A 114,520-nucleotide genomic window follows, 5' to 3' on the forward strand; every position below is an offset into this window, starting at 1 on the left:
GATGACGGTGTTCGAGCCGAGCACCGCTTCGCGGCAGATGTGCGCCCCTTCGACCACGATCGAGCGCGAGCCGATGAAGCAGTTGTCCTCGACGATCACGGGAGCGGCCTGCACCGGTTCGAGCACGCCGCCGATGCCCGCGCCGCCCGAGAGATGGACGTGGCGTCCGATCTGGGCGCACGATCCCACGGTGGCCCACGTATCGACCATCGTGCCCGTATCGACGTAGGCGCCGATATTGACATAGGAAGGCATGAGGATCGCTCCCGGGGCGATGTAGGCTCCGTAGCGCGCCACGGCATGCGGCACGGCGCGCACGCCCAGCTCCTCGTAGCCGTGCTTGAGTTCCATCTTGTCGTACCACTCCAGCTCCCCGGCCTCCATGCGGCGCATGGGCTGCATCGGGAAGTAGAGGATCACGGCCTTCTTGACCCATTCGTTCACCCGCCATTCGCTCTTCTCGGGATCGACCGGCTCGGCCGTCCGCAGGAGGCCCTTGTCCACGAGCCCGATCACGTCGCGCACGGCCTGCTGCGTCGCTGCGTCGCGGAGCAGTTCGCGCTCCTCCCACGCCTTCTCTACGGTTGTTCTGAGTTCTTCGTACATGGTTTTCCGTTTTCTTGCGGTTCCGGCGGCCGGAACGGTCGGGCCTTCCCGGGGCCGGAGGATTGCGGAACCGGGCATCCGTGCGGCGTCTCCGCGCGGTGTGCCGGTTCCCGGACAAAGGTACGAATAACTTTCGGATCGGCCGCACGGACCGGGAAAATAAATGCCCCCCCCCTCCCGGAGCGCCTGCGGCGGGACTACTTTTTCTTCTTCCCGGACTGCAAGTCGGGAAGGCGGACGGCGATGATGCCCAGCAGGGGCAGCAGGGAGCTGATCCGGAAGACGAACCCGATGCTCGTCCGGTCGGCCAGCCAGCCGAAGAAGGCCGAGCCGATGCCGCCCAGCCCGAACATCAGTCCGAAAAAGACGCCCGAGATCATTCCGACCTTGTCCGGCTTGAGCTCGGTGGCATAGACCAGGATGGCGGAGAAGGCCGAGGCGATGATCAGGCCGCTGGCCACGGCCGTCGCCACGGTCCAGCCCAGACCGAGGTAGGGGAGCGCGAGGGTGAAGGGCGCCGCGCCGAGGATGGAGAAGAGGATGACGTACTTCCGTCCGTAGCGGTCGCCGAGGAATCCGCCGAGCAGCGTCCCCGTGGCGAAAGCCGCGAGGAAGGCGAAGAGGCAGAACTGCGACTGCCGGACGGAGATGCCGAACTTTTCGATCAGGAAGAAGGTGAAGTAGCTGGTCATGCACGCCGTGAAGAAGTACTTCGAGAAGAGCATCGTCACGAGGATCGCCAGCGCCCGGCGTGTCTGCCGGGCGGAGAGTCCGCAGCCCGTTTTCCGCAGGGTTTGCCGGAGATGCCGCGTGCGGTCGAGCATCAGGCTGTACCAGGCGCCCACGCGGACCAGGATGAGCGAGGCGGCGAGGGCCGCCGCCGCGAACCATCCCACCGCGTGCTGTCCGTAGGGGAGGATGACCAGCGCCGCCAGCAGCGGTCCGACGGCGCTTCCGCCGTTGCCTCCCACCTGGAAGATGGACTGCGCCAGGCTCTTCCGCCCGCCCGAGGCCATCTGCGCCACGCGCGAGGCTTCGGGATGGAAGACCGACGAGCCGCCGCCGATCAGGGCCACCGTCAGCAGGATCGCCGCGTATCGCGTGGAGAAGGCCAGACCCAGCAGTCCGGCCAGCGAGAGACACATGCCCATCGAGAGCGAATAGGGCTGCGGGTGGCGGTCGGCGTACGCCCCCACGAAGGGCTGGAAGATCGAGGAGGTGAGCTGGAACACCAGCGTGATGAGCCCTATCTGGGCGAAGGTGAATCCGTAGCTCTCCTTGAGAACCGGGTACATGGCCGGAATGACCGACTGGATCATGTCGTTGAGCAGGTGGCAGAAGCCGATCGTGAACAGAATCGGGTAGGCCGTCGCCTCCCCGATGCGGGGATGTCCCTGGAGCCTTCGCAGAATGCCTTTCATCGGAGTCGTTCGCTTGTCTGTCGTTTGGCCGCCGCGCGTCCGGCGGTCGTCCCGCCGGGGCCGGCGCCCGCCCCGCGGTGCGGATCCGGGAGTGCAAAAATACCGTTTTTCCGGACAACGGGCAAACCGGATCCGGAAATTTCCGGGTGCGGAACGAGCCGTTGCGGTTCCGAATCTCCGGATTTTTTCTAACTTTGTCGCAGACATCATTCAAAACTCCGATTTATGAAGCGCGTATCGAGCGGAACCGTCGCGCTGCTGGGTGCGGCGGCGCTATTTGCAAGTTGTGACAATATGAAGCGGATCAAACTCCTGCCCTATCCCGAGACCGAGCGCGGCGGGGTCGTGGACGACTACTTCGGCACGAAGGTCGCCGATCCCTACCGCTGGCTCGAGGACGACCTCTCGGAGGCCACGGCCGCCTGGGTCGAGGCCGAAAACGCCGTGACGGACGACTACCTGTCGCAGATTCCCTTCCGCGACGCCATCCGTGAGCGGCTCACCGAGTTGTGGAACTACCCCAGGGAGGGGGCGCCGTCGAAGCACGGCGACTGGTGGTACTACTATTATAACGACGGGTTGCAGAACCAGTCGGTGCTCTACCGCACGCGGGAGCTGGGCGGGGCGGGCGAGGTGTTCCTCGATCCCAACCGCCTGTCGGAGGACGGCACGGTGGCCGTGGCCGCCGCCTCGTTCTCGAAGGACGGCCGCTATTTCGCCTATGCCGCCGCCGCGTCGGGATCGGACTGGGTGGAGATCCGCGTGATGGACACCGCCGACGGGACGCTCACGGAGGACCGGATCGAGTGGGTGAAGAACTCGGGGGCGCAGTGGTCGCCCGACTCGGAGGGATTCTATTACAGCGCCTACGACGCACCGGAGAAGGGCGTCTATTCGTCGCAGAACCAGTACCAGAAGATCTATTACCACCGCATCGGCACGCCGCAGTCGGCCGACCGGCTCATCTACGAGGACCGCGAGCATCCGCTGCGGTACTTCGGGGCCTGGCCTTCGGAGGACGGCGAATGGCTGTTCATCTACGCGTCGGACGGCACGTCGGGCTCGGAAATCCTCTACCGGAAGACTTCGGAGACGAAGTTCCGGACGCTGCTGCCGGGCTTCGACGCCGACTACGGGCCGGTGACCGTCGAGGACGGCTGGCTCTACTACACGACCAACCGCGACGCCTCGAACTACGCGCTGCGGCGCATCGACCTGAACGATCCGTCGAAGACGCAGACCGTGATTCCCGAAAGCCCGGAACACCTGCTCGAGGGCGTGGGCACGGCCGGCGGCTACCTCTTCGCGCAGTATCTGGAGGATGCGCAGAGCAAGGTGGCGCAGTATGACCTCGACGGGAAGAAGGTGCGCGACGTTGAACTGCCCGCCATCGGCACGGTCGGCGGATTCGGCGGCGAGAAGGAGGACACGGAGCTGTACTACGTGCTGACGAACTACACGTCGCCCGCCACGATCTACCGGTACGACCTCGCGACGGGCGAATCGACGCTCTACAAGGCCCCGGAGGTGCGTTTCGATCCCTCGCTCTTCGTCACCGAGCAGATCTTCTACACCTCGAAGGACGGCACGCGGGTCCCGATGTTCGTCACGCGCCGCAAGGACATGAAGCTCGACGGCGAGAACCCCTGCCTGCTCTACGGCTACGGCGGGTTCCAGATCAACATGACGCCCGGCTTCAACCCCTCGGCGCTGATGTTCGTCGAGCAGGGCGGCATCTACTGCGTGGCCAACCTGCGCGGCGGCTCGGAGTACGGCGAGGCCTGGCACAAGGCGGGGATGCTCGCCGACAAGCAGAACGTCTTCGACGATTTCATCGCGGCGGCCGAATACCTCATCGCCCGGAAGTACACCTCGAAGGAGCGGCTGGCGATCAACGGCGGTTCGAACGGCGGCCTGCTCGTGGGAGCCTGCGAGGTGCAGCGTCCGGACCTGTTCGCCGTCTGCCTGCCGCAGGTGGGCGTGATGGACATGCTGCGCTACCACAAGTTCACGATCGGCTGGGGCTGGGCCGTGGAGTACGGCACGTCGGAGGACGAGGAGCAGTTCGGCTATATCTACCGCTACTCGCCGCTGCACAACATCCGCGAGGGGGTCGAGTATCCTGCGACGCTCGTGATGACGGCCGACCACGACGACCGCGTCGTGCCGGCGCATTCGTTCAAGTTCGCCGCCACGATGCAGCACTGCCAGGCGGGCGACAAACCCGTGCTCATCCGCATCGAGTCGAAGGCGGGGCACGGAGCCGGGAAACCCACCTCGAAACGGATCGACGAGGCGACGGACATGTACGCTTTCCTGTTCCAGAATATTGGCGTCCCGTACAGGCCCGTGGCGGAGCGGAAGTAAGCGGCAGAAACGCGGTCCGGGCGAATAATCCGGACAAACAGGGAAAATGCGGCCTCCGGACTGTCGGAGAAGCCGCATTTTTTCTATCTTTGCCCCCGAATTTCCCCACGTAAAACCCTAACCGACCGATATCCGCATGTCCCGTATCTCCGCCGCCGCGTTCTCCGACACGAAACCCCACTACGATCTGCTCGACGGATTGCGCGGGGTCGCGGCCCTCACGGTGGTCTGTTTCCACCTGTTCGAAGCCTATGCCACGAGCCACCTGGACCAGCGCATCAACCACGGCTACCTGGCCGTCGATTTCTTCTTCATCCTCTCGGGCTTCGTCGTGGGGTACGCCTACGACGACCGCTGGACGAAGATGACCGTCAGGGAGTTCCTCACGAGGCGGCTCGTCCGCCTGCAACCGATGGTCGTCATCGGGGCGCTGATCGGCGCCGTCATGTTCTACACGCAGGGCTGTCCGGTCTGGGACGTTTCGGCGGTCCCGGTGGCGATGCTGCTCGTGGCGACGCTGATGAACGCCTTCATGATCCCTGCGACGCCCGGTGCGGAGATCCGCGGCGTGGGCGAGATGTATCCGCTCAACGGCCCCGCGTGGTCGCTCTTCTTCGAATATATAGGCAATGTGCTCTACGCGCTGTTCATCCGCCGGCTGTCCACCCGCGCGCTTGCCGTGCTGGTCGCCGCGGCGGGTTGCGGGCTTGCCGCCTTCTCCGTCTGGGGGCCGCTGGGGGACATCTGCGTCGGGTTCTCGCTGACCGGGGAGAACATCGTCGGCGGTTCGCTGCGGCTGCTGTTCGCCTTTCCGGCGGGCCTGCTGCTCTCCCGCGTGTTCCGTCCGGTCCGGGTCCGCGGGGCGTTCTGGATCGGCACGCTGGCCGTCGTCGCCCTCGCGTCCGTGCCGCGGATCGGAGGAAGCGAACACCTGTGGATGAACGGCGTGTACGACGCTTTGTGCGCCGTCGTCCTCTTCCCGCTGATCGTCTGGATCGGGGCTTCGGGAAAGACCACGGACCGCGTGACTTCGCGCATCTGCAAATTCCTGGGGGACATTTCCTATCCGCTCTACATGGTGCACTATCCCTTCATCTACCTCTACTACGCCTGGGTCAAGAACGAGAACCTGACCTTCGGACAATCGCTGCCCGGGGCCGCGGCGCTCGTCGCGGGTTCCGTCGCGCTGGCCTGGCTCTGCCTGAGGTTTTACGACGAACCCGTGCGGCGCTTCCTCTCGAAGCGGCTGCTGCGGCAATGACGGCCGGAGCGGTCACCTCCGTCCCGTGTACTCCATGGCATAGAGGTCGAATCCTTCGGCCCAGTAGTCCCTGCGCACCTCCCGCAGGACGAACCCCCGTTTTTCGTAGAACCGGTGGGCCTGTCGCGACGTCCGGACGGTGATGCGGCGTATGCCGCCGAGGGATTCGAGCTTTTCGATCCGGTATTCGAGCAGCCGGGTCCCCAGCGACCGGCCCTGCCAGGCGGGATGGACGATGTCCCAGCTGATCTTTGCGGTGGTTCCGCCGTCGGCGAAGTTGATTCCGCCGCACCCTGCGATCGTGCCGTTTGCGAGCAGGACGTAGTAGAGCTCCCTCCGGTGTTCAAGGTATTCGTCCAGATCGGCCTCTTCGGCCGGGGCGAAACTGGCGGGGGTGTTGAGCCGGATGAGGCGCAGTACGTCCGCTTTGTCTGCGGGCGTGTATTCCCGGATGACGACCGGGTCGGGCCGTCCGGCGGCGTGCGGATGATTCGGGGTTCGGGTGTCCATACGGCAAAGATACGGATAATCGGGGACGATCCGCCGTCGCGGGACGGATTTCCTGCGGAGAGGACCTTCCGGCCGCGTACCCGCCGCATGCCGCGCTCCGTCCGTCGGTTCCCGGGGCGGATTTCCGGACGGAACGTTCGGCGGGGCCGGTTCCGGGAGCAGACCCGGGCCGCCGCGGCGGCAAAAGGGGCCGCGGGGCGAAAAAATGCGGCGGCATGCTCCCGGTCCGCATTATTTTTCGTATTTTTGCACCGATTCGGGATGCCCGCCGGACCGTGTGCGGCGGAGCCGTGTGCCGGGCGTTTTGCCTTCCGTGCGCGGCCGGGCGTTCCGGACACCGGATTTTCGAACGACAAAGCCCTTTTACAGATCATGAAAGTATATAAATTCGGCGGCGCTTCGGTCCGCAATGCCGACGGCGTGCGGAACCTGCGCAAGATCATCGACGACGAACAGAACCTCTTCATCATCGTTTCGGCGATGGGAAAGACGACCAATGCGCTGGAACGCGTGTTCGGTGCCGTGCAGCGGCACGATCCGCAGGCGGCCGGGGACGAGATCGCCTCGCTGCGCGAGTACCATGCCGCGATCATCGACGAATTGTGGCACGGTCCCAAACGGCTGGAGGCGGTCGAGCGGCTCTTCGGCGAGCTGGAGCGCGTGGCGGCCGGCGAGGGCTACGATCCCCGCGATGCGGAGTTGTGGTACGATACGATCGTGGCCTTCGGCGAGCTGGTCTCGACGACGATCATCTCCGAATACCTCAATTACGCCGGGGTGGCGAACCGCTGGATCGACATGCGCCGCTGCCTGCGCACCGAGCAGCGGCACAAGGACGCCGGCGTCGATCTGGCGGCGTCCGAAGCGTTGCTGAAAGGGGCGCTGGAGGGGTGTGCGGAGCGGATTTTCGTCGGGCAGGGCTTCATCGGCGGCGCGCCCGACGGTACGACGACGACGCTCGGCCGCGAAGGCTCGGACTACTCGGCCGCCGTGGTGGCCAATCTGCTCGACGCCGAGTCGATGTCGGTGTGGAAGGATGTGGACGGCGTGCTGAACGCCGACCCGAAGATCTTCCCCGACGCCGTGCAGATCGCCGAACTGAACTACCTCGATACGATCGAACTGGCTTACAGCGGCGCGCAGATCATACACCCGAAGACGATCAAGCCGCTGCAAAACAAGAACATTCCGCTCTATGTGCGGCCTTTCGGCGACAAGCGCAAGCCGGGTACGGTCATCCGCGGCATGTCGGCGCCGGTGGACGTGCCGATCCTGATTCTCAAGAAAGACCAGGTGCTGCTGACGATCCGTTCGCGCGACTTCTCGTTCGTGCTCGAGGAGAAGTTCGCCACGATCTTCTCGCTGCTCGAGCGTTTTCGCGTGAAGACCAATCTGATCCACAATTCGGCGGTCAATCTGAGCCTCTGCGTCGATAATTCGTGGCATATCGACGAGGCGGTCGGGGCGCTGCGCGAGGCGGGTTTCGACGTGATGAAGGCCGAGCGGATGGAGTTGCTGACCGTGCGCGGCTACACTCCCGAATTGTGGCGGCGTTACGCCGTCGGGCCGCAGGTTTTCGTCCGGCAGGCTACGCAGGCCACGGTGCGCATCGTGCGGAAACGCGAATAGGCGGATTATGAAACGCGGGACGTTGCGCGGTCTGTTGCTTGCTTCGCTGATCCGGGCCTTTTCCCTTGCCGGCTGTTCGGACGGCGGTCGGACAGACGACGGGCGGACGGTGTACGCCTTTGCCGAGCGGGACACGATCGCCCTTTCCGAGCTTTTCGGGACGCGCGGGGTGCGGCGCGTGCGGCTGCACGCGCCGGACAACGTGCCGGCTGCCGCGGAGGGGTCGATCCTGCGCCTGGCCGGCGGCCGTCCGGTCGTGTGCGAACCGTTCGGAGCGGGACAGGGCGTCTGGCTCTTCGGCGAAGACGGCCGCTACATCGGCCCCGTGGGACGGGTCGGGCGCGGTCCGGGAGAGTATGTCGTTCCGATGAATGCGCTCGTAAGTCCCGGAGCGGATACCTTGTATGTCCTCGACGGTGCCACGCGCCGGATACTGACCTATTCGCTTCCCGAACGGACTTTCTGCGGAGACAGACCCTGGCCGTTCGACGCGCTGTTCACCCATATCGACCGTGCCGGAAACTTCGTGTGGTACGTCTCCGCGGCGGGCCGGAATGCGGAGCGGTTCGAAACGCTCGTTGTGACGCGTCCCGACGGGACGCTGCTCGGGCAGGCGACGCCCGTGGAGCAACTGGACCGTTACAGCGGGGCGTGGCAGGTGCTGACCCTTTTCCATGATGCGCCCGGCGGGGTGATGGCCCACCACCAGTTCCAGCCCGAATTTTTCTCCGCTCCCGGAGGCGAACCCCGGATCGGCGAGCTGCGGTTCGAGAACCACGCCTTCGCTCCCGCCTCCTATGCGTGGGACCGGGCGGATTTCCGGGAGGCGTGGCGGAAATCCCCCTTCGTGCAGTATTACGACCTGCTCGAGACCGCCGACCGGATGTACGTGCGCTTCGGTGCCGGAGAGAAACGCTATTTCGGCGTTTACGACAAGTCGCGGGGCAGGGGCGTTTACTGCGAGGCGTCGCGCATCGGCGACGATCTGGGACTGGGCGGCGTTCCGTGGATGAGCGGCGTGGACGGCGACCGTTTCTTCGGCCGGGCGACCGATCCCGAAACGATGGCCTCGGAGGTGGTCTGGCTGTAAGCGGCGGTCTGCAACGACGTTGCCGCACGGGCGCTCTTCCTCAGGGAGGAGCGCCCGCCTCATTCCGGGAGAAGGAGACGATGCCGGCGATCCCGGCGTGTCCGGGTCCGGCGGGGCGTCACTGCCCCTGCCGCAGGTTGTGGAGAATGGCGACGACCGACTGGTCGCGGATTTCGCCCCGGCGGCGCATTTCGAAGATCGTGCGGACGATATAGCGTTCGATGTCGCGCTGGAGGCGGCGGTAGAGCGGGCATTTGGTGTAGTTCTCGTTGTCGAGCAGCACGTCGCGGATCGACCGCAGCGAGTTGGTGTAGTTCGCCATTTCGTTCTTGAGCGCCACGCCCCGTTTCTCGGAGGCGGTGATGCGGGCGATGGACATCTGCCGCAGTTTTTCGCACACGGTGTTCAGCAACACGAGCACCACGTTGTCCATGAGCGTGTGCCCGTGCATGAAAAGGTAGGTGTTCTCGGGCTTCAGCCCGCGGCTGCGGAGCTGCTCCTCGAACTCCCGCATCGGTTCGATCATCCGCGCGTTGCGCTGTTGCAGCAGGCGTTCGCGCTTCTCGACGTTGCGGCGGAGCCAGGCGAGCGTCCGTGCGCCGTTCTCCTCGAGGTCGAGGTAGCCTATGCGCACCGACTGCTTGAAATCCACGAGCGGGAAGACGTTTTCCGAGGCCAGCTGCGCCGAGAAGGCGTACCAGAGGAACAGCGGGTAGATCGTGCACGAGTACTCGTGCATGAAGCGCACGAAGTCGAAGATGTGCGTGTCGTTCTTGGTGGCCTTCACGCAGACGTTGTGCAGCGACGGGGCGTAGCAGAGGTAGTTCTCGGTGGCATAGGCGTAGGTGTGGAACATGTAGCGGGCGCCGTTCACCTCCTTCGACTGGTCGGTGCGTCCGGCGAAGAGGTAGTCGAAGTCCGAATCGACGCACAGCAGCAGCTCCTCCGACGAACGGGGAACCATCCCCAGCAGCACCTTCTTGCCTTTCGGCAGGTCGCCGCGGTCGGGGACCGAGATTTCGAAACGCAGGTAGGGATTCTGGAAATGGTCGAAGATGCCGCGCCAGAAAGCCACGTCCTCGTAGCCTTCGACGTACACCCGCACGAGCCGCTGGTCGGGGTCGGCCGGGAGCGGCTGCGGCAGGTCGCCGGCCGTCCCGCGTCGCCGGGCGAAGGGGTTGAGCGTGCGGAGTTTTTCTCGAATCTTGCCAGCCATACGTCCCAAAGATAAATATTTTCGTATTTTTGCGCAAAATAACGGCGCCGATTCGGCGTTTTATTCCTACTTTTCGAACAACGGATATGGCGGACAACGATTGGAAATCGCGGCTCGGGATGGTCTATTCGACCGATCCCGATTTCGAATACAGGACCGACGAGCGGCCCGAGACCGAGACGCTCCCTCCGGCGCGGCAGCAGTTGCGCGTGTGGCTCGACCGCAGGCAGCGGGCGGGCAAGGTCGTGACGCTCGTGCGGGGCTTCGTGGGCCGCGGGGCCGATCTGGCCGACCTGGCGCGCCTGCTCAAGACCCGCTGCGGCGTGGGCGGCGCGGCCAAGGAGGGCGAGATCGTCATTCAGGGCGACCACCGCGACCGCGTCGTGGAGATACTCACCAAAGCCGGCTACGGCTGTAAAAAAGCGGGGTCGTAGGTGAAACGGGGGTGGCTTCTCGCGCTGGCGGCGGCGTGCGTCCTGGGCGGCGTGCGGCGTGCGGCGGCGCAATATTACACGTGGGGTGCGGACGCTCCGATGAAATGGTCCGCGATCCGCACGCCGGACGTGCGGATGATCTATCCCGACACGGCGTCGGGGCTGGCCGCGCGCACGCTCCACTACATCCGCTCCGTGCAGCCCTCGATCGGCTACGGATTCCGCCACGGTCCGATGCGGATTCCCTTCGTGATGCATCCCGAGAATTTCCAGTCGAACGGACTGGTCATGTACCTTCCCAAGCGCGTGGAGTTCCTCTCTTCGCCGGCCATCGACTCCTATTCGATGCCGTGGTACAAGCAGCTCGTGGCCCACGAGTACCGCCACGCCGTGCAGTACAACAACCTCGACCGGGGGCTGATCCGCGTGCTGAGCCGCCTGCTGGGACAGCAGGGTTCGACCGTGGGGCTGCTTTTCATGCCCCTCTGGGCGCTGGAGGGCGATGCGGTGATGTCCGAAACGATGATGTCCTCCTACGGCCGTGGCCTGCAGCCGTCGTTCACGATGGCCTACCGGGCGATGGGCCGCGTGGGACGCAACCGGCGGGACACGCGCGACCGCCGCAATACGGACAAGTGGTTCTGCGGTTCCTACCGCGACTACATTCCCGACCACTACGAGCTGGGCTACCAGCTCTGCTCCTATGCCTACGACCGCTACGGGGAGAATGTCTGGGACAAGGTGGCGTGGTACGGTTCGCGCAATCCCTACGTGATTCTGACGACGCACGCCGCGCTGCGGAAATATTATCGCACGAGCGTCGGCGAGCTGTTCCGCGAGACGTTCGACGATCTGGAGCGGTTCTGGGATTCGCTCCCGGAGAGCGGGGACAGCGCCTCGACGCTCACGCCGCTTCCCGAGGGCAACCATACGACCTACCAGTGGCCGCTGCCGCTGGGCGATACGGCGGTGCTGGCGTTGAAGACCGATTTCGACCGCTCGACGCGCTTCGTGCGGATCGACCGCCGCACGGGCCGGGAGCGGACCGTCTGCCGCACGGGGATGGTCTCGACGCGGCCGACGATGGCCGGCGGCCGCGTGTGGTGGACCGAATACCGCCGTTCGCTGCTCTTCGAACAGCGGGTCAATTCGCAGCTCTGTTACATGGACATCGCCGACGGGCGTCCCCGCACGGCCGTGGGATACCGCAGGGCGCTCTATCCCACGGCGGCGGACGGGGCGCTGGGGTGGATCGAGTACGCCCCCGACGGCCGTTACACGGTCGTCGTCGAACGGGACGGCGCGCCGGAGGAGCGCTTCGAAGCGCCCGAAGGGAAGGAGCTGCACGGGCTGGCGTGGGACGACCGCACGGTGGCGTGGTACGTGCTGGTGACCGACGACGAGGGCATGTGGCTCGGGCGGATCGACGCCGAGGGGCTGCATCCCGTGACGCGGGGCGCCCGGATCACGCTGTCGGACCTGCGGGCCGGTGGCGGGAAGCTCTATTTCGGGTCGATCGCCTCGGGCAAGGACGAGGCGCACTGCTACGACCTCGTCGCCCGCCGCGAGTACCGTCTCACCGCCTCCGAATACGGCTCGTTCGACCCCGCGCCGGCGGGCGGACGGCTGCTCGTGACGACCTACGACAGGCTGGGCTACCGCGTGGCGGAGCAGGCGGCCGATTCGCTGCTCGTGCCCGTTGCGCCGTCGGCGCTTCCGGTCGATCTGGTCAATCCGCCGCGCAGGCGCTGGGCGGTGGTGAATCTCGACACGGTGCGCTTCACGCCGGCCGATTCGGTGCGGCAAGGGGAGCGGTTCCGCGCGAAGCGTTACAGGAAGGGACCGAACCTGGTGAACGTACACAGTTGGATGCCGCTGGCATTCAATCCGTTCGCGGCCGTGGACGAGCACGTGATCGACCTCAATCTGGGCTTTACGCTCATGTCGCAGAACCTGCTGTCGAGCGCCGAAGCCTACGCCTCCTACGGCTGGAACCGCAGCGAAGGGTCGCTCGTCAAGCTCGGCGTGCGCTATTTCGGGTTGGGACTCCGCTTCGACCTGGACGTGTCGTACGGAGGCAACCAGCTCTTCTATTCGCTCGCCTCGTACGACCCGGTGACCGGGAATCCGGTCTATCAGTCGCAGCCCGCGCCCGACCGGTACTATTCGGTGGGGCTTTCGGCCACGCTGCCGCTCTATTTCCAGCGCGGCTACCATACGCGGCAGCTCTCGCTCTCGGCCGGGTGGAACTATTCGAACGGCATGGTGGCCGACCTGAACAAGATCGAGTGGGAGAACGGCAGCATCCATAACATCCAGCGCATCGGCTTCAACGAGGGGCTGCACAAACTTTCGTTCGGGGCCGGATTCTCGGACCAGGTGCGCCTTGCGCACCGCGACTTCGCGCCCCGCTGGGGATATGCGCTCAACGCCTCCTACACGTTCGATCCGGCCAATGCCGACTTCAGCAACCTCGTCTCGTTCTACGGACAGAGCTACCTGCCGGGTTTCGCGCCGCACCATTCGGTGCTGCTGGCGGCGACGTACCAGACTTCGGTGGGCGGTTACAAGTTCCCGGCGGGGTATGCGCCGCTCAGCTACAAGTCCACGCGGCTCATTCCGCACGGCTTCACCTCGTCGGAGATCGTTTCGAACGACTATACGGCTCTTTCGCTCGATTACCAGTTGCCGGTGTGGTATCCCGAGGGCGGCATCGGTTCGGTGCTCTACTTCAAGCGCATCCGCCTGAACGCGGGGGGCGACTACGCGCAGTTCCGCCGCCCGGCGGGCAGCGGAATGGAGTGGCGGCGCATCTGGTCCGTGGGTGGCGATCTGATCTTCGACTTCAATGCGTTCCGGCAGCCCGCTTCGGCTACCTCGACCTTCAAACTCTCCTGTTACCGGCCCTCGACCGGCGGCGTGTGGATTGCCGGTTCGCTGGGACTTCCGTTCTGATTTTTTTCGTACCTTTGCCCAAAATTCCGTCCTATGTCACAACCGAAGAAGCGGGGCGTCAGCCCGAAGACGATAAAATGGATCTGGTGCGCGGCCTTCGCGCCCTTCGCGCTGGTGGCCGTGATGCTGCTGCTCACGGCGCTGGGAACTTTCGGCCGCATTCCGTCGTTCGAGGAGCTGGAGAACCCGCGCAGCAACCTCGCCACGGAGGTCTATTCGGAGGACGGCAAGGTGATCGGCACGTTCTTCGTGCAGAACCGCTCCTATGTGCAGTATGCCGACCTGTTCCCCTCCGATTCGACGCTCCGTATCCGGCTCGACGGACGGGAGGTGCCGCCCATCGTCGCGGCGCTGATCTCCACGGAGGACGTGCGCTTCCGCAACCATTCGGGCATCGACATCCCCTCGCTGGCGCGCGTGGCGGTGAAGACCCTGCTGTTGCAGAACACCTCGCAGGGCGGCGGTTCGACGATCACGCAGCAGTTGGCCAAGAACCTCTTCCCGCGCGACACGGCCCGCAACCGGGGCCGCATCGCACGCACGGCGAAACTCGTGACGTCGAAATTCAAGGAGTGGATCACGGCGCTCAAGCTCGAATACAACTACACGAAGGAGGAGATCGCCGCCATGTACCTCAATACGGTGGAGTACGGTTCGAACGCCTACGGCATCAAGTCGGCGGCGCACACCTTCTTCAACAAGGAGCCCGACGAGCTGAACGTGCAGGAGGCCGCCGTGCTGGTGGGCGTGGTGAACGCCCCGACGCGCTACTCCCCCCTGCGCAACTACGACAACGCCGTGGCGCGCCGCAACCTGGTGCTCTCGCGCATGGCGAAGGCCGGGGCGCTCACGCGCAAACAGTGCGATTCGATTTCGGCGCTGCCGATCGTGCTCAACTTCAACCCCGTGTCGCACAATGCCGGCACGGCGACCTATTTCCGCGAGATGCTGCGGCTGGTGATGAACGCCGAGCGGCCGCGCCGCAACCAGTTCTACACCGAGTGGGACTACGACGAGGCGGTCCGGGAGTACGAGAACAACCCGATCTACGGCTGGTGTCACAAGAACCGCAAGGCCGACGGCAAACCCTACGACATCTACCGCGACGGACTGAAGATCTACACCACGATCGACTCCCGGATGCAGGCCTACGCCGAGCAGGCCGTGCAGCGGCAGCTCGAGAAGGTGATCCAGCCCGGCATGGACCGGCAGTACCGCCAGACGCGGAGCATCTTCGTGGATGCCACGCGCGAGGAGCGCGAGCGGATCATGCGGCAGGCCGTCCGCTATTCGGACCGTTACCGCGAAATGAAGAGCGCGGGCTTCAGCGCGAAGGAGATCGAAGCGTCGTTCGACAAGCCGTGCCGGATGAAGATCTTCACCTACGGGGGCGACCGCGATACGCTGATGACCCCGCGCGACTCGATCCTGCACCACAAGGGGATCATGCGTGCCGCGATGGTGTCGGTGGACCCCCGCACAGGGCATGTGAAGGCGTACGTGGGCGGTCCGAATTTCCGCTATTTCAAGTACGACATGGCCAAGCAGGGCAAGCGGCAGATCGGCTCGGCGATCAAACCCTTCGTCTATACCTTCGCCATCGACCACCTCGGGCTGACGCCCTGCACGATGGTCCCGAACCTGCCCGTCACGATCGAGACGGCCAACGGAACGGCCTGGTCGCCGAAAGAGGCCGGGAAGGTCGTTTACGACGGTGTGCCCCATCCGCTCAAATGGGGCCTCGCGCGCAGCCGCAACAACTACTCGGCGTGGATCATGAAGCAGGCCAAGCAGCCGGCCGCCGTGGCCGACTTCATCCACAACATGGGCATCCGCAGTTTCATCGACCCCGTGCCGGCGCTGTGCCTCGGCTCGTCGGAGTCGAACGTCTTCGAGCTGGCGAGCGCCTTCTCGACCTTCGCCAACGAGGGCGTGCACACCGACCCGATCTTCGTGACGCGCATCGAGGACAGGCAGGGCAACCTCATCGCCAGCTTCATTCCCCAGTCGCAGGACGCCGTGAGCGAACGCACGGCCTACACGATGCTCACCATGCTGCAAGGCGTGGTCAATTCCGGAACGGCGGGCCGCCTGAAGTGGCAGTTCGGCTTCGAGGACATGGAGATCGGCGGCAAGACCGGTACGTCGAACAAGAACCGCGACGCGTGGTTCGTCTGCGTGGCGCCGAAGCTCGTGACGAGTGCGTGGGTCGGCGGCGAGGACCAGTCGGTGCACCGCATTTCGGGCGGCGAGGGCAGCGTGATGGCGCTGCCGATCGTCGGGGAGTTCATGAAGTCGGTTTACGGCGACGGCCGTCTGGGCATCAGCCGCGAGGACAAGTTCGCACGGCCGACGCTGATGCCGCGCTACGACTGCGACGAGCAGCCGGAAGGCGCGGACGAGCGCGCTTCGGAGACGGGGATCGCCGAGGACGACGCCTTCTTCGATTGATGCGTCCCGGCCGCTTTCGGGAAATCGCACGGCCGGAACACCCCTTCCTCGGGGGAAGGGGCGGCCCGGACTGCGGCGGAGAGGTCCGGTTCCGGGCGGATGACGGATATTGTTGTACCATGTAAAGTAAATACGCAAGACTATGAAAATCGCAATCGTGGGCGCCAGCGGCGCCGTGGGCCAGGAGTTCCTGAAGATTCTCGGGGAGCGGCCGCTGCCGATCGACGAGTTGCTGCTGTTCGGATCGCAGCGCAGCGCGGGACGCACCTACCGGTTCCGGGGACGGGACCTGACGGTGAGGTTGTTGCAGCACAACGACGATTTCCGCGGCGTGGATTTCGCCCTCACGTCGGCCGGGGCCGGCACGTCGCGCGAGTTCGCCGCGACGATCACGAAGCACGGCGCCGTGATGATCGACAATTCGAGCGCGTTCCGCATGGACGCCGACGTGCCGCTGGTCGTACCGGAGGTCAATCCCGGGGATGCGAAGAACGCCCCGCGGCGGATCATCGCCAACCCCAACTGCACGACGATCCAGATGGTCGTGGCGCTGAACGCCATCGAGCGCCTTTCGCACATTACGCGCGTGCATGTCTCCACCTACCAGTCGGCCAGCGGCGCCGGGGCGGCGGCCATGGACGAGCTGGTGCGGCAGTACGCCGAGCTGGGGGCCGGCAGGGAGGCGACGGTGGAGAAGTTCGCCTTCCAGCTCGCCTACAACGTCATTCCGCATATCGACGTCTTCACGGAGAACGACTATACGAAGGAGGAGATGAAGATGTTCCACGAGACGCGCAAGATCATGCACTCGGACATTCGCGTGTCGGCCACGTGCGTGCGCGTTCCGGTGATGCGGGCGCACTCGGAGAGCGTCTGGCTCGAGACCGAGCGTCCCGTTTCGGTGGAGGAGGCCCGCGAGGCTTTCGCGGCGGCTCCGGGTGTGGTGCTGATGGACGACCCGGCGCGGAAAAGCTATCCCATGCCGCTGTTCGCCGCCGGCAAGGATCCCGTCTATGTGGGACGTATCCGGCGGGACCTGACAGCGGACAACGGCCTTGCGTTCTGGTGCGTGAGCGACCAGATCAAGAAAGGCGCGGCGCTCAACGCCGTGCAGATTCTCGAGACGCTGCTCTGACGCCTTGCGGCGGCTGACGGTCCGGTCCGGGACGCCTGCGGGTGTTCCGGACCGATTTTTTCGGGGGGGGGGTAGATCCGGAAAATTTTTCGTATATTGGCTTCCGGACAAATGATTTGCAGGATGAACGAGGTATGGTTACGGCGGCTGCGGCGGCTCGAGGAGCTGCCCGGACCGGTTTGGGTGTTCGGAGCCTATGTGGTGGCGCGTGCCGCCCGGTGGGCGTTCGAGCGGAGCGTGATGCTTGTCAAGGGCAGTCTGGACTGGCAGACGCTCTGGGTCGAGGGACTGGTGCTGCTGGGGGTCCTTCTTCCCGTCGCGGTCTTGTGGCTGCTCGTGTCAGGCTCTTCCCGGGCGCTGTCGCTGGCCCGGTGGTACGCCGGATTGCGGGCCGTGTTGCACTTCGTTTCGTTGTTGTACCCGTTGGTCGTCGGCTACGGTCCCGAAACGGTAAGCGAGGTGGGGCACGAATTCCTGGCGCGGGGACTCGTCTCGGTTGCCGTGGGCTGCGGCCTTTGGTTCGTCTTTCTGCTCTATCTGGAACGGTCGTCGCGGCTGCGGGCCGTGCTGCCTGCCGGGCAGCGTCCGGCGCCGTGGTGGGCGGTCGCGGTGCTGCTCTGCGTGCTGCCTTTCGCGGGCTGATACCGTATCCGGAGCGTCCCCGGCATGAAACGACCGGGGCGGAACGCAGCCGCGTTTCCGCCCCGGTGCTTCTTTCGGGAGTGCCTTTAGATCTTCTCCAGCTCCACGGTGAAGTGGCGCAGGATGGGCGCTTCGAAGGAGATACGGTAGCCGGTCGTGATCGTGTGGCGCCGCTCGTAGATGTTGCGGCAGGCGGCGGCGATCACGCGGATGTGGTTGTCGGTGTATACGCGGCGCGGAATGGCCAGACGCAGCAGTTCGAGCGCGGGGTAACGGTTCTCGTGCGTCTCGGGGTCGCGGTCGGCGAGGATCGAGCCGATCTCCACGCCGCGGATGCCTGCTTCGAGGTAGAGCTCTACGGCCAGCGTCTGGGCGATGAACTGCTCCTTCGGCAGGTTGGGCAGCACCCGTTTCGCATCGACGAAGATGGCGTGGCCGCCGGCCGGCCGCTGGTACGGCACGCCGTACTCGTCGAGCAGGTCGCCCAGCAGCTTCACCTGCCGGATGCGGGCGTCGAGCTGTCCGAACTCCGTGTTTTCGTCCAGTCCCACGGCCAGCGCGTCCATGTCGCGGCCCGACATGCCGCCGTAGGTGACATAGCCTTCGAACATGATGCAGAAGGACATGGCCTTGCGGAACAGCTCTTCGGAACGCATCGCCACGAAGCCTCCCATGTTCACCACGCCGTCCTTCTTGGCCGAAATGGTCATGATGTCGGCGTACTGGTAGATTTCGCGCACGATCTCCTTGATCGACTTGTCGGCGTAGCCCTCCTCGCGGGTCTTGATGAAGTAGGCGTTCTCGGCGAAGCGGGCCGAGTCGATGAGCAGGGGCACGCCGTAACGGCGGCACACCTCGGCCGTCTCGCGGATGTTGCGCATCGACACGGGCTGTCCTCCGGCCGTGTTGTTGGTGATCGTCAGCACGACGCACGGAACCTTCTCGCGGGGATTCTCGCGCAGCACCTTTTCGAGCTTGGCGGTGTCCATCTCGCCCTTGAAGGGGATTTCGAGCTGCGTGTCGGCCGCGGCGTCGATGGTGCAGTCCACGGCGTGACAGCGGCGGTATTCGATATGTCCCTTCGTGGTGTCGAAATGGGAGTTGCCCGGCACGATGTCGCCCTCGCGGAGCAGCGCCGAGAAGATGACGTTCTCCGCCGCGCGGCCCTGATGCGTGGGCAGGAAGTGGGGCATGCCGAACAGCCGTTCGATCGTCTCCCGGAGCCGGAAGTAGGAGGAGGCTCCGGCGTAGCTCTCGTCGCCGGTCATCAAGGCGGCCCACTGGCGGTCCGACATCGAGCCGGTTCCCGAATCGGTCAGCAGGTCGATCGTCACCTGGTCCGAACGCAGCTTGAAGAGGTTGTAGTGCGCCTGGCGAATCCACGTCTCGCGCTCGGCGCGGGTCGAGGTCCGGATCGCCTCGGTCATCTTGATCCTGTAAGGTTCGCAATAGGGTAGTTCCATATCGGAAAGTTTTTTAGGTTATGGATTTGTGGTTTTACCCTCAAAAATACGAAAAATTTTCGAAAAAACGCCTGTCGCGGCTTTTAATTCGTTGTCGTCCCGCGGTTCCGCTTCGGATCGCCGGGCATCCCCGGTTTCGCCCCTGCGCCGGGTCGCCGTCCCGTTCTGCCGTGTCGCCCCGCCGCGCCGGTCCTCCGCGCTGCCGGGCCGAACGCGTTCCGGGACGCTCCGGAAACGGCCCGGCGATCGTTCGGTATGGGCGGGGTGGGCGATCCGGGGGCGGAACGTCCGTTTCCCGCGGTTTTGTCGGGTTTTCGGCGGATCGCGGCGGCGTCCGGAATCCTCCGGAGAATCTATTTTTTGGCCCCGTGTTGTTTTTTTTCGCCGAAAAACCGTATCTTCGCGGCGCGGAATCGTCATTCGCAGGATGTTGCTCAGAATTCAATATGCGCTGTTCGTGCTGCTCTTCGTGCTGTTGAGCGCCGTCGTGCCCGCCTCCGATGGGATGCGGGTGCGGGACGAGGCATGCGCCACGCTGTGCGAACAGCACGTGGTTCCCGTTCCGGCGCCCACCCGCTTCTGCTTCGCCACGGTCTGCTCCCTTCCGGACATGGCCGGGCTGCCCGATGCGGCCGGCGGATCGAAGTCTCCTGTGCGGATTCCCGCCGACGTCCGTCCGTCGGCCTGTGTGGCCGCCGCTTTCGGAACCCCGGTCGCCCTGCACGGCCCGGAGGTCCGTTTCCGCACGGTGGATTACTACGTCTTCTCGCTGGGGCATATTCTGATATAGCCCCGCCGACTGCGGCCCGTCCGGCGGGCCTGCCGGCTCCCGCGCACGGGAGCACCGCGGACCTCTTCCGGGGTCCGTCCGTACTACGGATAATTCTGTAAATTGGATTCGATATGTACTTCACGTTGTTGGTGGTCGTCATTCTTACGGCCATAGCGTTGGTGGCGGTGGCGCTGGGTATCGCCCGCGGCATCTCCCCCCGCTCGTACAACTCGCAGAAGGGCGAGGCGTACGAATGCGGCATCCCCACGCGCGGAAAGTCGTGGATGCAGTTCAAGGTGGGCTACTACCTGTTCGCCATCCTGTTCCTGATGTTCGACGTCGAGACGGTGTTCCTCTTCTCGTGGGCCGTGGTCGTGCAGGAGCTGGGCATGTACGGACTGGTGAGCATCCTCTTCTTCCTGTTGATACTGGTTTTGGGCCTGGCGTACGCCTGGCGGAAAGGAGCGTTGGAATGGAAATAAAGATGCCGGAAATCAAGTCGATGAAATACGAGGATTTCAACGACAACGAATACCTCGAGAAGATGGCGCGCGAGCTGCGTGAGAACGGCACGAACGTCGTCGTGGGGTGTCTGGACAACCTGATCGAGTGGGGGCGGAGCAACAGCCTCTGGCCGCTGACGTTCGCCACGAGCTGCTGCGGCATCGAGTTCATGGCCGTGGGCGCCGCGCGCTACGATTTCGCCCGGTTCGGGTTCGAAGTGGCCCGCGCCTCCCCGCGTCAGGCCGACTTCATCATGGTCGCCGGGACGATCACCCACAAGATGGCCCCGGTGCTCCGGCGGCTCTACGACCAGATGGCCGACCCGAAGTACGTGATCGCCGTGGGCGGCTGCGCCATCAGCGGCGGGCCGTTCAAGAAGTCGTATCACGTGGTGCAGGGCGTCGGCGAGATACTGCCCGTGGACGTCTATATTCCGGGTTGTCCGCCGCGTCCCGAGGCGATGCTCTACGGATTGATGCAGCTCCAGCGCAAGGTGCGCCTGCAACGCTTCTTCGGCGGCGTGAACCGCCAGATCAGCGAGAAGGAGTACGAGGAGCTGCTCCGGCGCGACCTCACGGCCGAAAAGAACGAGTTGAACGTGGAAGAAGGAGGAAAACGATGAATACGACCCTGAAAGAGAAGATTACGGCCTGGGAGCCCGCGGCCGTATGGAGCGAGGCGGGCGACGGCCTGTTCACCGTCCCGGCGGATCGGCTGCACGCCCTCGCGGCCCGGCTGAAGGAGGAGGGGTTCGACTTCCTGCGCAGCCTGACGGGCATGGACTGGGGCGAGGAGGGCCTCGGGACGGTTTACCACCTCGAAGCCACGCGCACGGGCGCGAACGTCGTGCTGCGGACGCTGACGGCGGACAGGGAGAACCCCGCGCTGCCGACGGTCTGCGATCTGTGGAAGGCCGCGGAGTTCAACGAGCGCGAGGCGTTCGACTACTTCGGCATCCGTTTCGTGAATCACCCCGACATGCGCCGTCTCTACCTGCGCGACGACTGGGTGGGCCACCCGCTGCGCAAGGACTACGACCCGGCGCTCAACCCGCTGCGGATGAGTAACGAGGTGGCCGAGGATACGGCCGAAAGTTTCGAGCTGACGCACGACGGAAGTTTCATCCGCCACCGCAAGCCGATTTTCGAGGAGGACGAGTACGTGATAAATATCGGTCCCCAGCACCCGGCGACGCACGGCGTGCTGCGTTTCCGCGTCGCGCTCGAAGGCGAGATCATCCGCAAGCTCGACGTGCACTGCGGCTACATCCACCGCGGTATCGAGAAGATGTGCGAGAGCCTGACCTATCCCCAGACGCTCGCCCTCACGGACCGGCTCGACTACCTCGGGGCCTCGCAGAACCGCCATGCGCTCTGCATGTGCATCGAGCGGGCGATGGGCGTCGAGGTGCCGGAGCGCGTGCAGTATATCCGGACGATCATGGACGAGTTGCAGCGCATCGACTCGCACCTGCTCTTCTTCTCGTGCCTCTGCATGGACATGGGCGCCCTGACGGCCTTTTTCTACGGATTCCGCGACCGCGAGAAGGTGCTCGACATCCTGGAGCAGACCACGGGCGGCCGCCTGATTCAGACCTACAACACCATCGGCGGCGTGCAGGCCGACATCCATCCCGACTTCGTGCGCAAGGTCAAGGAGCTGATCGCCTACCTGCGGCCCACGCTGCGCGAGTACCACGAGGTCTTCACGGGCAACGTCATCGCCCGGCAGCGGCTGGAGGGTACGGGCGTGCTCTCGCGCGAGGACGCCGTGTCGTTCGGCGCGACGGGCGGCACGGGCCGCGCCTCGGGCTGGGCCTGCGACGTGCGCAAGCGCCATCCCTATGCCATGTACGGCAAGGTGGACTTCGAGGAGGTGCTCTTCACGGAGGGCGACTGCTTCGCCCGCTACATGGTCCGCATGCGGGAGATCGAGCAGAGCATGCGCATCATCGAGCAGCTCATCGACAACATTCCCCAGGGGGAGTTCCGGCTGAAGATGAAGCCCGTGATCCGCATTCCCGAGGGCAGCTACTACACGGCCGTCGAGGGGAGCCGCGGCGAATTCGGCGTCTTCATCGAGAGCCGCGGCGACAAGTCTCCCTACCGCATGAAGTTCCGTTCGACGGGGCTGCCGCTCGTGTCGTGCATGGAGACCGTCGCGCGGGGAGCGAAGATCGCCGACCTGATCGCCATAGGCGGTACGGTCGATTACGTCGTTCCGGACATTGACCGTTAAACGCAAAAATCCGAAAGTATGTTTGATTTCAGCGTAATAACAAGTTGGATCCACGGGCTGCTGACCTCGTTCCTGCCCCTCGGGGTGGCGACGTTCGTCGAGTGCGTGGCCATCGGCGGGTGCCTGCTGCTGATGTACACCGTGATCGCCATTCTGATGATCTTCATGGAACGCAAGGTCTGCGCGGCGTTCCAGTGCCGGCTGGGCCCCGTGCGCGTCGGCCCGTGGGGCACGTTGCAGGTGATCGGCGACGTCTTCAAGATGCTCACCAAGGAGATCATCACCATCCGCCATGCGGACCGGTTCCTCTACAACCTCGCGCCCTATATCGTCATCCTGGCTTCGCTGCTGGCCTTCGCCTGCCTGCCGGTGAACAGGGGGCTGGAGGTGCTCGACTTCAACGTGGGCGTCTTCTTCATGATGGCCGCCTCGTCGATCGGCGTGGTGGGCATCCTGCTGGCCGGATGGAGTTCGAACAACAAGTATTCGCTCATCGGCGCCATGCGGAGCGGCGCGCAGATGATCTCCTACGAGCTGTCGATCAGTCTCTCGATCCTCACGATCGTGGTGCTGACCGACACGATGCAGTTCTCGGAGATCGTCGAGCGGCAGGCCGACGGCTGGTTCCTGTTCAAGGGCCACCTTCCGGCCTTCGTGGCCTTCGTGATCTACCTGATCGCCGGCAACGCCGAGGTGAACCGCGGTCCGTTCGACCTCCCGGAGGCCGAGTCGGAGCTCACGGCGGGTTACCATACCGAATATTCGGGCATGCACTTCGGTCTGTTCTACGTGGCCGAGTTCGTCAATCTGTTCATCATCTCGGGCGTGGCGGCGACGATCTTCCTCGGCGGCTGGATGCCGCTGCACATTCCGGGCTGGGAGGGCTTCAACGCCGTGATGGACTGCATTCCGGGATTCCTCTGGTTCTTCGGCAAGGCCTTCTTCGTGGTCTGGCTGCTCATGTGGATCAAGTGGACCTTCCCGCGCCTGCGGATCGACCAGATCCTGACGCTCGAGTGGAAATACCTCGTGCCGATCGGTCTGGTGAACCTGCTGCTCATGGTCGTAGTCGTCGTATTCAAACTGCATTTCTAACTATGTCGAATTATATCAAAGGACTTTTTCACGGGCTGGGGACGCTGCTCACGGGCATGAAGGTGACCGGGCGGGAGTTCTTCACGCCCAAGGTGACGGAACAGTACCCCGAGAACCGGGCGACGCTGAAGATGTACGACCGCTTCTGCGGCGAACTCTCGATGCCGCACGACGCCGAGGGGAAGAACCGCTGCATCGCCTGCGGGCTCTGCCAGACGGCATGCCCCAACGGCACGATCCGCCTGACGACCGAAAACGTCGTAGATTCCGAGACGGGGCGTCCGAAGCGGCGGCTGGTGCGTTACGAGTACGACCTGGGGTCGTGCATGTTCTGCCATCTGTGCGTGAACGCCTGCCCGCACGACGCCATCCGCTTCTCGACCGGATTCGAACACGCGGTCTATACGCGCGAAAAGCTGGTCAAGGTCCTCAATAAACAGTAAGTCATGGAGATAACACTCGAAACGATCGTCTTCGCCGCGCTGGCGCTCTTTACGACGGTGAGCGCCGTGCTGGCCGTCACGACGCGGCGTATCCTGCGTGCGGCGACCTACCTGCTGTTCGTGCTCTTCGGCACGGCGGGCATCTATTTCCAGCTCAACTACTCGTTCCTCGGAGCCGTGCAGTTGCTCATCTACGCGGGCGGCATCACGGTGCTCTACGTCTTCTCGATCCTGCTCACGTCGAGCGAGGGCGACAAGGCCGAACGCCTGAAGGGCTACAAGCTCTTCGCCGGACTGGCGGCGACGCTGGCCGGGCTGGGCGTCTGCCTCTATGTCACGCTCCGGCACGACTTCCCGCCGTCGCACTTCGAACACGGCGAGCTGGCCGTGCGGACGATCGGCCACGCGCTGATGGGCGGCGAAAAGTACGGCTACGTCCTGCCGTTCGAGGTGATCAGCATCCTGCTGCTGGCCTGCATCGTCGGCGGCATCCTGATCGCGCGCAAACGTTAAAAAACAGAGAGCCTTATGATACACATGGAGTACTACCTCGTCGTTTCCACGATCATGATGTTCGTGGGAATCTACGGCTTCGTCACGCGCCGCAACCTGCTGGCGATGCTCATATCGGTCGAGCTGATTCTCAACTCGGTGGATATAAACTTCGTCGTCTTCAACCGCTTCCTCTTTCCCGGCCAGCTCGAGGGCTTCTTCTTCGCGCTGTTCGCCATCGGGGTCAGCGCGGCCGAGACGGCCGTGGCCATCGCCATCATCATCAACATCTACCGCAATATCCGCAACATTCAGGTCCGGAACCTGCGCGAGATGAAGTGGTAACGTAAAACAGACGCTTTTATGGAATATACGATTCTCCTGCTCGTCCTGCCGTTCGTGAGCTTCCTCGTGCTGGGCATCGCCGGCATGAAGCTCCGTCCCGCGGTGGCGGGAGCCGTCGGTACGGCCGTCCTGGCCGTCGTGACGGCGGTGAGCTACTTCGCGGCCTGGGAATACTTCTTCGGCATCGGCCGCGACGCTGCGGGGCTCTATCCGACCCTCGTGCCGTGGAATACGGTCTGGCTGCCGATTTCCGATGCGCTGCATATCGACCTGGGCATTCTGCTCGACCCGATTTCGGTGATGATGCTCGTCGTCATCTCGACCGTCTCGCTCATGGTCCACATCTACTCGCTGGGCTACATGAAGGGCGAACGGGGCTTCCAGCGCTACTACGCCTTCCTGTCGCTCTTCACGATGAGCATGACGGGACTGGTCGTGGCGACCAACATTTTCCAGATGTACCTCTTCTGGGAGCTGGTGGGTGTCAGCTCCTACCTGCTCATCGGCTTCTATTACACGAAGCGGGAGGCGGTGGCCGCCTCGAAGAAGGCCTTCATCGTCACGCGCTTCGCCGATCTGGGCTTCCTCATCGGCATCCTCTTCTACGGCTACTACGCCGGGACGTTCTCCTTCACGCCCGATGCGAAGCTGCTCGCCGCCGCCGGAGGGATGATCCCGCTGGCGCTGGGACTGATGTTCGTCGGCGGCGCGGGCAAGAGCGCCATGTTCCCGCTGCATATCTGGCTGCCCGACGCGATGGAGGGTCCCACGCCCGTGTCGGCGCTGATCCACGCCGCGACGATGGTCGTGGCGGGCGTCTATCTCGTGGCGCGCATGTTCCCGCTCTTCGTCGGCTATGCGCCCGAGGTGCTGCACTGGACGGCCTACGTCGGGGCCTTCACGGCGCTTTACGCCGCCGCGGTGGCCTGCGTGCAGAGCGATATCAAGCGTGTGCTGGCGTTCAGCACCATTTCGCAGATCGGCTTCATGATCGTCTCGCTCGGGGTTTCGACCTCGGCCGATCCCCATGCGGGAGGGTTGGGCTACATGGCCTCGATGTTCCACCTCTTCACGCACGCCATGTTCAAGGCGCTGCTCTTCCTCGGGGCGGGCTGCATCATCCACGCCGTGCACTCGAACGAGATGTCGGCCATGGGCGGACTGCGGCGCCACATGCCCGTGACCCACGCGACGTTCCTCGTGGCCTGTCTGGCCATCGCGGGCATCTGGCCGCTGAGCGGCTTCTTCTCCAAGGACGAGATCCTCTCGGCCGCCTTCGCCTTCAGCCCCGTGATGGGATGGACGATGACCTTCATCGCGGGCCTCACGGCGTTCTACATGTTCCGGCTCTACTACAATATCTTCTGGGGCCGCGAAAACCGCACGACGCACGACGGACATGCGCCGCACGAGGCGCCCGCGACGATGACCCTGCCGCTGGTGTTCCTCGCGCTGGTGACCCTGGGGGCGGGATGGATTCCCTTCGGGGAGTTCGTTTCGAGCGACGGGGCGGCCTACGCGATCCGTCTCGACTGGTCGGTGGCCGGCGTGAGCCTCTGCGTCGCCGCGGCGGGCATCGCGCTCGCCACGTGGATGTACGCCCGTCCCGCGCAGCCCGTGGCCGACCGGCTGGCCGCGCGTTTCGGCGCCCTGCACCGTGCGGCCTACCATAGGTTCTATATCGACGAGGTGTACCAGTTCGTCACGCACCGCGTGATCTTCGCCTGCATTTCGACGCCGATCGCCTGGTTCGACCGTCATGTCGTGGACGGCTTCATGAACCTGCTGGCCACGGCCACGAACGGTGCGGCCCGTGCCGTCCGCGAGATGCAGAGCGGCAGCGTGCAGCGCTACTGCATCTGGATGCTGGGCGGTGCGCTGGGGCTCGTGATCCTTGTTTTCATCATCTGTTAATCCGACGCTGTTATGAATATGTTATCCCTGTTCCCCCTCATCCCGCTTCTGATGATGCTGGGGCTTTGGATTTCGAAATCGACGCGGCAGATCCGCGCCGTGATGGTCGCGGGATCGTCGCTGCTGCTGGTGCTGGCCGTCGTGCTGGTCTTCCGCTTCCTGGGACTGCGCGAGGCGGGCGAGACGGCGGCGATGCTCCTGACGGACAGCCACGTGTGGTATGCGCCGCTGAACATTCACTACGCCGTGGGCGTGGACGGCATTTCGGTGGCGATGCTGCTCCTGTCGGCCGTCATCGTCTTCACCGGGACGTTCGCCTCGTGGCGGATGGACCGCGACGTCAAGGAGTATTTCCTGTGGTTCTGCCTGCTGAGCGTCGGCGTCTTCGGGTTCTTCGTCTCGGTGGACCTCTTCACGATGTTCCTCTTCTACGAGGTGGCGCTCATCCCGATGTACCTGCTGATCGGTGTCTGGGGCAGCGGCCGCAAGGAGTATTCGGCCATGAAGCTGACGCTGATGCTCATGGGCGGCTCGGCCTTCCTGCTGATCGGCATACTGGGCATCTATTTCGGTTCGGGCGCCCAGACGATGAACGTCGTGGAGATCGCCCGGCTGCACAACATACCCCTCTCCGAACAGCTCGTCTGGTTTCCGCTCGTCTTCGTGGGCTTCGGCGTGCTGGGGGCCCTGTTCCCCTTCCACACCTGGAGCCCCGACGGCCACGCCTCGGCCCCGACGGCCGTGTCGATGCTCCACGCCGGGGTGCTGATGAAGCTCGGCGGATACGGCTGTTTCCGCGTGGCGATGTACCTGTTGCCCGAGGCGGCGCACGAGCTGAGCTGGATATTCATCGTCCTGACGACGATTTCGGTGGTTTACGGCGCCCTTTCGGCCTGCGTGCAGACCGACCTCAAGTATATCAACGCCTACTCTTCGGTGTCGCACTGCGGACTGGTGCTCTTCGCCATCCTGATGATGAACGAGACGGCCGCCACGGGGGCCGTGCTACAGATGCTGAGCCACGGTCTGATGACGGCGCTTTTCTTCGCGCTGATCGGCATGATCTACGGAAGGACGCATACGCGCGACATCCGCCAGTTGGGCGGTCTGATGAAGATCATGCCCTTTCTGGCGGTGGGCTATGTGATCGCCGGCCTGGCGAACCTCGGCCTTCCGGGGCTGAGCGGCTTCGTGGCCGAGATGACGATCTTCAACGGCGCGTTCATGCATGCCGATACGTTCCACCGCGTGGCGACGATCGTCGCCTGCACGTCGATCGTCATCACGGCGGTTTACATCCTGCGCGTGGTGGGCAGGATCCTCTACGGGACGTGCGACAATCCCGAACACCTCGCGCTGACCGACGCCACGTGGGACGAGCGCTTCGCGGTCGTCTGCCTCATCGTGGCCGTGGCCGGCATGGGACTGGCTCCGCTCTGGGTGAGCGATCTGGTCCGGGGCGGCGTCGGGACGGTTATCACTCACCTAATGAATTGAGCGAAGTATGAATTACACGAATCTGTTTTCCTGCATGCAGGCCGAAGTGACGCTCGTGGGGGTGATCGTCCTGCTCTTTCTGTTCGACCTGTTCGCCGGGGAGCGGGCGCGCCGCCGCTTTTCGGCCGTGGCCTGCGGCCTGCTGCTCGTGCAGTTGCTGGTCAATATCCTGCCGCACGGTGAGGGCGAGCTGTTCGGCGGCATGTTCCGTTACGAGCCGATGCACGGCATCGTCAAGAGCATCCTTACGGTCGGCACGCTGCTGGTCTGCCTCCAGGCGGACCGCTGGCTGCGGCGCGACGATACGCGCCACAAGCAGGGGGAGTTCTACCTGCTGACGCTTTCGACGCTGCTCGGCATGTTCTTCATGATCGGCGCGGGCAATTTCCTGATGTTCTTCCTCGGGCTGGAACTGGCGTCGGTCCCGACGGCCTGTCTGGTGGCGTTCGACAAGTACCGCGGCCATTCGGCCGAGGCCGGAGCCAAATACATCCTCTGTGCGCTGTTCGCCAGCGGATTGATGCTCTACGGCATCTCGCTCCTGTACGGCGCCGTCGGCACGCTCTATTTCGACGACGTGGCGCAGCGGCTCTCCGGTTCGCCGCTCGAGGTCATGGCGCTGGTCTTCTTCTTCGCGGGGCTGGCCTTCAAGATTTCGCTCGTGCCCTTCCATCTCTGGACGGCCGACACTTACGAGGGCGCTCCGACGGCCGTGACGGCCTACCTCTCGGTCATTTCGAAAGGTGCGGCGGCGTTCGTGCTGCTGACCGTGCTGGTGAAGGTTTTCGCCCCGATGACCGCCGTGTGGCAGACGATGCTCTACGTCGTGACGGTGCTGAGCATCACGGTGGCGAACCTTTTCGCCATCCGGCAGAGGAACCTCAAGCGGTTCCTGGCCTTCTCGTCGATCTCGCAGGCCGGATACATCATGCTCTCCGTGATCGGGGGCAGCGCCTTCGGCATGACCTCGCTCGTGTTCTACGTGCTGGTCTATCTGGCGGCGAACCTCACGGCGTTCGGCGTCATCGCCTCCGTCGAGCAGCATAGCGGCCGCGTGGGGCTGGAGGATTACAACGGGTTCTACCGGACCAATCCCCGCCTGACGCTGGCGATGACGCTGGCGCTTTTCTCGCTGGCGGGCATTCCCCCGTTCGCGGGCTTCTTCTCGAAGTTCTTCGTCTTCGCGGCGGCCTTCCGGGGCGGTTTTCATCTGCTGGTGTTCATCGCTTTGGTCAATACGGTCGTTTCGCTTTACTACTACCTGCTGGTGGTCAAGGCGATGTATATTACGCCTTCCGATGCGCCGATCGCGGCCTTCCGCAGCGACCGCGGCACGCGGATCAGTCTCGTGTGCTGTCTGGCCGGCGTGTTGCTGCTGGGCGTGGTGAGCGCGGTCTATGACGGCATCAATCTCTACGCCTACGGGCTTTGACCTGCGGGCGGATTTCGCGGCGGCGCGGATCGACTCCGCGCCGCCGTCGTTTTCCGGAGGGCGGCGGATCCGGACGGACGCGCCGCCGCAAATTTCGGCCTGCCGTTCGTAATTCCGGCGAATTGCCTTATCTTTGCACCCGCAATGACGAAATCACGATTTACGGGGCGCATGGACCCCTCCCCGATTAACTCCGCCGAGCGGAGGCGCACCGGCCGGATCATGTTGGCCGGGGTGCTTTTCACGCTGCTGTTCGCCCTGCTCAGCCGGGGCTTCTACCATCCCGACGAACATTTCCAGATTCTCGAGTACGCCCGCCTGAAGCTTTTCGGCGCGGAGACGACGGATTACATGCCGTGGGAGTATCACGCCATGATGCGGCCGGGCATACAACCCTTCATCGCCTGGGCGCTGGGACGCCTGCTGCTCGCCGCGGGACTATATACGCCTTTCGCGCTGGTGGCGCTGTTGCAGTTGCTGAGCGCGGCCCTCTCGTCGGCCGTGCTGATCGTCCTGTTCCGCACGGTGCACGGAGAGCTGGGCACGGAGTGCCGCCGGAGGTGGTTCCTGTTTACGGGTTTCTTCCTCTGGTGCATGGCCTACCTGCACGTGCATTTCACGGCGGAGCTGTTCGCGGGCAACCTGCTCGTCCTGCTCGCGGCGCTCACGCTGCGTAGCCGGCAGGCGGCCCGGGAGCGCGAGTTCCGGTGGGGGGCGGCGCTGGGTCTGGTCGCGGGGTTGACGTTCGCGGTGCGTTATCAGGCGGGCTTCGCACTGGCCGGGTACGGGATCTGGCTGCTGATCTACGACCGCCGTCGGAGGCTCTTCGCCGGAATGGTTCCGGGCGTCTGTCTCGCGCTGGCCGCGGGACTCTGCGCCGATTACTGGCTCTACGGCGAGTGGACGCTCGTGCCGCTCAACTACCTGCGCGAGAATATCCTGAACTCCCACATGGACGAATTCGGCGTGTCGCCGTGGTGGTACTACTTCACGGAGGCGTTCTCCGAAGGCGGTTACATCACGGGGGCTGTGCTGCTCGCGGCGACGGTGTGGTTCTTCGTCCGGCGGCCGCGGCACGTCGTGACGTGGATGCTGCTGCCGTTCCTGTTCGTGCATTTCCTGCTGGGACACAAAGAACTGCGCTTCTTTTTCCCGGCGCTCTTCTTCGCGCCTTATTTCCTCGTGCTCTTCGCCGGGGCGTTCCCGCAGCGGATTTTCGCCGGGCGGGCCTGGCGCTGGACGGTGGGTGCGGCCGCTGCGGCGAATCTCTGCGCCTGCGTCTATGCCGTCGCCACGGGACGCGAAGATATGGCCTTCCACCGCATGATGAGAGACTATTGCCGCGGCGGGTCCGCGGTCGTGGCGCTGGACGTGACCGGCGACTGGAACCTCTATTCCTACCTGCAACTGGTCAAGAAACGCTGCATGGTGGATGCCCGGTTCTACATGCCGCAGAATCTCACCCTGCGGCACACTAATTCGCCGGAGCAGCTCGAACGGACGGCACGCGAGCTGGCGGCGGCCGGCGAACGGGTCGTCGTGCTTTCGGGGGATCCGGCGCTGGCGGAGAAGTCGGCGTTGCCGCTTCGGAAACTTTGGTGGAACCCTTATCCCGGCTGGATACGCCGCTGGTTCAACTTCAACGACTGGACCCGGTTCCCGGTGCAGAACAAGAACGTCTATGAGGTGCGCCTGCCTGCCGCGGAGCGGCCGGACGGGACGGTCCGCTCCGCTCCGGAGGGTTCCGGTGCGGCCGGATAGTCCGGAAACGGTCCGGACCGAAACGGATTCACCCCTGCTGCGAACCGGATCGCGGCAGGGGTGAAGCGTTTTTTACGGAGACGGAACGAGCGACGCACCGGAAGGTTACAGGTGCTCCAGCGTGTAGTCGATCATCTTCTGCCGGACGTTCCGCGTGTCGTCGGGCATCATCGAGTGGTTCTGGTCCGGATAGACCATCATGTCGTACTGCTTGCCGGCACGGTTGAGTGCGCGGGCCATCTCGACGGTGTTCTGGAAATGCACGTTGTCGTCGGCCGTGCCGTGGATGAGCAGCAGGCGGGTCTTCGTGTCGTCGAGCATCCGGGCGAAGTTGATCGGCGAGTTGTCGTCGTAGCCTGCGGCGTTGTACTGCGGCAGGTTGTTGTAGATTTCGGTGTAGATCGTGTCGTAGTAGCGCCACGAGGTGACGGGGGCCACGGCGATGGCCATCCTGAACAGCCCGTGCCCTTTCAGGGCGCAGCTCGCGGCCATGAATCCGCCGTAGGACCATCCGTAGATGCCGATGCGTGCGGGGTCCACCCACGGCTGCGAAGCCATGTAGCGGGCCGTCGAGAGCTGGTCCTCGACCTCCAGCGCCCCGAGGCGTCCGTAAGTCTGCTTCTTGAACCGCTCGCCCCGGAAACCCGTGCCGCGGCCGTCGGCGCATACCACGATGTAGCCCTTGTCGGCGAGCGCGTCCTCCCAGTCGAGCGACCAGCGGTCGGCGACCTGCTGCGACCCGGGGCCCGAATACTGCGTCAGCAGCACGGGGTAGCGTTTCGAGGGGTCGAAGCCGCGCGGTTTGACGATGTAGGCGTTGAGCGTGTCGCCGCGTTCGGTCGTGAAGGTGAAGAACTCCTTCACGGGACGTCCCGAGGCGGCCAGCTCCTCGCGCAGCCTGCGGCTGTCGCAGAGCGTGCGGACCGTATTGCCCTCGGCGTCGCACACCTCCACGCGGTTGGGCGTCGAGGCGTTCGAGAAGGTCGAGATGCAGTATTTCATACCCCGGCTCGGTGCGATCGAGTAGTAGCCTTCGCCCTGCGTGAGGCGGCGCTTGTCCTTGCCGTCGAGCCGCACGCTGTAGAGGTTGCGGCGCAGGGGCGAGGTCTCGGTGGAGAGATACCACACCCGTTTGCCGTCCGTGCCGACCACGGCGGTCACCTCCCACGCCCCTTTGGTCACCTGCGCGAGGAAACCCCGGCGGATGCTGTAAAGGTAGAGGTGCATGTAGCCCGTGTGGCTCTCCTGCCGCACGAGAAAGCGGTCCTTGTCCACGAAGGTCACCGTGCCGTCGTCCACGCGCTCGACATACTGCTGCGCGCGCTCCTCGTAGATGACGCGCTGGCCGCCGTGAGGCTCGCACAGCACCATTTCGAAGGTGTTCTGGCGGCGGTTGAGGCGGTAGAACCACAGCCGTCCGTCGGGCGTGTAGCCGATGCGGGGAATGTATTGGTCGGTCTCTCCGCCCGTGTCGATGCGGTGTTTCCTGCCCGTCGCGAGGTCGGCGACCCAGAGCTGGACGGCGGAGTTCTTCTCCCCGGCCTTGGGGTATTTGAACGAGTAGGCCTCGTTGTAGAGCTTGCCGTCGAAGCGCATCATCTCCATCAGCGGCACTTCCGATTCGTCGAAGCGCAGGAAGGCCAGCTGCCCTCCGTCGGGCGAGAAGGCGTAGGCGCGCGTCGTGCCGAACTCCTCCTCGTAGACCCAGTCCGTCGTGCCGTTGATGACTGCGTTCCACGCCCCGTCGTCGGTGATGCGTCGCGTTTTGCCCGTAGCGATGTCCCAGACGTAGAGGTCGTTGCGGTCGGAGTAGGCGATCTTCCGCCCGTCGGGCGAAAAGGAGGCGTCGCGCGGCGCTTCGGCCTCCTGAAGAACCGGCCGTATGCGGCCGTCGGCGAGCAGGTGGTACTGCGTCGTGTAGGAGTGGCGGTAGATCGGCGTGCGGCCCGAGGCGATCAGGATCATCCGCTCGTCGGGCGAGAAGGCGTAGTCGGAAATCGCGAGGTTCGGCGCGGGCGAGGGGAGCAGCGATACGCCTTCGGAGGCCGTGGCGTAGGCATAGCGCCGGATGTCGTTGTTCTCGAGCGTGGTGTAGTGTTCGCCGTCGGCCATCGAGCGGATGCCCTGCACGCGCTCGTTCATCGCCTGAAGACGTGCGATTTCGTCGTATTCGCCCCGGGCGGAGAGCGAGCCGGCGCTGAGGGCCGCGAGGGCCAGAAGGGTGAGAGTCTTGTTGTTCAAAGCGGATGAAAGATAAGGTTGTGTCAAATGTCCTCGACGTCGAAATCGTAGCCGAGGCGTTTGCCCGTCACGAATTTCGAGTTGTCCATCTTGGTGTTGAACTGGTCCACCGTGACGCGCTTGTTACCCTCGTAGGGGGGCATCAGCAGGTCGAATTCGAGCGAGAAGGCGATGGCCGATTCGAGTACCGGGATCAGCGCTTCGCGGTCGATCTCGTCGCGTCCGAAATCCATGGCTCGCAGCGAGGTCTGCCGTTTGCCCTCGACGAAGTAGCGGCGCTCGCGGTTGATGAAGATGCGCCCGATGAGGTAGCCTTCGTCGGCGTTGCGGTTGAACTTGAACGAGTCGGAGAGGAAGTTGTAGATGTTGATGACGCCGCAGTAGGAATTTTCGCGGTCGGCCTGCACGTAGGGCGTCTGCCAGACGAGGTGGTTGGCGTCGAACTCGAAGACGTCGGTGTGCATCTGGAAGATCAGCAGGTCGTTGGCCACCTGCAACTGGGCCTCGAACTTGCCGCGGTCGCGGTATTCGATCCGCACGCGGCGGTCGAGTTTGCCGTCCAATTCGTCGTCCATCTCCGAGGCCATTTCCAGCAGGGTGTCCTTCAGCAGGTTGAATGCCCAGAAGGTGTTGTCGAAGACCTTTTGCTTGAGGGTCGATTTGCGGACGATCGTATCGAGGATCCGTCGCCGCAGGGGGATTGTTTCCATTTTTCGGTTAGAACGTATGTGTGTTTACTTGATGCGTATCTGCCGGTTTTTTTCGAGCTTCTCGCCCCGCTTGAGGCGGTTGAGCTTCTCGACCGAACGCGTGCGGATGCCGTAGGACTGTCCTATGGAGTAGGCCGTCTCGCCGTCGCGGCAGATGTGGTGCTGGGCGTTGCCCTCCCAGCGCTTCTTCTTGCGCTCGATGTAAACCGTCTCGCCCGGCAGGGGCTGCGCCTTCTTGTCCTTCAGGTCGTTGAAGCGGCGCAGGTTGCGCGGCGAGATGCGGAACTTGCGGCCGATGTTCTCGAACGTGTCGTCCGCCTTGGCCAGCACGTAGTGCACGCCGTTGGTCGCATAGACGTTGTAGCCCTCGTGGGCGTTGATCGTCACGCGGTAGTTGTCCGGATCCACGGCCGACGTTTCGGCGGGACGCTCCAGGCTGCTCTGCGACGAGAACCACTCCTCGGGGTCGCGCGAAAGTCCGTACCGCTGGGCGTAGAGCCTCTCGCCGTCGGGCCGGTCGAGCAGGTAGAGCTGGCTCTCCTCGATGATCCGCACGAGCCGCTGCGCGTAGTCGGGGGCCGTGGCGTACCCCGCGGCCTTCAGTCCGCGCGCCCAACTGCGGTAATCGTCCGAGGCGTAGGCGAAGAGCGAGTCGTAGCGGGGCTGCGAGTCGAGAAATTCGGCGTGGTCGAAGTAGGAGGCTTCGACCGAAGGGTAGGCGCGGAAGCACTCCCCTTTGGCGTCGTCGTCGTGATAGACCTTTCCGCCCCGCCAGTTGCTCTTGCACTTGATGCCGAAGTGGTTGTTCGAGCGGAGCGACAGCAGGCTGTTGCCGCAGTCCGATTCGAGAATGCCCTGGGCCATGGTGATGCTCGCCGGGATGCCGTAGCGTTCCATCTGCTCCACGGCGATATGTTTGTAGCGGTCGATGTACTCTTCGCGCGTCTGGCGCACCTGCGCCCGCAGCAGACCGGGCAGGCAGAAGAGCAGGATTCCCGCGAGGAATATTGCTTTTCTGGAAATATTCATTAACTTTGTTTAATCTTTTCGGACAAAGATAGGATTTTCCGCTGAAAATAGCAACATAAAATAAAGACTGCGAACCATGTTTACCGAAAACGCCAACCGGATTTTCGACCGGGCCATCGGGGAGTACCACCGCTGGGACGACGTGGACCGTCCGATCGAGAATCCCTTCGAGCAGGGTACGATCGACCGTCTGCTTTACCACAAGAACTGGATAGACACGGTGCAGTGGCATCTCGAGGACATCATCCGCGACCCGCAGATCGACCCTGCGACGGCGCTCGGGATCAAGCGCCGCATCGACCGCTCGAATCAGGAGCGGACGGATATGGTCGAGTATATCGACTCCTACCTGATGGACAAATACCGGGACGTCCGTCCCGCGGCCGATGCGCGGCTCAACACCGAGACGCCCGCCTGGGCCATCGACCGGCTGTCGATCCTGGCGCTGAAGATCTACCACATGGAGCGCGAGACGGAGCGCGGGGACGACGCCCACCGCGACGCCTGCCGCCGGAAGCTGGCCGTGCTGCTCGAACAGCGGGCGGACCTGTCGCGGGCCATCGAGGAGCTGATCGAGGACATCGAGGCGGGCCGCAAGTACATGAAGACCTACAAACAGATGAAAATGTATAACGACCCGGCATTGAATCCAGTGCTCTATGCCCGGAAAAAATAGACAAACGCCGCCCCGTCACCTGCTGGTGTTCCGAACTTCGGCGATGGGCGACGTGGCGATGCTGGCGCATGCCGTCCGGGCGCTGAAGTCGGCTTATCCCGCGTTGCGGGTCACGGTGGCCACGCAGGCGATCTTCCGTCCCTTTTTCGCCGGACTGGAGGTCGGATTCCTGACCGTGGCCGTCAAGGGGCCCCACCACTCCCTCTACGGCATGTGGCGGCTGGCCGCCGCGGCCAAGCGGCTGGGGGTGGACGCCGTGGCCGACGTGCACGGCACGCTGCGGTCGAAGACCTTCGGGCTGGCGATGCGGCTGCGGGGCGTCCGCGTGGCGGACATCCGGAAGGGCCGCGACGAGAAACGCGAGTTCATCCGCTGCGGAGGCCGCGGCGCCGAACCCGTGCGTCACACCGTACTGCGCTATTGCGACGTCTTCCGGCAGCTCGGATTCGAATTCGCCGATCCCGGGCCGGCGGCGCCCGCCGTGCGGCCCAATCCGTTCGGTCCCAAACAGGGCGTCTGGGTCGGATTCGCCCCCTTCTCGGCCCAGCAGGGCAAGACCTATCCCGAAGCTCCTGCGCGCGAGGTCGTGCGGCTGCTGGCCGGACGCTACGACCGGGTTTTCGTACATGGCGGCGGGGGCGTCGAGGCGGGATTCGCCCAGGAGATGGAACGCATGTATCCCAATGTGACGGCCGTGTACGGCAAGGTGCGTCTGGCGGGGGAGATGGACCTCATTTCGCATCTGGACTGCGTGGTGTCGATGGATTCGCTGGTCATGCACCTCGCCTCGCTCGTGGCCACGCCCGTGGTTTCGGTGTGGGGGGCCACCCATCCCGGGCTGGGATTCCTGGGCTACGGCTGCTCCGCGGAGCACGCCGTGCAGGCCGACATGGCATGCCGCCCCTGTTCGGTCTTCGGCAACCGTCCGTGCCGGTACGGCGATTTCAGGTGTATCGCCTCGGTGGCGCCCGAACGGATCGTGGACGAGGTCGCACGGCTGCTCGGCCGGTAAAGGAACGAATGCCATGCGGGTCCGGATCGAAGAGAGTTGGCGGCGGCGTTTGCAGCCGGAGTTCGACAAACCCTATTTTGCCCGTCTGGCTGAGTTCGTGCGGGAGGAGTACCGCACGCAGCGGGTCTGTCCCGTGAACCGGGACCTGTTCCGTGTCTTCGACCTCTGCCCGTTCGACCGCGTGCGGGTGGTGATTCTCGGGCAGGACCCCTATCCCGATCCCCGCTTTTATTACGGCATCTGTTTCTCCGTGCCCGACGGCCTGCCCGTTCCGGGCTCGTTGCAGAACATCTTCCGGGAGATTCACGACGACACGGGGCGGCCCGTCCCTGCGTCGGGACGCCTCGAGCGGTGGGTCGTTCAGGGCGTGCTGCCGATGAACTCGATCCTGACCGTGCGTGCCTTCCGGAGCGGTTCGCACCGCGACCGCGGCTGGGAGACGTTCACCGATGCGGTGATCCGACGCCTGAACGACGAGCGCGAACACCTGGTCTTCATGCTTTGGGGATCGTACGCCCAGCGGAAGGGGGCGATCATCGACCCCTCGCGTCATCTGGTGCTCTCGGCCGCGCACCCTTCGCCGCGTTCGGCCGACCGGGGATTCTTCGGATGCCGTCATTTCAGCCGGGCGAACGACTATCTGCGACAACACGGAATCCCCGAAATCGAATGGTGATTCCGGGGATCATTCCTTTTCTTCCGTTTCTTTCGGTGCAGACCTTTTTCCTCGGCGTCCCGGGGGCCCGTGACGTCTCGGGGCTTTCGTGGCGTTTTCGGGTTTCCGCGGCGTTCCGGGCAATGCCCGGTTACCGTCTCGCCGGGCTGTCCCGGGCGACGGTTACCGGCGGAATACGACGATTCCGTTCGGTACGGCGCGCTCGCCTTCGTGATCGAAGCGTTTGTTGTCGGTGGGGTGGTTCAGCACGCCCAGCCGCCGGGTCCAGAGCGACGAGGAGCCGCCGCCGTCGAGGTTCAGCGCTTCGGTGAGCCCCAGTTGCCGTGCGATGTAGGCCGTCTCGGCGATGGTCGCGCCCGCGGCCCGGCCGGGAAACCGTCCGTCGATGACGAGCAGCACCACGCTGCCGTCGGGACGGGTTCCGATGACCGATCGGGGGTGGCGGCCCGTGTAGAACGTGTCGTCGGTGTCGTAGATGAGGATTTCGCCTTCGTGCACCAGCATCGGTCCGGCTGCGAGCGCCGAGCGGTAACGGCGGGCGATGCGGGGGTAGTCGGCCGAGTCGCAGGGGAGGATTTCGACCCGGCGTCCCTTACGTCCCCGGACGGCGGCGACGCCGTTGGTGAGCGGCGAGGGTTTCATCGTCCCGCGGTTTCGGATCTCACCGTCCGAAAGGACGAAGGTGATCGGTTCGGCGCTTTTCATGTGGAAGTAGCTGCCGTTGATGGCGATGTCGGCCCCGGCCTCCTCGCCCAGCCGGCTCGTGGCCCGGGCCGCGCCTTCGGGTTGTACGACGAGCGTGGAGAATCCCCGCCGGGGGTAGATTGCCACGGAGAGGGTCTGCTGCGTGCCGAAGAGCTCCGTCTGCGTCCGGCGGGCGACGGCGCCGCCGCCCAGGTCGGTGGTCTGCCATTCGGCCTGCGCCAGGGCGGCCGAGTCGCGGGGCGTCTGGGCCGCCGCAGGCAGGGAGGCGAGGAGCAGCAGGGCTCCCGTCAGTTTTCTCAGAAGATTCGTCATGGCGTGTTTTCGTTCGGGTTCCGCGAATTTACGCAATTTAATCCGTTCGCCCAAGCTCCGGCCCGTGAAAAAGGCCGCCCTTCGGAAAGGACGGCCCTGGAGGACGGCGTGCGGGTCACTGCGCTTTGGTATAGACCGTGCCGGTTCCTTCGATCGAGAGGGTGTAACGGCCTGCGGCGTCCTTCGAGATGACGCCCGTTTCGGTGAACCCGATCGTCTGGCCGTTGCCGATGCTCTGTCCCTTGAGCAGGATCTTGCCGGCCTCGCCCTGCAACTCCCAGCCGGTGTAGATCAGCGTGGCCATGTTGATCGACTGTGCGCGGCCTTCGGTCTGCAACTCGACGCCCATGACCTTCGCAGGGGCGATCGGGTCCGGCACGGTCCAGCGGCCGACGGCTTCGGCATAGGTCCGGTCGGCCGAGATCTTGACGGCCTCGGGGTTTTTCTTCAAGTCGCCCGTGTACTCCACGATGGCCGGCGAACCGACGAGCAGCCCGTAGGCCTCGCTCTTGTCCGCTTCGGCGGTGGCGAAGGTGTAGGTCTGCTCCGAGGTGAGCGCCCGGAGGGTGACGGTGTTCATCGTCGCATCGGCGATGAAGCCCGCTACGCTTTCGGGCGCAGGGGCGGTGCAGGCGGCCAGACCGCAGAGGGCCAGTGCCGCGAAGGCGGTTTTGAGTGTTTTCATAATCGGATTAAATGGATTTTCCGGGACAAAGGTAGGAAATCGGTCGGGAATCCGCTTCTCCCGTTGTGTCAGTTTGTATGTGTCCGGGGTTTTCGGACGCTCCGGGACGTCAATCGAATCGGTTGTAGAGCACGACGGGGCGTTCGCGGCGCACGCTCATCGAGGGGAACCACATGTCGTCGGCCGTGAGCCCGCACCGTTCGACGGCTTCGAGGCAGTACTCCAGCCGGCCGAAGTCGGCATCGACGTTATTGGTCCCGAACGTGAAGCGGATACCCCGTTCCCTGGCCCGGCGGATGATGTCGAAGCTCGGAATCCGGTAGCGTGCGTTGATCTCCAGCGCGATGTCGTACCGTTGCAGGACGTCCAGGACGCGGTCCACCCGTTCGTCGGTCCAGTACCGGTCGTAGTCGGGCTGCATGTCTTCGGGCAGGTACGTGGGATTGGCGTAGATGTCGGCCGGTTCGTTGGTGAGGATCAGTTCGGTCTGTGAGACCAGGCGATCCATGTACTGCTCGCGCGTCACGCCGTCGTAGTGCACCTCTTCGGGGCGGTAGATGCGTGCGTTGCGTCCCTTGTGGTCGATGATGGTCATGGCGTCGGTGAACAGGTAGTCGAATACGCCGAGAGCCTCCTGCGAGAAGGTCGCCGTCCACCTGCGTCCCTCGCCCTGCACGCCGCGCAGGAAGGGCATCGCCCGCACTTCGTCGAAGTAGGCGTACACCTCCCCGTCGTCGGCCAGCATCCGCCCGACGCCGCCCTCCCCGGCGTTGGGGGCCACGCCGTAGTTGATGCCGTAGTTCATCGACTTGGCGTGCGCCTGCTCCTTCGTCAGTCCGCCCTTCAGGTGCACGTGGTAGTCGATGACGGGGAAATCGCGTTGCTGGAGGCGGATCACGCCGTCCGTGAGCTCGTCCGCGGGCGGCAGCGTGTCGGCCTCGTTGCGGGCTCCGTCGCCGAGGCGCTCGACCTCGAGGCCGCGGAACGCGACCTCGCCCTGCAGGCCGCGCAGCGCGAAGGCGCCGTGGCCGAGCCGTTGGCGGGCGTGGGCTTCGGTGCGGTAGGGCTGTCCGGGCTCGGTGTAGCAGACGACTTCGGTGCTGTCGATGCGGACGACGATGTTGTTTCCGCGCACGGCGATCTCGAACCGGAACCACTCCCCGTCTTCGGCCAGCGAGCGGTAGAGGTTGCGGACCGAGGCGAGCGACCCGCTCTTGCGCGTGCCGTCGATGGCGCCGTTGCGGAAGAGCACGTCGTAGCCCGACTCGCCGTCGGTGTGGAAACGCAGCGCCGCTTCGGCGCCGGGCTGCGTGAGGGCCTCGCCCGTGAGGCGGAAGTTGTGGTAGTCGCCCTCCGAGAGGAGCGTTTCGCCCGCACGGACGGCGGGGGACGACGTGCGGAGCGTGCGCTCCCCGTCGTGCCACCTGTCGAGCGGCGCGGGGGAGTGGGCCGTGCAGCAGGCCGTGAAGAGGCCGAAGCCGCAGAGGGCGGCGGCGAGCCGGAGGAGGATGCGTTGTCCGGGGATCGGACGGGCGGATGGATTCATCTTGAAAACGGATTGCGGGTTTGTCATTCGGTCCGGGCGGTCTCTTTGCCGCGCAGGTATTCGTCGATGGCGCGGGCGGCGGCGCGTCCGGCCCCCATGGCCAGAATCACCGTGGCGGCGCCCGTCACGGCGTCGCCTCCGGCGAAGACGCCCGGGCGCGAGGTGGCGCCCTGCGCGTCGGCCTCGATACAGCCCCGGCGGTCGGTGCGCAGCCCTTCGGTGGTGGAGGCGATCAGCGGGTTGGGCGACGTGCCGAGCGCCATCACGACCACGTCGCACGGGAGGTCGAACTCCGAGCCGGGTTTCGCCACGGGCGACCGGCGGCCGCTCTCGTCCGGCTCGCCCAGCTCCATTTCCACGCAGCGCAGGCCGCGGACCCAGCCCCGTTCGTCGGCGAGCACCTCCACGGGATTGGTGAGCATCCGGAAGCGGATGCCCTCCTCGCGGGCGTGGTGCACCTCCTCGGCGCGGGCCGGAAGCTCCTTCTCCGAACGGCGGTAAACGATCGTGGCCTCGGCTCCGAGCCGCCGGGCCGTGCGCACGGCGTCCATCGCCACGTTGCCGCCGCCCACGACCGCCACGCGGCGGCCGACATGGATCGGCGTGTCGTACCGTGCGTCGTAGGCGTGCATCAGGTTGGCGCGCGTCAGGAACTCGTTGGCCGAGACCACGCCGTTGAGGTTCTCGCCCGGGATGCCCATGAACCGGGGCAGTCCGGCGCCCGAGCCGATGAAGACCGCCTCGTAGCCCTCCTCGTCGAGCAGCGAATCGACGGTCACCGTGCGGCCCACCACGACGTCGGTCTCGATCTCCACGCCCAGCCGTTTCACCGCCTCGATCTCGCGCGCCACGATCCGCTCCTTCGGAAGGCGGAATTCGGGGATGCCATAGACGAGAACCCCGCCGACCTTGTGCAGGGCCTCGAAAATCTTCACTTCGTAGCCTGTCTTCGCCAGATCGCTCGCGCAGGCCAGCCCTGCGGGACCGCTGCCGATGACGGCGACCTTGTGCCCGTTGCGGGGAACGGCCGCTGCGGCGGCTCCGGAGGCGTTCTCCAGTTGCCAGTCGCCCACGAACCGTTCGAGCTTGCCGATCGCCACCGGTTCGCCTTTGACGCCGAGGACGCACGCCCCTTCGCACTGGGTCTCCTGCGGGCAGACGCGGCCGCAGACCGAAGGCAGCGAGCTGTCGCGGGCGATGATGCCGGCCGCCTCGGCGATACGCCCTTCGTGCAGCGCGGCGATGAAGTCGGGAATCGCGATCCCCACCGGACAGGCCTCGACGCAGCGGGGCTTGCGGCAGCGGAGGCAGCGCGACGCCTCGAGCAGCGCCTCCTGCCGGTCGTAGCCGTGGCAGACCTCTTCGAAATTCGCGGCCCGCACCTGCGGGTCCTGTTCGCGCACGGGTACGCGCGGTATTCTGTTCGCCATAGTCTCTTATTTGTCCAAACCGATTTTACATTGGTGTCCCGCCTCGCGTTCGGCCTCGATCGCCGCGGCGCGCTGCTCCTCGTTCCGGTACATGCCCTGACGGCGCATGGCCTCGTCGAAATCCACCTCGTGTCCGTCGAACTCCGGGCCTTCGACGCACGTGAAGCGCGTCCGTCCGCCCACCGTCACGCGGCAGGCGCCGCACATGCCCGTGCCGTCCACCATGAGGGTGTTGAGCGACACGGTGGTTTTCAGTCCGTATTTCTTCGTGGCCAGGGCGACGAACTTCATCATCGCCATCGGTCCGATGGCGATGCACTCGTCGTAGCGGCGGCCCTGTTCGCCGACGAGGCGTTCGAGGACCTGCGTGACCAGCCCCTTGTCGCCCTCCGAGCCGTCGTCGGTGGCGATATGGAGCTGCCCGGCCACGGCGCGCATGGGTTCCGTGTAGATGAGCATGCCGCGCGTCTTGGCGCCCACGATGACGTCGGCCGCGACGCCGCGTTCGTGCAGCCACTTCACCTGCGGATAGACCGGGGCTGCGCCGACGCCGCCGGCCACGAAGAGGAAGCGCTTGCGCCGCAGCTCCTCGGGAGGCGTCGAGACGAACTCCGAGGGGCGGCCCAGCGGTCCGGCGAAGTCGGCGAGCGCGTCGCCTTCGCCGAGGGCGCAGATTTTGCGCGTCGAGGCGCCGATGGCCTGGATGACCAGCGTGACGCTTCCCTCCGCCGCGTCGTAGTCCGAGATGGTGAGCGGGATGCGTTCGCCGCGTTCGTCCGCGCGGACGATGACGAACTGTCCGGGACGGGCCGAACGCGCGACGCGCGGCGCGAGAATTTTCATCAGCCAGATCTGTTCGGCCAAAGCGCGTTTTTCGAGAATGGGGTACATCGTTATCGTGTCGTTTCCGTTTGTGTGTCGTTTCTGCGGGGGCGGGGTGTCACTCTTCGATGACGGCCGTGGCCCGGATGCGCCGCATCGGCCGCAGGGGGTCGTTGGTCACCAGCAGCAGGAAGGAGCTTCTGGCGCCGTAGCCGTCCGCGGAGGGATCGAGACGCACCTCGATGCGGGCCGAACCGCCGGGCGGGACCGCAAGACCCGGTTCGAGCGGGGTGGAAAGCCCTTCGCCGCACTCCACGGCCCGGACGATCAGGTCGCCGCGGCCCGTGTTCGAGAGCGTCAGCGACTGCGAAGGGCGGGGACCGCCGTGTTTCACGGGGCCGAACTTCACCACGTTGGTCGATACCTCGCTCCGGGGTGCCTTCTCCTCGGGTATGTCGGAGGGGTTGTCCGCTCCGATGCCGTGCACCACGATCGTCGTGCCGCGGCTGCGGCCGTCCACGAAAAGCTCCAGCGCGTCGCGCAGCGTGCCGTAACGGGGGGTGTCGGCCGGGACGAGGTAGGAGATGTTGATCGCGCCGCGTGCACCCGGGGCGATCCGTTCGGGCGCGTCGATACGCAGCAGGCCGCTGCGTATCGCGGGATCGGGACGGAGCTCGAGACTTACCGTGCGGTCCGACGTGTTTACATAGCCCACGGACGACTGCATCCGGACGCCGGGATATATGTAAGTGAAGGCGCAGAGCGTCGTGTTCAGGCGCAGTCCGCCGCCGGCATCGACCGGATAAAGCTCTTCGACGCTCTTCGCCCGCGGGACGACTTCGCCGCGGATCGTGAGCGTGGCGATGCGTTTGCGGTCGGAGGAGTAGATCCACAACTCCTTGTCGAAGGCTCCGGGGCGGTTCGTCGGATCGTAGCTCACGGTGATCTCCGTCCTGTCGCCGGGCAGGACCGGCCGCTTCGAGAAGCGGGGAACCGTGCAGCCGCACGTGGTCGTCACATCGAGAATCACCAGCGGCCGGTCGCCCCTGTTTACTCCCGTGAAGGTGTGCCGCACCGGCCCGTCGGCCTCGCGGACGGAGCCGAAGTCCCAGACGGCCGGTTCGAAGACCAGCTCCGGCCGTTCCTCCTGCGCTGCGACGCCCGTGGCGGCCAATGCGCAGACAATGAGCGTTATGATCGTTTTTTTGTTCATGTTTCTACGTTCGGTGTCCTTGCAAAGGTACATTTTTTGCGAAAAAAAAGAGCAATAATTTTGCGGGATTGAAAATTTGCCCTATATTTGCACTCCGAAAACGATAGACAACGTTCTTCGAAAAGCCTGAATAGCTCAGTTGGTTAGAGCACATGACTGTTAATCATGGGGTCCTAGGTTCAAGTCCTTGTTCAGGCGCAGATGCGCGAGGGTTGCGTAAGGTTCTTTCAAAAGCGCCTGCAAGCGGGTGATCGGAAAACGAAAAATTTCCGCCGGAAATTTGGAGTTTGAAAAAATTGAATTACCTTTGCAGTCCCAAGCCATTTTTAACGGGAGCTTAGCTCAGCTGGTTCAGAGCGTCTGCCTTACAAGCAGAGGGTCGGGGGTTCGAATCCCTCAGCTCCCACAACATCGAAACCATCCCCGAATAGGATGGTTTTTTCATGTGACGACGAAGGGAGCATAGCTCAGTTGGTTTAGAGCGCCTGCTCGACAAGCAGGAGGTCAGCGGTTCAAATCCGCTTGTTCCCACAAATCCCGCATGCGGTCGGAAAGGTGCGCATAGCCCATTTCCGGCCGTTTTTCGTTTTATCCTCCCTCGCTTCCGCATTCGGGAATACGCCGGAATGTATGTCCGTGCGGCCGGGGTCGTTCCCATCCCCGCCGGAATTTCTGGATTCCGGGGCTTCGTCGGGCGTTTCCGGTCCCTCGGACGCTGCGGGCGGATATAAAGAAGACAGCCCGGCTTCACGCCGGGCTGTCTCGCGTTCTGCCGCTTCGGCGGCGGGATTACCACATCACGCTGATCCTGTAACTTTCGATACCGTTGGCGATCGTCTCGGTTTCGACCTTGTTGAAACCCCAGAAGCGCTCTTCGGTGAGCAGGAAGATCGTGTACTGCGATCCTTTGCTGACTTCGAAGACGTTGAATCCGTAACTCGTGCCGGCGGACTGCCCTGCCGCCTGCAGCGATTCGAAGAGGTCGTTCTTGACCGTTCCGATCATCAGCAGCGGCATGTTCGTGTCGTAGAACGAGCGCAGCACGCCGTCGCCGCCGCCGAAGGCCGAGATCTGGTCGGCCGTTTCGAACCGAGCCGTCAGCACGTTCACGTCGAACGACACTTCGGTCGTGCCCGTGACTTCGCCCAGGTCGTTCTTGTCGGTGCGCACGCCCTTCATGCCCGTCGTCAGTCCGGTGACGTAGCAACCCGCGCCGCAGGCTTCGCCCCTCGACTCCGTGAGGCACCGGTTCACGAAGAGCATGCTCCCCTGGTAGGCGGTTTTGGACTGAATCCGGTTGAATGCGAAGGTCGTCCAGCGGTAGGAGTCGAACGCGGTGCCCATAAGCGACCGGAGATCGCCGTTGTCCGCACGGTCGAGGACCGTCAGCCACGAGCCGTTCCTGCCGTCGAGCGTCGTGACGATATAGTCGTGCACGGCTTCGTAATCGGACGCTCCGGAGCAGAGTGCGGCATCGTCCAGCCGCGAGACGAACTGTATTTCGGTGGTGAATTTGTCCGACGGAGCGGGAATCTGGGCGTCCGAGGGGTACTCGTCCAGCCCGTTGTCGCACCCCGTGAACGTCGGTGCTGCCACTGCGAGGGCCAGCAAAGCCGAAAGGTATTTCTTTGCGTTTTTCATCGTTTCTGGTTGTTTCCGTTGTTCTAATTGTTCAGTACGGCCGTGCCGATGATGGCGTAGTGGTCGGAAAGCTCGTAATATTCTTGGGAGTCGAGCACCCGGAAATCCGAACAGCTCCACTCGTTCTGCGGGAAGCCGATGAAATAGTCGAGTTTGCTGCCGCCGAACGTGCCGTCGTTGTTGCACAACTTCGTGCCGTAGGCCTGGTACTCCTTGATCGCATCTGTTCCCGGGCCGCAGTTCATGTCGCCCATCAGCAGCGAGGGGATGCCCGCTTCGGTGGCCGGGGCGACCGCGTAGGCGATCACCTCCTTGGCCTGTTCGTAGCAGGTTTCGTCACCGCCGAAGGCGTCGAGGTGGGTGCAGACGATGCGTACCTTCACGCCGTCGGGAGCGGCGTCGGTCGGTACGAGGATGTCGGCCCAGCCTACCGAACGCTGGTCGGCTCCCGTGAACATGCCGAGTAGTTCGGATTTCGAATTGACGATCGGGTATTTCGACAGAATGCCGTTTCCGTAGTAGCCGTTGTCCTTGTCGTAGGACCAGATGAAGAAGGGGAACATGCCGAGGGCTTCGGCGAACTCGGTCAGTTTCTCCTTCGAGCCCATCGTGCCGCTCGCGGTTTCGAACTCGTTGAAGCAAACGATGTCGGGATCCTCTTCCCGGATCGCCTCGGCGAACCGGGTGATGTCGCGTGTCACGTTGGTATTGGCCCGCAGCTCCAGCGCCTTGACGTTCCACGACATGCACTTGAGTTTCACGTCCTGGGCCTGTGCGCCGGCCAGCGGCAGGAGCGTGCCCAGCAGCATGGCCGCTCCCAGTATCTTATTTTCGATTTTCATAATCCGTGCGAATTTTCTCGGTTAATAACCTTTGTTCTGCGTGAGGTTCACCGTGCCGTTGAAAGCCGTTTGGGGAATCGGGAACACCTTGTTGTAGGTCGGATTGAACGTGCGGCCGGGGTACACCTCCACCTCCTCGGTTTCGATCCTGCCATCGACCATCTTCGAAACGACGCTGTGCAGCGGTTTGGAGTAGTACTCTTCGGCCAGCCCCCAGCGTACCACGTCGATATGGCGGCTGGGCTGGAATTCGAAGGCCAGTTCGCAGCGGCGTTCGTTCTGCAACTGTGCCTTCGTGGCCCGGCTGTCGCGCGGCAGGCCGGCGCGCTCGCGGATGTCGTCGAGCAGATTCTTGGCCTCGGCGTCGCCTTCGCCTTTGGTCCAGATCAGGGCCTCGGCCTTCATCAGCATGACGTCGGCATAGCGCATCAGACAGCAGTTGAGCGTGTTCCAGAGTTTGTCGCGCTGGTTCGAAACCTCCGAATAGCTGCCCGTCTCCCACGGCGAGATGAACTTCTGGTTGATCAGGCCCGCCGAGACGTGGCTGGTCGTGTACGAGGTGATCGAGCCGTCGGTGCAGTAGCCGCCGAAAGTGATGTCGCGGCCCATGAACCGTACGTGGTTGCCGGGGTAGAGAATCGTGGCTTCGCGGCGCTGGTCGCCCTCCTCGAAAGCGTCCCAGAGCTCCTTGCTCGGCGTGTAGTATCCCCACGTGTTGTAGAGGCCCCAGCCGGCATTGACGAACGTCACGCCGTGGTAGCGCGCGCCGTTCGTGACGTCGCCTTCCAGCGAGAAGATGTATTCCGAGCTGTGGTTCTGCTCCTTGCGCCAGAGGTTGGCGAAAGACTTGGACTTGTCACTCGGGTCGATGTAGAGCGAACGCTTGTCGGCTCCGGTCAGGGACATTACCTTGTCGCACATTTCGATCACGATGTCGTAGTACGACTGGTCGTATTGCGCGGCATAGAGCGCGGCGCGGGCGGCGAAAGCCCATGCGGCGGCTTTGTGCGGCAGGCCGTACTGGTCGGCGGAGAGCTCCGAGAAGTAGGGCAGCTCCTCGGCCGCGTCGCGGAAGTCCTGGATGATCTGGTCGTAGTTCTTCAGCACGTGGTCCGGACGCGGCGAGTCCATGGCGTCCATGGGCGTCGTGTCGAGGATGATGGGAATGCCGCCGTTCGTATCGTCGCCGTAGTAGGGAACCATCCAGAGCATCGAGAAGCCGCGGAAGAAATAGGCGGATCCGAGGGCCAGCTTCTTCACCGACGGGGTGATGCCCAGGTCGGGAACCAGCTTGATGATGTTGTTGGCCTTGGCCACGTTCTGGTACATGACGCCCCAGACCTCCTGCACGTCCTGGTCGTTGGAGGGGGACATGCGGAATTCGCGGATTTCGTCCACTGCCGGACGGTCGCGGCCGATGAGGATGTTGTCGCTGGCGCATTCGAACCACATGTGTCCGCGGCCGCAGATCTGCTCGCTCCAGTTGGGCGATACGAAGTAGTAGAGTGCATATACGGCCTTCATGACGTCTTCGTCCGTTTTCCACGACGTGTCGCGGCCGTAGGATTCCCGGTCGAGGAAATCGGAACAGCCCGAGAACGATAATACGCTGACGGCCAGACAAATATTCATTAATATCTTTTTCATGGTCGGTTGAGGTTTAGAAATTGACGTTCACACCAAAGTTGAAGAAACGCGACACGGGATACACGCCGGAGTCGATGCCGTAGTTGCCCACTTCGGGGTCGATGCCCGAATAGCCGGTGATCGTGGCCACGTTGTCGATGCTCATGTAAACACGCAGCGAGCCCTTTTCGAGACCGATGTGGCGGGTGACGTGTTTGGGCAGCGTATAGCCCAGCGTGATGTTTTTCAGACGCAGGTAGTCGCCCTTCTCGAGGAAAACGTCGGAGAACTTCACGTAGTTGCCGTTGTTGTCGTCCACCAGACCCAGCCGCGGATATTTGCTGCCGGAGGGGTTGAAGTCCCACGTGTCATAGACGTCGGAGATGAGGTTGCCCATGTCCGCACGGCCGTTCATGGCCATTTGCTTCGTGCCGTTGTAGATGTAGTTGCCTGCGACGCCCTGGAACATGAAGCTGAAGTCGAATCCCTTCCAGTCGAACGAGCCGCCGAACGAGTAGGTCTGTTTCGGGGTGTAGCAGCCCGTCAGCACGCGGTCGTCGTCCGTGATTACGCCGTCGCCGTTCGTATCGACGAACTTCAGGTCGCCCACCTTGGCGTCGGGCTGCACCTGCGTCACTTCGCCGGTCTCGGCGTTCTTGCTGACGTAGCGGTCGATCTCCTCCTGCGAGCGGAAGATGCCGTCCGTGCGGTAGAGGTAGTAGGAGTACCACGGATACCCGGCCGCCGAGTAGAGGATCGGCGTGCTGTTGATATTCGGGTTCTCATGCTGCACGAGTTCCTGGGCGCCGTAGTCGTCCACCCAGCCCTTGTTGGTCGAGAACGTTCCCCATACGCTGTAGTTGAACTTGCCGTCGGCCGCGCTGTTGCGGTAGGAGGCCGAGAACTCCCAGCCGCGGTTGATTACTTTGCCCATGTTGCCCAGCGGCGGGTTCTCCACGCCGATTTGCGGGGGAGTGGGTATGTAGTCGATCAGGTCGCGCGTCTCCTTGTAATAATAGTCGGCGCTGATTTCGAGTTTGTTCTCGAACATCTGCAGGTCGAGACCGGCGCTGGTCTGCACGGTGGTCTCCCACGTGGCGTCGGTGTTGGCGATCGTCTCCAGGTAGGTTCCATAGACGGTGTTGCCGCCGATGAGCGAGCCGTTCGGGTAGGTGAGCAGCGGGATTTCGGTGGGGTTGGGCAGCGAGTAGAGCGTCACGTTGCCGACCTTGCCCCAGCCCGCACGCAGTTTGACCAGATCGAACACCTTCGCGAGCGGGGAGTTACGGAAGAACTTCTCCGAGGAAATCTTCCACGATCCCGACACCGAGGGGAACCAGTCGTAGTTCTTCGCCGAAGGGAGTTTCGACGAGGCGTCGCGGCGGATGCTGCCGACGAGGAAGTAGCGGTCGTCGAACGAATAGCCGATACGTCCCAGCACGGAGACCATGGCGTAGTCGCGCAGCTTCTCCGTCGGGTTGCTGGCCCATTCGTCGGCCGAGTCCCAGACCATGTTGTGGTCTGTGGCGTCGATGTAGCCCTTCGTGCGGAACTCCCGGTAATGGTTCTTCTGGTAGTCGGTCGTGAAACCGGCCATGGCGCTGATGTGGTGCTTGCCGAAGACCTGCGCGTAGGTGGCCGTGGTCTCCCAGAGCGTGTGGAAGTTATTGAAGTAGTACTGGTCGCGTGTTCCGGTCGTCGAGCCTCCCGGCACGTCGATTGCGGGCGAGAATTCGTCCTCCTCGCGCGTGTCGAGGTCGGCGGTGAATTCGGACTTGATCGTCAGCTCGGTGATCGGCTTGATCTCCAGCGAGGTGGTCGAGAAGACCTTCGTCCGCGGGTAGCGGCGGCGCATCGTTTCGAGCTGTGCGACCGGATTGACGATGTTCGGGCCCGTCACGCCGGCCTCCATGTCGGCCGACGAGGCGATGCCTCCGTATTTGGGCTTTCCGTTGTCGCCGTAAACGAGGTTCCCTTCGGCGTCGCGGTCGTACACCGATGCCGATGCGGGGAACCACATGGCGCCCAGGATGGGACCCGTGTGCGAGGTGCTGACGTTGCCCTGTCCGTTCGAATACTCGAACGAAACGCGTTCGGAGAGTTTCAGCCACTTGACGGGTTTGAACGTCGTGTGGAGCTTGGCGCCGAGCGACTGGCTCCATGTGTTGAGCAGCGTGCCCTCCTTGTCGTCGTAGGTTACCGAGAGGATCGACTGGAGTTTTTCGGTTCCGCCGCTCACCGACACGCCGTAGTGCTGCGTGAATCCGGTCTGGAAAATCTCGTCGAGCCAGTCCGTGCGCGTGACGTTGGCGCCGGCGTAAACCTCCGGATTGGCGAGGTTGGGCAGCGAGCCGTTGTCCGAATTGGCGACCGCCTTGGCCCATACGTCGCAGAACTGCTGTGCGTTGAGCATCGTCGGCAGATTCATCGTCCGTTCGAATCCGAGCGATACGTTCACATTGACGCGCGTCTTGCCGGCTTCGGCCTGGCGGGTGGTGATCAGCACGACGCCGCTCGATCCCACCGAAGCGCCGTAGATGGCGGCCGAGGCGGCGTCTTTCAGGACCGTGATGGTCTCGATGTCCTCGACCATGTAGGGAGCATTGGGTACGCCGTCCACCACGACCAGCACGCCGTCGCCCGACGAAGGTCCGTCGTTTCCGCGGTCGGTTCCCTGATCGTTGCCCTTCGATCCGCGGCCGCGGATCGAGAACGAGGCCTTCTGCATCGGGTCGCCCGACTGCATCACGGTCACGCCCGGCATGCGGCCCTGCAACAGCGTTCCCAGGTCCGAGGCGCGGCTGCGTGCGGCATCGTCCACCTTGACCGTCGTCACGGCCATCGAGAGGTCCTCCTTGCGCTGCGAGCCGTAGCCGATCGCCACGACCTCGCCGATCATCGTCGTCTCCTCTTCGAGAGTCACGTTGATCTCCGTGCGATTCATCACCTCGATCCGCTGCGGCTTGTAACCGATATACGAGAATTCGAGGGTGGCGTCCCTGCCGACGGAAATCCGATACGATCCGTCGGCGGCGGTCGTCACGCCGTTGGTCGTTCCCGCCTCGATCACCGAGGCGCCGATCAGCGGATTCTGGCCCGTGTCGGTCAGACGCCCCGAAACCGTGACGCGTTCCTGCGCCCTGACAGGAAGCATGAGTAAGCCGAACAGCAAACTCATCAGAAGCCGGCGGGCGAAATCCCGTCTCTTCCCTGAGAAAGTCAAATTCATTTTCATAGGTTTGAGGTTAATAATTAAATGTTAAAAGGTCTGCGGTTTGGAGAATTATTATTAAAATATTTTATAATTATTCGGGCTTCGTAACTTCTTTGAAATATTTCGGCATTCCGATATTCAAAGTTACTCCCTCCGTTTTCTCCGGCGGGTGCTTTTTGCGTACTATATTCCTCGGATTCCGCAGAATTGATTCCGGGGCAGACCGTGCGGGGCGTATCGGTATCCGCAGGCGTCGTAGAGGTCCGTCAGGCGCCGCAGACGACGCAGGAAGTCGTCGTAATCCTTCTCCTGCGGATTCCAGCCTGCCTCGGCGAGCGCGCTCAGCCGGGGCAGCAGCATGTATTGCGCCTGACCGAAGTCGGGGATGTATTCGGTCCAGAGATTGGCCTGCACGCCAAGCACGAAACGCGCCTCGTCGGAGGTCAGCCCCTCCAGCGGATCGAAGGAGTAAACCTTTTCGAGCGGCAGGAATCCGCCCCAGGCGAGCGGTTCGGCGGCCGTGTCGGCCGACTGGTAATAGTCCAGATAACAGTGCGTCGTCGGCGCCATGATGACCCGGTTGCCCTGTTTCGCGGCCCGGATGCCGCCTTCGGTTCCGCGCCACGACATGACGACGGCCGTGGGCGATACGCCGCCTTCGAGCAGCTCGTCCCAGCCGATGAGCCGGCGGCCGTGGCGTTGCAGAAACCGCTCCACGCGCGCCGTGGCATAGCCCTGCAACTGCCGGGGCGAGTCGAGTCCTTCGGCGCGCATCCGCGCCCGGCAGCGGGGGCAGCGTTCCCACAGGGTCGTCGGGCACTCGTCGCCGCCGATGTGGACGTATTCCGAGGGGAAGAGGCCGATTACCTCTTCGAGAACGTGTTCGATGAATTCGAAGGTCGTTTCGCGGCCCGGGCAGAACACCCGGTCGTCGATGTCCCACGTCTGGCGCACTTCGTACCGTTCGCCCGTGCAGCTCAGCCACGGATAGGAGGCCAGCGCCGCGACGGCGTGCCCGGGGAATTCGATTTCGGGAATGACGGTGATGAACCTCCGGGCGGCGTAATCGACCACCTCGCGGATCTCCTCCTGCGTGTAATAGCCGCCGTAGGGCGTTTCGTCGTAGCGGCATGTCGCATCGTACTCGCCGCCGGGGTCCCTGCCGATGAGTGTCCTCCGGCGGACGGCCCCCGTGCGTGTCAGTTCCGGGTATCGTTCGATCTCGATGCGCCATCCCTGGTCGTCCGTCAGGTGCCAGTGGAAGACGTTCATCTTGTGCAGCGCCAGCAGGTCGAGCGTGCGCTTCACCTCTTCGACCGTGAAGAAATGGCGCGCCACGTCGAGCATCAGTCCCCGGTAGGCCAGGGCGGGGCGGTCGTCGATCGTCGCGGCGGGCAGTTCCACGGCACGGATCTTCGCCGTGCCCGCCGCCTTCTGCGGCAGGAGCTGCCGCAGCGTCTGCACCGCATAGAAGGCTCCCTGCGGTCCGCCGGACACGATGTCGATCCGTTCCGGAGCGATCGTCAGCCGGTATGCGTCGTGCGGGAGAGTGTCCGCCCGGAGGAAGTTCACCGCTCCGGCCGCGGCCTCCGCCGCTTCGGAGGGTGTCGGCGCCGTGCCGAAGAACGGCAGCATCGCTTCGCCGAGCGCATCCGTCGCCCGGCTCCACGCCTTCAGTTCGTCCGGCGTAGCGTCGGCGGGGACGACGTATCGGACGGGCGTTCCCGCCGAGAGACGGAACGTGCCGTCGCCGCGTTCCGCTGCCGCGGGGCGCGGCACTACGGCGATTTCCGGATCGGCGTACAGCGTCCGGTCGCACGCTCCGGTGAGGAGCAGGCAGCCGATTCCGGCGAGCAGGCGGTTGTACGGGCGGTTCGTTCTCATCGTCGTCCGGTCATTCGCAGGCCGAAGCGCCCAGCAGTCCGACGTGTTCGATCTCCGAACGGTAGATGCGCAGCCGTTCGACGGTCCGGGCGTAGGGGAACTCCCGGAGGCTTTCGAGCATCGCGGCCCGAAAGAAGCCGAAGGCATGCGAAATGCTGCCTCCGAAGACGATCGCCTCGGGATCGTAGGCGTAGAGCGTCAGCATGACCAGCCGTCCGACGTGGCCTCCGAACTCGTTCCACAGCGCCAGCGCTTCGGGATCGCCCGCCGCCGCCCGTTCGCAGGCCTCCTTGCCCGACGTGCCCCGGCCGACGAAGAAACGGCTGCTGCAATAGTATTCGTAGTCGCGGTCCAGATAGGGAATGCAGCCGATCTCGCCCGCTCCGGTGTTGGCGCCCGAGTAGAGTTTGCCGTCGATCACGATGCCGGCCCCCACGCCCGTTCCGAGCGCGATGCACGCCACGTTGCGGCAGTCGTGGGCCTCGCCGAAGCGGCAGACGCCCAGCGCGAAGCAGTTGCAGTCGTTGTTCACGTGCACCGGCAGGCCGAACCGCTTTTCGAACCGCTCCTTGAGATGCACTTCGCGCCACGAGGGGATGCCCGCCACGTTATATACGATGCCCCGCACGGCATCCACCACCGACGGCACGCCGATGCCGATGCACGTCACGCCGGGCGTTACCAGCGCTCCGACGAGCGAGGCGATGTGTTCCAGCACCTCCTCCTCCGGACGGTCGGCCCGGCAGGGCTCCGAAAGCAGACGCACGATGCGTCCGCGGTCCACCAGGCCGGCACGTACGTTCGTGCCGCCCAAATCCACGCCTATTCTCATCGCTTCGCAGGGATTTCCGTGATTCGGCCGTCGGCGAAACGGGCGTGATCGACCTTGCGGCCGTCGTCTTCGCGGATCCATGTCTCGAATCCCCGTTCGCCTTCGGTGAGTACGAGCAGCCGCACGCCGGGCCGCAGGTTGTTGTATGTGGTGTCGTCGCCCGAGAAGCGGCCGTAGCCGAGACAGATTCCCCGGTCGGCCGCCAGATAGTCGATGTCGTGGTCGTGTCCCGCGAAGGTGGCCATGACGCTGCCCGTTTCGACGAGCGCGGCGAACATGCCCGGATTGAGCGCCCCGGGGCATTCGTCCTCGGCGGCGCGGCCGATCCGGCTGTTGTCGGGGTTCCGCCATGCCGCGGCGTATTCGGGCAGTGCGATATGGAAGAAGGCCAGCGCGGGCATCGGACGGCCGCCGTTGGCCGCCGTGCGGGCTTCGCAGCGCGTCCGCAGCCAGGCGATCTGCTCCTGCCGGAACCAGTCGTAGCCTTCGATGCCCGCCGTCTGCGATTCGGCGTGCGAATCGAGGCAGTAGAGCAGCAGGGCGGGCGCTCCGGAGTCGCGGCCCAGCACCTCCAGTTCGAGGTCGGACAGTTCGCCGGAGACGCCGGTCGTGTTGAGCGAATGCGGGCCGGACGCGGCGAGACGTCCGATCTCGGCGCGCGTGAGGTCCTGCTCGGCGTCGTGGTTGCCCAGCACCGTGCAATAGGGAATCCCGCGGCGTTCCATCGTGTCGAACAGGCGGCGCCACATCGTTTCGGCGGGGGCGCCCGTCACCACGTCGCCCGTGAAGACGACCAGATCGGGGCGTTCCCCGGCCAGAATACGGTCCAGCCGTGCGAAGGTCTTCCCGGCCTGCACGAGTCTGCGGGGCGTGGAGGGATCGAGGTGCATGTCGGTAAACTGCGCGATTTTGAACGTCCGGTTTTCGCCGAAACGCAGTGTCGCGGGCTGTGCCTGCGCGGAGACGACGCTCCAGACGGCAGCGCAGGCCAAAACGATCGGTCGTTTCATGTTCGGGGAATGATTCGGGTTAATCGAGTTTCACTTCGCCGCTCTTTTCGACGTGCACGGTGCGGCTCTGTCCGTCGCCCCACAACACCGTGAGGTCGAAAGGCACGTCGGTCGATACGGTCACGGCGGGAACTTCCGAAGACGAGCCGCGGCGGCGGACCTTCAGGTCCACGACGCCGTTCGGACCGAACGGATACCGTTCGATACCGTGCGCCTCGGTGCGGGTGACGTCCCATTCGATCCGCCGTTCCGAGTAGTCGGACTTGATGCCCAGCACGTACTCGATGAAGACGGCGATGGGCGGCAGGCCGGTCCAGCCCACGAAGTCTTTCCGGGCCATGAATCCCGGTTCGGGCCGCTCCGGGGCGTAGTACTCCCAGAACGTTCCCGTCTTTTTCCATACCTCGAAGACCGAAGCGTAGTGATTCGCGGCGATTTCACGCGCCTGTGCGCGATAGCCCTTGCGCCAGAGGCCGTCGATGACCATGTAGTTCGTGCCGGGCCATACGCCGCCCTGCCAGTAGCGTCCGACGGGGTTGTACTTGGCGTGGTCGGCCGAGAGCGAGGGCACGCGGTGCGGGCGGGCGAACTCCGTGGTGTCGGAAAGGTGGGCCACCAGCCGGTCGAGGCGCTCCTTGTCCAGCGCATCGGTTTGCAGGGCCCAGTAGGCTCCGATGCCCTTCGTCGGGCAGAGCGATCCGTCGCCGTAGCGGTCGTGCAGGAATCCGTCCCGTTCGTCCCAGAGGTGTTCGTTGATGTAGCGTTTGAGCATCTTCATCTCCTCTTCCATCCATTCGATCTCCTGCCACCGTTCGATGTGGAATCCGATCTGGAGCAGCGACTCGTCCACGAGCATCTGTTGCAGGTTGGTGTCGAGCCATACCATGTGGCCGTGCGAAAAGATCGGGTTGTATTCGGGTTTCACGCGCGGCATGTTGTCCATGCCCGTGCCCCAGCCGCTCGACCAGTAGGTCCCGTCGGGCCACGTGCGGTTGAGCTTCCACCACTTCGCATAGCCGCACAGCGCGGGGAAGATGCGGTGCAGACGGTCGATGTCGCCGAACTGCCGGAAATAGGTCAGCTCGATCCACGGCAGCAGGTCGGGGCCCGTCGAGGTGGGGTCGTAGCGTTCGAAACAGTCGGAGCCGTCGGCGCGGATTTCGCGGCAGATGAAGCCGTCGGGGTGCTGTTTGGCGTAGAAGTTGTCCATCGACCGCTGGAAGGGGAAATAGCGGTATCCGTAGCGGGCGTAGAGCATCATGAAGGACATGTCCCACATGAAGATGTTGCCGTTGTAGGCCATGTCGAGGTAGGGAGAGACGAATCCCGATCCCTCCTGCGGCTGGCGGATGTTGCCCACGGCGATCCGCCAGGCGTGCCAGTACATTTCGATCTCCTTGTCGTGCCCTTCCCAATACGGGGCGGGCAGGATCCTGCGCGCCTCGTCGAACGGCCGGGGTTCGATGCGTTCGGGCGCGGCCGTGCGGTATTCGTTCTCGGCCACGAAGACCTCCTTTACGTAGGTGTTCTTGTAGGGCAGTTCGTAACGGCCCGACTTCAGCCCCTGGGCGGCGGTCTGGGCGGCGATGCAGAGCGACAGCAGCGTCGCTGCGACGGTTCGTTTCATGGCGTTGTCTGTTTATTCGGTCAGGGAACGGATGCGGCGGGCGATTTCCGTGTTGAGGTAGGTTCCGCAGAAACGGTCGGCGCCGGGGCCGTAGGCGAATACGGGCAGCATGACCGGCGTGTGGTCGTCGCTGACGTAGATGCCCGTGATGCGGCCGGTCTGCTCGTCACCGTCGAGGAGCGTCAGTCCGCCCGTCTCGTGGTCGGCCGTCACGACGACGAGCGTCTCGCCGTTCGAGTCGGCGAATTTCAGCGCCTCGGCCACGGCCATGTCGAAGCTCAGCATCTCGATCACCGAGCCGGGCAGGCAGCGCGAGTGGCCGGCGTAGTCGATCTTCGCCCCTTCGACCATCAGGAAGAAGCCTCCGTCGCCCCGCTCCTGCAGTTTGTCGATCGCGGCGCGCGTGGCTTCGGCCAGCAGCGGGAGGTTGGCCTCCTCGGCCGCGGCCTCCATCCGTTCGTCGATGCAGACGACCTTGCCCTTCGCGTCGTTGATCCGGTCGATCGAACGGACGAAGCGGTAGTTCTTCGCAAGTTCCTTTTCCATGTCCAGGCCGTCGCCGCGTTCGGTGAACTGGCGGATGCCGCTGCCGCAGAGCAGATCGACCGGTGCGTCGAGCAGGCAGCGGGTCAGCTCGTCGGCGTTGTCGCGTTCGACCGAGTGGCCGTAGAAGGCTGCGGGCGTGGCGTCCGCGACGTTGCCGAGCGTCACGACGCCCACCGGAAGCCCCTTCTCCCGGAAATGGTCGCTCAGCGACGGATAGGGTTGGCCCTCCTCGCTCGTCGAGATGTGGCGGTTGGCATGCCGCTCGCCCGTGGCCAGGGCGCTGCCGCCGGCCGCCGAGTCGGTCGTGAAATATCCCTTCGCGTTGTTGCGCTGAAGACCGATGTGGTTGAAGTTCATCAGCGTGAGACCCTTGTTGGCATAGGCCGCGGCCACGATCTGCGACAGGCCCATGCCGTCGCCGATCAGGAAGATCACGTTCCTGATGCGGCCCTCGCCGCCGTCGTTGAGGTACGTGGGGCGGTAGATGTCGATTCCCTTCGAGAGCCGGAGCTTGTCGTTCTGGAACCCGCGGAAGTCGTGCGTCGTCTTGTCCAGCCGTTCGGTCCCTGTCACGCCGGCGGCGGCCGTGCGGCGGTCGCCGATACGGAAGTTCTTGTTGCCGAAGTCGGCGAAGAAGGCGGCGCAGGCCTCCGGGTTGTCCGTGTTGATGTAGTCGATCCCCATGTCGTAGAAGGTGTAGTAAACCGTGACGCCTTCGGGCGCGTTCCAGAAACGGACGGGTTTGCCCATTGTGTGCGCCCGGTCGATCGCCTCTTGCAGCCGGGCCTTCTCCTCCGGGATGATCGACCCTTTGCCGTTCCATTGCGAGAAAGCCCGGAAATCTGCGCTCACGAGGGCGACGCGGGCCGCCTGCGCAGGCGTGTAGTCGGCGTCCCATGCGCCGTCGAAGCGGATGTATTCGGGATATTCGCCGAACTCCTCGGGGGCGGGTATTCGTCCCGTGGCGACGATCCTTACGGCTTCGGGGTTCGTCGCCGGATCGAACACCTCGGGGTGACGGCCGAGCAGGTCGGCGACGGCGCGCAGCGTCGGCCCGGTCTCCGACTTGAGCTCGATCATCAGTTGCAGATGCCGGTCGGAGTCGGCGAAGGCACGACCGCCGTTGCGGGCGAACAGCGTGGCGATCGGTTCGACGTAGAGCGCTTCGAAGGTCAGCGCCGGATTCGGCTCTTCGGGGTCGTGACCCACGAGGAGCTGCCCGTCGTGCAGGAAGACGTCGGCTTCGATCGACGAAACCTGTTGGGCATAGGCCTGATAGAACGGTACGCGGCGGGCGTAGTCGTTGTGCGAATGGATCAGCACGGGAGGCTGCGCGGCGGCGACCGTGCAGAACGGCAGCGCGGCGAGCAGCAGAACAAGGCAGAGATTCGGTTTCATTGCAGGTTGTTTTTAACGGTTGAATTCGAGTGTCGCGGCGACGGGCGCGTGGTCGGAGAGATACCCGCCGCCGAGCGTGTCGGGCAGCACCTCGCAGCGCACGGCCCGGATGCTGCCGCCGATGAAGATGTAGTCCAGCAGCGGCCTTTCGGCTTCGGGAATCCGCCCGAAATCGGAGAAACTCCACGCCGGACCCGACCGCTCCGCGGCGGTGAGGCGTGCGTCGCGCAGGAATCCGTCTTCGCCGACATGCGCGATCACGGGCGAATCCGGCTCGGCGTTGAAGTCTCCCGTGAGGATCACCGGGCGGTCGCCGCGCAGCGAGTCGATGCGCTGCCGGAGCAGTGCGACGCCTTCGCGGCGGGCCGTTTCGCCTTCGTGGTCGAGGTGCGTGTTGATGAAGAGGAATTCCCGGCCGTCGCTGCCGCGCCGCAGCACGACCCACGTGGCCAGCCGTTCGCAGGCGCCGTCCCATCCCTTCGACCCGGCGCGTCCGGGTTCCTCGCTCAGCCAGAACGTGCCCGAGTCGAGCAGGTCGAACGTCCCGTCGCGGAAGAACACCGCGTTGAACTCGCCCGCGCGGACGCCGTCTTCGCGGCCCACGCCGACGGCTCGGTAGTCGGGCAGCGCCGCGCGGAGGTCGTCGAACTGGTTGGCCAGCAGCTCCTGTGTTCCGAGCAGGTCGGGTTTCCGGGTACGGATCAGTCCGGCGATGCGTTCGCGGCGGAAGCGCCAGTTGTCCGGACCGTCTTCGGGGTTGTCGTAACGCATGTTGAGCGTCATGACGCCGAGCGGCCGCGGTTCGGAGTCGCCGCAGGCGGTCGCGGCGCCGAGGGCCAGCAGCAGGAGAAGTCGTTTCATGGCAGGCTGTTTTTCATTCGACGTAAAGATTTCCGGCGGGAATCGGGGTGAACTCCTTTTCACCGGGCGCTTTCCAGCTCCACGAGAGTTCCTGTCCCTCGTAGTCCTCGAAATAACGCAGCTCGAAGGCGTGCAGTCCCGCTTCGAGCGCCACGCGGCCGGTCGCCGTGACCGAGGCGTGCGAGCCGTCGTTGTCCACGACCTTGCGGCCGTCGATCAGCAGCACGCTGCCGTCGTCGCTCTTGGTGGCGAACTCCCAGATTCCGCGTCGCGGAATCCGGATCAGCCCTTCGAACAGATAGGCGAAATGGTCTTCCTGCGGGGCGCCGGCGATCGAAGGTTCGGGCATGACGCCGGTAGCGGTCCGACGGCCTCCGGGAATGTCGGCCGTGCGGGCGAACCGCCCTTCGTAATATGTGTACCGCACGCCCTGTGTCGCGGCCTCGGTGGCTGCGGGCGGCAGGAAACGGGCCTTTTCGGCGCGGAGCGTCAGCGTGTGGCTGGGTGCTGCTCCCGCTTTGAAGCCTTTGGCGCGGAGCGTCAGCGAACGGTCCACGCGCACCGGTTCGGTGTAGCGGGGCGACTGCGGTCCGGGCTCCGAGCCGTCGAGCGTGTAGCGGATTTCGGCCCCGGGGGTGGTCGTCGCCAGTGTGATCTCGACCGGCTCGGTGAACAGGTGCGCGGATTGTGTCGTGTAGGGGATCGAAACGACCTCGCCCCGGGTCAGCGAATAGGGGCGGGCGTCGGGGGACGTGCCCCGGTCGAAGTCCGGTTCGGGACGGAGCGCGAAGTGCAGCTCGCCGCCCCGCATGAGCTGTTCGTAGGTGAGGACGTTCGTCTCCACGGGTTCGCCGTCGAGCGTCACGGAGCCGATGTAGCGGTTCCGCTGCGGATCGTCGGCCGTGACGGTCAGCGTCCGTCCGCCGGAGAGCCGCACCACGGCGCGCTCGAACAACGGTGCGGTGAGCGCGAACTCGTTCGACCCGGGGCAGACGGGGTAGAATCCCAGCGAGGAGAAGATATACCAGGCCGACATTTGGCCGCAGTCCTCGTTGCCGACGATGCCCTCGGGCGTCGGGGCATACATTTCGTCGAGCAGGCGCCGCGTCAGCTCCTGCGTCCGCCACGGCATTCCGACATAGTTGTAGAGGTAGGCCATGTGGTGACTCGGTTCGTTGCCGTGGGCATACTGGCCCATGAGTCCCGTGACGTCGGCCACGTCGAGCCGCATTTCGTCCGAGGTGAGCGTAAAGAGCCGGTCGAGCTCGCGTACGAACGCTTCGCGCCCGCCGAACAGTTGTTCGAGGCCGTTCACGTCGTGCGGTGCGAAGAAGCGGTAGTGCCACGGCGTGGCTTCGGTGTAGTCGCGTCCCGTGGCGAACTCCTCGAAAGGCGTCGTCCAGCCGCCGTCGGACCGCCGTCCTCGGAAGAAGCGTGTCGAACCGTCGAACACGTTCACGTAGTTGAGCGCCCGGCGGTAGTACGCTTCGGCCGTTTCGTCGCGGCCCAGCGATTCGGCCATGCGGGCGATCGTCCAGTCGTCGTAGGCGTATTCGAGGGTGCAGGAGACCGATTCGCGCCTGATGTTCGAGGGGATGAATCCCGTGGCCACGTAGTAGTCGGAACCCTTCTTGTTGCGGTTCGACGAGCGGATCATGGCCTCGAGCGCATGCTCGGCGTCGAAGCCGCGGATGCCCTTCAGGTAGGCGTCGGCGATGACCGACACGGCGTGATAGCCGATCATCGTGCCCGTTTCGCCCGAGGCGAGAGGCCAAATGGGCAGTTCTCCCGTGGCGTCGTACATGTCGAGCATACTGAAGATCATGTCGTTTACGAGCGTGGTGTCGATGAGCGTCTGCAACGGATGCCATGCGCGGAAGGTGTCCCACAGCGAGAAGGTGGAGTAGTAGGCGCGCCCTTCGGGGACCCGGGCGATCGTTCCGTCGTGCCGGCGGTATTGCCCGTTGGCATCGCTCATCAGGTTGGGCGTCAGGCAGGCGTGGTATTGCGCCGTGCGGAACACGGTGCGTTCGTCGCGCGTGCCGCCTTCGACGGAGATGCGTCCCAGGGCTTCCCGCCACGACGCTTCAGCGCGGGTGCGCACGGCGTCGAAGTCGAGCTCGGGAACCTCCGCGAGGCTGTTTTCGCGGGCGTTCTCCGCGCTGACCGACGAAAGGCCGACGGCTGCCGTGAGGTGCTCCGTGCCGGGGGCGAACGTCAGCACCGCCTGCCTGCCGCCGAGCAGCTCGACGTCGGTGAACGGCTCGGAGAACCGGGCCCAGAAATAGACGTACCGGTCGGCGACCCATCCTTGCGAGCGGCGCATTCCGGAGAGTTCGGCGGGACCCGTCCGGCGCAGTTCGCTCCGGTCTATCCGCGCTTCGGCGATCGTGTGCGTCAGGTCCACGATGACGCGCCGCGGCCCGTCGCCGCGGAACGTATATCGGTGTACGCCCGTGCGGGGCGAGGCCGTCAGTTCGACCGTCAGCCGTTCGTCGGGCAGCTCGACGCGGTAGTAGCCGCACGAAGCCCGTTCGCCGTCGTGCGAGAAACGGTAGGGCTGCGGCCGGTACAGGCTGTCGCGCGCCACCTCCGCGCGGAGGGTGGGGTGGAAGAGGATGTCGGCCAGATCGGCGCATCCCGTGCCGCTGAGGTGGGTGTGCGAGAAGCCGTCGATCGTCGTGTCGTCGTAGTGGTAGCCCGCGCAGGCGTCCCAGTCGCCCGCCCGCGTGTCGGGACTGAGCTGCACCATGCCGAAAGGCGTGGCGGCGCCGGGATAGGTGTGGCCGTGGAAACCCGTGCCGATGAACGGATCGACGTATCCGATCGGGTCGGAGGGCTGCGTGCAGGCGGTGCCGGCGCAGGCCAGCAGCATGCAGGTGAGGTTTCGTATCATGGTCGTCAAGGTCGGTTTCGTTTCGGTTTTCACAAAAGTAGCGCGCCTTCCGGAGTCGGATGGCGGCGATTTGCGTATTTGATTCCTCGCATCGCGCAAAAGCGGTTTCCGGCGTGCAGCCGGGAATTCGGATGACAAAAAACGACCGTGCCGCGGAAAAATTTCCGGAAAAAGAGTATCTTTATCCCGGAAAAATATTCCGGAATGGCACGTATCCTCTTTCTGACCGACTTCTCGGAAGCCTACGCGCGCAATCTGCTGCTCGGGATCGCCCGTTATGCCCGCAATGCCGGGCAGGCGTGGAGCCTCTGCCGGCTGCCGCTGTCGATCCGCGACAAGTTCGGCATCGGCGCCGTGCTCGAGCTGGCCGGCAGGATGCGCGCCGACGCCGTGATCGGACAGTTTTACAATACGGACAATGTGGAGCTGTTCGCGCAGAGGGGCATCATCACCGTCGCGCAGGATTTCGAGGCGCGCTTCCCGAACATACCCAACATTACCGGACCGCATTTCCTGGCCGGAAAGATGGGGGCGGAGTATTTCCTCAAGAAGGGATTCCGGCACTTCGCGTTCTACGGTATGCGCGACGTCGTGTGGTCCGACGAGCGGTTGCAGGGGTTCCGCGAGACGGTGCGTGCGGCGAACCCCGGATTCAGTTTTTCTGCCCTGGACAAAAGCTCCCGGAACGAGTTGTGGAACTACGATCCCGTGCAGTTGGTGGCCTGGCTGCGTGCGTTGCCGAAACCGGTCGCTGTCATGGCCTGCGACGACAACCACGCCTATCATATCACCGAAGCCTGCCAGCAGCGCGAGGGGGGGGGGAAATTGCGCATTCCGGACGATATCGCGGTGCTCGGCGTGGACAACGACGAGACGATCTGCCGCCTGTCGGAGCCGAATCTCTCGTCGCTGAACCAGAATATCGAGCAGGGCGGCTACGACGTCGCGCAGTTGATCGACCGGATCATCCGCGACCCGGCGACGCCGCGCGAGGATGTGATGGTCATGCCGACGCACATCGTGACGCGCCAGTCCACGGACATTTACGCCAACGGCGACCAGCATATTGCCGAAGTGCTGAAATACATTCACGAAAATATCCGGGAGAAGATTTCGGTCGATGAGCTGGTGGCGCTGGTTCCGCTCTCGCGCCGCCTGCTGGAGACGCGTTTCAAGAAGAGCATGGGGACTTCGATCTACGACTACATCATCCAGACCCGCATCGAGAAGGTCGCCCAGTTCCTGTGCGAGGGAATGAGCGTGTCGGAGGCCGCCCTCGAACTGGGCTTCTCCGACATCAAGAACCTTTCGCGCATGTTCCGCCAGTTGCGCGGCATGACTCCTTCGGAATACCGCAGGCACGTGCTTCATCCCGAACGCTGATTCCGCCCTCCGGTGCGGCGGTGGTTCGCGGAACCGTGCGGCATGCGGATCGTCCGGCGCCGGACGTGCGGTGCTTCCGTGTCGTCGGCAGCGGGGACGCACCGGTCCGTGCACCGCCTTTCGGAGAAGGCGGTGCGATCTTTTCGCCCGTTTTGTTCGAATGTCGTTCGTTTTTTGTACCTTTACCCCCGCTTCGCCGCGGTGTCCGTCCGTGGAAAGGCCCGGAAAACGGCCTCCCGGAGGAGACTCGGGCGGCGAAGCCGATTTTTTTGAACTAAACGAAAATTACGATGGCTTACAACTTACTGAAAGGAAAGAAAGGATTGATTTTCGGCGCGCTCAACGAGCAGTCGATCGCCTGGAAGGTGGCGGAACGCGCCGTGGAGGAGGGTGCCGAGATCGTCCTCACGAATACCGCCGTGTCGATCCGCATGGGAACGATCGGCCGGCTGGCCGAGAAGTGCCGTACGATCGTCGTGCCGGCCGACGCCACGAGCGTGGCGGATCTGGAGAACCTGATGGACAGGACGATGGAGCATTTCGGCGGCAAGTTCGACTTCATGCTCCACTCGATCGGCATGTCGCCCAACGTCCGCAAGGGCCGCACCTACGACGATCTGGATTACGACTACCTCTCCAAGACGCTCGACATTTCGGCCATCTCGTTCCACAAGGCCATCCAGGTGGCCCGCAAGAAGGACGCCATCAACGACTGGGGTTCGATCGTGGCGCTCTCGTATATCGCCGCGCAGCGCACGCTCTACGGCTACAACGACATGGCCGACGCCAAGGCCCTGCTGGAGTCGATCGCCCGCAGCTTCGGCTATATCTACGGCCGGGAGAAGCACGTGCGCATCAACACCGTCTCGCAGTCGCCGACGCAGACCACGGCCGGCAGCGGCGTGCTGGGGCTGGGCGACCTGATGTCGTTCGCCGAGAACATGTCGCCGCTGGGCAACGCCTCGGCCGAGGATTGCGCCGACTACGTGCTGACGCTCTTCTCGGACCTCACGCGCAAGGTGACGATGCAGAACCTCTACCACGACGGAGGATTCTCGTCGATGGGCATGTCGCGCCGCGCGATGAAGACCTACGAGAAGGGCATGCGGTTCGACGACGTGCACCAGAACCAATACCCCTTCGGAAAGGAGGAGACGAAATAGTTTCCGGAGCGGGAAGACGTTCCGGGGAAGTCGCTTTCCCGGAAGACAGGATGAAAAACGGAGGCCCAAGCCTCCGTTTTTTCATGTCATGGCCGCTTCATGTCGGGGCGGATGTGCCGGCATGCGCGGACGGGCGGGGGATGCCGCCGTGCGGCAGGGGCTTCTGCCGGGGGCATTCCGCCCGGTCTGGGTTCAGTACTGGTGTCCGTCGCCGCGGATTTCGTCGCGGGTGATCGGACGGCGGTTCAGCGCGCGCCAGGCGTACCAGATATAGGCCGCCACGAAGGGCACGAAGAGCGACACCCAGGCCATCGTCCGGAGCGTGAAGAGGCTCGACGAGGAGTTGCGGATCGTCAGCGACGACTGCATGTCCGCCAGCGAAGGGTAGTAGGCCGTATCGTTCCAGCCGGCGGCGAGCAGCAGGGCCAGCACCGCGAGGATCGTCCCCGAACCGCCGAACCAGACGGCCCGCCGGTTGCCCCGCCAGCCTGTGTAGATACTCCAGAGCACGAGCAGGACACCGGCGAGCAGCGCGGCGGCGACATAGGGCATTGCGGTGAGGTTGTGCAGGTATTTGTACTCCTCGACCCGGATTGCGCCCGTCGCGGGGTCCGCCGTCAGACCGTCGGCGACGAGCAGCGCCGCGAGCCATCCGACGAAGCATCCGACGAAGCCCGGGGTCATGACGGCGATCCGGCGGCGGCAGCGCGCGGCGATCGTCTCGTCGTCGATGCTGTTCATCAGGTACTGGCAGGCGAGCATCTGCGCGAGCAGCGTCACGGCCAGGCCCAGCAGCCAGTTGCGGATGTCGGCGACGGCCTCCAGGCCGTGCCACGGGGTAGTCCATTGCGAGATGACCGCCTCGCCGCCCGTTCCGGCCAGGTTGAGCCGGTCCACGGTGAAGTTCGCTCCCGTGAAGAGCGTCGAGACGGCCATGCCCAGCAGCAGCGGGCCGAGCAGGCCGTTGATGAGCAGGAAGGCGTTGTAGGTCCTCTCGCCGAAGACGTTCGCGGGTTTGCGTCGGTATTCGTAGGCCACGGCCTGGATGACGAAGCAGAGCAGAATGGCCGTCCAGACGTAGGCCGCGCCGCCGAACGACGTGGAGTAGAAGAGCGGGAACGAGGCGAAGAAGGCGCCGCCGAAGGTGACGAGCGTCGTGAAGGTGAACTCCCATTTGCGTCCCAGCGCATTGACGATCATGTTGCGCTCCTCGTCCGTGCGCCCGAGGTCGTAGAGCATGGCCTGTCCGCCCTGTACGAAGAGCAGGAAGACCAGAAGGGCGCCCAGCAGCGAGATGATGAGCCACCAATAGTGTTGCAGCAGAGTCAGCGTGTCCATGGCTTATTCGTTTTTGGGTCCGATTTTGATTTGGCGGAACATGATGCTCAGTTCGGCGACGAGCAGTGCCGTGAAGAGCGCCAGGAAGAGGAAGAAGGTCGTGGCGACCGAGCCGCTCGGAATCTTCGAGGCGGCGACACCCACGGGCATCAGGTCCTGAATGGCCCAGGGCTGGCGTCCGGCTTCGGCGACGATCCACCCCGTCTGCGAGGCCAGGTAGGCCAGCGGCACGCACCACACGGCCGTGTGCAGCAGCCAGCGCTTCGCGGCCAGGCGGTCGCGGCGGTTGTACCACCAGACGAGGCCCAGAACGAGTATGAAGAGACACCCCGCGCCGACCATCACGCGGAACGAGTAGAAGAGCAGCGGCACGTTCGGGACGAGCTGCTGCGGGCTTTCCAGATAGCCGTAGCCGAAGTAGGCGAAGTACTCGCGCAGGAAGTGTCCGCCCTGCGGCGTCGAGCGGTCGAACAGCGCCTCGATCTGCCGCATCGTCCCCTCGTCGCCCTCGTCGCGCGCCCGGCGGTAGCGGTCGAGCGTGGCGATGACGGCGTGCCCGCGGGCGATCTTCTCCTCGGCCGAGAGAATGCCCCGCTCGGGGTTGCCCTCCACCAGGTCGTTGATGCCCGGCACGAAGGCGTCGGCGTCGCGGAAGCTCATGATCGAGAGCAGCTTCGGAATGTCGATCTTGAAATAGAAGGCTTCGTCGCCCGACGCGTGCCCGGCCTGGGGGCGCAGCAGTCCGACGGCCGTGAGCGGCGCTCCCTCCCGTCCGTCGTAGAGCGCCTCCATGGCGGCCAGCTTCATCGGCTGCGTGCGGGCCGCGATGGCGCCCGAGCGGTCGCCGGTCCAGGCCGTGGCCAGGGCCGATACGAGCCCGAAGAGCGAGGCGATGGCGATGCTTTTGGAAGCCATGCGCTTTTCGCGGCCCCGGAGCAGGTACCATGCCGAAACGCCCACGACGAAGAGCGCCGCGAGGGTGAACGACGAAGTGACCGTGTGCAGGAACTTATTGACCGCCACGGGCGAGAGGGCCACGGCCGAGAACGAACTCATCTCGTTGCGGACCGTTTCGAGGTTGAAGTCGCAGCCCACGGGGTGCTGCATCCAGGCGTTGGCCACCAGAATCCACCAGGCCGAGAGGTTGGCGCCGATGGCCGTGAGCCACGTGGCGGCGAGGTGGAAGCGTTTGGAGACCTTGTCCCAGCCGAAGAACATGACGGCGATGAAGGTGCTCTCCATGAAGAAGGCCAGAATGCCCTCGATGGCCAGCGGTGCGCCGAAGATGTCGCCCACGAAGTGCGAATAGTTCGACCAGTTGGTGCCGAACTCGAATTCGAGGATGATGCCCGTGGCTACGCCGATGGCGAAATTGATGCCGAACAGGCGCATCCAGAATCGGGTCGTGCGGCGCCAGAACGCGTCGCCCGTGCGGACGTAGAGGGTCTCCATGACGGCGATGAGGAATCCCAGTCCGAGCGTCAGCGGCACGAAGAGCCAGTGGTAGATGGCCGTCAGAGCGAATTGCGCCCGCGACCAATCGACGGTCGATAGGTAGTCGGTAATCATAGCGTTATTTTTCGGGAATCAGATTTTCCAGCACATGATCGGCGCGTTCGCGGGAGTCCATCCCGGCGAGCAGGTCGGGAAAGAAGAAGAGGCGCAGCACGGCGAAGAGGATGAAGAGCTTCACGAGGATAATGGCCCAGAGCGTGCGCCCCAGGGTCATCGAGCGGAACCCGTCGATATAGAATCGGGCTATTTTGCGGAGCGTCTGCATCGTTTCCGGTCGTTTCGTCTCCAAAGATAGTGTTTTTTTCGTACTTTTGCACCTCCGGAGCGAAATCCGGCTGTTATTGAATCGGAAAATCCAATGAATGCGAAACGAACGGAAGAACGGCTGCCTTCGCCGTGGGTGTCGGCCGTCCCGCTGGCAGTGCTCACGGTGCTGCTGTACGTCGTGATCCGCTGCTTCGGCGGCGACGCCATCAACGGCGGCAGCCAGATCGCGCTGCTCTCGGCCGCATCGGTCTGCGTGATGCTCTCCATCGGAATCTACCGCTGCCGGTGGGCCGTTTTGGAGGAGGCCATCATCGACAACATCCGCGCCTCGGCCTCGGCCATCCTCATCCTGCTGCTCATCGGCGCCATCGCCGGGTCGTGGATGGTCAGCGGCGTCGTGCCGACGCTCATCTGCTACGGCCTGCACATCCTTCATCCTTCGTTCTTTCTGGTGGCCTCGTGCCTCATCTGCGCCGGCGTGTCGCTGATGACCGGCAGCTCGTGGACCACGATCGCCACCATCGGCGTGGCGCTCATGGGCATCGGGCAGGCGATGGGCTTTCCCGAGGGATGGGTCGCCGGAGCGATCATCTCGGGGGCCTATTTCGGCGACAAGATCTCGCTGCTCTCCGATACGACGGTGCTGGCCTCCTCGACGGTCGGCGTTCCGGTCTTCACGCACATCCGCTACATGCTCTACACCACCGTGCCGTCGATGCTCGTGGCGCTCGCGGTCTTCGCCGTGGCGGGACTGTGGCTCGACCACGGCACGGCGGAACAGACGGGGCTCTATGCCGATGCGCTCCGTGCGACGTTCCGCATCTCGCCGTGGCTGCTTCTCGTGCCGCTGGCCACGGGGCTGCTCATCGCGCGCAAGCTCCCGGCGATCGTGACGCTCTTCGCCGCGGCGGTCTTCGCCTGCGTAGCGATGCTCGCGGCGCAGCCGGGGCTGGTGGCGCAGGTGGCGGGCGTCGCGGAGACCGACTTCCTCTCCGGATTCAAGGGGGTGCTGATGACCCTCTTCGGCCCGACGTCGCTCGCTACGGGCTCGCCCGTGCTGGACGAGCTGGTTGCGACGCGCGGCATGGCCGGAATGCTCAACACCGTGTGGCTCATCATCTGCGCCATGTGCTTCGGCGGCGTGATGACCGGCAGCGGCATGCTGCGCTCGCTCACGGCGATCTTCCTGCGGTTCGTGCGCCGCACCTTCCCGGCCGTGGCCTCGACCGTCGGCGCGGGCATCTTCTTCAACCTCTGCACGGCCGACCAGTACATCTCGATCATCCTCTCGGGGCGTCTCTTCCGCGAACTCTACGCACGGCGCGGGCTGGAGGAACGGCTGCTGAGCCGTTCGGTGGAGGATTCGGCCACGGTGTGCTCGGTGCTCGTCCCGTGGAACTCGTGCGGCATGACGCAGGCGACGGTGCTCGGCGTCTCGACCTTCGTCTATATGCCCTACTGCGTCTTCAACCTCGTCAGCCCGCTCATGTCGCTGATAGTGGCCGCCGCAGGGTGGAAAATCCGGAAAAACAACAATCCCGTGCGATGAATACGAAACTGGTTATCTTCGATCTCGACGGCACGCTGCTCGATACGATCGGCGACCTGGCCGTCGCCTGCAACGCCGTGCTGGCCCTTCGCGGGCTGCCGCAGCACTCCTACGGGGAGTACTGCCGTTTCGTGGGAAACGGCATCATGCGGCTCGTCGAGCGGGCCCTGCCCGAAGAGCTGCGCACCCCCGAAAACGTGGCGCTCGTGCGGGCCGACTTCGTGCGTTACTATACGGAGCATATCGACCGCCATACGAAACCCTATGCCGGCATTCCGGAGCTCGTGGAGGAGCTTCGGCGGCGCGGGGTGCGGCTGGCCGTGGCCTCGAACAAATTCCAGGCCGGGACCGAAAAGCTCGTCGGGCTGTTCTTTCCTTCGGTGCCGTTCGCCGCGGTCCTCGGACAGCGCGCGGGAGTGCCGCTCAAGCCCTCGCCGGCGGTGGTGGAGGAGATTCTCGCCCGCACCGGTACGCCGCGCGGGGAGGTGCTCTACGTAGGCGATTCGGGCGTGGACATGGAGACCGCGGCGGCGGCCGGCGTGCGTTCGGTTGGCGTGACGTGGGGATTCCGGGCCCGGCAGGAACTCGTGGAGGCCGGGGCGCAGCATCTCGTGGACCGTCCGGAGGAGATTCTCGCGCTGTTGTAGCGGGGCGGTTCCGGCGGCGGATTTCCGGCGGCTTGCGGCGGTTTCCGGACGGATTATGCCTGTCCGGGAAAAATACCCCCGATCGTGTTCCCTATTGGCTGCATCGCGCGGCATGAAAGGGTGCGGACGGGATCGGGAGGCGACGGAACGGCGGCTGTTGGAGCGGTCGGGGAGCCGGTGCGCGAGGCGGGCCTCGAGCAGGCCGGAGTGAATGCCGTCGCGGCGCGGGCGCGGCTCCGGTCCGTCAGTTGCAGTAGGCCTTCACGTCGGCGGCGGTGATGCGCCCGTCGGAGAGGATGAGCAGCCGCTCGACGACGTTGCGAAGTTCGCGGACGTTGCCGCTCCACGGCATCGCCTGCAGGGCGGCGACCGCCTCGGGGTCGATGGGTTTGGGCGCCAGTCCGTATTCGGCCGATATGAGGCGGATGAAGTGGTCCGTGAGCAGCGGAATGTCCGCGGCGTGTTCGCGCAGCGCGGGGACCCGTACGACGATGACGCCGATGCGGTGGTAGAGGTCCTCGCGGAAGTTGCCCCGGCGGATCTCCTCGCGGAGGTCCTTGTTCGTCGCGGCCACCACGCGCACGTCCACCTCGATGTCCTTGTCGCTGCCCACGCGGCTGATGCGCCGCTCCTGCAGGGCGCGCAGCACCTTGGCCTGCGCCGCAGGCGACATGTCGCCGATTTCGTCCATGAAGAGCGTGCCGCCGTCGGCCTGTTCGAATTTGCCCTTACGCTGTTTGATGGCCGATGTGAAGGCGCCGCGCTCGTGACCGAACAGCTCGCTTTCGATCAGTTCCGAAGGGATGGCCGCGCAGTTCACCTCGACGAACGGTCCCGCGGCGCGGGCGCTTCCGGCGTGGAGGCGGCGCGCCACCAGCTCCTTGCCCGTGCCGTTTTCGCCCGTGATCAGTACGCGCGCCTCCGACGGGGCGACGCGGTCGATCAGCCGGCGGACGCGGTCGATCTCGGGCGAGTCGCCGATGATCGGCTCGGCCTGCGCGGGACGTGCGCGGCGGCTGCGGCGCACGCCCGGCGCTGCCGTCGGGGCGGCGGGCGCCGCGACAGCGGGCGGGTTCTCGATCGTCCGCTGAATGGATTGCAGCAGGTGGTTCATGTCGATGGGCTTGGTGAGGAAATCCTGCGCTCCGTTGCGGACGGCCCGCACGGCCGAGTCGATCGACGTCTCGGTCGAAAGGGCGATGAAGGGTATGCCGGCATCCGGAACTTTGCATGCCGTGTCGGAGAGGATCACGTCGAAGGGGATCTTCGCGCACATGTCCGACGCCTCCTTTTCGTTTTCGGTGGCCTCGGTCGAGAAACCTTCGTATTCGAGCCGCTCGCGCAGAATGTTTCGCACGCTTTTTGATTGGTCCAGAATTAAAACTTTTGCCATAGCTTATATTTGAAAAAAATTATCTACTTTTGTCCCAAAGTTAAGGTTTTCCGCGCCGTTGGACGAATCCGGCAGGACCGGACGGCGCGGGCGGAAAACAGCTCGAAACGTCTTGATAAGGTCTATCGCGAAGGCCCGGCCGGAGGCTCCGGCGGACCGAACGGGACAGTGTGCGGGACCGAAACAGCAATATGAAGAAGAATTACAATTACACGCGACGCAAGTTGTACCTGCCCGAATACGGGCGCCATATCCAGGAGATGATCGACTCGCTGCTGGAGATAGAGGACCGGCGCGAACGCAACCGTCAGGCGCGGGCCGTCATCGCCGTCATGGGCAACCTGAACCCGTTGCTGCGCGACACGGCGGACTTCACCCACAAACTCTGGGACCATCTGTTCATCATGTCTGATTTCCAGTTGGATGTGGACAGTCCCTACCCGCGTCCCTCGCGGCAGGAACTGACCGTTTCGCCCCGTCCGATGGCCTATACGCAGGGGCGGATCGCCTACAAGCATTACGGCAAATACGTCGAGCGGATGATCCGGTCGCTGGCCGGGTGTCCCGACGGGCGGGCCGTGGCCGGAGCGGTGGACAATCTGGCCCGCTACATGCGTGCCAAGAGCTACGAATACAATCAGGAGCATCCCAACAACGAAGTGATCGTAAAGGACATCAAGCACATGTCCGGGGGAACCATCGAAATCGACGAAGCGGCCATAAACAACCTCCGAAGCGACTATAAACAGCACTTTTCGGCGCGTCCCCAGAAGGGCGCGCAGCAGGGCCGGCAGCCTTACCAGCAGCGGCGGCAGCAGCAGAACCGCCAGCAGCAGCACGGACGCAGTTTCCCCAAGAACGGCTCCGCGCACCGCAGTCCGTCGAAATGATCCGCCGCTCCCGCCGGGATGCGGGGAGGCGGAGCGGAGTTGCCGTCCGGGGCGCGATGCCCCGGGGCGGAACGGAGTTTGCGTCCGGCGTGAGCGGATCATTTGGTCCCTTTTGCGGGCGCGAATAAATTTTTGGCACTTCCCGCGCTTTGTATTATCTTTGTGTTCGTCAAATGCGAAAACGACCATTCATGAGCAGAGAAACGTTTGTCGTCCTGTGCGCTGCGGCTGCCGCCATGTGCGGTTGCCAGTCTTCGAAAGTGAAAATTTCGGGCCGCATCGTCGGCACGGAGCCCCGCAATATCTATCTGGAGGAGGTCACGCCGCTCCGGCAGACGATCGTCGATTCGACGGTGCTCGCCGCCGACGGCAGCTACCTGTTCCGGCTCCGCGACATCGCCGCATCGCCCTCCCTCTACAATGTGGTGTACGACAACGAGCGGATTCCGCTGCTCGTGGAGGGCGGCGACCGTGTGACGGTGAACTCCGCGGGAAGCGTCGTGCGCAACTATACGGTCGAGGGGTCGGCCGAGTCGGAGCTGCTGCGCGAGTTCTACCAGGCCTTCGTCGTCGGCGCGCAGCATCTGGACGAAATCGCCTCTCGCTTCGCCGAGCCGAACCTTTCGGAAGAACGGCACCGGGAGTTGATGAAGGAGTACACGAACGAGTATTTCCGTATCCGCCGCGAGCAGTTGCGCTTCATCGTCGAGAACAAGTCTTCGCTGGCGGCGGTCTATGCGCTCTATCAGCGTCTGCCGGGCGACAGCTACCTGTTCAACGGCGACGGGGACGTGGTTTACTACCGTACGGTGGCCGAAGCCGTGGCCGAACGCTATCCCGGCTCGCCCTACGTCGGGGCGTTGCAGGCCGAGGTGGCGCGTATGGACGCGCAGGCCGGGCTGGCCTCGAAGGTGAGCGAGCTGAACTACCCCGATCTGGAACTGACCGACATGTACGGAGAGAAGGTCCGCCTCTCGAAGGTGGCCGAGGGAAAGGTCGTGCTGCTGGACTTCTGGTCGGCCGAGCTGGGCACGAGCAATGCGCTCAACGCCGACCTGAAGGAGCTGTACGCGAAATACGCCGGCCGCGGGTTCGAGGTCTATCAGGTGGGTATCGACACGTCGAAACCGCTGTGGATCACGGCTGTTCAGGAACAACAACTGCCGTGGAAGTCGGTCACCGACCTGCGCGGGCGCGCCTCGTCGGCCCTGGTGGTCTATAACGTGCAGCGCATTCCGGCCAATTTCCTCATCGACCGCGAGGGAACGATCGTCGGAAAGAACCTCTACGGCCGGAGCCTCGAGGAGAAACTCGAACAGTTGCTTCCGTAGCCGAATGTACTACTTCGCCTCGGACATACACCTCGGCGCCGGCGATCCGGAGACGGCGCGGCGCACGGAACGGCGTTTCGTCGCATGGCTCGACGCCGCGGGGCGCGATGCGGAGGCGATCTTTCTTCTGGGCGACATCTTCGACTTCTGGTTCGAATACCGCCGCGTGGTTCCCAAAGGCTTCGTGCGGACGCTCGGCAAGCTGGCCGAACTCACAGACCGGGGCGTGCGCGTGGTCTTCTTCACGGGCAACCACGATATGTGGGTGGGCGACTACCTCGCGCGTGAATGCGGCGTGGAAATCCACACCGCGCCGCAGGAGGTGACGCTCGCCGGACAGCGGCTCTTCCTGGCCCACGGCGACAACATGCGCATCGAGGGGCAGCCGGCGCTGCGCCTGCTCAACACGGTGTTCCGGTCGCGGACGCTGCGGCGGCTCTTCGCCTGGGGCGTGCATCCCGATCTGGCGATGAAGTTCGGCCGCTGGTGGAGCGGCAAGTCGCGCAAGCGGCACAACGACGCCGACCGCCGGGCCGCCGAGACGGGTTGCGGAGGCGGTTTCGACGCCTCGCTCACCGAACCGCTCATCGACTATGCCCGCGACTATGCCCGCACGCACGCCGTGGATCATTTCCTCTTCGGACACATGCACTTCGCCCGCGATTACCGCGAGGGGGCGCTGCACACGGTGCATCTGGGCTGCTGGGAGAAGAACCCCTCCTACGCCGTGCTGGACGACGGAGGACGTCTGACGCTCAAAACGCTCGAATCATGAAACAATACCTCGACCTGCTGCGCCGCATCCGGACGGAGGGCGTCGTGCGCGGCGACCGCACGGGAACCGGCACGATGGGGGTCTTCGGACACCAGATGCGCTTCGATCTGGAGGAGGGCTTTCCGCTGCTGACCACCAAGCGGGTCTTCCTCAAGGGGGTGATCCACGAGTTGCTGTGGTTCCTCGCCGGAGACACCAATATAAAATACCTCGTCGAAAACGGCGTCCACATCTGGGACAACGACGCCTACCGCTACTATAACGAACTTTGCGCCCGTTGCGGCGTGCGCCCCGTGCCGCGCGAGGAGTTCCTCGCCTCGGCGGGCGGCCCGTCGCCGATCGAAGGCTATCGTTACGGCGATCTGAACCATGTCTATGGCTACCAGTGGCGGTCGTGGCCCCGGCCCGGCGGGGGCGCGGTGGACCAGATCGAGCAGGTGGTGGAGACGATCCGCCGCAACCCCGAGTCGCGGCGGCTGCTGGTCTCGGCGTGGAACGTCGCGGAGATCGGCGAGATGGCCCTGCCGCCGTGCCACGTGCTGTTCCAGTTCTATGTGGCCGGGGGGCGGCTGTCGTGCCAGTTGTACCAGCGCAGCGCCGACACGTTTCTCGGAGTGCCTTTCAATATCGCCTCCTATGCCCTGCTGACGATGATGACGGCGCAGGTCTGCGGCCTCCGGCCCGGAGAGTTCGTCCATACGCTCGGCGACGCGCACCTCTACCTGAACCATCTGGAGCAGGCCGACGAGCAGCTCGCGCGCACGCCGCGCCCGCTGCCCGCGATGCGGCTCAACCCCGCGGTGCGCTCCCTCGGGGCGTTCCGTTACGGAGATTTCACGCTCGAAGGCTACGATCCCTGGCCGGCGATCAAGGCCCCCATGTCGTTCTGACCAAAAAAACGATTCCCATGCTTTCCCTTATCGCTGCCGTCGCCGAGAACGGTGTGATCGGCGACAAAAACGCCCTGCTGTGGCATATTTCCGAGGACCTGAAACATTTCAGGGCCGTGACGACGGGCCATCCCGTCGTGATGGGCCGCAAGACCTTCCTTTCGCTCGGGCGTCCGCTGCCCGGGCGCACGAACGTCGTCCTCACGCGGCAGGCGCTCGACATTCCGGGCTGTACGGTGGTCCACTCGCTGGAGGAGGCCGTCGCGCTCTTTCCGAACGACGAGGAGGTGTTCGTCATCGGCGGGGCGCAGGTCTATGCCGAGGCGCTGCCGCTGGCCGGCCGCTTCTATCTCACGCGCGTGCGGCATCCCTACGAGGGCGACACGCGCTTCCCGGCATGGGACGAGAGCGAATGGCGCCTCGCGGCCTCGGAGGCGTTCCCGTGCGGAGCGTCCTATCCCTGGCCCTTTGTCTTCGAAACCTGGGAGCGGCGCTGAATTTACGCATTTATACCACCCCGCGACCCGGCGGGATTCCCTACCTTTGCGCTTGCAAAGGTTTTTTTGCGTCTATGGGAAAGTATTTCGATCTGTTGATGGAGGACGTGCGGATGCGCGAGGGGCTGCATTCGTGCATGAACTGCGGCGTCTGCACGGGCGTCTGCCCCGCGGCGGAGTTCTACAACTACGACCCGCGGCAGATCGTCAATATCGTGCAGACACGCGACGACGAAGCCATCGAGGAGCTGCTTCGCAGCGACACGATCTGGTATTGCGGCGAGTGCATGTCGTGCCGTCCGCGCTGCCCGCGGGGCAATACGCCGGGGTATGTGATCCAGGCACTCCGGCGGCTGTCGCAGAAGCTCGGCCTGTTCGTCGAGAGCGAGAAGGGCCGCCAGCAGCTGGCCCTCAAGCGCATCATCGGCGACAACATCCTGCGCACGGGCTATTGCCTCGTGCCGCGGCTCGTGAAGCCCGAGCTGCATCCCGAGCAGGGGACCGTCTGGCAGTGGATCTACGACAACGACAAGGAGGTTTACGGCCGTTTCACGCCCGTTTACATGAAACAGGGGGCCGGGGCGCTGCGGCGCATCGACGACGAGTCGCTCGACGAGATCCGCCGCATTTTCGACGTGAGCGGCGGACGCGAGATGTTCGACGACATCGAGCGCCACTCGGACCGCAAGGCCCGCGAGATGGGTTACTCCGAGGGGGCCGGCGAACGCTACCTCATGGACGTTTTCACGACAAACAGCAACGAACACGATTAGCCATGATGAAACGGGCAAGCTGGACGGATTACCAGAAACAGATCGCCGACGACCGCTACTACTACGGCCGCAGTTGCATCCGGCAGAATTTTTTCCCGGGCAGCGAAAAGGCGTTCATCGACATACTGCGGCACGACCTGGGGCGCGACCTGCTGGACGACCCCAGGCACTCCTCGTGCACGGGCATCGGCTACCATTCGGACATCGTGCCGCTGGAGACGATCATGACGGTCGTGGCGCGGCAGTTCTCGCTGATGAACGAGGCGGGGTACGAGAATTTCGTCACCTCGTGCATCACCTCCTTCGGCGTCTATACCGAGGTGCTGGCCACCTGGGCCGAGTTCCCCGAGACGGAGGAGCGCACGCGCGAGAACCTGCTGAAGGCCACCGGACGCGAATTCCGCAAGCCGGCCAGCCTGGCCCACACGTCGGACGTCATGTTCCATTTCCGCGACCGGATCGCCGCACAGGCCCGGCGGCGGCTGGTGAACGTGGCGACGGGCGAACCGCTGCGCGTGGTCGAGCACATCGGCTGCCACTACGCCAAGATCTTCCCGAAGTCCGGGATCGGCGGTTCGGAGTTCCCCTACGTGCTGGCCGGCATGGTCGAGGCGTGGGGCGGCGAGTGCGTCGATTACCCCGAACGGCGGCACTGCTGCGGATTCGGGTTCCGCAACTACCTCGTGCAGGCCAACCGCGGCTATTCGATCGCCAACTCGCACAAGAAGCTGGAGAGCATGGCCCCCTACAAGCCCGACTTCATCGTGGCCAACTGTCCGGGTTGCGCCATGTTCCTCGACAAGTGGCAGTACGCCATCGCCGAGATGGAGGGCACGACCTACGGGGAGAACGGCCACGGCATCCCGGTCCTCACCTACGAGGAGATGGCCGGGTTGGTGCTGGGCTACGACCCCTGGGCGCTGGGAATGCAGATGCACCAGGTCGATGTCGAGCCGCTGCTCGACAAGATGGGGGTCGAATACGATCCCGCGGCCAAATACCTTGGCCGCAACGGGAAATATATCGGCAAGCCCGCCTCGGCGGTGGTGAACTGCGGCACGACCGACACGGTGTACGACATAAGGGAGTAGATGCCGCGTCCGGCCGCGGTCCCGAAGACTGCGGGAAAGTCCCCTCCGGGAGTGCGGGGCGACGTTGAATGGTAGCAAAAATTCGGATATGAAAAAACGGATCATCGTCATAGGCGGCGGCGCGGCGGGTATGCAGACCGCGCTGCGGCTCGCCGAACAGGGCGCCGAGGCGGTCCTCCTGGAGAAGGAGGCCGAGCTGGGCGGCAAGCTCCGGGGCTGGCATGTGCTCTTCCCGTCGTTCACTCCGGCCGGGGAGGTGCTCTCCGAGTTGCGGCGGCGGGTGGCGGCGAGCGGCGTGCGGGTGGAGACGGGCGCCGAAGTGGTGGGCCTTTCGCCCCGGGAGGTGCGGCTGGCCGACGGACGGACCCTTGCGTGCGACGCGGCGGTTCTCTGCACGGGTTTTACGCTCTTCGACGCCTCGGTCAAGGAGGAGTACGGCTACGGCATCTACGACAACGTGCTGACGTCGGTCGATGTCGAACGGATGCTCCGCGAGGGGCGTGTGGCCAAGGCCGACGGCTCGCAGCCGCGGCGGATCGCCTTCCTCCACTGCGTCGGATCGCGCGACGAGAAGGTGTGCCAGCAGCACTGTTCGAAGGTGTGCTGCATCACGGGTGTCAAGCAGGCGATGGAGATGAAGCGGCTCTTTCCCGACGCCGACGTTTTCAATTTCTACATGGACATACGCATGTTCGGTCCGGGATACGAGGAGATGTACCGCGAGGCGCAGCAGCGCTATAACATCCATTTCGTCCGCGGCCGCATCTCGGAGGCCGGGCCCACGCTCGACGGACGGGTGCAGATCAAGGCCGAGGATACGCTGACGGGCCGTCCGCTGCGCATGAGCGTCGATCTGCTGGTGCTGCTGGTGGGCATGCGCGCCAACGACGACAACGCCGCGCTGGCCGCCGAGGCCGGGCTGCGGCTCGCTCCGAGCGGGTTCCTGCAGCCGCGCGACCTGTTCCTGGACAACGTCCGCAGTTCGGCGGACGGGATCTTCTGCGCCGGGGCGGTCTCCGCGCCCAAAAGCCTCGGCGAGACGTTGAACGAAGGGACCGCTGCGGCCGACGCCGCGGTCCGCTACGCGGGGGTGTAGGCCATGGCGATCCGTTTCGGCTATACCATTTCGAAACCCCGGGCGATCGACCTCGACCGCAACAACCTGCGCAAGAGCGACGAAATCCTGCGCGAGATGCCCGAGTTGCAGACCTGCATCGGCTGCGGGGGCTGCACGGCGGTCTGCACGGCCGGAAATCTCACGGAGTTCAACTTCCGGCGGGTCCACACGCTCGTCCGCCGCGGTGAGTATCAGGGAGCCTACGAGGAGATGAACAAGTGCATGCTGTGCGGCAAGTGCCGGCTGGTGTGCCCGCGCGGCATCAATACGCGGGGCGTGGTGCTGTTGATAAAACGTAAACTGGGGGACTTCTGACGATGACCTTTTTCGCGCCTTTCTGCATTCCGTTCATGGTCGGTGCGGCCGTGATGTTCCTTACCCTCGCGTGGAAGTGGGGCGTGTGGCTCTGGCGTCTGCCCCGGGCAGACAAGATGCGCATCGTGCGCGGCCTGCCCACGCGCCGCACGGCGGAGGCCGTGTGGGAGGTGGTGAGCGAGTCGCTGCTGCACCGCCGGATCTTCCGCGTCAATCCGTTGCTGGGCTACATGCACATGTCGCTGGCCTTCGGGTGGTTCCTGCTGATCGCCGTGGGGTGGATCGAGACGGTCGCCTACCTCGGCTTCCGCTACGTGCCGTTGCAGGGGCATGTCTTTTTCAAATACTTCGCCACGGGACTGGAGCACAAGCCGGTATTCGACTTTGCGATGGACCTGCTGTTGCTGTTCGTCCTCTCGGGCGTGGCGCTGGCATGGGCCAAACGCTTCCGTTCGCGGGCGATGGGCCTGCGCCGCACGACGAAACACGTGCCGGGCGACCGTGTGGCGCTGTCGGCTCTCTGGTTCGTCTTCCCGGCCCGTCTGGCGGCCGAAAGCGCGACCTGCGCCCTTTACGGCGGCGGGGGATTCCTCACCGGATCGCTCGGCGCCTGGCTGGCCGGTCATGTCGGGGTGCTGCCGCTCATGAACTTCGAGTCGGCGGCATGGTGGTTCTATTCGTCGTGCCTCGGAGTTTTCTTCGTGGCGCTGCCCTTTTCGCGCTACATGCACATTTTCACCGAGATTCCGCTCATCTTCCTGCGCCGCTACGGCCTGCGGTCGGGCGAGAAGGAGACCTCCTACGACCGCTTCCAGACCGATGCCTGCTCGCGTTGCGGCATCTGCATCGACCCCTGCCAGTTGCAGAGCGTGCTGGGAAAGGATACGGTGCAGTCGGTCTATTTCCTGCGCGACCGCCGCTACGGCATGCTGCGGCGCGAGACGGCCGACGACTGCCTGATGTGCGGCCGCTGCGCCGTGAAGTGTCCCGTGGGCATCGACCTCAATACGCTGCGGCTCAATTCGCGCGATACGATGCGCAACGTGCCCGACGAACGGCGTTACGGCTATTTCGCCGGGCTGGACCGCTCCTCCGGGACGGGCAAGGTGGGTTATTTCGCCGGGTGCATGACCCTGCTGACGCCCCGCACCCTGTCGGCGATGGAGCGCGTGTTCGGCGCCGCCGGCGAGGAGGTGTGGTGGGCCGACCGCGAAGGGGGCGTCTGCTGCGGGCGGCCGCTCAAACTGGCGGGCGAGACCGATTCGGCCCGCCGGATGATGCGCTACAATACGGAGCTGTTCCGCAAACACGGCATCACGACGCTGGTGACCTCCTGTCCGATCTGTCTCAAGGTCTTCCGCGAGGATTACGACCTGCCGGGGATCGAGGTGCTGCACCATTCGGAATATATCCATCGGCTGCTCCGCACGGGGCGGCTGGCGGTGGCGCACGGCGCGACGCGCTTCACATACCACGATCCCTGCGAACTGGGCCGCGGCAGCGGCATCTACGACGAGCCGCGTGCGGTGATCGGTGCGGTCGGGGAGCTGCTCGAACCCGCCTCGACGCGGGAGAACGCCCTCTGCTGCGGGTCGTCGGTGGCCAACACGGCGATTTCCGACGAGGGGCAGCTCCGCATCGCCCGCGCGGTGGGCGCCGAACTCGAGGCGACGGGCGCCGAGGTCGTAGTCACGGCCTGCCCGCTCTGCAAGAAAGCGCTCGGACGCGGCGTGAAAGCTCCGGTGCGCGATCTGGCGGAGGTGGTGGCGGACAGTCTGGTACATAATTAAACGAAGAAAACGAAATGGATGTGAAGCAGAATATTCTGGGAGCGATCGGGCGGACGCCGATGGTGCGGATCAATTCGCTTTGGTCGAGTCCCTGCGTGAATATCTTCGCCAAGCTCGAAGGGTTCAATCCCACGGGCAGCATCAAGGACCGGATCGCCGTCAAGATGATCGAGGCGGCCGAACGCGAGGGACGGCTCATGCCCGGGAAGACGATCATCGAACCGACGTCGGGCAATACCGGGATCGGGCTGGCGATCGTGGGCATCGTCAAGGGCTATCCCGTGGAGATCGTGATGAGCGAAGCGGTGTCGGTCGAACGGCGCAAGATCATCCGCGCCTACGGCGGCAAGGTCCGTCTGACGCCCGCGGCGGAGGGGACCGACGGGGCGATCCGGCTGGCCCGCAGACTGGTGGCCGAGAACCCCGACAAGTATTTCATGCCCGATCAGTTCGCCAATGCCTGCAACTACCTGGCGCACTACGAGAATACGGCGCTGGAAATCTGGCAGCAGACCGGCGGCGAGATCGACTACCTGGTCTGTGCGCTCGGGACCTCCGGGACGCTGATGGGCCTGTCGCGGTTCCTGAAGACGATGAAGCCGTCGATCCGGGTCGTCTGCGCGCAGCCTACGCAGGGGCACTACATCCAGGGGTTGAAGAACATGGAGGAGGCGATCGTGCCGGCGATCTACGATGCTTCGAAAATCGACGTGCAGGAGCTCGTCGAGAGCGAGGAGGCGATCGAGATGGCCCGGCAGATCATCGCCCGCGAAGGGATCTTCGCCGGGATGAGCAGCGGTGCGGCGATGCTCGCGGCCCTGCGCACGGCCGAGCGGATCGAACGGGGAAATATCGTCGTCGTATTCCCCGACCGGGCCGAGAAGTACCTTTCGACGCAGATGTTCGCCCGCTTCGACGACTGACGCGCTGCGGCTGCGGGACGCCCTGTCCGGGATCTTTCGCCGGAAGCCTCTGCGGTCCCGGGACCGTTATCCGGCCGGTCCGGTTGCCGGGCGGCGGATCGGAGGCGGCTGCCCGTTGCGAATGAAAAAATATTTTCGGATTAAACGATTAACAGTCAGTCGGTTTTCGGCGGACGGGCTGCGTGGGGCGAAATTTTATTTGCCGAAACCGGATTTTTGTATTATCTTTGCACATGCAAAAGCGATAGATCGCACAAGCTAACGATATATCGCGGGATGGAGCAGTTGGCAGCTCGTCGGGCTCATAACCCGAAGGTCGGAGGTTCGAGTCCTCCTCCCGCTACCAAGGCGGACAATTCGGCGGAATTGTCCGTTTTTTTGTGCAAAGAAAGAACGGGAGGGGCGTGCCGTGCGGTTTTCGGAGGAGGTTCGTGCGGTTCGATGCCTGCTTTTGCGGGTTCGGCGTGCATTTTGCAGCGACAGGGATGTAACCATAAATTCGGAAGCCATGAAAGAAAAAGAGAACACGACCTGCGATCCCTGCGAGCGGAATTTCGAACGCAATATCGACCGGATGGTGAAGGCGGGCGAAGCCCCCGCGGAGAAGACACGCCGGGAGAAGGAGGCCGAGGTGAAATCGGCCTTCGCCGAAGAACATCCGGCCGCGAAGTGATTCGGGGCGTATGAAAGGCCGAGGGGCGGAACGCATTGCGTTCCGCCCCTCGGCATGCCGGCAGACCGGAAGCGGCGACGGGGAAAAATCCCGCCGTTTCGGCCGGAGCGGCGGTTCCCGCGTTTCGCAACGGAGCCGCTCCTCCTCTCCGGCCCGCGCTACCGTTCCGCCCGGTATGCTTCGAGTCCGCTTCGGAGGAATGCGACGAATCCGGGTACGCTGAGGTCGTATCCGCGGGGCGGTACGAGCATCTTGCCGCCTCGTCCCTGCAGGACGTAGTAGGGCTGTGCGTTCACGCCGTATGTCGTGAGCGCGTAGCGGGAGTTGATCTTGCCGAGGCTTTTCAGCACTTTTCCCGACTCGGTCGTGACCCATTCGTTCTCGGGGAGCACTTTCTTGTCGTCGGAGTAGAGCGCGACGATCACGTAGTCGTTGCGTAGCATGGCGAGCACCTCGGGATCGGACCATACGCGGGCCTCCATTTCGCGGCAATTGACGCAACCGTGTCCCGTGAAGTCGATGAAGAGCGGCTTTCCGACCTTTTCGGCATAGGCTTCGGCCTCCCGGAGATCGAAGAACCCTTCGAGCCCGTGCGGCAGGTGGAGGAAGTCGCTGTATTTGGGTTTGAGCCCTTCGACGGTCCGCAGCCCCTCTCCGGAGGCCGTACTTCCCGCGGCCGCGCCGCCCTGTCCTGCGACGAAGTCCTGTGTCGCAAGGGGCGGAAGATAACCCGAAAGTCCTTTGAGCGGGGCGCCCCACATGCCGGGAAGGAGGTAGATGACGAACGAGAAGGTGACGATGGCCAGTGCGAGGCGTCCCACACCCAGGTAGGGCATGTCGCTGTCGTGGGCGAATTTGATTTTCCCCAGCAGGTAGAATCCCAGCAGGGAGAAGGTGACGATCCACACGGCGAGGTAAATCTCGCGGTCGAGCAGTCCCCAGTGGTAGGTCTGGTCGGCCACGGAGAGGAATTTCAGACCCAGCGCGACTTCGATGAATCCCAGTACGACCTTCACCGAATTGAGCCATCCGCCGCTTTTGGGCAGCTTCTTGAGCATCGCGGGAAAGAATGCGAAGAGGGTGAAGGGCAGGGCGAAGGCCACGGAGAATGCGAGCATGGTGACGATCGGACTCCAGAACTCGCCTGCGGTGGACTTGATGAGCACCGATCCGACGATGGGACCCGTGCAGGAGAACGACACCAGCACGAGCGTCAGGGCCATGAAGAAGATGCCGGCCAGCCCCTTCGAATCGGCCTTCGCATCGGTCTTATTGACCATCCACGAGGGCATGGTGATCTCGAACGCACCGAAGAACGAGGCGGCGAAGACCATGAATACGAGGAAGAAGAGGATGTTCGGCAGCCAGTGCGTGGCCAGCCAGTTGAATATGTCGGCCGTCACGGCGTCGCCGCCGAGGATGCGCGTGACGAGAATGATCGCCGCGATGGGGAGCGTGTAGAGGGCCACGATGAAGAAACCGTACATGGCGGCGCGGAAACGGCCCAGCGCCGGGCTTCCGGAACCTTTCATGAAGAACGAGACGGTCATCGGGACCATCGGGAAGACGCAGGGGGTCAGCAGCGCGGCGAATCCCCAGAGGATCGCCTCGATGATGAGCGACCAGAGCGTACCTCCGCCCGCGGCATCGGGCGCCGTTGCCGGAGTCGTCGCGGCGAGCGCGGCGGAGGGACCGTTCCCCGTCGCGCCGGCCTCCGTGTCCGACGGCCGCGACGCGGGAACCGCGCCTTCTCCGTTCGCCGAACCCTCTGGAACCGCGATCGTCAGTTCCGTATCGTCGGGCGGCATGCAGCTCGTATCGTCGCAGATCATCCATTCGATCTGCGCCTTGAGCGCGGCCTGCGGAGCCGCGAGTTTCACCCGCTGGGCGAAACGGGCCTTTCCGGAGAAAGTTCCGATCTCCATGCCGAACAGTTCGTCGAAATAGCGGTGCGGCGTGTCGAGCTGTTCGACGCCGCCTTCGAGCGTGACGTCCTCGTTCGGCGTGAAGGTGATCGTCGTGGCGTTGGGACCTCCGTCGTAGGGGCCCATGTCGTACATGTGGTAGCCTGCGGGAATCGCGGCTTCGAGCACGATGCGGTAGGCGTTGTCGTCGAGACGTTCCGCCGTGCCCGTCCACGTGACGTTTTGGCCCGCGGCCGATGCGGCGGCGAACAGTGCCGCGAAGAGCGGCAAAAGTATGCGCATTGGTCTCTGCATGGTCGTATTCGTTTTATAATCCGGACAAATATAGCGGTTTTTTGCGGATTAATCGCTACATTCGCGGGATGATTCGTCTGTCGCTCGTAATCCCTACCTACAACCGTGCCGCGCCGCTGCTGGCGGCGCTCGAATCCGTCGTGCGGCAGGATCTCCCGCCGCAGGAATGGGAATGCGTCGTGGTGAACAACAATTCGCCGGACGATACCGAGGCGCGTTTCGGGGCTTTCGCCGCGGCGCATCCCGGAGTGACGCTCCGCATGGTCCGCGAGGAGAGTCCGGGGGTGTCGTACGCCCGCAACCGGGGGCTTGCGGAGGCGCGCGGGGGGATCGTGGTCTTCATCGATGACGACGAGCGGGTGAACGAAGGCTTCCTGAGGGCCTATGCCGACTTTTTCGACTCGCATCCCGAGGCCGTCGTGGCCGGGGGGCGCATTGTCGCCGAGTATCCCGGGGGACGTCCGGCGTGGATGTCGAAGTGGGTCGAGATGCCGATCGCCAATCCGATGGATTTCGGCGACGCGGTGCGTCCCTTTCCCGCGGGACGGGTCCCGGGCGGCGGCAACATGGCGTTCCGGCGGGCGGGGCTGGAGGGATTCGGCGGTTTCGATCCCTCGCTCGGCCGGGCGAACGGCGAGCTGATCGGCGGCGAGGAGAACGACTTCTTCGAACGGCTGCGGCGCGGCGGCGAGACGATCTGGTACGTTCCCGGTGCGGTGATGTGGCATATCATCCCCCCGTCGAAGCTCACGGAGGAGTACTTCCGGCGGCTGAGCCGCAACGTGGGCGTGAGCCAGCGGCTCCGGGCGCGGATTCACGGCCGCATGGCGAAGACCTGCGCGCTCGAGATCGCGAAGTGGGGAGCGACGCTGCTGCTGGCGCTGACCATGCCGCCCCGCAAGTCCCGCTGGCTCCTGCGCCTGCGCTGGGGGATCGCGCGGGGAATCTTCTGCGGTCCCGGGCGGTAGGCGGCGCGCCCGAGACTGTCCGGACCGGTATGATCGTGGAATCGGCGAAAAAAGGACGTCTCCGGAGGAGGCGTCCTTCGTGTTTTGGTCCGGAGTTTCGTGCGTTCGTCCGGTATCTGAATCTAAAAGAGGTATTTCTCGTGCTTGACCTTGCTGACCAGCCGGTAGATGTCTTTCCAGGCGTCTTCGCCGAAGGTCGTGCCCACGACTTCGATCACCTTGCCTGCGGTGATGGCGCCGATCGTGCCGCACTGGCGCAGCGAAAGCCCTTCGCACAGCCCGGCGAGGAATCCCGCCGCATAGAAGTCCCCTGCGCCCGTGGTGTCCACGCGTCTGGCGGCGGCCATGATGCCCACATGCACCACCTCGTCGCCCCGTTTGATGAGCGCGCCCTTCGTGCCGATCTTCACCACGGCCAGTTCGGCCAGCTCCGAAATCGCCTGCAGGGCGTTCAGCGGCTCGGCTTCGCAGGCGAAGGTCTTGGCCTCGTCCTCGTTGGCGAAGACGATATCGACGTATTCGCGCACCAGGTCGCGCAGGAACGTGAGGTTCTCGGCGACGATGTTGAAGCTCGCCAGGTCGATGGCCACCTTCAGCCCGCACTCCTTGGCCGTGCGGGCGGCCTGCAGGATGAGGTCGTGGCTCTGCACCAGATACCCTTCGACGTAGAGACAGTCGTAGCCGTCGAAGATCGAGGGCTCGATCTCCGCGGCCGACAGCTCCAGCGCTGCGCCGAGGTGGGTCACCATCGTCCGCTCCCCGTCGGGAGAGATGAGCGAAACGCATTTGCCCGAACGCTCCTTTCCGCGGAAGATGAGCGGCTCGATGCCGAGGTTCTCGAGGGCCTGGATGAAGAAATCGCCCGTGGTGTCGGGGCCCACCTTGCCGATGAAGCCCACCTTGCAGCCCAGCTGCGCCATGGCGCGGATCGTGTTGCCTGCCGAGCCGCCGAGCGAGAGCGAGTAGGGGAGTCCGGCCACCGATTTCGAGATTTCGGTCTGGAGCACGGTGTCCACCAGACTCATCGAGCCTTTGGCTAATTTGAACCGTCCCAGCACGGAGTCGGTTTTCAGATTGACCAGCATGTCCGTAAGGGCGTTGCCGATGCCGATTACGCGTTTCATTGGTTTGTGTTCGGGTTTTTGAGGGTTTGCCGCGGTTCCCTTTCCGTCCGTTCGCCCGGGATGTCTTCCGCAGGGACGCACGCATCTCCCTGCGGCCGCTTCCGACGGGCGGAGCGCCGGTGGAGGAGACGGGAACCGTATCCGGGTCTTCCCGGTATTATATGGATAGTATCTTCACCAGATCCAGCGCACCGCGGTCGATGCCCTTGTTGTGCTTGACCGCCTTGGCGAAGGGCACATAGACGATCTGCCCGTTGCGGATGCCGATCATCACGTTGCGCTGTCCGTCGAGAATCGCCTCGATGGCCGCTTCGCCCATGCGCGAGGCCAGAATGCGGTCCACGGCCGTGGGCGAACCGCCGCGCTGAATGTGGCCCAGAATCGTCACACGGGCGTCGTACTGCGGGAACTCCTTCTTGACACGTTGGGCCAGCGCCGTGGCGCCGCCCGTCTTGGGGTTCTCCGCTACGATCACGATCGCCGAATTCTTGCTCTTGCGGAAACCGTGGTTTATCAGTTCGGCCAACTGGTCCACTTCGGTCTCCATCTCCGGGATGATAGCGGCCTCGGAGCCCGTGGCGATGGCGCTGTTGAGCGCCAGATAGCCGGCCGTGTGGCCCATCACTTCGACGAAGAAGAGCCGCTCGTGGCTCGACGCCGTGTCGCGCAGCTTATCGACGGCCTCCATGATCGTATTGAGCGCCGTGTCGTAGCCGATCGTCGAGTCCGTGCCGCCCAGGTCGTTGTCGATCGTTCCGGGAAGCCCGACGATCGGAACGTTGTACTCCTGGGCGAAGATTTCGGCGCCTGTCAGCGAACCGTCGCCGCCGATCACCACCAGCGCGTCGATACCGGCCTCCGCCATATTGTCGTGGGCGGCCTTGCGTCCTTCGGGCGTGGTGAACTCCTGACAGCGCGCTGTCTTGAGGATCGTGCCGCCCAGTTGGATGATATTGCTCACGCTCTGCGACTTGAATTCTACGATCTCGTTGAACACCAGTCCCTTGTATCCGCGCATGATACCCTTTACGGCGAAGCCGTTGTAGATCGCGCTGCGCGTCACCGCGCGAATCGCCGCATTCATGCCCGGGGCGTCGCCGCCCGAAGTCAGAACGCCTATGCATTTGATTCCGGCCATACTCTCATTCGTTAAAAACAAAACCGCCCAAAGATAGTGATTTTTCGGGTTTCCGCAAAAAAGAGGGGCGGCATTCGCGGCCGCCCCTCCGATCGGTGGATCGTCTCTATTCCGTTGCGGCCGAATCGGCCTGTCCGCCGGTGTTTTCCGCACCGGCCGAAGCTTCGAGCGTGACGGTCGTCTTCCCGTCCTTCTCTCCGGTCTGCGCCTTGAGCGCCACGACCTCCCGTCCGTCGGAGTTCACCTTCAGTTCGCCCTGCTGCTTGTCTAACGTGATGTCGAGCGACTTCGACGGTACGGAGATATGGAGGGCCTTGCGGCCTTCGCGGACCACGCTCTCCTCGTCGTAGTTCTCCAGCAGCTCTTCGAGCGTCGTGATGCTGTCGTCGATGACGATCTCCTGCCGCAGCGCCTCGCGGAATGCGGCGCGCTTGTGGCGGATACGCTCCCCGACGTTCTCGTGGATGGCGATCGTCGAGCAGGCGATGATCGAAGCCAGCCACAGAAGGAAGATCGCCAGCACGGTCTTGCCGCCGGGCTTGCGCGAGGCGATCAGGCACATCAGTACGTAGATCAGCAGGATGACCGGGATGAGGACCGCGAAGATGCCCAGCACGGGAACCCAGAGCGTCATCTCCTGAAGGAATGCCGGCGAGAGCAGTTCCGATCCGCCGACGATCACGGCGAACAGCCCGATGATGAGGGCGCAGGCGGCCATGATAAGCCCGAAGACCAGCACCCCGGCGATGATTTTCAGCAGGATCAGCACCACCTGGCCGAAGAGCGACACGGCCTCCGCCACGATCGGTTTGGCCCGGGCGTCGGGGTCGTTGCTTGCGGCGGCCGCGGTGGTCTCCCCGATGGTCTGCGCCGTGATCTTCTCGCCGTTCATCTCCAGCTTCTGCCGGGCCGTGCGGGCCGCCGGGACGGCGAACCACATGATGAAGTAGCAGATCAGGAAGATGCCGAACAGGTTGCCGAACATCGGGCTGAACCAGTGCAGGAAGGGAATCCACCCGAAGCAACTGAACAGCAGCGGGAGGAAAAGTCCCAGCCGCACCCACACGGGGTCTATGTCGAAGTACCGGCCGATGCCGGCGCAGACGCCTCCCAGCTTGGCGTTCTCCGTGTCGCGGTAGAGACGGCGCGGGATGCGCGGGGTGTCGCTGTGCAGGTCGGCGTCCGCCGTCTCGGAGATGTCCTCGGCGGAGCCCATCTGGCGGATGATATTCTCGATGAGCGGCTTCTCGACGATGCGGGCGTTGTCCTGCGCCGAGAGGATCAGTTCGGCGATGCGCGCCTCGATGTCGGCGACGATCTCCGCCCCGTCGGCCGAATCCTTGTAGGAGCGTTTCAGGCTCTCGAGATAGGCGGCCAGCTCTTCGTAGGCGTCGGCGTCCAGCGTGAACGCCACGCCCGAAATACTGCATTTCTTGACCTCTTTCATGGTTTTGCGTGCTTGGGGAATGGATTTAGTTGCGGATGCTGCCGCCGCTCGATTTGCTCAGGTGGGTCGAGCAGTCGCCCGAGTAACGGATCGACGAACCGCTCGAGGCGTTGGCGCGGAGCGTTCCGGAGCAGTGCACCGAGGCTTTGGAGCCGCTCGAGGTGTCGATCGAGCACGTCGCGGCGTCGAGTTCGTCGGCCGAAAGCTTGGCGGCCGAGCTGAGGTTGGCACGGAATTGGGCGGCTTTGCCCGAAAGGGTGATCTTCGCGGCGCTCGACGCGTCTGCGCGGCACTCCTCGACGTCGAGGGCGGCGACGATCTTCGAAGCGCTCGACGCGTCGAGCGAGCACTTCCCGGCCTTGACGGCCGCTTCGACCTTCGCGGCGCTGGAGGTCTCGATCGAGAAATCGTCGGCGCCGAGCGCCGTGCGGCAGACGATCTGCGAAGCGCTCGATGCCTTGAGCGCACGGATCTTGCCGTTGGACGGTACGGTGACTGTCACGTGGGCGTTCGAGACGCTCCGGGCGCCTTTGCGGCCCTGGTCGAGTGCGACGCGCAGCGTGCCCTGCCGCTCCTCCACGACGACGTATTCCATCAGGTTGTCGTCAGCTTCGATGCGGATGCGGTCCGTGTTGTCGTCCGTGATGAGGACCGTGACTCCGCAGGCCGAGGAGACGGTTTCGAAGTCCGGGGCCGGGATCGTGCGGTCGATGAGGTTGCCGCTGCCGTTGATCCGGTTCGGGGAGGCGAGAACCTCCGAGGCGGAGAGGCCGAGGATGCAGCCTGCGACGGATGCCAGTGCACCCAGGATGACGAATATCAGAAGGATCTTTTTCATGGTTGTGATTTGTTAGGGTTTTGTCGTTTTCATGCGTTTTTCCCGTGGCGGATGACCTGAATCTGTCCGACGAGCTCGTCCCACGCCTCGTCGAGCGTGCGGAGGTACTCGCAGCCCTTCTCGGTCAGGGTATAGTATTTTCGGGGAGGTCCCTGCGGGGACTCCTCCCAGCGGTAGGTCAGCAGTCCTGCGTTCTTCTGCCGCGTGAGAATCGGGTAGAGCGTACCCTCGACTACGATCATCTCGGCCGCCTTGAGCTCGGCGATGATCTTCGGAGCATACGAGTCCCCGCGCGAGAGGATTGCGAGGATGCAATACTCCAGGATTCCTTTGCGCATCTGCGCTTTTACGTTGTCTTCGGCCATGGTTTCAGGGGTTTAAGCGTTTCGGGGCCTTGGGTACGATCAGCCAGAGGATGATGTAAACCCAGAGCGAGAGACCGCCGAAAAGAATCAGAATGAGGGTGGCGATGCGGACCAGCGATACGTCGAGTCCGAAAAATTCCGCCAGACCGGCGCATACGCCGGCGATGATGCTGTCCTGCGAGCGGAATAACCGCCTGTTGTCGTTCGTTGCCATTGTGTTTTATCGTTTTTTGTCGTTGAGCGTGAATTTGCGTGCCGGTTGTTCGGGAATGACGATCCAGAGGATGATGTAGGCCCAGATCGAAAGGCCGCCGAAGAGAATCAGCAACAGCGTTACGAGGCGGATCATCGTCGGGTCGGCGTCGAAGTATTCGCCCAGTCCGCCGCAGACTCCTGCGATCGAGCGTTCGGTCCGCGAGCGGTAGAGTTTGCGCGGGGAGGGCGTTTCGTCCTCTTTCGGCGCGGGATCGCCGTTTTCCGGCGCTCCGGCCGCAGCGTCGCGGCGCGGTTCCCCGAAGGCGGCCGGAGTGCCCATCTGGTTCATCGTGGCGCGCACGACGTCGAGCGTGATGACCCGCATGGGCGACGATACCCGCTCGCGGAAGATTTCGGCGATGCGGCGCTCGATGTCGCCCATCGTCTCCGTGTCGTCCTCCGGCAGACGGCTCCGGATGTCGTCCAGATAACACCGCAGCGTGCGGCAGGCGTCGTCGTCGAGCGTGAAGGCTTCGGAGCCGATGTTTACGGTAACAGTCTCTTTCATGGTCGTAAAGGTATTGTCGCAGGTTTGTTGTTTTGCGGGTTCTACTATTTTTACATTGCAAATATAATACTTATTTAAGTATTATGCAATACAAAGTACTATATTTTTTCGTTTGCATGCGATTTTTTTCACGGAGCCTTTCCGAAGATTTCCGAAGGGGATGATGAATTATATATAGGTATGCCGTCGTACCGGCGGCATTTCGTGTCGCAAGGCGGTGTCGGGAGGGCCGCCGTATCGGATTTTTTCGTATCTTGGAGTGACCAAACCTTAAAACCTTACCGCAATACGATGAAATTCTTTGTCGATACGGCGAATCTCGATCAGATTCGCGAGGCCCATGCGATGGGCGTGCTCGACGGGGTGACGACCAACCCGTCGTTGATGGCCCGGGAGAATATCCGGGGCGAGGAGGCGTGCCGCCGCCATTACGTCGAAATCTGCCGGATCGTGCAGGGCGACGTGAGCGCCGAGGTGATCTCGACGGATTTCGAAGGAATGGTGCGCGAGGGCGAAGCGCTGGAGGCGCTCGACCCGCATATCGTCGTCAAGCTGCCGTGCACGGCCGAGGGAATCCGCGCCGTCCGCCATTTCGCCGAACGGGGCATCCGCACCAACTGCACGCTGGTCTTCTCCGTCGGGCAGGCGCTGCTGGCCGCCAAGGCGGGCGCTACCTACGTTTCGCCTTTCGTCGGCCGTTTGGACGACATTTCGGAAGACGGCGTGGAGCTGGTGGCGCATATCGTCCGCGTCTATCGGACCTACGGGTTCCGGACGCAGGTGCTGGCGGCCTCGATCCGCCACACGCGCCATATCATCCAGTGCCTCGATGCCGGAGCCGATGTGGCGACCTGCCCGCTCTCGGCGATCAAGGGGCTGCTCCGCCATCCGCTCACGGAGAGCGGGCTGGCGCAGTTCCTGGCGGATCATGCCCGGGTGAACGGATAGCCCGCCGGGCGGACGGGACGGAAGGGGCGGGGATGTCGCGGGCGGATCCCCGCCCCGTTGCGTGTCCGTTCCGGAGAAAAGATGTGAAAAATTGCAGACGTATGTTGCGTTTCGCGCCTCCGTTTCGTCTTATGTGCAAATGAAGGAGTTGGACTTCGACCGAGATATCGTGCCGCTTCGCGACCGGATGTTCCGCTATGCGCAGAGCCTGCTGCTGTGCGCGGCCGAGGCGGAGGATGTGGTGCACGATCTGCTGGAACGCTTCTGGCGGGAACGGGAACGGCTCTGCGTGCGGAGCGATGTCGGCTCTTTCGTGATGACCGCCGTGCGGAACCGCTGTTACGACAGCCTCCGCAGACGCGAGGCCGACCGGCGGCGCGGGGAGGCGGCGGCCTGCCGGACGGATCGCTTCGCCGCGGAGGATGCCGAGCGATGGGAGGCCCGCGAGCTGGTGCGGCGGGCAATGGCCTGCCTCCCCGAGCGGCAGCGGGAGACGCTCCACCTGAAGGATATAGAGGGCGTTCCGACCTGCGAGATCGCCCGGATGCTCGGCTGCGACGAAGCACAGGTGCGCGTAATCCTCTCCCGCGCCCGTCACGGACTGCGAGAGGCGTTGAAAAAATGGATGGACGATGAACGAACGACGAAAACGGATTGAGGAGCTGGCGGCGCGCTATTTCGAGGCCCGGACGACGGATGCCGAGGAACGCGAGCTGCGCGAGTTGTCCCGCGTGGGGGATTCCGGGATGACGGAGGAGTTGCGGGTGCTCTTCGGAGGACTGGATGCGCTGGCCGGAGAGCGGATGCCTGTTGAATGGGAAACGGCCGTCGGGCGGCTGTCTGCCGCGGAGCGGCCGCATGTCCCGTCGGGCAGCAGGCCTGCCGGGCGGCAGCTCCGGATGCCCGGTTCCGGGATGCCGCTTCGGCGGAGCGTGCGGCGGTTCGTGCCGTGGTGGGGCGTCGCGGCGGCTGCGGCGGTGGCGCTGGGAGCGTTCCTCTGCGTGGAACTGCTGCGCGAGCCCTATTGCTATATCGACGGACGAGCGGTCTATGACCGGGAGACCGCCATGCGGACGACGGCCTATCTCGGTTCGTTCGCCGTACTCGAATCGCCCGGCCGCATCGTGGACGACCTGTTGGAAAACCGATAAAAAACCGAATATATGGACAAAAAATTGGCATTCACCGGATTCTTTTTGCTGTGCACCCTGCTTTCCGCCACGGCGCAGCAGGCCGATTCGCTGCGTATTCTGCCGGAGCTGCCGTCCGCCGGAGCGGGCGAGCCGATCGGGGAGGTGGAGAACGAGCTGGTGACCATGCGCCGCGGCAGCGACGACAGCAGCGTGGTTCTCGAAGTGGCGGGGTTCGGCCTGACGCTCGGACGGGCTTCCGACACGGAGACGGGCAAACACCGCGAGGTGAAATCCTATCCGCGCGTGTGCGGAGTGTTCTGCGACGGCATCGAGCTGGGTTTCAACACGCTGGTCGGCCTCGACTATGCGGGCTATCCGGCCGGAACGGAGGATTTTCTCGACGTGCGGCCCGGCAATTCGTTCCACTTCGGCATCACGCCGGTCGGTCTGGATATCGACCTGGACCGGAAACGGAAATTCGGATTCTCGACCGGTCTGCGCTATACGGTCGATAACTACCGGTTGTCGAACAATTCGATCACGCTGGGGCGCGAGGACGGCCGGATCGTCCCCGTGGCGCTGGACGAGCCGGCCGGCAAGTCGAAACTGCGCATCACGTCGCTCGGTTTCCCGCTGCAATTTTCCTGCGAGCCGGTCCGCCATCTGAACATCGCGGTCGTCGGTTACTGCGATTTCACGGTCGGGGTCAATTCCATCTACAAGAAACCCAAGGTGAAGAACGGCCTGTCCGGAGTGAATCCCTTCCGATTCGGAATCGGCGGGGCGGTCTCCTACCGCGGTTTCGGCGTCTATGTCCGCTACGGCATCACCCCGCTTTTCAGGAGCAGTGCCGGGCCGACCTGTCACCCGCTGTCGTTCGGTGTCTGTATCTTCATGTAAACGGAGGTGTCTATGAAACGGATCGTATTGTTGTTGCTGGCGTCGCTGCCGATGCTGGTGCAGGCGCAGAATGTCTCCTGGAAGTTTTTCGACCGTTATACGAAGGCCGAAGGGTTCACCAGCGTGCAGTTGGAGCGGAAGATGATGCGGATGATGAGCCGGCAGGCCGCCGAAAAGGGCGACGAAGGGCTGGCCGGCCTGCTGGACGGTATCCAGTATATCCGGATCGTGGCGCTCGACAAGGGGGACGGCGGTCAGTTCGTCGCCGATGCCGAGGCCCTTGCGACCGCTCCGGACAACCGTTTCCATCTGGTGATGTCGGAGACCGAAGGGGGACAGACCACGAAATTCTATCTGCGCGAGGCGGAGTTCTACTACTATTCAGAGCTGCTGATGCTGACCTACGGCACGAAGGAGACCGTCGCGGTGAACATCTACGGGCAGTTCGATCTCAAGCAGGTCGCACGGCTCTCGTCGATCCGCCCGCAGCGGTAACGGTTCCGGTTCCCGGACCGGAACAGAGCGTACTTCATTAAGAGAAACACCCCGGCCGTTTCAGGCCGGGGTGTTTTCGGTTTCGTCGGTTCGGGACTTAGTCCTCGAACTTCGCGGAGAGGAATTCGCGGTTCAGACGGGCGATATGCGCGATCGAGATGGATTTCGGGCATTCGGCCTGGCAGGCTCCCGTGTTGGTGCAGTTTCCGAATCCCAGTTCGTCCATCTTGGCGACCATCGCCTTGGCGCGGCGGGCGCCCTCCACGCGGCCCTGCGGCAGCTTGGCCAGCGACGACACGCGGGCTGCGACGAAGAGCATCGCCGAGCCGTTCTTGCATGTCGCGGCGCACGCTCCGCAGCCGATGCAGGCGGCGGCGTCCATCGACTCGTCGGCGTCGGGCTTCGGAATCGGAATGGCGTTTGCGTCGGGCACGGAGTTCGTGCGTACGGAGATGAAGCCTCCGGCTTGCAGGATCTGGTCGTAGGCCGAGCGGTTCACCACGAGGTCCTTGATGACGGGGAAAGCCGCCGAGCGCCACGGCTCGATGGTGATGGTCGCGCCGTCCTTGAACTTGCGCATGTAGATCTGGCACGTGGTGGCCGCCTGGCCGGGGCCGTGCGCGTGGCCGTCGATGTGCAGCGAGCACATGCCGCAGATGCCCTCGCGGCAGTCGTGGTCGAAGGCCACGGGCTCCTTGCCCTCGTGAATGAGGTTGTTGTTCAGGATGTCGAGCATCTCGAGGAACGAGGTGTCGGCCGAAATGTTCTCGACCTTGTACGTTTCGAATGCGCCTTTCGATTTAGCGTCCTTTTGACGCCATATCTTTAATGTAAAATTCATGGTTTCGATTCGATGATTAAAGTTTAACGTCAATTGGATTTAGTCCTTGTAGTTGCGCTGGGCGGGGTGTACGAACTCGAAATTCAGCGGCTCCTTGGTCAGCTCCGGAGCCTGGTCCATACCCTTGTACTCCCAGACGGCGGCATAGACGAACTTTTCGTCGTCGCGCTTCGCCTCGCCCTCTTCGGTCTGGTGCTCGACGCGGAAATGGCCGCCGCACGACTCCTCGCGGTTGAGTGCGTCGCGGGCCATCAGCTCGCCCAGCTCGAGGAAATCCGCCAGGCGGATCGCCTTCTCCAGCTCTACGTTAAACTCGTTTTCGCGGCCTACCACCTTCACGTCCTTCCAGAACTCCTTGCGCAGGGCCTGGATTTCGGTGATGGCCTTTTCGAGCGACTCCTTCGTGCGGGCCATGCCGACGTTCTCCCACATGATGTGGCCCAGCTTCTTGTGGATGTCGTCCACCGACTGCTTGCCCTGGATCGAGAGGAGTTTCGCGATCTTCTCCCGGACGCCCTTCTCGGCCTCGTCGAAGGCCTTGGTGTCGGTCTTCACTTTCGGAGCCTGGATCTTGTGCGAGAGGTAGTCGCCGATGGTGTAGGGCAGCACGAAATAGCCGTCCGCGAGACCCTGCATGAGGGCCGATGCGCCCAGACGGTTCGCGCCGTGGTCCGAGAAGTTGGCCTCGCCGATGGCGTAGAGGCCCGGGATGGTGGTCATCAGGTTGTAGTCCACCCAGATGCCGCCCATCGTGTAGTGCACGGCGGGGAAAATCTGCATCGGCTGCTCGTAGGGGCTGACGTCGGTGATCTCCTCGTACATGTCGAACAGGTTGCCGTAACGCTGCTTGATGATGTCCTTGCCCAGACGCTCGATGGCGGTCTTGAAGTCGAGGAACACGGCCAGACCCGTCTCGTTCACGCCGTAGCCGGCGTCGCAGCGCTCCTTGGCGGCGCGCGAAGCCACGTCGCGCGGCACGAGGTTGCCGAAGGCCGGGTAGCGGCGCTCCAGATAGTAGTCGCGGTCCTCCTCGGCGATGTCCGAAGGCTGCTTGGCTCCCGAACGGATCGCCTTCACGTCCTCGAGCTTCTTGGGAACCCAGATGCGGCCGTCGTTGCGCAGCGACTCCGACATGAGCGTGAGTTTCGACTGCTGGTCGCCGTGTACGGGGATACACGTGGGGTGGATCTGCGTGAAGCAGGGGTTGGCGAAGCCGGCGCCCTTGCGGTAGCACTGGAAGGCGGCCGAGCCGTTCGACGCCATGGCGTTGGTCGAGAGGAAGAAGACGTTGCCGTAGCCGCCCGTGGCGATCACGACGGCGTGCGCGCCGTGGCGTTCGATCTCGCCCGTCACGAGGTTGCGGGCGATGATGCCGCGCGCCTCGCCGTCCTCGATGACGATGTCGAGCATCTCGTGGCGCGGGTAGCTCTTCACCGAGCCGGCGGCGATCTCCTTGTTCAGGGCCGCGTAGGCGCCGAGCAGAAGCTGCTGGCCGGTCTGGCCGCGGGCGTAGAAGGTGCGCGATACCTGCGCGCCGCCGAACGAACGGTTGGCCAGCAGGCCGCCGTACTCGCGGGCGAAGGGCACGCCCTGTGCCACGCACTGATCGATGATGAGGTTCGAGACCTCGGCCAGGCGGTAGACGTTGGCCTCGCGGGCGCGGTAGTCGCCGCCCTTGATCGTGTCGTAGAACAGACGGTATATCGAGTCGTTGTCGTTCTGGTAGTTCTTCGCGGCGTTGATACCGCCCTGTGCGGCGATCGAGTGGGCGCGGCGGGGCGAATCCTGGATGCAGAACACCTTGACGTTGTAGCCCAGTTCGCCGAGCGAAGCGGCTGCGGAGGCGCCTCCCAGACCGGTTCCGACGATGATGATGTCGAGCTTGCGCTTGTTGGCGGGGCTTACGACCTTGATAGCTGCCTTGTGGTTGCTCCACTTCTCGGCGAGCGCACCGGCAGGAATTTTAGCATCTAATTTTAAAGCCATATCGTTTGTGTGTTTGTTGTTCTACGAATTGATTAGCAAGCGGCGCCTGCGATGCAGGGGCAGAGGAAGAAGACGAGCACCACGGCAGCGAACCCGAGGAACACGATCGTCGCCACGATATTGGCGATGCACTTCAGACGGGGATACCACGTGTCGTTGGCCCAGCCTACGGTCTGGAACATGGACCACACGCCGTGCGTGAGGTGGAACCACAGCGCGGCGAACCAAACGAGATAGAGCACCACGTAGTACCACTGCGAGAAGGTGTAGGCGATGAGCGACGCACCGTCGGCCGCGCCGAAGCCCAGCGAGTTGGTGTGTCCGCCCAGAATCTCTACGAGCTGCATCTTCGCCCAGAAGTTGTAGAGGTGGAGCAGCAGGCCCAGCAGGACGATGACGCCCAGCACGAGCATGTTCTTCGAAGCCCACGTCACGCCAGGCTCCTGCACCGTGACGGCGTAACGCTGCGAGCCGCGTGCGCGGTAGTTGTTCAGCGTGAGGACGATGGCGTAGATGAAGTGCACCACGACACCCAGCGCCAGAACGGCCGTTCCGACGAGTGCGTACCAGTTGGCGCCCAGCAGCTCGCAGATCGTGTTGTAGGCTTCGGGCGAGAGGATCGCCGTGACGTTCATCGACATGTGGAAGAGGATGAAGAGCACGAGGAAGCATCCCGTCACGCTCATTACTAACTTCTTGCCAAGCGAGGAATTAGATAGAAAACAGCTCATAATGTTTTGAATTTGTTTATATTTGTTAAAGATTTGTGTTTCCGTTGGCAAAGATAGCCATTGTTCGCGGAATAACAACAAAAACGGGCGGGAATTTTGTGCCCGGAAGGAGGGTTCGTATGACGAAAAAAGAGCTGCGCCGGACGATGAAGGCGCGCAATCTTTCGCTCGGGGCCGAAGCGCGGTCCGTGGCCTCGGCGCGGATATTCGGCCGGGTCGGGGAGTCGCCGGCCTTCGCCGCGGCGCATACGGTGGCGCTCTTCTCGGCCCTGCCGGACGAACCGGACACCGGGGGAGTGGCGGAGAGGTGGCGTGCGGCGGGGAAGCGGCTGGTCCTGCCGCGCGTCGAGGGCGACGCCATGCGCTTCTGCGACTGCGATCCGGCGGCGCTGCGGCGCGGGGCGTTCGGCATCGCCGAGCCGGAGCCCGGGGCGCGGACATGTCCGCCCGGGGAGATCGACCTCGTGGTGGTTCCCGGGGTGGCCTTCACGGCCGGAGGTGTCCGGTTGGGACGCGGGAAGGGGTATTACGACCGTTACCTTTCGCAGACGGAGTTCCGCGGGGCGACGGTCGGGGTCTGCTATGCGCACCAACTGGTCGGGGAGCTGCCCTCCGAACCGCACGACGTGGCGGTGGACTGCGTCGTGGCGGAGTGAGGCGCCGCGTATCGCGGCACGAAGCGTGCACGGTATGGCCGGCCGTGCGGAGTGCGTCCGGGACATTGCGGCAGGAGGTTCCGGACCGCGGACCCGACCGGGGTGTTCCGGCCGGTGCGGAAAGAAAAAACAACCGTTGAAATGACAGGAGAGAAGGGTATGGGAGCGAAAAAACGCCGGGTTGCGCTCGTGCTGGGCGGCGGCGGAGCGCGGGGAATCGCGCATATCGGCGCGATCGGGGAGCTGGAGCGCCGGGGATTCGAGATCGCGGCCGTGGCGGGAACGTCGATGGGGGCGCTGGTCGGCGGCATGTACGCTGCGGGGCATCTGGAGCCTTTCCGGGAGTGGATGTGCGCGCTGGACCGCTATAAGGTCTTCAGCCTGGTCGATTTCGCCTTCAGCTCCGAAGGACTGGTCAAGGGCGACCGCGTGATCGCGGCGATGAAGGAGCTGGTTCCCGACGTGCGGATCGAACGGATGCCGCTGCCGTTCGCCGCCGTGGCGGCCGACCTGCTGACCGGACGCGAGGTGGTGCTCGACAGCGGCGGGCTGTACGATGCCATCCGGGCGTCGATTTCCATCCCTTCGGTTTTCCGGCCCGTGCGCCGCGACGGCATGGTGCTCATCGACGGCGGCACGGTCAATCCGCTGCCGCTCAACCGTGTGCGGCGCGAGGAGGGCGACCTGCTGATCGCCGTGGACGTCTGCGCCCCGTTCGCTGCGGCTCCGGCGGCCGGCAAGGTGTCGCTGAACTATTACCGGATGCTCACCGCCTCGTCGCAGATCATGCAGCAGCATATCGCGGGGCTGATGCGCCGGCTGTACCGGCCCGACGTCGTCGTGGAGCTGCCGGCCGACAGCTTCAGCATGTTCGAGTTCTACCGTTCGGAGGAGATCGTCGAAGCGGGGCGCCGGGCGACCTGCGAGGCGCTCGAACGCCGTGCGGCCGGGGACTGATATGGCATGGATTTTGTTAAAATCGGAAAAAGATTGCGGCGGTCCGTTTTTGAAGAATTCAAAGAATAATAAATAAGTAGTGACGCAACTTCACACAGATTTGAGGACCGCCGCAATGTTGTCTTCGACTCCGGAAAAACTTCCGGGATTCCTATGCGGCAAAGATAAAGAAAGATTCTGAAATCGCAACTGTTTTGCCTGAATGTGATATGGGTACGCCCAAAAGGCCGAAACCCGTATCCTTTTCCGCTCCGGAGTTCCCTTTCCGGGGTATGCGTGCGGCCCGTATCGTCTATGCGGACGCCCGGACTCTCCGTTACGGAGGGTCCGGGCGTCCGGTTGGGCGTATGTGCGCCGCGTCAGCGGAGGTAGTCGCGGCAGCCGCGGTGGCCGCGCTTGCCGATCGGGAAGCCGAGTCCGAGCGTGACGTTCATCGAACTTTGCCGGATCGGAATCCACTGCGGGGTGTGCTTGGCCATCAGGACGTCGGTGGCGACGAAGAAATTGATCCAGCCCGGACAGAGGTTCAGCGCCAGGCCGAGTGCGCCGCCGTTGTTGCCTATCACCGTGTAGCTGCCCGTGAGGTGGAACCAGTCGATCGGGCGGAAATTGACCGACCCGGTGATGTTGTGCAGCGTCTTGTATTCCCAGAAGCGCATCGTGTAGAGCAGGCCCACGCTGGCGCGGTTCTGCCACATCTTGTATTCGAGCCCGGCGTTCACCGTGGCGCGCAGCATGCGCGTCGCGCTGCTGGCCTCCTGCTTCTGGAATTCGAGTACGTCGAGGTTGAAGTCGGGCTGCGAGCTCGTGCCCTCGCCGTCCACGGTGACGCCCGTGAACTCCATGTTCTTGACCGAACGGCCCGAAAGGGTGTTGCCCTTGCCCCAGCCGATGAAGCCCAGGTCGTTGATCGCCAGCGAAGCCTGCAGGTCGGGCAGGATGTCGTACGTGGCGCCCAGATCGACGGCGAAACCGTAACCCGTCGGGCTGGTGGGCTTGAAGTCGATGTCGTCGAATGTGTAAACCATCTCGCCGCTGTCGTTCATCTCGGTCGTGGCCTCCAGCCCGGCGGCCGAAATGTCGAGCGATCCGTCGGCCTCGACGGCCCAGCGGTCCTCGTTCAGCGATACGTCGAAGCGGTTGAAGTTGGACTTCGCGCGGACGATTCCGGCGAGGAACTTGCCGCGCACGCCGACGTAGAGGCGGTCGTCGAGCAGCGGGAACGAATAGGAGAAGGCCGCCTCGAGGTAGGAGTCGCTGATTACGCCGATGTCGCTGATGCGCCCCTCCTGCCCGTTCTTGATGAAGTCGAAGAGCGAGTAGGGGATGTTGGCTTCGGCGTTGACCCGCACGTTGAGGTCGAACGACCAGAAATTCTTGCGGTTTTTCGTGTAGGCGCCGAATCCGATGACGTTGATGCGGGTGTCCGCCCCCAGCAGGTTTTTGTCCTTGAGGCCCGAAAGCGCCTCGGCGGCCGATACGGAGCTGTCGAGCAGCGTCACGAGTTTCCCGTCGCGGGGATAGAAGATCTTGTCGAGCGAGATGTTGCCGCTCATGCCGACCTGGATGCCTCCCAGCACGGGGAAGTTCACGTAGCCGCGCTGCGGTGCGAAGGCCGGGTTGAGCTGGCTGCGGAAGGTCGAGCCTTCCATGAAGTAGGACGAGGGGTTCTGGGCTGCGGCGCCGACCGTTGCGAGAAGCGCCGCCAGTAAAATGCGGATTTTTTTCATGTTCGGTGCGCTTTTATCAGATGTCGAGTTTCAGACCGCCGCGTTTTACGAGCCGCAGGTCGATGGTGATTTGCTGTTTCGCGGAGTTGTCGAAGCCGCGGTCTCGGTAATAGATTTCGAGCGCGATGGGAATGCGGATCGTGGCTCCGTCCACGATCTGCCGCAGGTCGTCGGCGTAGAGCTGCGTTGAGGGAATGGCGTTCTCCTCCTTCGTGGCGTCCACCGTGATTTCGAATGCGACGTCGGAGGGCAGGAACACCGGTTCGAGCCGCATCGTCACCGGCAGACGGCTCGAGATCGAGCCGTAGATGTGCAGCGTATTCTTGGCATCGGGCGTACCCTCCGGGTCGAGGTTGTCGGAGAGCATGTCGATCACCTCGTCGTCGAGGTCGATATGGCCGATTTCGTACTCCACCGGTTCGATGTCGATGGTTCTGAGGTAGTCCGAGGCGACCTGCTTGATCCGGGTTTCGATTTCGTCGGCGGAGAGCTCGAGCGCCGTCTTGAAAGCCTCGGTGTACTCTTCGAGCGGAATGCCGGACTCTTCGATGCCGATCGCTCCGGCGAACTCGTCGTAGTATTTCTCGTAGGTCAGCCGGACCACTCCGTCCAGCTTCTCCGGGTTCTGCCGCATTTCGGCGATCGTATTTCCGATAAGACCGTCGCGGTAATCGGAGTCGCCGGTCAGGGCGGGGAGGTTCACTTCCTTTTCGGAAGAGGGCAGCCAGATGTCGGCTTCCCGGAAGATCGCTTCGATGTTCACGCCGTTTTCGGCGATTTCATCCATCGAAACCTGCACGGTGGCGAGCGGAATCCGGAATTCGGAATTTTCGTCGCCGATGGCGACGTTGTCGAAATCGAGGTCGCTCAAATCGTAATCCCGATCGACACACGCCGTCATGAGCGCTCCGGAGAGGAGCAACAGGGAAAGGGTTCTCATAGGGACAAGTGTTGATTTCGGGCGCAAAGGTAGAAAGTTCCGATAAATAAAACAAAATATCGGACGTTTTTGTATATGCGGTCCGTCTTTGCGGGATATTTGTTACATTTGCAGCGTCTATGGCCGCATCCGAGAAATCCGATCTGAAGGAGCAGGTGGCTCTGCTGCCGCTCTCGCCCGGCGTCTATCAGTTCGTGGACCGCCGCGGGACGGTTATCTACGTGGGCAAGGCCAAGAGCCTGCGCAAGCGCGTTTCGTCCTATTTCGTGCAGTCGAAGGAGCACAGCGCGAAGGTGCGGGTGCTGGTCCGCCAGATCGCCGCCGTCCGTCACATCGTCGTCGGGAGCGAGACGGATGCCCTGCTGCTCGAAAACTCCCTGATAAAGAGCCTCCAGCCGCGTTACAACATCCTGCTCAAGGACGACAAGACCTATCCGTGGATCGTCGTGCGGCGCGAGGCGTTTCCCCGCGTGCAGTCCACGCGCACGCTGTTGCGCGACGGCTCGCAGTACTTCGGTCCCTACGGGTCGGTGATGATGCAGCGCAGCGTGCTGGACTTCATCCGCGAGGTGGTCCCGCTGCGCACGTGCAAACTCAATCTTTCGCCCGAACAGATCGCCCGGGGACGCTATTCGGTCTGCCTGCAATACCATCTGGGCAACTGCAAGGGGCCCTGCGTCGGTTTGCAGAGCGAGGAGGAGTACGCCCGGCAGGTGGAGCTGGTCGTCTCGGTGCTCCGCGGCGATCTGCGCCCCGTGCGGCAGTATCTCGAAGGGGAGATGGAACGTGCGGCGGGGGAGCTGCGCTTCGAGGCGGCGCAGCGCTACAAGCAGCGGCTCGACGCGCTGGACAACTACGCCGGTCGGTCGGTGATCGTCAGCGCGCGGATCGTCGATGTCGATGTCTTCTCGCTGCTGCCGGACGACGACGCGGCGTGGTGCAACTTCGTGCGCATCCGCCACGGCTCGGTGGTGGGCGTCTCGACGGTGAAACTCTCGACGGGCGTGGGAGCCGACGAGCGCGACATGCTGACGCTGGCCATACAGCATATCGTCGAACACATTGCCGGGGGCGAGCTGGCCCGCGAGGTGATCGTGCCGTTCCTGCCCTCGACGACGCTGCTCTTCGACGGCGTGACCTTCACCGTGCCCAAGCGGGGCGAGAAGCTCGACCTGCTGGAGTTTTCGCGCAAGAGCGCCCGTATCTACCGCGCCGAGCAGCTCAGGAATCTCGAAATCCGGAATCCCGAGCGCTACACCGAACGGTTGCTGAACGCCTTGCAGAAGGAGCTGCGTCTCGACCGTCCGCCGCGGCATATCGAGTGTTTCGACAACTCGAATTTGCAGGGGGCGCATCCGGTGGCTTCGTGCGTGGTGTTCCGCGACGGGAAACCCTCCCGCAAGGAGTACCGTCATTTCAATATCAGGACCGTCGAGGGCCCCGACGACTACGCTTCGATGCGCGAGGTGGTCTTCCGGCGTTATACGCGCCTCATGGCCGAGGGGGCCGAGTTGCCCGACCTCGTTATCGCCGACGGCGGCAAGGGGCAGATGGGGGTGATCCATGAGGTGCTGGAGCGGCTGGGGCTGGACATTCCCATCGCCGGACTGGCCAAGGACGACCGCCACCGCACTTCCGAACTCTACTGCGGTTTCCCGCCGCTGCTGGTCGGCGTGCGCCCCACCTCGCCGCTCTTCCATTTCCTGACGCATATCCAGGACGAAGTGCACCGTTTCGCCGTCTCGTTCCACCGTCAGAAACGCAGCAAGGACTTTATCCATAGCGAACTGGAGCGGATCGAAGGGGTGGGCGAACGGACGATCCGAACGCTTCTGCGCCATTTCCGCACGGTGGAGAAGGTCCGCACGGCCCCGGCCGAAGAGCTGTCGGCGCTCGTCGGCCCGGCGAAGGCGAAGAAGATCCTGGCGTATTTCGGGCGGTAGTCCCCGGATTTCCGTCCGCCGTGTGCTGTCCGTCCCCCCCCCTCCGAATATCCGGTGTGGAGGCTGCCGGAAGCGGCTGTTTCCGGGCGTTGCCGACCGGATCGCGGCCGGTTCCCGGCAACTCGATTGCGGCCGTGCGGAGGTTCCCTTCGGGAAAAATCGGCTTATTTTTTGAAAAGTTGCGAAAATCTCCTATCTTTGTCCTCCCGATTCATCGCGTATGCGTCGGAGGCGGAACGATCCGCCTGCGCAGGCGACACTGCCCGGATGGCGGAATCGGTAGACGCGTTGGTCTCAAACACCAATGACAGCAATGTCGTGCCGGTTCGACCCCGGCTCCGGGTACAGAGGAAAACTTCCGGACAGTCGAAAAACGACTGTCCGGAAGTTTCGTTTCTGCCGTTCTGCGACGGAATCCGCGGCCGGGGACATTTTGCGGCCGGTCCGGACCGGGAGTGTCCGGGCGTCTTTTTCAGCGTTGCGGCCTGTCTGGCCTGTACGACGGTGCAGATCGCGCTGAGCCACCGCTGGCTGCGACGGTTCCGTTTCGGTCCTGTGGAACGGCTGTGGCGGACGGGGACACGCATGTCGTGGCGGCCGTCGGCTCGGTGAGCCGGAGTTTCCGGCCGTTCCTCTCTTCTGCCGGGTGCTTTGTCGCAGGCGGCCGGTCCGCCTGTCTGCCGCAAATGTCGCCGCCTTGCGTGCGTTTGCGGCAAACGTTTCGCTCGTTTCCGGCTCGCGTCGCGCGTTACGGCATGACGCGCGGAAAGACGAATCCGATGCGCGTCTGGTCCGACCAGAGGCGGAGATACTCCCCGTCCGAGCCGACCGACGCCATGTCGCCTGCGTCGCCCAGACCCAGTTCCATGTTCTCCGAGATCGTCGCGGCGCTTTTCTCGCCCTCGGCAGGCATCGCCTCCAGCCGGAGGGAGACGTACTGCCGTCCCTCGTCGTCCTGAATGCGGAAAAGGCATTGCGACGGGTCGGCGAGCAACTGGTGGCTCTCCCGGTCGAAGAGGAACACGGGCTTGCCGTTGCGATAGACGCCGGGCGTCTCGGCCGTGAGCAGCGCCTTGCGCTGGGTCCTGAGCTCTTCGTCGGCGGTATCTTTCGAGCAACCACCTCCCGCGGTGAGCAGCAGGGCGGGAAGCAGGAATTTTCCGATTTTCATGGCGTTCATTTTACGGTGATGTATTTGATGAGATACTGCTCCGAGCCGCTTTCGGCTTCGGTGACGACGGCCGTCAGACGGTGTTCCCCGGCCGGGAGCGTGACGTAGGTCTCCTCGGTCCGCTCTCCGTCGATGTACCATGCGACGCTTTCCATCCGGCGGGGGTAGTCGAGGACGCTCAGCGCGACGGGCTGGTCGTGCGAGAATCCGTCGGCCGGCACGGCGATATGCACGCCGTTCTGCGTGGAGATGGGCGATGTCGTGAACGACAGCGTCCGACTGCTGGAACTCTCGTCCGAGAGGAGCGTGACGGTCGCCGAATAGGTCATGGCGGGCAGCAGGCCGCCGATGTGGAGGGCGTTTCCGCGCACGGTCCGTTCGCCTTCCGTCCTTCCCGACCGGCCCCAGCTTACCTTCCATTCGCTTTCGGGAGCGCCGTCCCACGTCAGCAGGGCGTCGTACTGCCGGGCTTCGGCCGTGATTTCGAGTGCGGCGGTCTTCCTGGCCTTCATCCGGATATGTCCGCCGGAGCGTTCGATCTCGCCGAACGCCGCGCCGGGCGCTTCGTTCTTCCAGGAGACGTAGTGTCTGTTGCTGCCCGGAGAGAGGCTCCGGACGTCGTCCGTTCCCGGGAAAAAGGTCCGTCCGGCGCTCTGCGTTCCGTAGGAGGACGGAACCGACCGCACGAGTTTCATGCACTCGTGGCCCGGGTTGCAGTTCAGTGAGTTGCCCGTGTGCCACCTGGAGGCGTATGCCGGTGTGTAGTCCACGTGGTAAACGAGCATCCCGCCCTCTCCGACGTCGGGGATGTGCCGGTCCCACTTGTTGCCCGCCGGATCGCGGCTTTCGAGCAGGAAATAGTCGTTGTCGGTCGGCGTGCGCACGAGATATCCTTCGTCGTTGGTGACGGGCCCCAGCTCCAGATCGCCCCCGTCGGCGATCTCTTCCGGTTCGGCCCATCCGACCATCCAGCGCTCCAGGATGTTGAGTGCCGGGGGCGTGCGTCCGTCGTTGTTGTAGCTGCCGCTGCACATGAGCGAATACGATTCGAGCGCCGGGGCGTTGCCGCCCGAGCCCGCATAGTCCGTGTCGTAGAAGTCGGGCCAGCCGAGCACGTGGCCGAATTCGTGGCAGAAGGTCCCGATGCCGGCCATCACGCGGTCGGCGTTCAGTTCCGACGAGCAGGCGTAGCCTGCGAGCTGCACTCCGTCCAGCAGGACATCCCGGTAGCGCGGGTCGCCCTGCACGTCCCACCGGTGTGGCCAGATCGTCTGCGGGTCGGCCGTCTCGGCCTGGTTGTGTCCCGCGTAGAACACGAAGACGTCGCGGATCACGCCGTCGTCGGCGAACTGCGAGAAGTCGATTTCGTCGTCGGCCAGACGGCATGTCTCGACGATCAGTTCCGGGGTGTTGTCCGTCCCGTCCGATCCGGCGTAGTAGGCCGCCTCGCGGGAGGCGCGGTAGGGGCCCGCGACGACGAATTCCGGGTCGAAGCGTCCGTTGGAGTTGTCGTGGTAGTAGTTCCATGCGCTGCCCGTGGCGCCGTTTACGCTGTAATTGTCCTGCATGAGCAGGTCGTGGAAGTCCTGCTGCGCGCTGCCCGATACGAACGTTCGGTCGGGAAACTCCACGAGCAGGATCAGCGACCGGAGCTTTCCGACGGTCGTCGCGGAGGAGATTCGGCGCGGTGCGGAGGGTTTGCCCTCGGCGGCGGCCGCTTCGTCCGGGGTGGCAGGGGATTGCAGGCGGGCGGGGCGTTCCATCGTGCGCACGTAGGTCGGTTTGAGCCCGGGACCCAGTTTGGCGACGAGGGCGCGTTCTCCGGCCGAAAGCGCACCGACCGGTCGGGCCTTTACCTGCGTGGGAACGAGCCGCCCCTCGGCGTTGCGCGAGGCGTAGTAAAGATCGCCGTCCGCGCCGCCCGTGAGCGTGTATCCCTCTTCGGAGAGGAAATAGTGGTAACGCTCGTCGCCGACGATGCGGACGAGCAGTTGCGAGCCGTCGCTTTGGGTGATGCGCACCGGGCGGGGGTAGGCCGGTACGCCCCGGACCGGTGCGCGGCCGAGCGTCAGCGCCGAAAGCACCAGTACGAATGGGAGAATGTGGCGTTGCATGGCATGTCGTTAAGGGTGAGCGATTGTCCGGGAGGACCGGATCGTGCGTATAAAGGTAACTCTTTAATTTTGAAAAAGCAAACCGATCGCGCGGATCGGTTTGCCGTTTCTTTTCGCCGGATGCGCGCCGGGGGACCGGACGGTTCCCTCGGTGTGCCCGGAGCCTCTATTTCGCCAGCAGCGAAGGTGTCGTGTTCGGCGTGAAGTCGTTCGACGAGTTGTTCGTATCGACGAGTTTGCCGTCGGCGCCGGTCTTGCGGATCACCGACTTGTTGAACCGGTCGGGGTCCGAATCCTCCGTGCCGCACCAGGTGTAGCCCGCATCGAGCGATGTGCCCCAGGGAGCCATGCCGAAAGTGTTGCGTCCGCCCGTGTTCACGGCGTCGAGCACCCACTCGTTGGGAACGAAGTAGCCCTTGATGGGCATTTCGTAGTCGGAGCCGTTCGGCGAGTAGTAGTATCCGTCGCCGATCGGGTGGTCCTGCAGGAACTGTTCGCCGGTCGTGCCTGCGGGAGGCATGGCGATCGCGATGCCGTAGGCGCCCCGGTTGTGCAGGCTGTGCACGGTCAGTGTCTGGGCATACCATTTGTCGAGGTTGGGAACGGCCGGGTTGTCGGTGTCCAGGAAGTTGTCGTTCGACGATTCGTCGTACCACTCGAAGTCGGCGGTCGTGGCGTCCCACGAGTCGGGGTTGCTCTCGAGGTGGTTCTGGGCGTTATTGACGATAATCAGTGATTCGCCGGCCTTGACCGGTACGTCGCGGCCGCTGCCCGGAATGGCGTAGAAGGCCTGTCCGGCGCAATACTCTTCGCGGAAATCGACCGCTGCGGGGATCTCGCCCTCCATGTTGGAGAGCACCGAGCTTTGCAGGATCAGCAGCATGCCGTCGGCATAGAGGTCCTCGTCCGTGTTGTTGCGGATTTTGATGTATTGGTCGCCCTGATATTTGTCGGGGCTTCCGGTCTCGGGCAGCGCCGTGCCCGTGAAGTAGATCTCCTCGATGACGAACTCGCCGTTCTTTGCGGCCACGTTGCTCTGTTTGATCGTCACCGTGGCCAGCAGGTCGCTCCGGCCCTTGCGCGTCACGGTCACGGTCGTCTGCCGTTCGGCGCCCGTTTCGTTTTTGGCCACTTCGAGCACCAGCGTCCTGCCTTCCGTTTCGGCTTCGTTTACGCCCACCCACGAGCTCGCCTCGTCCGGGATCGAGACGTCGAAATCCGCCTCCGGAACGTTCACCAGTACGTTGCCGCCGTTCAGACGCATCGAGGACGATACCGTTACGGGTTCCACGGGATCGTCGGTTTTCTCATCCGAGCAGGATACGGCGCCGGCCGAGACGAGGGCGGCCGCCGCCAGCATGTAGATCAGTTTTTTCATACGTTTGTTTTTTATTGGTTTGTAATGATGGAATGAATTGTCAGAACAGGAATCCGCAGGCCGCCGTGAGGTTGTGTTCCGCCAAGCCTCCTTCGTAGAGGCGGGGGCTCCAGCCGGCCTCCGCGAAGCAGGCGGTGCGTCCCCGCAGGCGGCGTTCGGCGCGGAAGCCCGCCTCGGGGGCCAGTGTCCGGCTGTTCAGCCGTTCGGCCGTGCCGGTCAGGTATTCGGCCAGGTAGTCCGCCAGCCCGGGGAGCGAGAGCGTTCCGGAAGGGGCTCCGTAGCAGCCTATGCCGAGCGAGGCTTTGAACCTCCAGCGGGCGAAGAGCCATTCCGCATGGCCCCGGAGCGAACCTCCGAGCCGCGAGAGCGTCATTTCGCGCGCCGGCCAGAGGTATTCGGCCGCAGACTGCTGCCATTCGACGCCGGGGCGGAGCGCATAGCGGCGGTTGCCGCGCCGCCATTCGACGGTCGCTTCGGCCCCGGCCTGCCAGATGCGGTTCTCGTACATCGCCTGCCGGTCCACGGGCGTCCCCTGTCCGGTGCGGTCGGCGACCATTTCGATCCCCAGCCGTTGCGAGCGGGCCGCATACGCCCCGAGGCTCCAGCGTCCGGCGCGGTAGGCGACGTGCGCTTCGCCCCGCTGCGTGCGGAGGGTGCTGACGGGGATGGAGTTGTTCGGTCGGTAGTTCCGGTCCGTGGTGAACCGGCTGTATTCGGCGCGGGCGTACCACCCTTCGGGACGGTGCGGCATGAGCTGCGCCGCCACGGCGTATCCGCGGCCGGTATAGGCGGTGAGCGTGCTGCCCGATTTCCCCGAGTAGCGTTGCAGGATGCTGCCCAGTCCGGCCATGAAGAGCTCGCGCACGGTGTTGGTTTCGTTGAAGAAGGAGATTCTCGAGTTCTGTTTGTAGAGCCGTCCCCTGAGGTCGAGGATCAGCACGCTGCGTCCGAGCTCCATGCCGGCGCCGAGCCGGACCGTGAAGTCCGAGACGACGTTGTGAGGCCGGGGATCGACCTGCCGGTACTCCTGCGCGGCGCGGTAGTCGCCCCGCAGGGCGATGTCGAAGCGGCCGATCCGCCGGGCGTAGCCGCCGCCGAAGGCGTACTCCTCGGTCGTGAGGTCGCCGCCCACGGAATCCGCCACGATATAGGGATAGAGCAGCAGGTAGTCGGCCGTGGAGTTCCAGCGGACGTTGCGGCGGTTGCCGCGCACGTACCGGGCGTCGGCCCAGACGACGCTCCGGTCGTCGAGGCGGCGGAAACTTTCGGCGTAGAATCCGCCGTCGAGCGCTCCGTCGCCGAGCGGTTGCAGCCGCGCCTCTTCCTCCCGGCGCAGATTCATGCGCACGGCCAGTTGCGAGAGCGACCGGTTCGGGCGTCGGAGCGCGGCGGCGGGCGACGCTTCGTAGAACCGGGCCGTGGCGTGCTCCGCCTCCGCCTCGGCGAGCGATGCGCGTTCGGAGATTCCCGCCGTGTCGCGCCGGAACGCCGTCGAGTCGGTCCGGGCGGCCGCCGGGAGGGGCAGCAGAAACAGGATTGTCAGCAGTGCGGCTTTCATGGCGTCGGGTCTCATCGGTTGGCTTGGAGTAACAGGACCGCCGATTCCTGCCCGTTCACCCACGTGACGGCTTTCGCCCTGTCGTTGGCATGGTCGGCGCAGTACAGCCGGCGCGTCGTGCCGTCGGCGTAGGTCGCCCGGGCTTCGACGATGAAGTTGTAGATGCCCCGGCGGAGCCGGACGGTCGTCCGGTTCCGTTCCACCGTTTCCGGGAACGCCGTGCGTTCGTAGGTGTTCAGGTTGTAGAAATAGGAGATGTCCGTGAGGATTTCGAGCCTCTCCACGGGGCGGCTGTCCGGCATCACGAGCCGGATGGAGACCTCGGTGAAGAGTTCGTTCCCGTCGGGGTGTTCGCAGGCTGCCGGCAGCAGCAGGGGCAGGCAGCAGAGCGTGCGTATGATGCGGTGTCGGATCATGTCTCAGAGTTTGAAATTGACCTCCATGCCGAAATAGGGATCGGAGTAGCGGCGCGTCCGCCCGCCCGATACGTTGATGTACGAGGGGCTGTAGTCGAACAGCCGGTTCACGAATACCGCCACGGTGAGCCTGTCTCGGTAGAGGCGTTTGGATAGTTTGAGGTTCACGTACATGCTGAACGGCGTGAGGTCGTAGAGGTACGCGATGTCGCTGACGTCGTCCTTTATCATGTGTTGCAGGATGCCGTCGGCGGCCGATTCGTCGGTGAAGGGGTGTTCCCTGAGGTCGGTGTCCAGGTAACTCGCCGGGCGCGGATCGGTCCACTGCCGTTTCCGTCCGGTGAACCATTGGCATTGGAACGAGGTGGAGAAGATCATCCCCAGCCGCGGAATCTGCGTGTCGAACAGGAAATTGGTGTTGCACAGCTCGTTGTAGAAGCTGTCCTCCTTGTCGTAAAGGCCGATGTAGGGGTAGGGTTCGCCGCCCGTCACCACGACCGAGGTGGAGATGTACTGCGGCTCGCTGTTCTCGTAGTCGGTCCGGAAGTAGGCGCCCGAGACGATGAGTTTCGTGGCCAGCGGACGGATGCGCGGGGTCGAGAAGGTGAACTCGACGCCCTGCTTGAGCGTCCGGCTGCCGTTGGTCGTGCAGCCGGCCAGCGCCAGCCGCTTTTTCTCCTCGTAGGGAAGTCCTTCGAGCGACGGCGGCCCCGTGAGCGCCGAGGCGTCGATGGCCGTCTCGTCGTAGTCGCGGAACGTGAAGGCGAGGGGGCGTGACGAGGTGCGGAATCCCGAGGTCATGTCCTCCCGGAAGTAGCCCAGCGACAGCCCGAATCCGGCCCATTCCGCCCGGCCGCGGACCTCCCATTTGAAGTTGCGGGCGGCCAGCAGACCGTAGTTTGTCGGATCGTATTTGTAAACGATCAGGTTGATGCGCCGCAGTTCCGGGTCCTCGGGGAAATAGTTCAGTTGCGTGTAGTCGAAATAGACCGGGTCGGGAAAGAGCTGGTCGAGCGTCGGGGTTTTGGTGTGCCAGCCCGTGCCTCCCGAGAGGGTGAGACGCATCGGATCGCCCGCCACTTCGAATGCCGGCAGCGAGACGGAGAGGTTCAGGCGCGGATCCAGATAGATTTTGCCCTGAAGCGCATAGCGGCTTCCGAGGTTGGCCATGGCCGTCGCGCGCAGACCCGCCATGGCCTCGATCCGCCATTTCCCGGCCCGGATCACGGTGTTGTCCTCCACGAAGGCCGAGAGCCGGTGCAGGGCCGGGAGCGCGTCGTAGCGTCTCGGGCGGGTGGACATCAGTTCGGTGATGGGGCGCGTTATGTCGTAGAGCAGTCCGCCGCCGTAGTTCTTAGCCATCGACCACTCGGCGCCCGCGCGCAGCGTGCTGCGCGTCGAGCGGGTGTTCGCCGCGAAGAGCGCCATCGCCTTGGCGAAGGCGTAGAACGGCTTGCTCTCCACGCGCAGGGTGGCCTCGTAGCGCGAAGGCAGGATCTCGGCGTCGCAGACCCCCTCCTCCAGCGCCGTGCGGATCGGTACGTTGGCGCTGGCGATCATGTATTTCCAGCGGTCGGTGATGTCGAAGTCCGCATCGACGGAGGCCGAGAGGTCGAAACTGCGGAAAAAGGCGGATTGCTCCTTGGCCGCCGCCGAGAAGTTCAATGCGGCCGAAAGGCTGTTGTAGCTCGCCTTGTAACGTTCCAGCGGGCGCCCCGACACCCCTTCGTCGATGTCCTTGTCGCTCTTGATGCGGTCGAACGATCCGGTGTAGTCGATCGAGCCGCCCAGCGTGTAGCGGTAGTCCGAAGCGGTTTCCCAGCGTTTTTTCATGCGCCACGAACCGGTCATGCGGCGGTAGTTCTGCCGCGTGTTGCGCGGGTCGGCGCGGGCGTCGAGGTAGTTCGCGCCGACGTTCATCGTCAGCAGGTCGGCCTTCCCGCCCCACTCGAATCCCTTGCCGACGTAGAGGAGCTGGCTCTTCAGGTCGGCCTTGAAGCGGGCCTCGAGGTTGCGGCCGCCCTCCTTGCGCTTGATCTTCACCAGTCCGCTCGTCAGGTCGCCGTATTCGACCGAGGGGATGCCTTGCACGATCTCCACCGAGGCGATTTCGTCCGTGGGGAGCGTGCGCATGTCGATTCCGGCGTTGAGCGATACGGGAACGCCGTTGTCGCTCGTCATGCCGCTCGACAGGGAGCCTCCGTACTGCATCGCCGCGTCGTTCGAGAGCGGCCGCCCGTCCATGACGAACGAGACGCCCAGCGACGAGGTGGCGTAGTCGGCGTCGGAGGAGGCCGCTTCGCGCAGGCGAATGTGGTTCGATGCCGAGAAGGC

98 protein-coding genes and 5 tRNA genes (2 of these 103 cut by a window edge) are annotated in these 114,520 nt (G+C 64.1%); 55 read left to right on the forward strand and 48 right to left on the reverse strand.

From position 1 onward, the window contains the following. Both FME97_RS08280 and FME97_RS08285 read right to left on the reverse strand, forming a co-directional pair. Positions 1-606, reverse strand: partial view of a 2,3,4,5-tetrahydropyridine-2,6-dicarboxylate N-succinyltransferase gene (locus FME97_RS08280; protein ID WP_141428896.1) — the 5' portion only. It extends 222 nt beyond the left edge of the window; only the first 606 of its 828 coding nucleotides appear in the window; the start codon lies at positions 604-606; the stop codon falls past the left edge of the window. Positions 607-803: 197 nt separating this feature from the next. Further along, positions 804-2,027, reverse strand: a complete 1,224-nt coding sequence (locus FME97_RS08285; protein WP_141428897.1) for an MFS transporter — start codon at positions 2,025-2,027, stop codon at positions 804-806. A gap of 225 nt (positions 2,028-2,252) precedes the next feature. Between FME97_RS08285 and FME97_RS08290 the strand changes: the two genes are divergently transcribed. Then, complete coding sequence (locus tag FME97_RS08290; RefSeq protein ID WP_141428899.1) at positions 2,253-4,394, forward strand: prolyl oligopeptidase family serine peptidase; 2,142 nt, start codon at positions 2,253-2,255, stop codon at positions 4,392-4,394. A gap of 136 nt (positions 4,395-4,530) precedes the next feature. After that, positions 4,531-5,655 carry an acyltransferase family protein gene (locus FME97_RS08295; protein WP_179954802.1) on the forward strand — a complete coding sequence of 375 codons (1,125 nt, stop codon included), beginning with the start codon at positions 4,531-4,533 and terminating at the stop codon, positions 5,653-5,655. Positions 5,656-5,667: 12 nt separating this feature from the next. Here FME97_RS08295 and FME97_RS08300 read toward each other — a convergent pair whose 3' ends face one another. After that, a complete protein-coding gene (locus FME97_RS08300) occupies positions 5,668-6,165 on the reverse strand; it encodes a GNAT family N-acetyltransferase (RefSeq protein ID WP_141428903.1) in 498 nt (165 codons plus the stop codon). Between the two features lie 372 nt (positions 6,166-6,537). Between FME97_RS08300 and FME97_RS08305 the strand changes: the two genes are divergently transcribed. Both FME97_RS08305 and FME97_RS08310 read left to right on the forward strand, forming a co-directional pair. Further along, positions 6,538-7,794, forward strand: a complete 1,257-nt coding sequence (locus tag FME97_RS08305) for an aspartate kinase (RefSeq protein WP_141428905.1) — start codon at positions 6,538-6,540, stop codon at positions 7,792-7,794. A 7-nt stretch (positions 7,795-7,801) separates the two neighbouring features. Further along, positions 7,802-8,884: a 6-bladed beta-propeller gene (locus FME97_RS08310; protein ID WP_141428907.1), complete on the forward strand. Its 1,083-nt coding sequence runs from the start codon at positions 7,802-7,804 to the stop codon at positions 8,882-8,884. Positions 8,885-9,002: 118 nt separating this feature from the next. Here the strand turns inward: FME97_RS08310 and FME97_RS08315 are convergent, their stop codons facing one another. Continuing rightward, positions 9,003-10,100: a DUF4435 domain-containing protein gene (locus FME97_RS08315; RefSeq protein WP_141428909.1), complete on the reverse strand. Its 1,098-nt coding sequence runs from the start codon at positions 10,098-10,100 to the stop codon at positions 9,003-9,005. An 86-nt stretch (positions 10,101-10,186) separates the two neighbouring features. Between FME97_RS08315 and FME97_RS08320 the strand changes: the two genes are divergently transcribed. From FME97_RS08320 to FME97_RS08340, 5 genes are all read left to right on the forward strand, one after another. Beyond that, the gene (locus tag FME97_RS08320) at positions 10,187-10,534 is read left to right on the forward strand and encodes a translation initiation factor (protein ID WP_141428911.1); all 348 of its coding nucleotides are present in this window, start codon (positions 10,187-10,189) and stop codon (positions 10,532-10,534) included. Then, the gene (locus FME97_RS08325; RefSeq protein WP_232522856.1) at positions 10,535-13,489 is read left to right on the forward strand and encodes a BamA/TamA family outer membrane protein; all 2,955 of its coding nucleotides are present in this window, start codon (positions 10,535-10,537) and stop codon (positions 13,487-13,489) included. 33 nt (positions 13,490-13,522) lie between these two features. Next, positions 13,523-15,940, forward strand: a complete 2,418-nt coding sequence (locus FME97_RS08330; protein WP_141428913.1) for a transglycosylase domain-containing protein — start codon at positions 13,523-13,525, stop codon at positions 15,938-15,940. 142 nt (positions 15,941-16,082) lie between these two features. Continuing rightward, a complete protein-coding gene (locus tag FME97_RS08335) occupies positions 16,083-17,075 on the forward strand; it encodes an aspartate-semialdehyde dehydrogenase (protein ID WP_141428915.1) in 993 nt (330 codons plus the stop codon). 123 nt (positions 17,076-17,198) lie between these two features. After that, a complete protein-coding gene (locus FME97_RS08340) occupies positions 17,199-17,717 on the forward strand; it encodes a hypothetical protein (protein WP_141428916.1) in 519 nt (172 codons plus the stop codon). 86 nt (positions 17,718-17,803) lie between these two features. On the opposite strand, the gene FME97_RS08345 is transcribed toward FME97_RS08340, so the two are convergent. Beyond that, positions 17,804-19,180 carry a tryptophanase gene (locus FME97_RS08345; protein WP_141428917.1) on the reverse strand — a complete coding sequence of 459 codons (1,377 nt, stop codon included), beginning with the start codon at positions 19,178-19,180 and terminating at the stop codon, positions 17,804-17,806. Between the two features lie 427 nt (positions 19,181-19,607). On the opposite strand from FME97_RS08345, the gene FME97_RS08350 reads away from it, so the two are divergent. From FME97_RS08350 to FME97_RS08405, 12 genes are all read left to right on the forward strand, one after another. Further along, the gene (locus FME97_RS08350) at positions 19,608-19,970 is read left to right on the forward strand and encodes a hypothetical protein (RefSeq protein ID WP_141428919.1); all 363 of its coding nucleotides are present in this window, start codon (positions 19,608-19,610) and stop codon (positions 19,968-19,970) included. Between the two features lie 113 nt (positions 19,971-20,083). Continuing rightward, positions 20,084-20,434, forward strand: a complete 351-nt coding sequence (locus FME97_RS08355) for an NADH-quinone oxidoreductase subunit A (RefSeq protein ID WP_141428921.1) — start codon at positions 20,084-20,086, stop codon at positions 20,432-20,434. Beyond that, positions 20,425-21,078 carry an NADH-quinone oxidoreductase subunit B gene (locus FME97_RS08360; RefSeq protein WP_141428923.1) on the forward strand — a complete coding sequence of 218 codons (654 nt, stop codon included), beginning with the start codon at positions 20,425-20,427 and terminating at the stop codon, positions 21,076-21,078. Before FME97_RS08355 ends, FME97_RS08360 begins: the two co-directional genes overlap by 10 nt. After that, positions 21,075-22,694 carry an NADH-quinone oxidoreductase subunit D-related protein gene (locus FME97_RS08365; protein WP_141428925.1) on the forward strand — a complete coding sequence of 540 codons (1,620 nt, stop codon included), beginning with the start codon at positions 21,075-21,077 and terminating at the stop codon, positions 22,692-22,694. The genes FME97_RS08360 and FME97_RS08365 overlap by 4 nt, the downstream gene beginning before the upstream one ends. 18 nt (positions 22,695-22,712) lie before the next feature. Next, positions 22,713-23,789 carry an NADH-quinone oxidoreductase subunit NuoH gene (gene nuoH / locus FME97_RS08370; RefSeq protein ID WP_141428927.1) on the forward strand — a complete coding sequence of 359 codons (1,077 nt, stop codon included), beginning with the start codon at positions 22,713-22,715 and terminating at the stop codon, positions 23,787-23,789. A gap of 2 nt (positions 23,790-23,791) precedes the next feature. Further along, positions 23,792-24,232 (forward strand): 4Fe-4S binding protein, encoded by a 441-nt coding sequence (locus FME97_RS08375; protein WP_141428929.1) that lies wholly within the window; start codon positions 23,792-23,794, stop codon positions 24,230-24,232. A gap of 3 nt (positions 24,233-24,235) precedes the next feature. Then, the gene (locus FME97_RS08380) at positions 24,236-24,745 is read left to right on the forward strand and encodes an NADH-quinone oxidoreductase subunit J family protein (protein ID WP_141428931.1); all 510 of its coding nucleotides are present in this window, start codon (positions 24,236-24,238) and stop codon (positions 24,743-24,745) included. A gap of 15 nt (positions 24,746-24,760) precedes the next feature. Then, a complete protein-coding gene (nuoK, locus tag FME97_RS08385) occupies positions 24,761-25,069 on the forward strand; it encodes an NADH-quinone oxidoreductase subunit NuoK (RefSeq protein ID WP_141428933.1) in 309 nt (102 codons plus the stop codon). Between the two features lie 18 nt (positions 25,070-25,087). Next, the gene (nuoL, locus tag FME97_RS08390) at positions 25,088-26,983 is read left to right on the forward strand and encodes an NADH-quinone oxidoreductase subunit L (RefSeq protein WP_141428935.1); all 1,896 of its coding nucleotides are present in this window, start codon (positions 25,088-25,090) and stop codon (positions 26,981-26,983) included. 12 nt (positions 26,984-26,995) lie between these two features. Then, the gene (locus FME97_RS08395) at positions 26,996-28,480 is read left to right on the forward strand and encodes a complex I subunit 4 family protein (protein WP_141428937.1); all 1,485 of its coding nucleotides are present in this window, start codon (positions 26,996-26,998) and stop codon (positions 28,478-28,480) included. Between the two features lie 7 nt (positions 28,481-28,487). Next, positions 28,488-29,912, forward strand: coding sequence for an NADH-quinone oxidoreductase subunit N (locus FME97_RS08400; protein ID WP_141428938.1), 1,425 nt, complete (start codon positions 28,488-28,490; stop codon positions 29,910-29,912). A gap of 144 nt (positions 29,913-30,056) precedes the next feature. Beyond that, on the forward strand, positions 30,057-31,673 hold the full coding sequence (locus FME97_RS08405) for a glycosyltransferase family protein (RefSeq protein WP_141428940.1): 1,617 nt from the start codon (positions 30,057-30,059) through the stop codon (positions 31,671-31,673). A gap of 105 nt (positions 31,674-31,778) precedes the next feature. Here FME97_RS08405 and FME97_RS08410 read toward each other — a convergent pair whose 3' ends face one another. The 3 genes from FME97_RS08410 to FME97_RS08420 all read right to left on the reverse strand — a co-directional run bounded on the left by FME97_RS08410 (position 31,779) and on the right by FME97_RS08420 (position 35,653). Then, positions 31,779-33,815, reverse strand: a complete 2,037-nt coding sequence (locus FME97_RS08410) for a S9 family peptidase (RefSeq protein ID WP_232522963.1) — start codon at positions 33,813-33,815, stop codon at positions 31,779-31,781. A gap of 122 nt (positions 33,816-33,937) precedes the next feature. After that, a complete protein-coding gene (locus FME97_RS08415) occupies positions 33,938-34,624 on the reverse strand; it encodes a hypothetical protein (protein WP_141428944.1) in 687 nt (228 codons plus the stop codon). Positions 34,625-34,648: 24 nt separating this feature from the next. Then, complete coding sequence (locus tag FME97_RS08420; RefSeq protein ID WP_141428946.1) at positions 34,649-35,653, reverse strand: glucosaminidase domain-containing protein; 1,005 nt, start codon at positions 35,651-35,653, stop codon at positions 34,649-34,651. 76 nt (positions 35,654-35,729) lie between these two features. Here FME97_RS08420 and FME97_RS08425 point away from each other — a divergent pair, with 76 nt between their 5' ends. The 3 genes from FME97_RS08425 to ung are packed head-to-tail and all read left to right on the forward strand — an operon-like array spanning position 35,730 to position 38,017. After that, positions 35,730-36,329 carry a DUF4254 domain-containing protein gene (locus FME97_RS08425; protein WP_141428948.1) on the forward strand — a complete coding sequence of 200 codons (600 nt, stop codon included), beginning with the start codon at positions 35,730-35,732 and terminating at the stop codon, positions 36,327-36,329. Next, the gene (locus FME97_RS08430) at positions 36,313-37,341 is read left to right on the forward strand and encodes a glycosyltransferase family 9 protein (protein ID WP_141428950.1); all 1,029 of its coding nucleotides are present in this window, start codon (positions 36,313-36,315) and stop codon (positions 37,339-37,341) included. The genes FME97_RS08425 and FME97_RS08430 overlap by 17 nt, the downstream gene beginning before the upstream one ends. 13 nt (positions 37,342-37,354) lie before the next feature. Next, complete coding sequence (gene ung / locus FME97_RS08435) at positions 37,355-38,017, forward strand: uracil-DNA glycosylase (RefSeq protein WP_141428952.1); 663 nt, start codon at positions 37,355-37,357, stop codon at positions 38,015-38,017. Between the two features lie 162 nt (positions 38,018-38,179). Here the strand turns inward: ung and FME97_RS08440 are convergent, their stop codons facing one another. From FME97_RS08440 to FME97_RS08465, 6 genes are all read right to left on the reverse strand, one after another. After that, a complete protein-coding gene (locus FME97_RS08440) occupies positions 38,180-39,034 on the reverse strand; it encodes a phosphodiester glycosidase family protein (protein WP_141428954.1) in 855 nt (284 codons plus the stop codon). Positions 39,035-39,149: 115 nt separating this feature from the next. Further along, a complete protein-coding gene (locus FME97_RS08445) occupies positions 39,150-39,719 on the reverse strand; it encodes a lipocalin-like domain-containing protein (RefSeq protein ID WP_141428956.1) in 570 nt (189 codons plus the stop codon). 109 nt (positions 39,720-39,828) lie between these two features. Beyond that, a complete protein-coding gene (locus tag FME97_RS08450; protein ID WP_141428958.1) occupies positions 39,829-41,265 on the reverse strand; it encodes a DUF1080 domain-containing protein in 1,437 nt (478 codons plus the stop codon). Positions 41,266-41,288: 23 nt separating this feature from the next. After that, positions 41,289-42,695, reverse strand: a complete 1,407-nt coding sequence (gene gltA, locus FME97_RS08455) for an NADPH-dependent glutamate synthase (protein ID WP_141428960.1) — start codon at positions 42,693-42,695, stop codon at positions 41,289-41,291. 6 nt (positions 42,696-42,701) lie between these two features. Continuing rightward, on the reverse strand, positions 42,702-43,586 hold the full coding sequence (locus FME97_RS08460) for a sulfide/dihydroorotate dehydrogenase-like FAD/NAD-binding protein (protein ID WP_141428962.1): 885 nt from the start codon (positions 43,584-43,586) through the stop codon (positions 42,702-42,704). A gap of 49 nt (positions 43,587-43,635) precedes the next feature. After that, on the reverse strand, positions 43,636-44,730 hold the full coding sequence (locus tag FME97_RS08465; RefSeq protein WP_141428964.1) for a DUF1573 domain-containing protein: 1,095 nt from the start codon (positions 44,728-44,730) through the stop codon (positions 43,636-43,638). Between the two features lie 124 nt (positions 44,731-44,854). On the opposite strand from FME97_RS08465, the gene FME97_RS08470 reads away from it, so the two are divergent. The 3 genes from FME97_RS08470 (at position 44,855) to FME97_RS08480 (ending at position 45,261) form a co-directional block, all read left to right on the forward strand. After that, positions 44,855-44,928, forward strand: a tRNA-Asn gene (locus tag FME97_RS08470). Between the two features lie 133 nt (positions 44,929-45,061). Beyond that, positions 45,062-45,136: transfer RNA gene (locus FME97_RS08475), tRNA-Val, on the forward strand. Between the two features lie 50 nt (positions 45,137-45,186). After that, positions 45,187-45,261: transfer RNA gene (locus tag FME97_RS08480), tRNA-Val, on the forward strand. A gap of 258 nt (positions 45,262-45,519) precedes the next feature. Here the strand turns inward: FME97_RS08480 and FME97_RS08485 are convergent. From FME97_RS08485 to FME97_RS08535, 11 genes are all read right to left on the reverse strand, one after another. Beyond that, positions 45,520-46,371, reverse strand: a complete 852-nt coding sequence (locus FME97_RS08485; RefSeq protein WP_141428966.1) for a hypothetical protein — start codon at positions 46,369-46,371, stop codon at positions 45,520-45,522. Positions 46,372-46,394: 23 nt separating this feature from the next. After that, a complete protein-coding gene (locus FME97_RS08490) occupies positions 46,395-47,213 on the reverse strand; it encodes an endonuclease/exonuclease/phosphatase family protein (RefSeq protein WP_141428968.1) in 819 nt (272 codons plus the stop codon). Between the two features lie 21 nt (positions 47,214-47,234). Continuing rightward, entirely contained in the window at positions 47,235-48,860 is a 1,626-nt protein-coding gene (locus FME97_RS08495) for a RagB/SusD family nutrient uptake outer membrane protein (protein ID WP_141428970.1), read from the reverse strand. A gap of 13 nt (positions 48,861-48,873) precedes the next feature. Next, positions 48,874-52,017, reverse strand: a complete 3,144-nt coding sequence (locus FME97_RS08500; RefSeq protein ID WP_232522857.1) for a SusC/RagA family TonB-linked outer membrane protein — start codon at positions 52,015-52,017, stop codon at positions 48,874-48,876. 219 nt (positions 52,018-52,236) lie between these two features. After that, positions 52,237-53,937, reverse strand: a complete 1,701-nt coding sequence (locus FME97_RS08505) for a beta-N-acetylhexosaminidase (RefSeq protein WP_141428974.1) — start codon at positions 53,935-53,937, stop codon at positions 52,237-52,239. A 10-nt stretch (positions 53,938-53,947) separates the two neighbouring features. Beyond that, positions 53,948-54,769: an ROK family protein gene (locus FME97_RS08510; RefSeq protein WP_141428976.1), complete on the reverse strand. Its 822-nt coding sequence runs from the start codon at positions 54,767-54,769 to the stop codon at positions 53,948-53,950. Next, positions 54,766-55,779 (reverse strand): metallophosphoesterase family protein, encoded by a 1,014-nt coding sequence (locus FME97_RS08515; protein ID WP_141428978.1) that lies wholly within the window; start codon positions 55,777-55,779, stop codon positions 54,766-54,768. The genes FME97_RS08510 and FME97_RS08515 overlap by 4 nt, the downstream gene beginning before the upstream one ends. Positions 55,780-55,798: 19 nt before the next feature. Further along, complete coding sequence (locus FME97_RS08520; RefSeq protein ID WP_141428980.1) at positions 55,799-57,406, reverse strand: MGH1-like glycoside hydrolase domain-containing protein; 1,608 nt, start codon at positions 57,404-57,406, stop codon at positions 55,799-55,801. A 12-nt stretch (positions 57,407-57,418) separates the two neighbouring features. Continuing rightward, complete coding sequence (locus FME97_RS08525; RefSeq protein WP_141428982.1) at positions 57,419-59,350, reverse strand: alkaline phosphatase; 1,932 nt, start codon at positions 59,348-59,350, stop codon at positions 57,419-57,421. 12 nt (positions 59,351-59,362) lie between these two features. Next, entirely contained in the window at positions 59,363-60,211 is an 849-nt protein-coding gene (locus FME97_RS08530; protein WP_141428984.1) for an endonuclease/exonuclease/phosphatase family protein, read from the reverse strand. Positions 60,212-60,224: 13 nt separating this feature from the next. Further along, positions 60,225-63,107, reverse strand: a complete 2,883-nt coding sequence (locus FME97_RS08535; protein ID WP_141428985.1) for a GH92 family glycosyl hydrolase — start codon at positions 63,105-63,107, stop codon at positions 60,225-60,227. A 204-nt stretch (positions 63,108-63,311) separates the two neighbouring features. Between FME97_RS08535 and FME97_RS08540 the strand changes: the two genes are divergently transcribed. Both FME97_RS08540 and FME97_RS08545 read left to right on the forward strand, forming a co-directional pair. Further along, complete coding sequence (locus tag FME97_RS08540; RefSeq protein ID WP_141428986.1) at positions 63,312-64,490, forward strand: AraC family transcriptional regulator; 1,179 nt, start codon at positions 63,312-63,314, stop codon at positions 64,488-64,490. Positions 64,491-64,780: 290 nt separating this feature from the next. Next, positions 64,781-65,653 (forward strand): enoyl-ACP reductase FabI, encoded by an 873-nt coding sequence (locus tag FME97_RS08545; RefSeq protein WP_141428988.1) that lies wholly within the window; start codon positions 64,781-64,783, stop codon positions 65,651-65,653. Between the two features lie 192 nt (positions 65,654-65,845). On the opposite strand, the gene FME97_RS08550 is transcribed toward FME97_RS08545, so the two are convergent. From FME97_RS08550 to FME97_RS08560, 3 genes are read right to left on the reverse strand one after another with little or no spacing between them, the layout of a single operon-like run. Continuing rightward, on the reverse strand, positions 65,846-66,991 hold the full coding sequence (locus tag FME97_RS08550) for a cytochrome d ubiquinol oxidase subunit II (RefSeq protein WP_141428989.1): 1,146 nt from the start codon (positions 66,989-66,991) through the stop codon (positions 65,846-65,848). Positions 66,992-66,994: 3 nt separating this feature from the next. Further along, a complete protein-coding gene (locus FME97_RS08555) occupies positions 66,995-68,560 on the reverse strand; it encodes a cytochrome ubiquinol oxidase subunit I (protein WP_141428991.1) in 1,566 nt (521 codons plus the stop codon). Between the two features lie 4 nt (positions 68,561-68,564). Continuing rightward, positions 68,565-68,771, reverse strand: a complete 207-nt coding sequence (locus tag FME97_RS08560; RefSeq protein WP_141429996.1) for a DUF4492 domain-containing protein — start codon at positions 68,769-68,771, stop codon at positions 68,565-68,567. A gap of 93 nt (positions 68,772-68,864) precedes the next feature. Between FME97_RS08560 and FME97_RS08565 the strand changes: the two genes are divergently transcribed. Next, entirely contained in the window at positions 68,865-70,322 is a 1,458-nt protein-coding gene (locus FME97_RS08565; protein ID WP_141428992.1) for a Na+/H+ antiporter NhaC family protein, read from the forward strand. Then, entirely contained in the window at positions 70,319-70,969 is a 651-nt protein-coding gene (locus FME97_RS08570; RefSeq protein ID WP_141428994.1) for an HAD family hydrolase, read from the forward strand. Before FME97_RS08565 ends, FME97_RS08570 begins: the two co-directional genes overlap by 4 nt. Positions 70,970-71,213: 244 nt before the next feature. Here FME97_RS08570 and FME97_RS08575 read toward each other — a convergent pair whose 3' ends face one another. Next, on the reverse strand, positions 71,214-72,362 hold the full coding sequence (locus FME97_RS08575) for a sigma-54-dependent transcriptional regulator (protein ID WP_141428995.1): 1,149 nt from the start codon (positions 72,360-72,362) through the stop codon (positions 71,214-71,216). A gap of 191 nt (positions 72,363-72,553) precedes the next feature. Here FME97_RS08575 and FME97_RS08580 point away from each other — a divergent pair, with 191 nt between their 5' ends. From FME97_RS08580 to FME97_RS12445, 13 genes are all read left to right on the forward strand, one after another. After that, a complete protein-coding gene (locus FME97_RS08580; protein WP_141428997.1) occupies positions 72,554-73,252 on the forward strand; it encodes a DUF4290 domain-containing protein in 699 nt (232 codons plus the stop codon). A 191-nt stretch (positions 73,253-73,443) separates the two neighbouring features. Further along, the gene (locus tag FME97_RS08585) at positions 73,444-74,583 is read left to right on the forward strand and encodes a TlpA disulfide reductase family protein (protein ID WP_141428999.1); all 1,140 of its coding nucleotides are present in this window, start codon (positions 73,444-73,446) and stop codon (positions 74,581-74,583) included. Between the two features lie 4 nt (positions 74,584-74,587). Then, positions 74,588-75,358, forward strand: a complete 771-nt coding sequence (locus FME97_RS08590; RefSeq protein WP_141429000.1) for a UDP-2,3-diacylglucosamine diphosphatase — start codon at positions 74,588-74,590, stop codon at positions 75,356-75,358. Further along, complete coding sequence (gene thyA, locus FME97_RS08595) at positions 75,355-76,248, forward strand: thymidylate synthase (RefSeq protein ID WP_141429002.1); 894 nt, start codon at positions 75,355-75,357, stop codon at positions 76,246-76,248. The genes FME97_RS08590 and thyA overlap by 4 nt, the downstream gene beginning before the upstream one ends. Positions 76,249-76,265: 17 nt before the next feature. Continuing rightward, positions 76,266-76,745 carry a dihydrofolate reductase gene (locus tag FME97_RS08600; protein WP_141429004.1) on the forward strand — a complete coding sequence of 160 codons (480 nt, stop codon included), beginning with the start codon at positions 76,266-76,268 and terminating at the stop codon, positions 76,743-76,745. Between the two features lie 74 nt (positions 76,746-76,819). Further along, positions 76,820-77,518: a 4Fe-4S dicluster domain-containing protein gene (locus FME97_RS08605; protein WP_141429006.1), complete on the forward strand. Its 699-nt coding sequence runs from the start codon at positions 76,820-76,822 to the stop codon at positions 77,516-77,518. A 2-nt stretch (positions 77,519-77,520) separates the two neighbouring features. Then, positions 77,521-78,609 (forward strand): CoB--CoM heterodisulfide reductase iron-sulfur subunit B family protein, encoded by a 1,089-nt coding sequence (locus tag FME97_RS08610; protein WP_141429007.1) that lies wholly within the window; start codon positions 77,521-77,523, stop codon positions 78,607-78,609. Between the two features lie 88 nt (positions 78,610-78,697). Then, complete coding sequence (locus tag FME97_RS08615; protein ID WP_141429009.1) at positions 78,698-79,705, forward strand: FAD-dependent oxidoreductase; 1,008 nt, start codon at positions 78,698-78,700, stop codon at positions 79,703-79,705. Positions 79,706-79,708: 3 nt separating this feature from the next. After that, positions 79,709-80,041 (forward strand): 4Fe-4S dicluster domain-containing protein, encoded by a 333-nt coding sequence (locus FME97_RS08620; protein ID WP_141429011.1) that lies wholly within the window; start codon positions 79,709-79,711, stop codon positions 80,039-80,041. Between the two features lie 2 nt (positions 80,042-80,043). Then, positions 80,044-81,831: a (Fe-S)-binding protein gene (locus FME97_RS08625; RefSeq protein WP_141429013.1), complete on the forward strand. Its 1,788-nt coding sequence runs from the start codon at positions 80,044-80,046 to the stop codon at positions 81,829-81,831. Between the two features lie 14 nt (positions 81,832-81,845). Then, positions 81,846-82,754 (forward strand): PLP-dependent cysteine synthase family protein, encoded by a 909-nt coding sequence (locus FME97_RS08630; protein WP_141429015.1) that lies wholly within the window; start codon positions 81,846-81,848, stop codon positions 82,752-82,754. A 270-nt stretch (positions 82,755-83,024) separates the two neighbouring features. Further along, positions 83,025-83,100 (forward strand) — tRNA-Met (locus FME97_RS08635). A 162-nt stretch (positions 83,101-83,262) separates the two neighbouring features. Further along, positions 83,263-83,427 (forward strand): hypothetical protein, encoded by a 165-nt coding sequence (locus FME97_RS12445; protein ID WP_162852162.1) that lies wholly within the window; start codon positions 83,263-83,265, stop codon positions 83,425-83,427. A 158-nt stretch (positions 83,428-83,585) separates the two neighbouring features. Here FME97_RS12445 and FME97_RS08640 read toward each other — a convergent pair whose 3' ends face one another. Next, positions 83,586-85,646 carry a protein-disulfide reductase DsbD family protein gene (locus FME97_RS08640; RefSeq protein WP_141429016.1) on the reverse strand — a complete coding sequence of 687 codons (2,061 nt, stop codon included), beginning with the start codon at positions 85,644-85,646 and terminating at the stop codon, positions 83,586-83,588. Between the two features lie 68 nt (positions 85,647-85,714). Here FME97_RS08640 and FME97_RS08645 point away from each other — a divergent pair, with 68 nt between their 5' ends. Continuing rightward, a complete protein-coding gene (locus tag FME97_RS08645; RefSeq protein ID WP_141429019.1) occupies positions 85,715-86,614 on the forward strand; it encodes a glycosyltransferase family 2 protein in 900 nt (299 codons plus the stop codon). A gap of 122 nt (positions 86,615-86,736) precedes the next feature. On the opposite strand, the gene FME97_RS08650 is transcribed toward FME97_RS08645, so the two are convergent. The 7 genes from FME97_RS08650 to FME97_RS08680 all read right to left on the reverse strand — a co-directional run bounded on the left by FME97_RS08650 (position 86,737) and on the right by FME97_RS08680 (position 92,289). Then, positions 86,737-87,738, reverse strand: coding sequence for an adenosine kinase (locus tag FME97_RS08650; protein WP_141429021.1), 1,002 nt, complete (start codon positions 87,736-87,738; stop codon positions 86,737-86,739). Positions 87,739-87,895: 157 nt separating this feature from the next. Continuing rightward, on the reverse strand, positions 87,896-88,876 hold the full coding sequence (pfkA, locus tag FME97_RS08655; RefSeq protein WP_141429023.1) for a 6-phosphofructokinase: 981 nt from the start codon (positions 88,874-88,876) through the stop codon (positions 87,896-87,898). A gap of 106 nt (positions 88,877-88,982) precedes the next feature. Continuing rightward, a complete protein-coding gene (locus FME97_RS08660; protein ID WP_141429025.1) occupies positions 88,983-90,323 on the reverse strand; it encodes a PspC domain-containing protein in 1,341 nt (446 codons plus the stop codon). A 25-nt stretch (positions 90,324-90,348) separates the two neighbouring features. Next, positions 90,349-91,161 carry a head GIN domain-containing protein gene (locus FME97_RS08665; protein ID WP_141429027.1) on the reverse strand — a complete coding sequence of 271 codons (813 nt, stop codon included), beginning with the start codon at positions 91,159-91,161 and terminating at the stop codon, positions 90,349-90,351. 29 nt (positions 91,162-91,190) lie between these two features. Then, the gene (locus tag FME97_RS08670) at positions 91,191-91,526 is read right to left on the reverse strand and encodes a PadR family transcriptional regulator (protein WP_141429028.1); all 336 of its coding nucleotides are present in this window, start codon (positions 91,524-91,526) and stop codon (positions 91,191-91,193) included. Between the two features lie 4 nt (positions 91,527-91,530). Further along, a complete protein-coding gene (locus tag FME97_RS08675) occupies positions 91,531-91,740 on the reverse strand; it encodes a PspC domain-containing protein (protein WP_141429030.1) in 210 nt (69 codons plus the stop codon). Between the two features lie 6 nt (positions 91,741-91,746). Then, complete coding sequence (locus FME97_RS08680) at positions 91,747-92,289, reverse strand: PspC domain-containing protein (protein WP_141429031.1); 543 nt, start codon at positions 92,287-92,289, stop codon at positions 91,747-91,749. A gap of 291 nt (positions 92,290-92,580) precedes the next feature. Here FME97_RS08680 and fsa point away from each other — a divergent pair, with 291 nt between their 5' ends. The 5 genes from fsa to FME97_RS08705 all read left to right on the forward strand — a co-directional run bounded on the left by fsa (position 92,581) and on the right by FME97_RS08705 (position 95,765). After that, positions 92,581-93,237, forward strand: a complete 657-nt coding sequence (gene fsa / locus FME97_RS08685) for a fructose-6-phosphate aldolase (RefSeq protein ID WP_141429032.1) — start codon at positions 92,581-92,583, stop codon at positions 93,235-93,237. Positions 93,238-93,376: 139 nt separating this feature from the next. After that, a complete protein-coding gene (locus tag FME97_RS08690; RefSeq protein ID WP_141429034.1) occupies positions 93,377-93,895 on the forward strand; it encodes an RNA polymerase sigma factor in 519 nt (172 codons plus the stop codon). Beyond that, entirely contained in the window at positions 93,870-94,388 is a 519-nt protein-coding gene (locus tag FME97_RS08695) for a hypothetical protein (protein ID WP_141429036.1), read from the forward strand. The genes FME97_RS08690 and FME97_RS08695 overlap by 26 nt, the downstream gene beginning before the upstream one ends. A gap of 12 nt (positions 94,389-94,400) precedes the next feature. Beyond that, entirely contained in the window at positions 94,401-95,270 is an 870-nt protein-coding gene (locus FME97_RS08700; protein WP_141429037.1) for a porin family protein, read from the forward strand. Positions 95,271-95,282: 12 nt separating this feature from the next. Further along, the gene (locus FME97_RS08705) at positions 95,283-95,765 is read left to right on the forward strand and encodes a DUF4252 domain-containing protein (protein WP_141429039.1); all 483 of its coding nucleotides are present in this window, start codon (positions 95,283-95,285) and stop codon (positions 95,763-95,765) included. A 97-nt stretch (positions 95,766-95,862) separates the two neighbouring features. Here FME97_RS08705 and FME97_RS08710 read toward each other — a convergent pair whose 3' ends face one another. The 3 genes from FME97_RS08710 to FME97_RS08720 are packed head-to-tail and all read right to left on the reverse strand — an operon-like array spanning position 95,863 to position 99,323. Beyond that, entirely contained in the window at positions 95,863-96,606 is a 744-nt protein-coding gene (locus FME97_RS08710; RefSeq protein WP_141429041.1) for a succinate dehydrogenase/fumarate reductase iron-sulfur subunit, read from the reverse strand. Positions 96,607-96,645: 39 nt separating this feature from the next. Continuing rightward, positions 96,646-98,592 (reverse strand): fumarate reductase/succinate dehydrogenase flavoprotein subunit, encoded by a 1,947-nt coding sequence (locus tag FME97_RS08715; protein ID WP_141429042.1) that lies wholly within the window; start codon positions 98,590-98,592, stop codon positions 96,646-96,648. Positions 98,593-98,624: 32 nt separating this feature from the next. Further along, positions 98,625-99,323 carry a succinate dehydrogenase cytochrome b subunit gene (locus FME97_RS08720; protein WP_141429045.1) on the reverse strand — a complete coding sequence of 233 codons (699 nt, stop codon included), beginning with the start codon at positions 99,321-99,323 and terminating at the stop codon, positions 98,625-98,627. A 119-nt stretch (positions 99,324-99,442) separates the two neighbouring features. Here FME97_RS08720 and FME97_RS08725 point away from each other — a divergent pair, with 119 nt between their 5' ends. Both FME97_RS08725 and FME97_RS08730 read left to right on the forward strand, forming a co-directional pair. Beyond that, positions 99,443-99,979 (forward strand): 5-formyltetrahydrofolate cyclo-ligase, encoded by a 537-nt coding sequence (locus tag FME97_RS08725; RefSeq protein WP_141429047.1) that lies wholly within the window; start codon positions 99,443-99,445, stop codon positions 99,977-99,979. Positions 99,980-100,120: 141 nt separating this feature from the next. Next, positions 100,121-100,936, forward strand: a complete 816-nt coding sequence (locus FME97_RS08730; RefSeq protein WP_232522858.1) for a patatin-like phospholipase family protein — start codon at positions 100,121-100,123, stop codon at positions 100,934-100,936. A gap of 359 nt (positions 100,937-101,295) precedes the next feature. Here the strand turns inward: FME97_RS08730 and FME97_RS08735 are convergent, their stop codons facing one another. Together FME97_RS08735 and FME97_RS08740 are read right to left on the reverse strand one after the other, a co-directional pair. Next, on the reverse strand, positions 101,296-102,666 hold the full coding sequence (locus tag FME97_RS08735; protein WP_141429049.1) for a DUF5723 family protein: 1,371 nt from the start codon (positions 102,664-102,666) through the stop codon (positions 101,296-101,298). Between the two features lie 16 nt (positions 102,667-102,682). Beyond that, a complete protein-coding gene (locus FME97_RS08740; protein WP_141429051.1) occupies positions 102,683-103,606 on the reverse strand; it encodes a hypothetical protein in 924 nt (307 codons plus the stop codon). Between the two features lie 119 nt (positions 103,607-103,725). On the opposite strand from FME97_RS08740, the gene uvrC reads away from it, so the two are divergent. The 3 genes from uvrC (at position 103,726) to FME97_RS12660 (ending at position 106,161) form a co-directional block, all read left to right on the forward strand. Next, positions 103,726-105,549, forward strand: coding sequence for an excinuclease ABC subunit UvrC (gene uvrC, locus FME97_RS08745; RefSeq protein ID WP_141429053.1), 1,824 nt, complete (start codon positions 103,726-103,728; stop codon positions 105,547-105,549). Positions 105,550-105,810: 261 nt separating this feature from the next. Continuing rightward, a tRNA-Leu gene (locus FME97_RS08750) sits at positions 105,811-105,894 on the forward strand. Continuing rightward, entirely contained in the window at positions 105,868-106,161 is a 294-nt protein-coding gene (locus tag FME97_RS12660) for a DUF418 domain-containing protein (protein WP_141429055.1), read from the forward strand. The genes FME97_RS08750 and FME97_RS12660 overlap by 27 nt, the downstream gene beginning before the upstream one ends. 136 nt (positions 106,162-106,297) lie before the next feature. Here FME97_RS12660 and FME97_RS08760 read toward each other — a convergent pair whose 3' ends face one another. The 6 genes from FME97_RS08760 to FME97_RS08785 form a co-directional block, all read right to left on the reverse strand. Next, the gene (locus FME97_RS08760; RefSeq protein WP_141429058.1) at positions 106,298-106,720 is read right to left on the reverse strand and encodes a hypothetical protein; all 423 of its coding nucleotides are present in this window, start codon (positions 106,718-106,720) and stop codon (positions 106,298-106,300) included. A 5-nt stretch (positions 106,721-106,725) separates the two neighbouring features. Continuing rightward, positions 106,726-108,834, reverse strand: a complete 2,109-nt coding sequence (locus FME97_RS08765; RefSeq protein WP_141429060.1) for a M6 family metalloprotease domain-containing protein — start codon at positions 108,832-108,834, stop codon at positions 106,726-106,728. A gap of 166 nt (positions 108,835-109,000) precedes the next feature. Then, positions 109,001-110,212, reverse strand: a complete 1,212-nt coding sequence (locus tag FME97_RS08770; RefSeq protein ID WP_141429062.1) for a DUF4876 domain-containing protein — start codon at positions 110,210-110,212, stop codon at positions 109,001-109,003. 40 nt (positions 110,213-110,252) lie between these two features. Then, the gene (locus tag FME97_RS08775) at positions 110,253-111,785 is read right to left on the reverse strand and encodes a DUF6850 family outer membrane beta-barrel protein (protein WP_232522860.1); all 1,533 of its coding nucleotides are present in this window, start codon (positions 111,783-111,785) and stop codon (positions 110,253-110,255) included. Further along, entirely contained in the window at positions 111,782-112,186 is a 405-nt protein-coding gene (locus tag FME97_RS08780; RefSeq protein WP_141429064.1) for a hypothetical protein, read from the reverse strand. Before FME97_RS08780 ends, FME97_RS08775 begins: the two co-directional genes overlap by 4 nt. 3 nt (positions 112,187-112,189) lie before the next feature. After that, positions 112,190-114,520 carry the 3' portion of a TonB-dependent receptor gene (locus tag FME97_RS08785; RefSeq protein WP_141429066.1) on the reverse strand. It continues 495 nt past the right edge of the window, so 2,331 of the gene's 2,826 nt are visible here — the last part of the coding sequence; its start codon lies beyond the right edge, outside the window; the stop codon is at positions 112,190-112,192.

It is taken from the genome of Alistipes dispar, from assembly GCF_006542685.1.
GTDB classification, from domain to species: domain Bacteria; phylum Bacteroidota; class Bacteroidia; order Bacteroidales; family Rikenellaceae; genus Alistipes; species Alistipes dispar.

Coding starts and splice junctions, on each gene's coding strand:
- FME97_RS08285 (WP_141428897.1), bottom strand. CDS start 2,027: ATGAAAGGCATTCTGCGAAGGCTCCAGGGACATCCCCGCATCGGGGAG.
- FME97_RS08290 (WP_141428899.1), top strand. CDS start 2,253: ATGAAGCGCGTATCGAGCGGAACCGTCGCGCTGCTGGGTGCGGCGGCG.
- FME97_RS08295 (WP_179954802.1), top strand. CDS start 4,531: ATGTCCCGTATCTCCGCCGCCGCGTTCTCCGACACGAAACCCCACTAC.
- FME97_RS08300 (WP_141428903.1), bottom strand. CDS start 6,165: ATGGACACCCGAACCCCGAATCATCCGCACGCCGCCGGACGGCCCGAC.
- FME97_RS08305 (WP_141428905.1), top strand. CDS start 6,538: ATGAAAGTATATAAATTCGGCGGCGCTTCGGTCCGCAATGCCGACGGC.
- FME97_RS08310 (WP_141428907.1), top strand. CDS start 7,802: ATGAAACGCGGGACGTTGCGCGGTCTGTTGCTTGCTTCGCTGATCCGG.
- FME97_RS08315 (WP_141428909.1), bottom strand. CDS start 10,100: ATGGCTGGCAAGATTCGAGAAAAACTCCGCACGCTCAACCCCTTCGCC.
- FME97_RS08320 (WP_141428911.1), top strand. CDS start 10,187: ATGGCGGACAACGATTGGAAATCGCGGCTCGGGATGGTCTATTCGACC.
- FME97_RS08330 (WP_141428913.1), top strand. CDS start 13,523: ATGTCACAACCGAAGAAGCGGGGCGTCAGCCCGAAGACGATAAAATGG.
- FME97_RS08335 (WP_141428915.1), top strand. CDS start 16,083: ATGAAAATCGCAATCGTGGGCGCCAGCGGCGCCGTGGGCCAGGAGTTC.
- FME97_RS08340 (WP_141428916.1), top strand. CDS start 17,199: ATGAACGAGGTATGGTTACGGCGGCTGCGGCGGCTCGAGGAGCTGCCC.
- FME97_RS08345 (WP_141428917.1), bottom strand. CDS start 19,180: ATGGAACTACCCTATTGCGAACCTTACAGGATCAAGATGACCGAGGCG.
- FME97_RS08350 (WP_141428919.1), top strand. CDS start 19,608: ATGTTGCTCAGAATTCAATATGCGCTGTTCGTGCTGCTCTTCGTGCTG.
- FME97_RS08355 (WP_141428921.1), top strand. CDS start 20,084: ATGTACTTCACGTTGTTGGTGGTCGTCATTCTTACGGCCATAGCGTTG.
- FME97_RS08360 (WP_141428923.1), top strand. CDS start 20,425: ATGGAAATAAAGATGCCGGAAATCAAGTCGATGAAATACGAGGATTTC.
- FME97_RS08365 (WP_141428925.1), top strand. CDS start 21,075: ATGAATACGACCCTGAAAGAGAAGATTACGGCCTGGGAGCCCGCGGCC.
- nuoH (WP_141428927.1), top strand. CDS start 22,713: ATGTTTGATTTCAGCGTAATAACAAGTTGGATCCACGGGCTGCTGACC.
- FME97_RS08375 (WP_141428929.1), top strand. CDS start 23,792: ATGTCGAATTATATCAAAGGACTTTTTCACGGGCTGGGGACGCTGCTC.
- FME97_RS08380 (WP_141428931.1), top strand. CDS start 24,236: ATGGAGATAACACTCGAAACGATCGTCTTCGCCGCGCTGGCGCTCTTT.
- nuoK (WP_141428933.1), top strand. CDS start 24,761: ATGATACACATGGAGTACTACCTCGTCGTTTCCACGATCATGATGTTC.
- nuoL (WP_141428935.1), top strand. CDS start 25,088: ATGGAATATACGATTCTCCTGCTCGTCCTGCCGTTCGTGAGCTTCCTC.
- FME97_RS08395 (WP_141428937.1), top strand. CDS start 26,996: ATGAATATGTTATCCCTGTTCCCCCTCATCCCGCTTCTGATGATGCTG.
- FME97_RS08400 (WP_141428938.1), top strand. CDS start 28,488: ATGAATTACACGAATCTGTTTTCCTGCATGCAGGCCGAAGTGACGCTC.
- FME97_RS08405 (WP_141428940.1), top strand. CDS start 30,057: ATGACGAAATCACGATTTACGGGGCGCATGGACCCCTCCCCGATTAAC.
- FME97_RS08410 (WP_232522963.1), bottom strand. CDS start 33,815: ATGAACGAGCGCGTGCAGGGCATCCGCTCGATGGCCGACGGCGAACAC.
- FME97_RS08415 (WP_141428944.1), bottom strand. CDS start 34,624: ATGGAAACAATCCCCCTGCGGCGACGGATCCTCGATACGATCGTCCGC.
- FME97_RS08420 (WP_141428946.1), bottom strand. CDS start 35,653: ATGAATATTTCCAGAAAAGCAATATTCCTCGCGGGAATCCTGCTCTTC.
- FME97_RS08425 (WP_141428948.1), top strand. CDS start 35,730: ATGTTTACCGAAAACGCCAACCGGATTTTCGACCGGGCCATCGGGGAG.
- FME97_RS08430 (WP_141428950.1), top strand. CDS start 36,313: ATGCCCGGAAAAAATAGACAAACGCCGCCCCGTCACCTGCTGGTGTTC.
- ung (WP_141428952.1), top strand. CDS start 37,355: ATGCGGGTCCGGATCGAAGAGAGTTGGCGGCGGCGTTTGCAGCCGGAG.
- FME97_RS08440 (WP_141428954.1), bottom strand. CDS start 39,034: ATGACGAATCTTCTGAGAAAACTGACGGGAGCCCTGCTGCTCCTCGCC.
- FME97_RS08445 (WP_141428956.1), bottom strand. CDS start 39,719: ATGAAAACACTCAAAACCGCCTTCGCGGCACTGGCCCTCTGCGGTCTG.
- FME97_RS08450 (WP_141428958.1), bottom strand. CDS start 41,265: ATGAATCCATCCGCCCGTCCGATCCCCGGACAACGCATCCTCCTCCGG.
- gltA (WP_141428960.1), bottom strand. CDS start 42,695: ATGGCGAACAGAATACCGCGCGTACCCGTGCGCGAACAGGACCCGCAG.
- FME97_RS08460 (WP_141428962.1), bottom strand. CDS start 43,586: ATGTACCCCATTCTCGAAAAACGCGCTTTGGCCGAACAGATCTGGCTG.
- FME97_RS08465 (WP_141428964.1), bottom strand. CDS start 44,730: ATGAACAAAAAAACGATCATAACGCTCATTGTCTGCGCATTGGCCGCC.
- FME97_RS08485 (WP_141428966.1), bottom strand. CDS start 46,371: ATGAAAAACGCAAAGAAATACCTTTCGGCTTTGCTGGCCCTCGCAGTG.
- FME97_RS08490 (WP_141428968.1), bottom strand. CDS start 47,213: ATGAAAATCGAAAATAAGATACTGGGAGCGGCCATGCTGCTGGGCACG.
- FME97_RS08495 (WP_141428970.1), bottom strand. CDS start 48,860: ATGAAAAAGATATTAATGAATATTTGTCTGGCCGTCAGCGTATTATCG.
- FME97_RS08500 (WP_232522857.1), bottom strand. CDS start 52,017: ATGAGTTTGCTGTTCGGCTTACTCATGCTTCCTGTCAGGGCGCAGGAA.
- FME97_RS08505 (WP_141428974.1), bottom strand. CDS start 53,937: ATGAGAACGAACCGCCCGTACAACCGCCTGCTCGCCGGAATCGGCTGC.
- FME97_RS08510 (WP_141428976.1), bottom strand. CDS start 54,769: ATGAGAATAGGCGTGGATTTGGGCGGCACGAACGTACGTGCCGGCCTG.
- FME97_RS08515 (WP_141428978.1), bottom strand. CDS start 55,779: ATGAAACGACCGATCGTTTTGGCCTGCGCTGCCGTCTGGAGCGTCGTC.
- FME97_RS08520 (WP_141428980.1), bottom strand. CDS start 57,406: ATGAAACGAACCGTCGCAGCGACGCTGCTGTCGCTCTGCATCGCCGCC.
- FME97_RS08525 (WP_141428982.1), bottom strand. CDS start 59,350: ATGAAACCGAATCTCTGCCTTGTTCTGCTGCTCGCCGCGCTGCCGTTC.
- FME97_RS08530 (WP_141428984.1), bottom strand. CDS start 60,211: ATGAAACGACTTCTCCTGCTGCTGGCCCTCGGCGCCGCGACCGCCTGC.
- FME97_RS08535 (WP_141428985.1), bottom strand. CDS start 63,107: ATGATACGAAACCTCACCTGCATGCTGCTGGCCTGCGCCGGCACCGCC.
- FME97_RS08540 (WP_141428986.1), top strand. CDS start 63,312: ATGGCACGTATCCTCTTTCTGACCGACTTCTCGGAAGCCTACGCGCGC.
- FME97_RS08545 (WP_141428988.1), top strand. CDS start 64,781: ATGGCTTACAACTTACTGAAAGGAAAGAAAGGATTGATTTTCGGCGCG.
- FME97_RS08550 (WP_141428989.1), bottom strand. CDS start 66,991: ATGGACACGCTGACTCTGCTGCAACACTATTGGTGGCTCATCATCTCG.
- FME97_RS08555 (WP_141428991.1), bottom strand. CDS start 68,560: ATGATTACCGACTACCTATCGACCGTCGATTGGTCGCGGGCGCAATTC.
- FME97_RS08560 (WP_141429996.1), bottom strand. CDS start 68,771: ATGCAGACGCTCCGCAAAATAGCCCGATTCTATATCGACGGGTTCCGC.
- FME97_RS08565 (WP_141428992.1), top strand. CDS start 68,865: ATGAATGCGAAACGAACGGAAGAACGGCTGCCTTCGCCGTGGGTGTCG.
- FME97_RS08570 (WP_141428994.1), top strand. CDS start 70,319: ATGAATACGAAACTGGTTATCTTCGATCTCGACGGCACGCTGCTCGAT.
- FME97_RS08575 (WP_141428995.1), bottom strand. CDS start 72,362: ATGGCAAAAGTTTTAATTCTGGACCAATCAAAAAGCGTGCGAAACATT.
- FME97_RS08580 (WP_141428997.1), top strand. CDS start 72,554: ATGAAGAAGAATTACAATTACACGCGACGCAAGTTGTACCTGCCCGAA.
- FME97_RS08585 (WP_141428999.1), top strand. CDS start 73,444: ATGAGCAGAGAAACGTTTGTCGTCCTGTGCGCTGCGGCTGCCGCCATG.
- FME97_RS08590 (WP_141429000.1), top strand. CDS start 74,588: ATGTACTACTTCGCCTCGGACATACACCTCGGCGCCGGCGATCCGGAG.
- thyA (WP_141429002.1), top strand. CDS start 75,355: ATGAAACAATACCTCGACCTGCTGCGCCGCATCCGGACGGAGGGCGTC.
- FME97_RS08600 (WP_141429004.1), top strand. CDS start 76,266: ATGCTTTCCCTTATCGCTGCCGTCGCCGAGAACGGTGTGATCGGCGAC.
- FME97_RS08605 (WP_141429006.1), top strand. CDS start 76,820: ATGGGAAAGTATTTCGATCTGTTGATGGAGGACGTGCGGATGCGCGAG.
- FME97_RS08610 (WP_141429007.1), top strand. CDS start 77,521: ATGATGAAACGGGCAAGCTGGACGGATTACCAGAAACAGATCGCCGAC.
- FME97_RS08615 (WP_141429009.1), top strand. CDS start 78,698: ATGAAAAAACGGATCATCGTCATAGGCGGCGGCGCGGCGGGTATGCAG.
- FME97_RS08620 (WP_141429011.1), top strand. CDS start 79,709: ATGGCGATCCGTTTCGGCTATACCATTTCGAAACCCCGGGCGATCGAC.
- FME97_RS08625 (WP_141429013.1), top strand. CDS start 80,044: ATGACCTTTTTCGCGCCTTTCTGCATTCCGTTCATGGTCGGTGCGGCC.
- FME97_RS08630 (WP_141429015.1), top strand. CDS start 81,846: ATGGATGTGAAGCAGAATATTCTGGGAGCGATCGGGCGGACGCCGATG.
- FME97_RS12445 (WP_162852162.1), top strand. CDS start 83,263: ATGAAAGAAAAAGAGAACACGACCTGCGATCCCTGCGAGCGGAATTTC.
- FME97_RS08640 (WP_141429016.1), bottom strand. CDS start 85,646: ATGCAGAGACCAATGCGCATACTTTTGCCGCTCTTCGCGGCACTGTTC.
- FME97_RS08645 (WP_141429019.1), top strand. CDS start 85,715: ATGATTCGTCTGTCGCTCGTAATCCCTACCTACAACCGTGCCGCGCCG.
- FME97_RS08650 (WP_141429021.1), bottom strand. CDS start 87,738: ATGAAACGCGTAATCGGCATCGGCAACGCCCTTACGGACATGCTGGTC.
- pfkA (WP_141429023.1), bottom strand. CDS start 88,876: ATGGCCGGAATCAAATGCATAGGCGTTCTGACTTCGGGCGGCGACGCC.
- FME97_RS08660 (WP_141429025.1), bottom strand. CDS start 90,323: ATGAAAGAGGTCAAGAAATGCAGTATTTCGGGCGTGGCGTTCACGCTG.
- FME97_RS08665 (WP_141429027.1), bottom strand. CDS start 91,161: ATGAAAAAGATCCTTCTGATATTCGTCATCCTGGGTGCACTGGCATCC.
- FME97_RS08670 (WP_141429028.1), bottom strand. CDS start 91,526: ATGGCCGAAGACAACGTAAAAGCGCAGATGCGCAAAGGAATCCTGGAG.
- FME97_RS08675 (WP_141429030.1), bottom strand. CDS start 91,740: ATGGCAACGAACGACAACAGGCGGTTATTCCGCTCGCAGGACAGCATC.
- FME97_RS08680 (WP_141429031.1), bottom strand. CDS start 92,289: ATGAAAGAGACTGTTACCGTAAACATCGGCTCCGAAGCCTTCACGCTC.
- fsa (WP_141429032.1), top strand. CDS start 92,581: ATGAAATTCTTTGTCGATACGGCGAATCTCGATCAGATTCGCGAGGCC.
- FME97_RS08690 (WP_141429034.1), top strand. CDS start 93,377: ATGAAGGAGTTGGACTTCGACCGAGATATCGTGCCGCTTCGCGACCGG.
- FME97_RS08695 (WP_141429036.1), top strand. CDS start 93,870: ATGAACGAACGACGAAAACGGATTGAGGAGCTGGCGGCGCGCTATTTC.
- FME97_RS08700 (WP_141429037.1), top strand. CDS start 94,401: ATGGACAAAAAATTGGCATTCACCGGATTCTTTTTGCTGTGCACCCTG.
- FME97_RS08705 (WP_141429039.1), top strand. CDS start 95,283: ATGAAACGGATCGTATTGTTGTTGCTGGCGTCGCTGCCGATGCTGGTG.
- FME97_RS08710 (WP_141429041.1), bottom strand. CDS start 96,606: ATGAATTTTACATTAAAGATATGGCGTCAAAAGGACGCTAAATCGAAA.
- FME97_RS08715 (WP_141429042.1), bottom strand. CDS start 98,592: ATGGCTTTAAAATTAGATGCTAAAATTCCTGCCGGTGCGCTCGCCGAG.
- FME97_RS08720 (WP_141429045.1), bottom strand. CDS start 99,323: ATGAGCTGTTTTCTATCTAATTCCTCGCTTGGCAAGAAGTTAGTAATG.
- FME97_RS08725 (WP_141429047.1), top strand. CDS start 99,443: ATGACGAAAAAAGAGCTGCGCCGGACGATGAAGGCGCGCAATCTTTCG.
- FME97_RS08730 (WP_232522858.1), top strand. CDS start 100,121: ATGACAGGAGAGAAGGGTATGGGAGCGAAAAAACGCCGGGTTGCGCTC.
- FME97_RS08735 (WP_141429049.1), bottom strand. CDS start 102,666: ATGAAAAAAATCCGCATTTTACTGGCGGCGCTTCTCGCAACGGTCGGC.
- FME97_RS08740 (WP_141429051.1), bottom strand. CDS start 103,606: ATGAGAACCCTTTCCCTGTTGCTCCTCTCCGGAGCGCTCATGACGGCG.
- uvrC (WP_141429053.1), top strand. CDS start 103,726: ATGGCCGCATCCGAGAAATCCGATCTGAAGGAGCAGGTGGCTCTGCTG.
- FME97_RS08760 (WP_141429058.1), bottom strand. CDS start 106,720: ATGAAAATCGGAAAATTCCTGCTTCCCGCCCTGCTGCTCACCGCGGGA.
- FME97_RS08765 (WP_141429060.1), bottom strand. CDS start 108,834: ATGCAACGCCACATTCTCCCATTCGTACTGGTGCTTTCGGCGCTGACG.
- FME97_RS08770 (WP_141429062.1), bottom strand. CDS start 110,212: ATGAAAAAACTGATCTACATGCTGGCGGCGGCCGCCCTCGTCTCGGCC.
- FME97_RS08775 (WP_232522860.1), bottom strand. CDS start 111,785: ATGAGACCCGACGCCATGAAAGCCGCACTGCTGACAATCCTGTTTCTG.
- FME97_RS08780 (WP_141429064.1), bottom strand. CDS start 112,186: ATGATCCGACACCGCATCATACGCACGCTCTGCTGCCTGCCCCTGCTG.